Source organism: Streptomyces sp. NPDC001606 (assembly GCF_053596835.1).
On the sequence record NZ_JBSFHC010000010.1, the window covers coordinates 57,192 to 169,254 of the forward strand.

The window sequence follows — 112,063 nt, forward strand, 5'->3', positions numbered from 1 at the left end:
CGTGGTCGCGCTCGTCGCGCATGCCGCCGGCCGGCATCCGCTCGCGCTGCTCGGCCGGTCCTGGGACTCGGTCTGGTACGTCGGGATCGCGGCGCACGGCTACGGCCACGACCTGCCCTCGCACGACCCTGGTCTCCACAGCGACCTGGCCTTCTTCCCGCTGTACCCGGCGCTGGTGCGGGCGCTGACCGCGCTGCTGCCGGTCAGCGGGGGCGGCGCCGGGCTGCTGGTGTCCTGGGCCGCGGCCGCCGTCGCCGCCGCCGGGATCCATCTGGTCGGCACCCTGCTGCACGGGCGGTCGGCCGGGCTGGCGCTGGTCCTGCTGTGGGGGCTGCTGCCGCACTCGGTGGTGCTGTCGATGGCGTACACCGAGCCGGTGCTGACCGCGCTCGCCGCCTGGGCCCTGTACGCGCTGCTGACCGGTCGCTGGGTGTGGGCGGGGGCGCTGGCGGCGCTCGCGGGGCTGGCCCGGCCGAACGGGGTCGCGGTCGCCGCCGCCGTCCTGGCCACGGCCGGCTGGACAGTGTGGCGGCGGCGCGGCCGGGTTTCCCACAGGCTGTGGACGGGCGCGGCGCTCGCCCCGCTGGGCTGGACGGCGTACGTGCTCTGGGTCGGCCGGTGCCGGCACGATCTGCTGGGCGGCTATTTCGACGTGCAGCGGCGCTGGGGGTCGCAGTTCGACTTCGCGCACGGCTCGCTGGTGGTCGTCCGGCGCATGCTGCTGCACGGCAGCCGGTTCACCGCCCCGATGGTCTTGCTGATCGTGGCCGGGAGCGTGCTGCTGTACGCGCTGCTGCTGCTGGAACGCGTACCGCTGCCGCTGCTGGTCTACAGCGGAGTACTGCTGCTGATCGCGCTCGGCGGCTCGGGCTTCTTCGAGTCCAAGCCGCGGTTCCTGCTGCCCGCGTTCCCCTTGCTCCTGCCGCTCGCCGGGGCGCTCGCCCGCACCGCGCGAGCCCGGCCCTGGCACGCGACCGTGGTGATCGCGGCCCTGGCCGGGCTCGGCTATGCCTACGGCGCGTACCTGCTGGTGTACGCACGGGTGCCGCTGTGAGGGAGGGCGCTATTCGCCGGTGCGCTCGTCGCCCTCGTCGTCGCCGGGCTGGTCCGCCTCGTTGACGTCCTGCTCCAGGCCGAGCTGCTCGACCAGCCACTTGTCGAACTCGATCGCGGCCCGCACCCAGCTGACCGTGGAGGAGACGAAGTGGTTGATGTCGACGCCCGTGCCGATCAGCATCTGGGCCTCGCCGATGAGACGGACGGTGCCGTCGTCGTGGGTGTGGGTGTACACCTTCGGCCACAGGGTGCGGCGGTTCCAGTCGTCGATGGACTCGAGCAGCTGGTGCTTCTCATCGATCTTGTGCGGGCGGTCGTAGAAGGTCCGCACCGAGAAGACGGCCTGCTCGGCCTCTCCGCGGAACATGAAGTAGGTGCGGAACTGCTCCCACGGCGCCGCGAGGTCACCCTCCTCGTCAACGACGTACTTCAGCTCCATCTGGTCGAGGAGCTGCTTCACGAGGTCCTGGTCCGGGAGGACGGGGCCGGCCGGTCCCTGGGGCTGCGGCTCGGGCTGGCCCCCGAAGTTCGGAATGGAGGACGGGTCGATGCTCACCGTGTTTTTCCCTTCATGGTGGATTCCGCCATCCTCCCCCATCCGGGGAGGGGGGAGGCAAGCCCCGACGCCCGCCTGTCCGCCATTGGCTGACAGCTGACATGATTTCCGGCTGCCGGGCGGAGGCGAGCCGAGGGGGGCCTGATGGGCGGGACTGCGAGACGGGGCCGGACGCGGTGGTGGCCGGTCGTGGCGGTGCTGGCGCTGCCCGCGCTGGTGGTGGCCTGGGGGGCCGCGATCGTGGTGCGGGCCATGACCTCCGACTACCCACTGGGCGGGGGTCCGGAAAAGGTGTCGTGCGCCGAGGCGCTGGCCTTCGGCGGGGCGCGGCTGCCGCAGCGGGCGTACGAGTCCAGGTGCACGGTGCAGGCCTGGCAGGACACCAGCTACGACGCCGACTTCCGGATGCCCCGGGCGGACGTCTGGGCGTGGCTGCGGCACACCTATCCGCACGCGCCGAAGCCCAGGACGGACCTCTGCGCCGCGGAGGACTCGGGTCCGGTGGACTTCTGCGTGGACATGAACACCGACGCCACCGCGCCGCAGGGCGTCGACGCGAACGCCGTGCAGATCTCCGTGACGTACGAGGGGCCCGCCACCGCACGGGTCCGCTTCTCCGCCTTCACGGTGTGACCGCCGCACCCCGGGTGCTCGGGCACCCGGGGTGCGGCGGCCGGCCGGCGCGCGGGCCGGTTACAGCGTCTTGCCGGTGGCCGGGCCGACCAGCAGGCCGTCGCCGAAGCGGTCGACGCGGACCGTGTCGCCGTCCTTGATCTCGCCGGACAGGATCTCCTTGGCGAGCCGGTCGCCGATCGAGGTCTGCACCAGCCGGCGCAGCGGACGGGCGCCGTACGCCGGGTCCAGTCCCTCCTCGGCGAGCCAGGCCAGCGCCTCGGGGGTGATCTCCAGGCTGAGCCGGCGCTCGGCCAGCCGCCTGCCCAGCCGGTCGATCTGGAGCTGCGCGATCCGCTCCAGCTCGGGCTTGGTCAGCGCGGAGAAGACCACCAGGTCGTCCAGCCGGTTGAGGAACTCCGGCTTGAAGGAGGCCCGGACGGTCTCCAGCACCTGCTCCCGCTTCTCCGTCTCGCTGGTGAGCGGGTCGACCAGGTACTGGCTGCCCAGGTTGGAGGTGAGGACGAGGATCGTGTTGCGGAAGTCGACCGTGCGGCCCTGACCGTCGGTCAGACGGCCGTCGTCCAGCACCTGGAGGAGGATGTCGAAGACCTCGGGGTGCGCCTTCTCCACCTCGTCCAGGAGGACCACCGAGTACGGGCGGCGGCGCACCGCCTCCGTCAGCTGACCGCCCTCCTCGTAGCCCACATAGCCGGGCGGGGCGCCGACCAGCCGGGCCACGCTGTGCTTCTCGCCGTACTCCGACATGTCGATGCGGACCATGGCCCGCTCGTCGTCGAAGAGGAAGTCGGCCAGCGCCTTGGCGAGTTCGGTCTTGCCGACGCCGGTCGGGCCGAGGAAGAGGAAGGAGCCGGTGGGCCGGTCGGGGTCGGCGATACCGGCGCGCGAGCGGCGTACGGCGTCGCTGACCGCCCGCACGGCCTCGCTCTGCCCGATGAGCCGCCGGCCGATCTCCTCCTCCATGCGCAGCAGCTTCTGCGTCTCGCCCTCCATCAGGCGGCCGGCCGGGATGCCGGTCCAGGCGGCGACGACGTCGGCGATGTCGTCGGCGCCGACCTCGTCCTTGACCATGGTGTCCCGGGCGGCCTGCTCCTCGGCGGCGGAGGCGGCCTGGAGTTCCTTCTCCAGGGTGGGGATCTCGCCGTAGAGCAGCTTGGCGGCGGTGTCGAAGTCGCCGTCGCGCTGGGCGCGTTCGGCCTGGCCGCGCAGGTCGTCCAGCTTCTCCTTCAGCTCGCCGACCCGGTTGAGGGACTGCTTCTCCTTCTCCCAGCGGGCGGTGAGCCCGCGCAGCTCCTCCTCCTTGTCCGCGAGGTCGCGGCGCAGCTTCTCCAGCCGCTCCCGGGAGGCCGGGTCGGTCTCCTTGCCGATCGCCAGCTCCTCCATCTTCAGCCGGTCGACGGCGCGCTGGAGTTCGTCGATCTCCACCGGCGAGGAGTCGATCTCCATGCGCAGCCGGGAGGCCGACTCGTCCACCAGGTCGATCGCCTTGTCGGGCAGGAAGCGGGAGGTGATGTACCGGTCGGAGAGGGTAGCGGCGGCCACCAGCGCGCTGTCCGCGATCTGCACCTTGTGGTGCGCCTCGTACCGGCCCTTCAGACCGCGCAGGATCGCGATGGTGTCCTCGACGGTGGGCTCGGCGACCAGCACCTGCTGGAAGCGCCGCTCCAGCGCCGGGTCCTTCTCGATCCGCTCCCGGTACTCGTCCAGGGTGGTCGCGCCGACCATGCGCAGCTCACCGCGGGCGAGCATGGGCTTGAGCATGTTGCCCGCGTCCATGGCCGAGTCGCCGCCGGCGCCGGCCCCGACGACGGTGTGCAGCTCGTCGATGAAGGTGATGATCTGCCCGTCGGAGTCCTTGATCTCGGCGAGCACGGCCTTCAGCCGCTCCTCGAACTCGCCGCGGTACTTGGCACCGGCGACCATCGCCCCGAGGTCGAGCGCGACGAGCCGCTTGTCCTTGAGGGACTCCGGCACATCGCCCTTGACGATCCGCTGGGCGAGGCCCTCCACCACGGCGGTCTTGCCGACGCCCGGCTCGCCGATGAGCACGGGGTTGTTCTTGGTACGGCGGCTCAGCACCTGCACGACCCGCCGGATCTCCTGGTCCCGGCCGATGACCGGGTCGAGGCGGCCCTCGCGGGCGGCGGCGGTGAAGTCGGTGCCGAACTTCTCCAGGGCCTTGTACTGGCCCTCCGGATCGGCGGTGGTCACGCGGCGTCCTCCCCTGGCCTTCCGGAAGGCCTCCAGCAGCTTCTTCGCATCGGCGCCCTGCGCCGTGAGCAGCTCACCCGCCGCACCGCCCTTGGCCGCGAGCCCGATGAGCAGGTGCTCGGTGGACAGGTAGTCGTCACCGAGGTCCTTGGCGCGCGCCCCGGCGTCGGCGAGCACGGCCAGCAGCTCACGGTTGGGCTGCGGCGGCGCAACGGTGGATCCGGTCACACTGGGCAGCGCGGCCAGCAGCTTCTCCGCGCCCGCGCGTACGGCGGCCTGGTCGGCGTCGACGGCGGCGAGCAGGTCGGTGATGTTCTCGTTGTCCTGCCCCTGGAGCAGAGCCAGCAGCAGGTGAGCGGGGGTGAGGTCCGGGTGCCCCTCGGTCACGGCACGACTGCTCGCCGCGTTGATCGCATCCCGGCTCCTGTTGGTCAGCTCGGCGTCCACGGTCGCGTACTCCTCCTCGACAACCCGGCCATTCCTGACTCAGCGCATTCCTGACTTAGCCAGCGTACACAAAGTTGAGTCTATTCCGCTCAAGCCCGGAGGGGCTAGGTTTTCAGCCATGGCCTCACACTCCTACGCCGTGGATCCGGCCGCGCCGGACGAGCCGTATCTCGCCTTCTGGCGGGAACGGCACCTGTGCACCCTGACGACCCTGCGTCCCGACGGCAGCCCGCACGTGGTGCCGGTGGGCGTGACCTACGACCCGGTGGCGGGGCTGGCCCGGGTGATCACCAACAAGTCGAGCGCGAAGGCGGCCCATGTCCGCGCGGCCGGCGCCGAGGGGGCGCGGGTGGCGGTGTGCCAGGTCGACGGACGGCGCTGGGCCACGCTGGAGGGGCGGGCGGCCGTACGCACCGAGCCGGAGCGGATAGCGGAGGCGGAGCGGCGGTACGCCGAGCGGTACGAGCGGACGCCGTCGCCGAACCCGTCACGCGTGGTGATCGAGATCGAGGTGGAACGGGCGCTGGGGCGCGGCTGAGGGGCGGGTGCGGAGCGCGACGCCGGGACCGGCGGGTTACGGCGGTTTCCAGCCGGTGTGAAAACGCCCCCAGGGCACGATATGTCGCCATAAAACTGCAGCGGCGTCACCGTGTTCAGGTCACGGTGACGCCGCTGCGGGGGGAAGCACCTGAGCGATCTTTTACGACGGGGGAATCGCGTCAGGCACTGCGGGGGGTGGCTGAGATGGTCGTCAGGTCGGGGTCCGTCGACTCGCACTGCCGGTGGTCCCGCTGGTCCAGGTTCACAAAGATCATTCCGTACCGGATGGCACAGCGCACCGGCTGCGGAGCACCACGCGGCTTGCGCAGGCACCGGAACGCCCGCACGTCCCCGTCCTCGTCCCGCGTGACGACGACCGGCTCACCGAACACTGTCACCATCAGTGAGTCACCACTGTGGGGGATGGCGGTGACCAGATCGATGAAGTGCCAGCCCGACCGGTAGGCGGTGGCCATTTCACGACGGAAGGAACGGTCGTCGGGTGGAGTTGTCACGTCAGCTCCCGGCTCCGTTTTCCGCCGTGTGCGCGGCTACCGTGGGCCACTCGGTGATCGCCTGAACGTCGCCCTTGACGCCGGCCACGCCGCTCAGCACACCGAGGGCAACCAGGGCGGAAAAGGCGGCGCCGAGCACCGAGCGAAGCAGTCTGTTACGCATAGTCGGCTTCGTCCTCACTTGAAGGTCCCCTTTTCCCCCGTCGGGTACGACGATGGCTTATTCGGGCACGTGATGGCCACACAATCAGTGCATCATGTTCCTGCATGTTCAGGACCCTGGGGGGTGGAGATTTGTCAGCAAATCAGGGGAAATCGGGACATCCCCATGGCGTAGCGGAGTTGTGCGACGCGGGTAGTCGCCTTTACGCCACCGCCCTGCGCGCGGGACGCGTCGCCCGCGCGGACGCCGAGGACGCCCCCTGCCTGATGGAGTTCGCGCTGCTCCACCCCGATCCCGACGATCCGGCCTGGCTGCTGCCGGTGCCGCCGTCCATCGCCCTGGCCCGGCGGCTCAACCCGATCGAGCAGGAGATCACGGACCGCCGCCAGCTGTCCCTGGAACTCGCGCGTCTCTTCGAGCCATTCATGGCGCTGAGCGCGGAGACCAGCACCTCCAGCGACTACCTCACCGTGCTGGAGGGCGGCGAGCGGATCAACGCGGCGCTCAACCTGGCCACCGCGCAGGTGCAGACCGAACTGCTCACCGTCCAGCCCTCCGACCGCCTCTCCGAACACAGCCTGTTGCAGGGGCTGGAGCGGGACCGCCCGCTGCTCGAACGCGGCGTGAAGATCCGCAGCCTGTATCAGCACACCGCCCGCTACAACCCGGAGAAGCTGGCCTACGCGGCCCAGTTGTCCGGCGGCAGGGTCGAGTACCGGACCATCGACGAACTGGTCGAACGGCTCATCATCTGCGACGGCGCGGTCGCCTTCATCCCCGCCCGCGACGACCAGAAGATCGCCCTGGAACTGCGCCACCCCGGCCTGGTCCGCTACCTGGTGAAGGTCTTCGAGTACCTCTGGGCCCGGGCCGTGCCGATGAGCGCGGGCGGCCCGTACGAGACGGACTCCGACGGCATCACCGAGATCCAGCACTCCATCGCCAAGCTCCTCGTCGAGGGCCATGTCGACGAGGCCATCGCCCGCCGCCTCGGCATGAACGTCCGCACCTGCCGCGCCCATATCGCCAAGCTCGCCCAGGCCCTCGGCAGCGGCAGCCGCGCCCAACTCGGCTACCTCATCGCCCAGTCGGGCATCCTGGACCGGGACGGCCCCTGAGGCGACGAGGGCGCAAGGCCGGCTAGCGGATGCTCGGCGTCTGCTGGTCCGGGCTGGTGAGGCGGCTGCCGTCCAGGCCCACCTGGGCGATCCGCACGCCGAGTTGGGTACGGCTGGCCGCGCCCAGGGTCTCCGACAGCCGGGCGATGTGCGCACGGCAGGTGCGGACGCTGATGCCGAGGCGCTCGGCGATCACCGCGTCCTGGTGGCCCTCGGCGAGCAGCGCGGCGATGGACTGCTCGCGGTGCGAGATGCCTTCGATGCCGGTGTCGGGCAGGGGCGCGGTGAGCGGGATCGCGAGCCGCCACAGGCGCTCGAAGACGGTCACCAGATAGCTCACCAGGGCCGGGTGGCGCAGCTCCAGGGCCATCGTGCGGTCGGTGTTGGCGGGGATGAAGGCCACGGTCCGGTCGAAGAGGATCAGCCGGTCGATGACCTCGTCCAGGGTGCGGGCCTCGACCGCGTCACCCATCAGCTCCAGGTAGTTCAGCAGGCCCTGGCCGTGCCGGGCCACATGCGTGTACAGGTCCCGCATGTGCACCCCGCGGCCGCGCAGCGCCAGCGCCCGGTGCAGCCCCTCGGTCAGCTCGGCCTCCCGCCGGATGCCGCCGGGCTGCACGGTGAGCACCTCGGTGGTGCACGCCTCGGTCGCCTCGTCCATCGCGGCCTGGATCCGGGACAGCCCGTCCAGGACCCGGATGGAGCTGCCCTCGGCGGGTGCGGTCAGCGCGTTCAGCTGCCGGCCGAGGCCCGCGTACCAGTCGAAGGCGGCCACCGCCGAACCCACCCGTCGCTGGCTCGCGCTGACCTCGTCGTAGACCCCGCGCAGCAGCCGGGTCATCACCTCCTGCGGGGAGGTGGGCACCAGCCAGTCCATGTCGTCGGGGTCGGGGTGCAACAGGGCCAGTTCCAGCAGGCAGGGCACCGGTTCGGCGTCCGTGCGCGGCACCCGGCCCCGGCGTACGGCCCGCGCGTACACACGGTCCCCGGCCGCGCACAGCCGGTCGGCGCCGTGTGGATGCTCCTCCGTCCCGCGCCCGGCCATCGCCCATCCCACCCCCGGTGTGCTGCCACTTCCGCAGCGCAACTATGCGCGGCGCCGACCCGGTCCGCAACACGGCTCGTCCGGGGCGGACCAGCGAGTCGCACCGGTATGCCCCGATTCGCTCCAGGCTTCGCCCTGGCGGGACTTCCCTCGCGGGACAGCCCTCGCAGGACAGGATGGAGCCGGCGCACCGGCGGGTCGGCGTCGCGGGTGTTACTTCAGGCCGATCGTGGTGCACGCCGCCCGGTACTTGGCGGTGCAGATCTCGTCGACGGTGTAGATGCCGTCCTCGATGACCGTGTTCTTGATGGTGCTCTTGGTCAGCGCGCTCACGGAGACCAGCTTGGCCGGGATGTCCTTGTTCGTCGGGCTGTCGACCTTGTCCTGGGTCAGCGCGTCGAACTGGATGTCCTTGCCCTGCACCTTGGCCACGGCCATCTGCGCGGCGGCCTCGGCCTCGTCCGGGTAGGACTTGTAGACGCTCATGTACTGCTCGCCGGCCACGACCCGCTGCACGGCGTCCAGTTCGGCGTCCTGGCCGGTGATCGGCGGCATGCTGGTGACACCGGCCGCCTTGAGGGCCTTGATGACGCCGCTCGCCATGCCGTCGTTGGCGGCGTAGACACCGGCGATGTTCGCCTTGCCGATCTGGGCGATCGCCTCGGCCATCTTCGCCTCGGCGTTCTCCGGCTTCCAGTCCTTGATGTCGTAGCTGTCCGCGATCGTCACCTTGCCGTTCAGCTCGGACAGCGCGCCCTGCTTGAACTGCTTGGCGTTGGGGTCGGTGGGCGAGCCGTTCACCATGACGATCTTGTCCGTCAGGGAGGCGCCGCCGATCGCCTCCAGCAGGGTGCGGCCCTGCACCTCGCCGACCAGCTCGTTGTCGAAGGAGATGTAGGCGTCGATCGGCCCCTCGGCGAGACGGTCGTACGCGATGACCGGGATGCCCGCGTCCTTGGCCTTCTTCACCTCACCGGCGATGGCGTGCGAGTCGACGGCGTCGAGCAGGATGACGTCGACCTTGTCGTCGATCATCTTCTGCATCTGCTCGGCCTGCTGCGAGGGGGACGCGGCGGCGTTCTCGTAAGCGACCTTGCCCTGCTTGCGGGTGAGTTCGGCCACCTTCTGCTTGATGATGGGGTAGTCGAACTTGTCGTAGCGGGAGTTGGTCTTCTCCGGCAGCAGCAGGCCCACGGTGACGTCGTCGCCCTTCGAGGGGCTCGCGCTCGCGCCGCCCCCGGTCGCGTTCAGCATGCCGCAGCCGGCCAGCGAGAGGGTCATCGTGGACGCGGCCACGGATATGGCGATACGACGCATTCGGGGGCTCACTTCAGGTGCGATCCGGACGTGGGTGCTGCTATACGACCCAGGTGTCTGAAAAGACAACGCGGAGCGCCCACCCGGCGTCAAGAAGAACCACTTAACGAAAGCGCAACATCACCCTCCGCTTCCCCCGTGAAGGCCCTGGCGACCCCCGCAAATTGGCCTTCAAACGCCCTTTACGGACCCTTCACCGGAGCACACCGACCTCGCACACGCGACCGAACATTCCCGGCCAGCCGAGACCTCGTCACCGGCCGGCCGGGGCAGGGGCGCACGGGTTACCGCGCCCCCGGGTCGTACTTGCGCAGGGACGCCTGCACCTCGGCCGCGTACGGCCCCTCCCACCAGGGGATCGTCTCGACCAGCACCGGCTTGGTGCCGGAGGCGAGCACGAGGGCGCGGCCGGGGGGCATGGCGCCGAGGTCGGAGACCTGGAGCACCCGCTCACGGCGGACCGACTCGCTGACCGTGCGGTTGCCGGACCAGCCGTAGGACTCCGACTCCCGGCTGGTCTGGTACTCGCGCAGTTCGAACTCGCCCGCCAGCTCGCTGAGGTCGCCCAGGAAGCGGGTGTCGGAGACACCGCCGCCGTACACCCGGACGTTCGCCGCGGACCACAGCTTCTCCATGCCGCGCTCGCCCCACACCTCGATGCCCTGCGCCCAGGACTGGAGGATCGTCATCAGGATGATGCCGCGCGAGCCGTAGTGCGAGTACAGGTCGGGCAGGGAGCGCCAGCGGCACACGTTGGCGGCCTCGTCCAGCACGCCCACCAGGGGCAGCGGGAGGCGGCCGCCGCGCTGGGTGGTGGCGTACTCCTCCGCGGCCTCGACGACGGCCACGGTCAGCGCGGTCACCAGCGGACCGGCCGAGTCGCGCCCCTCACGGGACAGCGAGTACAGGGTGCCGCCGGTGCGCACGAAGGCGTGCGGGTCGAACTCCGGGGCGCGCGGATCCGCCGGCGGCGTCACCCAGCGGTTGACCTCGGGGTTGATCAGGCAGGACGCCATCTGCTGGGCCACGCCGTAGATACCGCTGCGCTGCTTGTCGGGGGCGGTGATGACGCCGTTCAGCCCGTCGGCGGCCATGGTGTGCCCGGCCGAGCGCAGGATCCGCTCCGGGGTGTCGTCCTTGGGGTTGGACAGCCAGGTGTAGATCTGGGTGATGGGCGCCTTGGCGCAGGCGGCCGCGAGCAGCAGGTTGGCCAGCAGGTCCTGGCCGGCCGGGTCGAAGAAGGCGTCGGTGGAGGCGTTGGCGTCCCGCGACCCGGACGCGAAGTGGTCGGCCATCTTGCGGGCCTTGGCGACATCGGTGACGTACGACAGCGGGTTCCACCACCAGCTCGGCGCCTCCGCCGCGACCTGCTGCGGGTCGAACACCCACACCGGGCCGCGCGCGGCACGCGGGCCGCGGGTGGCGTCCACGACGTCCCGCTTGTTGGAGGTGACGAGCACCGCGCCCGGGCCGTCCAGGATCGCCGGGATCGCCCGCCGCGTGGTCTTACCGGTGCGCGGCCCCCAGATGTCGACGTGCATGTCCTCGTACGAACCGAACAGCGGCTGGCGGCCCTTGACCGAGCGGCCGATGAACACGCCCGGGGTCTTCGCCTGCACGCCGAGCCGCTCGGCGGTGGCCGCCGCGCCCTTCATCGTCAGCTTGCCCAGCTCCTCGCCCTTGGCCAGGTGCTGGGCGGCGCCGTCCACATCGGGCTTGTTCCGCAGCCGCTGCCGGACCCGGTAGACGGCCAGCAGGACGACACCGAGCAGCACGGCCTCACCTGCCGCGACCGCGCTGGCCGCCGAACCGGGCCAGCGGTAGTCGCCCTTGACCATCGCCACCAGGAACGACAGCGGGTTGCCGGGCGGTTCGGGAGCGTGGTCGAAGGAAGCGCCCAGCTTGGCGGCCAGCCAGGCGCCGCCGACGGCCAGCAGCACGATCGCGATGAGCAGGACGATCTCCATCGTCCAGTCGTCCTCGGCGCGGGGTTTCTTCTGCTGTTCTGCGGTCACCCGCGGGATCCTTTCTGGGGTGCGAAGACGAAGAGGTCGCGGCCGGCCAGGACGGCGTGGCCGTCCGTGGTGAACTCCAGCGGGGCGCCGTTCCCGGCGAGGGAGTCCTCGGGAGAGGCGGCGTCCGGGGCCAGGTTCTCGGCCAGGACCTTCCTGGTGGCCAGGTCCAGCGCCGTCAGGCCCTGGTCGCCGGCTGCTGCGTAGAGGACGCGGGCGGTCGGCAGTCCCTCGGGCGTGACGCCCTGTTCGCCGTCCCGCTGCCGCCACAGCTCCCGGCCGCTGCGCACGTCCCAGGCGACCGCGCCGGCGCCGAGCCGGGTGACCGCGGTCCGGCCGTCCGGGGACAGCACGGTCCGGGGCCGGGCCGTGTCGACCTCGTCCATCCGCGGCCCCTCGGCGAGCATCCGGCCGGTGCCGAGGTCGACCACCGTGAGCTGCACATCGTGCGCGGAGCCGGGCGGCAGGTCCCACACGAGCAGCCCCTCGTCCCCGGTGAGGGGCAGCAGGCGGGCGGTGAGACCGGCGGCCTTCGCGCCGGCCAGGGCGGTGGGACGGCGGATGCCGGCCAGGGTCCACAACTGCGCGCCGGTACGGCGGTCGCCGACGGCCAGCCGGCTGCCGCTGCCGTCGACCGCGTCGTAGGTGCTGAAGGCATAGACGCCGAAGCCGGCGCCGACCGGCTGGTCGCCGTCCCCGAGGTTGTGCACCCGGACCGGGGCACCGCCGCCGATCGGCACATAGGTGCTGGTTCCGGTCCCCTGCCGCAGCAGCAGATGGCCCGCCTCGGCGGTGAGGTCCGTGAACTCGGCGCCGTCGAAGGAAGAACGGCCCAGCACCGTCCCGGAGGGGGCGTAGAGGGTGTACGTCGTCCGCAGCGACGCCTTCCCGGCCCCGTCGGCCGGGGTGACGTCCCCGTCGGTCACCAGGAGCGCCGGGGACCCGTCCTTCGCGGAGGTGACCTGGACGAACGCGGAGGGCCTGAGCGGGCGGTCGCTCGTCCAGCCGGCCGGGACCGTGATGTCGATCGTCCGGCGCAGCCGGCCGGTGGCCGCCGCGTAGAGCCGGGCGCGGAAGCGGTGTACGGCCGGCTCCGCGCCGCGCCGGCCGCTCTTCCCGGTCAGATCCTGGGTGACGACGACCGCGTCACCGACCACACAGGTCCGGGGGTCGCCGGTGGCGTGCGCGGCCGGGTCGCCCGCACAGCCGGTGGCGTCCTTGCGGCCCAGACTCCAGACAGGGGCCGCGGTCAGGCCCGGCAGCGCGGGACCCGCATAGTCGGGACCGGTCCGCCGGGCCGCGGAAGCGGACGCCCCCGGGGTCGCGTGGGCCGACTCGCCCGCGCCCTCGGTGCCGCCGCCGCGGCAGCCCGCGAGCAGCCCGACAGCGAGCACCATCGCGGCGCCGACGGCGGCCCTGTGACGCGCCGCCACCTAGGCCCCCTTCTCCTTGCCGCTGCCGTTGGTCTCCACCGGGTCGGTGCCCTGCGGGATCGGCACCCGGTACACGCCGGTGATCTGGGCCTGGTAGTCCCACTTGCTGAACTCGACCGTCTTGCCGGGCCGCGGAGCGTGGATGATCGTGTGGCCCTTGGGGTCCCAGACCAGGCCGACATGACCGGAGCGGCCGCCGCCCTCCGGGTGGAAGAAGATCACGTCACCGGGCTGCGCCTTGTCCAGCGGCACCTCGTACTTGCTGAGGTACGGCTGCTGGTCGTACGTCGTGCTGCCGATGTCGATCTTCCCGCCGCTGGCCATGTAGTACGCCCACTCCGTGAAGCTGGAGCAGTCGAAGCTGGTCGGGTTCTGGCCCTGGAGGCGTGGGGCGCCGTACACGTAGGGCACGCCGATGCCGCGCTGGGCCCAGCCGAGGACCGCCCGGATGACCGGGTTGTCGGCGTCCGGGATGACCCCGGAGGCGCCGGCGCCGTCGGGCGGGACGTTCGCGCCGCCGCCGTTCTTGGCGCAGTCGGCGTACTGGCCGTCGCGGCCCTTGCCGTTGCCGTTGCCGTTGTCGCCCCCGGGCACGGTGCCGTAGTCCGGGTTGGCCGTGATCCGGCCCTTCATCCACTCCACCGGGTCGACCATGCCCGGCCCCTGGTCCTGGCCCGCGATGAACGGGTTGTCGACGCCGGGGACCCGGACCTCCCAGTGCAGATGGGGGCCGGTGACATTGCCGGTGGAGCCGACCGTGCCGATCAGGTCGCCGCGCTTGACGGACTGGCCCATGGACACCTTGATGGTGGTCTGGTGGGCGTAGAGCGTGATGACGCCGCCGTCGTGCTCCAGCTCGGTCATGTTGCCGTACGCGCCGCCCGGGCCCGCGTGCACGACCTTGCCGTCGGCGGGGGCGTAGATCGGGGTGCCGGCGGACGCCACCAGGTCCTGGCCGGTGTGGTAGCCGAGGCTCCACATGTTGCCGCGCTGGTGGTAGGGCGTGCCGAGGGTGTAGGTGCCCTCCTTCATCGGCCACTGCCAGTCCTTGCCGCCGGTGGACGGCTGCTTGGCCTGCGGGAAGGCCGCCGGGAGAACACCGGTGGAAGCCGGGAGAGCATCGGTGGAATAGGCCGCCGGGGCCATGGCCGTCGTCGTCGTGGCACCGCTGTCGGCCAGCGGCGGGGTCGACCAGGAGCGGGGCGAACTGGAGGCGATGCTCAGCGCGTTGTCCGGGTTGGCGTTGTTGCCGACCGGCTCCGGGATGTCCGACTGCTTGCCGAGCGTCGGGAAGGACGGGTTCTTGTCGATGGTGTCCTTCAGATGCGCGTACCAGCGCTGGATCAGCTCCTTGTCGCCGGTGAGCACACCCTTGTAGCGGGCGGCCTGGGTCAGGACGACGCGCGGGTAGATGGTGTTGGAGGCGGTGGAACCCGAGTAGGACAGCAGCGCCTGCCAGGGGTGCGCCTCGGCGTGCAGGGCGTGCAGGTAGTTGGCCGCGCCCCAGGCCGCGTCGTCGACGTTGTACAGGTCCTTCTTGCCGTCGTTGTTGCCGTCCGCGCCGTACTCGCTCCAGGCGGGGTGGCCGAACTGGAGAATGCCCATGTAACCGGCCGAGTTGGCGCCGCCCGGTGCGGCCGAGGGGTCCTGGCCGTACTTGGTCTCCTGGTACATCTGCCCGGCGATGATGGTCCAGTCGAGGCCGTCGTAGCGGGCGGCGGCGCGCATGGCCGCCAGGATCATCCGCGGCGGTACCTCGGCCCGGGCGGTGTCGCTCGGCATGTACATCTTGCCGGCCGGGATGATCGGGTTGGTGGCCGCCGCGTCACCGGTGTTGCCCGCGTTGGCGTTGTCGGCGTAGTCGCCGCACGCGGCGTTCACGGCACCGTTGCCGGCGCCGCCGATCATGCCCATGAGCAACACGGTCACCAGGGCGATGGCGCCGAACGTCAGCAGTCCCCCGCTGCCGCCGAGGATCAGGAACAGCTTGAGACCGTTGTTCTTGTCCTCGTCCTGCTTTTTGCCACCGCCGCCCGACGCGGCCTGCCGGGCCCGTTGGGCGTTCTTGGCCACCTTGGCGGCCTTCCGGGCGGCCGCGAGTACGGCGGGTGCCACCATGCCGGACTCACTCCCCCGACTCGTCGGAGCCGAGGTCACCGAGCCCGAAGACGTTGAACCCGGAGACCAGCCACGCGCCGCTGTCCTCCTTGGCGGACACCAGCCACTCGGCGGACTCGGTGGAGGTCTTGCCGGCCGCGACGCGGGTGGTGGTCACCTTCACCAGGCTGGAGATGGTCCGGCCGCTGCCCCGCACCAGGTCGTCCGCGATCAGGGCGTCCCGCTCCACGACGGCGGTGCCCTTCGAGGAGCACTGCTCGGCCTTGCAGGTCGCCCACACCTTGCCGCTGGGCAGCACCGTCGCCTGCTTGATCTGCGGTTCGTCGGTGGTCAGCCCGATCAGCGGCGCGCTCCAGGACGCCTGGCTGCTGTCGTGGTCGTAGGTGCTCAGCCCGGCCATGTACCGGGCCATGACCTGGTGGGCCTTGGCCAGATCGGTGAGCGAGACGATCGGGGTGGCCGCCCCCGGCCCCGGCCGGCCGGTACCGCCGTCCGTGCCGCCCTGCCCCTGGTTCGCGGGGGCGGAGGCGGAAGCCGCCGTACCGCCGTCGCCGCTCTGCTGGTCGTCGCCGCCGTCGAAGACGGTGAACACCGTGAGGACGGCGGCCAGCAGAACGCCGAGCACCGCCAGGGCGAGCACTGCCGTGCGCCTGTTCTCCGTCGGCAACTCCACCTGTCCGCGCCTCCCTTGTCCTGATCCGACCGGCGTTACGGGGGATGACCGGGACACGGTAGGTGGCGGCGGAGCGGCGGGGCTGCGGGGAATTCCCCACGGGAAAACCCCGGGAAAGCAGGACGGGAAGCCAGGAAACCCGGGAACGGCCTCCGGGCAACTCCCCGATCAGGGCGAGGACCGGATCAGGCCGGGCGCGGGTCCACCGGCAGCGGGTCGAACGGGTACGCCGTATGGCCGCCCTTCGGCGAACAGGCCGCGAACGGGCCGCCGTCGGGATCCATCAGGACCCGCAGATGCGGATCGGCGTGGTGCAGCCACCACGTGGACATGCCGAGCGCCGGGTCCTGGCGCAGATGCTCCCAGGCCAGCCACAGCGCGGACAGCCGCGCGCCCGCCTCCGGGTGCTCCCACCAGCTCGGGCACCAGGTGGTGGAGGAGCCGTTGACCCGGCGGCGGATCATCTGGGCGAGGTAGTCGGAGACAAAGGCGTACACGTCCGGGAAGTAGAACTGCGGCTCTTCCTCGGCCTGTTCGGCGGGTGTGGTCATCGCTCCACTCCTGTGGGCTGCTGTACGGCTGCGGGAGGCGGCAGGGTGAGGGCCGCGGCCGGGTTGATGACACCGTGCTGGGAGGCCGGAGCACGCGGGCCGGGCATCGCGACCGGCCGGATCTTCACCCCGGGAAGGAACTCGTTCCGCATCGCCGGCGTCCGCCGCTCCTGTTGCGGTGCGGGGGCGTTCAACTCCTCGTAGGAGTTCGCCGCACCGAGCCGTCCCAGGGCGGCCGCGTGGGTCTCCTTCAGCCGCTCGGGAACGTCCATCCCGGCCAGCTTCTGCGCGAAGTCCTTGGGCGTGGACGCCCCCGGGTCGATGTCCTCCATCCGCCACTGCGAGCGCAGCGTCTTGTCGCCGATCAGTTCGTCGATCTCCTGCGGCAGGTGCTCGTGCCGGGGCATGTCGATCGGGAACTCGATGTTCTCCTTCCCGACCTTCTCGTGGGCCAGCAGCCGGGGCAGTTCGTCGGCGCCCAGGACCGAGCCCCGCCCGATGTCGGCCGCGAACGCCACCACCGGGCCGGTCGCCGCCTCCGCGTAGCGGCCGGAGACCGTCTTCCACACGTACTGGGAGGTCTCCTCCACCTGCTCGAGGTCCAGCTGGTAGTCCTGCGCGAGGGCGAGTTTCACCTCCTCGTTCGTGAGGTGGTACGAGTCGAGCTGGGCCCCCGCGGGACTGTCCTCCAGCACCTGGAGCCCCCGCGATCTGCCGCAGGCCTGCGCAAGGTAGCGGTGTCCGATCTCCCGGGGCGCACCCTCCGGCTGCGACCGCCAGGACCAGAACGCCCGCATCTCGCCCCGCTCCGGATGCGTGACGGCACCGTTCTCCGCGATGTCCCGGACGAACGACAGCACGTCCGGGAACTGCCGGCCCTCCTCGTACGCAGCGCCCCAGTCCGCGTACATCCGGGCGACCACGGCACGCGCCTCGTCCCGGTTGCGCGGTTGCGTCAGCGCGTGCGCGTCCTCCAGCGCCAGCGCGTCGGCTATCTCGTCCTGGGTCGGCGGCGCGTCCGGGTTCACAGGCCCCTCCGGGAGCTCTCAGGCGGATACACAACCAGACTGATCATCGATCCACCGGGCAGGTCCTGGGTCCAGGTGGGGAATGACACCGACTGGTCCAGCACGAAGACCGCCTGTCCCGGCGTCTCGCCCACAGGGCCCCAGTAGGCCATCCGGAACGGACTGCGGTTCCTCAGCCGGGACTCCCGGCCTGCCCAGAAACGGGGGTCCGGCGGCTCCGGGAAGTCCTCTGCATCCCACTGTCCGCTCCAGGCGGGCGCACCCATGGCCGACACCGCCGCCTCCACATGGAGCGGCCAGGCCTCGGCAGCGGCGTCGAGAACGGCTGCGTTCTCCCCGGGGACGGAGGCCTTCAGGTTCCAGAACCCCGTGAGGTACACACTCGTGAAGGGGCTTCCGTAGGTGGTGGTGTTGCCGAAGGACAGCTCGGAGCCGGTCTCCGTACGCACCCGCAGTTGCCGGTCGGACGTCAGCGGCTCCCAGCCGAACCGCCCGCACCACTCCCGCAGTTCAACCGCGCTCTGCGGCGGTCCCGCCCACACGGAACCCCAGTCCACCCCCCGCAGCATCGACAGTTCGGCGGCGAGGTCCTGGGGCCTACGGCCCGCGGTCTCCGTCAGCATGTGAGTCCTATCGGTCGGACGGGCGCACGATCAGGTCAGGACGATACCGAGCAGCAACAGCACCACCACGATGGCGCCCATCACGATCCGGGCCGTCGGGTCCTCCCGCTCCCACAGGTCGTGAACCACCGCCCAGCCGGTCAGCCGGGCCGCGCGGCCGCTCTGGATGCGGGTGGTCAGCCCCTCGTCGTCCTCGTCCACGGCCTGGCTCGCCGCCGGGGCCAGCTCCGGTTCCGCGTCCAGTCCGACCGGCAGCCCCTGCTGCTCCTGCGCCACCAGGACCAGCGGCTCGAGCAGGTCGGGGATCGTGTTCGGAGTGAGGGGGTAGGCGACGGTGCCATAGGGCGTTTCCAGACACAGCCGGGCCTGCCACGGGTCGCCGGGCTCGTATCCGTCGACCCAGGCGCGGGACGCCGGGAGGGCCTGCGGCGGTACGGCGAGCTGCGGGGCCGCCGGCTGCTGCGGCGCGGCCGGCGCCGGTGCCTGCGGGGGTACGGTCCAGGCGCGCGGGTCGGAGGGCTGGGGGTGCCCGTTCTGGTCGCTCAACTCTCGTCCTTCGCCGGGGCCGTGGGTCCTGAGGTACTGCGCGGGGCACACCGCCCGGGCGTGCCTGTGCGCATTGTGGGCCGAGCGTCCGCCCGGGCGGCCATCCTCCTTCCCGGCGAGTCCCCGGCGCTTTCCCCGCCCGTTTTCCCGGAACACAGCCCGTCGGGAATTCCCGTGCTCCCGACGGGAATCGGCCACGGCCTGCGGCACGGGCTCTTTGTCACACTGCCAGCGCACCTGGCCGGGCCAGGGCCCGTCGTACGGCGCGGTCGCGCCCGCCAGGCAGACGGGGAACCGACTCGCTGGAGTAACCGACTCGATGACAGACCAGAACAGCTCTGCTGGCGCGGTCGGCGCAGGCCAGCCTTCCGGGCAGCCCGGGTCCTTCGGTCCTCCGCACGCCCCGCAGCAGGCCCAGGCCCCGCAAGCGGCATGGCCGGCGCAGGGGCAGCAGGCCCCGCAGGCCCAGCCCCAGCCGATGGCCTCGGACGCGGCCCGGGCGCAGGTCGCCGCCGCCTGGGTGCGCAGCCAGCCGCGGGCCGGCCAGGCCGCCGTACCGGCGCTGCCGCCGCGCGAGACCACCCCGCGGACCGAGTCGAAGAAGGAGAAGCGGGAGCGGGAGCGCGCGGCCCGCAAGGCGGCGTACGAGCAGAAGAAGGCGGCGAAGCAGGAGCGCAAGAACGGCGGTGCGAAGGCACCGGCCGCCCCGGCTCCGGTATCCGCTCAGGCCCCGGCCGTCACCGCTCCGGCTTCGGTTCAGACCCCGGCCGCCCCGGCTCCGGTATCGGCTCAGACCCCGGCCGTCACCGCTCCGGCGCAGGCGCAGCCCCACGCACCCGCAGCACAGTCCGCCGCGTCTCCCGCGCCCGCGCAGACGACCGCCCCGGCCGCCAGCCCTGCCGCGACCCCGGCCTCCCCGGCTGCCCCTTCGGCTTCCGCCGCCCCCTCCGCCGACAAGTCCTCCGCCACCGAGGCGGCCGCCCCCGCGCCCGCCCGCTCCTTCGACGTCCCCAAGCCCGGCGGCCGTATCCCCACCGGCGGTTCCGGCGGACGCCGTACCCATGTCGCCCTGCGCGCCACGCTCCTGGTCACCACCTGTGTGCTGGCCCTCGGCTCGTGCGGTGTCATGGGCCTGATGGTCGGCGTGTCGTCCCGGACCAACAGTGCGGCGCTGGACGAGTCCGACGCCGCCCGCTACCGGCTCACCGACTTCCCGCTCCAGCAGGCCGCGAGCCTCGCCGAGCAGTACGCGCTGCTCTGCCTGACGTACTCCCCGGAGAAGGACTCCGAGCGGCGCGCCAAGCTGGCCCAGTACGCCTCCGCCGGGGTCGACCCCGAGTGCGGCTGGAACGGCACGGGCAGCAGCACGGCCGTCTCCGCCACCTGGGACGGCACCGTGGAGAACCTGCCCGAGTACGGCGACCACGGCCGCTACCTGGGCGTGCAGGTCCGCACGGCCGACGGCAACCTGACCGAGCTGACCGTCCCGGTCTACGTCAAGGACCTCGCGAGCGGTGAGGGCATGCGCGTCGCCGGCGACGTCGGCCAGATGCCGCTGCCCGCCCACGCGGACGTGCCGGAGATCAACCAGAACCACGAGGTCACCGACGAGAAGCTGGCGGACCAGCTGAAGAGCCAGGTGCTGCCCGGTTACTTCACGGCCTGGGGCGCTTCGGACGCCACCGCCATGGCCCGGTTCACCGCACCCGGCGCGACCCTGTCGGCGACGTCCGGGCTGGCCGGCCGGCTGTCGAAGCCGAACGTCACCCAGGTCGTCGCGCTGGTTCCGCCGAAGCTCCAGGGCAACGACCCCTACACCTACCCGACCGGGCAGACCGTCCAGTTGCGGGTGGTCGTCGAGTGGGGCGACCCGAACGGGCAGACGGCGCGCCGCGCCTACCGGATGACCGTGGTGAACACCGCCCAGGGCTGGTTCATCCAGGACATCCGCGGCGGTCTGCTCGACCCGCAGGGCGGCCGTGCCGACGACGGAAGCGACTCCACGGACCCGTCCGCCTCGCCCGGCGCCACCGACTCCTCGGACTCCTCCGACTCCACCGGGAGCACCCCGTCGGCCTCCGGCTCACCGTCGCCGTCCGGCACCACTGTCCAGTCGACCAAGGGCAAGCGGCACTCCGGGCACTGACCCCGTCCGCCCGCCTGCTCCGAACCACTACGCCATACCCGAGAGGAAACACCGTGTACCTTGCAGCCAACAGCAGCCTGGACGACATGTTCGGACGGATCGAGACGATCCTCCGCGACGCCGGCACCATGGTCGCCGTCATCGCCCTGCTCATCCTCGGCATCCGCATGCTCATGTCCATGAAGCGCGGTGACGGTATGCGCGAGGCCTTCCAGGGCTTCGGTCTGATCGCCCTCGCCGCCCTCATCATCGGTGGCGCCACCGGCCTGGCCGGCCTGCTCATCGACCTCGGCGGCCAGATCGGCGGCGGCAAGGGCAACTGAGCCACCCGCAGCCGACGTAACCGAGAGCCGACGTAGGAAGAGGGGAGTGCGCGGTCATGAGTCAGGACGCTCCGGAACCGCTGGTCGCGTACGACCACACCGACCTGGTCAACCGGCCCAAGCGCATCTGGAACTGGGGCAACATCCCGCTGCCCGGCCTGCTGCTGCCCGCCCTGGGCGCAGCCTTCGGCTTCGGGCTGCTCTGGCTCGTCGCCCTGTTCTCGCTGGCGGCGTTCGTGCCCTTCCTCGGCATGTCGTTCCTGACGTCGCCGCTGTACTTCGGGCCGCCGATCGCCATCTACTTCGTCTGGGGCCGGCCCCTGCCCTCGGCACTCACCCTCAGCCAGCAGCTGGTGGTCTGGGCCGACTGGTGGTGGCAGCCCAAGCGGTTGCAGGGCCTGGCCGCGGACCGGGAGCCGGAGGAGCTGCACTGGCAGGTGATCCTCTGGACCCCCGGCTCGCCGCGCTGGCAGGCCCGCTACGACGCCGCCCGCCAGGCCGCCGCCGAGCGCGGCACCCCGTTCTCCGCCCGCTCCTGACCGACCGATCCACGTCTACTACCGCTAGGTGACCCCATGTTCATGCTGATCCTCCTGGGCGGCGCCGTCGCCTTCTTCGTGGTCGCCATGATCATGGCGTCCTCGTCGAGCAAGAAGAAGCAGAACGGCAACGGCGGTTCCGCCGGGAACCGTTCCCGCCCGTCCTCCTCGTCGTCCGGGGCCGCGTCCGCCCGCCGCGAGGACCTCCGGCTGCCGTACCGCTACGCCGACGACATGATCTTCGTGCACGGCGACTCGGTGTGGACCGGCCTGGTGCTGCCCAACGCCATCGACGAGTACCTGAACAGCACCGAACTCCAGGCGATGGCCGAGGGCCCGGCCCGCGGTCTGCTCAACCTGGCCCGCGGCGACCGCAACGTCGAGTGCCACTACCGCAAGGTCTACCAGCCGATCACCGCGCTGACCTGGGCGGAGGAGCTGAACGCGATCGCCTGGGACCCGACCGAGAACTACAAGGCGTACAACCTGCGCAAGGCCGAGTACCAGGAGCGCATCGGCGCCAAGCGGGAGCGGAACATCCTGCTGGTGAAGCTGGGCTCGCTCAAGCGCACCAGCGGCTCCACCGGCGTGCTCGGCAAGGACGACGAGCCGTACGACGAGCCCGGACTGCTCCGGGGTGTGCGCAGCACCGCCGACCGCGCGGCGGCCACCGCGACGGGCGTCGCCGACGAGCACCTGTCCCCGGCGGTCATCGCCGAGTGGACGCAGGTCGCCGTCGAGGTGCACGAGAGCCTGGAGAACCTCAAGGGCACCCCGCTGACCCGCGAGGAACTGGTCTGGCTGATCCGCAAGCCGCTGCACGGCGATCTGCCGGTGCCACCGGAGCCGGTGCTCGGCTCGCGCGCCTGGGGACCGGACCAGTTCGACCTGGTCGTCGACTTCTCCGGCGAGAACCGCAAGACGCACATCGTGCTGCACCAGTACGACGAGGTCACCGGCGAACGCCAGACCAGCTACACCACCACCCTGGTCGCCGCCAACTGGCCCGCGGAGACCCGCTTCCGCCAGTCCACGGCCTGGGCCCGCTACGCCGCGCAGCACGTCGACTTCCCCGTCGAGATCGACATGCGGTTCACGCTCATCCCGTACCCGAAGTTCAAGGACCGCGCCGACAAGATCCGCGGCAACCTCGTGGACGAGATGAACGACATGGCCAACTCCGGCCGTACCCCGGACACCAAGCTGGCCAGCCAGGTCACCCGCGCCCAGGAGCTCGTCGACGACATCGAGGAGCACAAGATGCCGGGCATGGAGGCGCAGATCCGCTTCACCATCTCGGCACCGGACGTGAAGGAGCTGGAGCGGCGCCGGCGCGTGCTGGAGATGCAGTTCAAGCAGGACCTGAAGGTCACGCTGCTGCGCCCGACCCGGATGCAGTGGCGGCTGCTCCAGGCGCAGCTCCCCGGGGACGCGCCCAAGCTGCCGATCGCGCCGTACATCCGGCTCCAGGAGGTCGAGCAGCTCGGCGCCGGGCTGCCCACGGCCGGCACCGAGCTGGGCGACAACCCGGAGACGCGCTCCGGCAAGCGCCTGGGCTGGGTCGGCAACCTGGTCGGCTGGGCGGGCAAGATGCCGGTCCACTACTCGCTGCACGTGGGCCCGGCCCGCAACGACGGCGGTGGCCTCGCCATCGTCGGCGCGTCCGGCGGTGGCAAGTCCTCGCTGGCGCTCCAGAAGTTCTACGAGGAGTCGGAGTCGGGCGTCCGCTGCCTGGTCATCGACCCCAAGACCGACTTCGCCCAGATGTGCTACTACCTGGCCTTCGGCTCCCAGGTGAACGACCCCGCCTTCGCCTCCGACGCCGAGGCGGGCATCCTCGGCACCCCGGACAGCCGCTTCCAGCCCCTCAACCGGGAGTTCTGGGCGGAGACCGAGGTCGTCGACCTGCTCAAGGGCCAGGCGGGCGTCCTCGACCCCTGGGTCATCGCCCGCGACGTCCCCTCCGGCCGGCTGCTGGCCGAGTCGATGCTGCGCGGCTTCCTCGGCGACGAGGACTACCAGCGGGTCCGGCTGCCCGTCATCGAGGCGATGGCGGCCGTGGTCGGCCGCTACAACTCCGCGATCCGCCAGGCCGTCGAGCAGGGCCTGTCCGCCCGCGACGCCGAGCAGCGGGTACCGCGCCCGACCCTGTGGCAGGTGGTCGACGAGGTCGTGGAGTCGTACGACCACGCGGTCTCGACCGGTGACCGCGAGGCCGCCAAGGACCTCAAGCTCGCCCAGATGCTGCTGACCGAGCTGCGCACCCTGCCCTACGCCCGGCTCGCGTTCGCGGCCAAGCCGCAGCCGCTGAGCAGCATGCGCAAGCGCCGCACGGTCATCACCCTGCGCGGTTTCCAGTCCCCCGCGGCCTCCGACCCGCGCAACTGGAACCCGGCCGAGCGCCTCGCCGCCACCGCGCTGATGGCGGTCGTGGAGCTGGGCAGCCAGATGCTGGACGTCGGCTACGAGAAGAACCCGGTCACCGGCGAGGTCGGTCTGCGCCCCAAGGCGCTCTTCGTCGACGAGGCGTACGTCGTCACCGCCACCGAGGCGGGCCGCGACCTGATGCGCCGCGCGCTCAAGCAGGGCCGCTCCTACCTGGCCGTCACCGTGCTCATCACCCAGCAGGCCATCGACCTGGTGCAGATCGAGGACTCCGAGGCGCGCAGCGGTGGCGCCAACCAGATCCACACGGTGTTCGCGTTCAAGCAGAAGTCGGCCCAGGAGGCGTCCCTGGTCGCCCCGCTGCTCGGCCGCCCCGAGGACGACCCGAAGGTGATCGCCGCCCTCCAGGAGCTGCGCACCGGTGTCTGTCTCCAGCGGGACGCCGACAAGCGGGTCGGCACGGTCGCCGTCGACCTGGTCTTCAAGGAGATCCTCGCCGCCACGGACACCAACGGCACCACCCGCCCGGCCCGCCAGGGCATCGACCCGCCGCAGAGCGTGTGGCAGTGGACCTTCCTCCAGGAGGCGGAGGAGGACCCGGCGGCCCGCGCAACGCAGCCCGAGCCCGGCCGCACCGCCCAGCCCGCCTAGCCGGCCCGCACCCCCACCCCCAGGAACAGGACAGACACCATGCGCATGACCCGAGCACTCGCGACCGGCATCGGCATCGTCGCCCTGGCGGCGACGGCGGGGTGCGGCGGCGGTGGCGGCGGCGGCGACAAGAAGGGCGGCGGCTCGGCTTCCGATCTGCCCTCGGCCACGACCGTCGCCGCGGCCGCGAAGTACGTGGGCCAGTACACGACCTGCGGCAACACCCAGTCCGGCACCGCCTACGACAACAACACCGAGAGCAACCAGTCGTGGGGCGCCGGCGGCGAGGCCGAGGACCCGTCCTGGGGCATCAAGGAACGCGCCGTGTGCGAGGACAAGTCCGGCACTCCGATCACGCTTCTCCTCACCCCGGACATGAAGAAGTTCCAGACCGCGCTGAAGAAGCACCACAAGCAGATGCTGGTCGGCGCGGACTTCGCGGTCGTCCTGATGGACGCGGATGCCATCCAGGGCATGCGGAAGTCGAAGCTGAAGTTCCTGAGCTGCGAGCCGAACTTCTCGGTGCCGGGCGGCTACACCAAGGAGCCCGCACTGGTCGACGGCTGTGTGCTGACCAACTACGTCCCCAGCTGATCCGGCACCCGCCCCGCCTCCCCACCCGTCCCCGCGTCCCGAAGGATTACAGATGCCCTCGCGCACCGCGCTGCACCGCGCCATAGGCAAGGCAGGTGTGGTGATCCGTGCCGTCCTCTTCGTGGCGCTGACGCTGACGGCGCTCACCCTCGCCGTACCCGTGTCGGCCTACGCGAGCTTCGCGTGCGACTTCACCGGGGACGACAACTACTCGCAGGACACACCGGGTTCCAACGGCGAGTCCATGTTCGCGGCCACCGCCCAGTGGGAGAAGGGCAAGCAGGCCGGCTCGCTCACCGACCCCAGCGGCACGGTCACCGGCGCGGTGCACATGCCCCTGGACGCCGACCAGTACACGCTGTACGAGCTGGACGCCATGCGCGGCCTGAACTGGTCGCAGACGTTCAAGGGCCGCGGTGACGCCTCCGAGGCCAACGGCGACTTCGGCAGCGGCGCGGACCACTGCTCCGTGATGTCCTACGTCAACAACGGCATCGCGAACTCGATCTTCGACGGCACCAAGATCTTCACCCGCGCGGCCATCTCCATCAAGGAGTCCGCCTCCAACCCCAGCCCGCTCTCCGGTCTCTACGAGGGCCGGGACAGCGTCGTCGCGTCGCTGAAGAAGAACGTCCTCGAGCCCGCCGTACCGGTCATGATCCTGCTGGTCGGCCTGTGGGTGTTCACCAAGTGGCGCAAGGGCGACATGCGCGAGGTGTGGGCAGGCATCTCCTGGTCGGCGCTCACGGTCATCGCGGTCACCGCGTTCCTGACCGGCAACAACTACAGCAATGTCGTCAGCAGCGCGGACGGCTATATCGCCGAGGCCAACTCGGCGCTCACCGAGGCGGTGCTCGCCGGCACCAGCGGCAGGATGCAGTCCCCGTGCGACCTGCCCAACGGCGTCTACAACCGCGGACTGCGTGTCTCCAGCTGCGCCATGTACGACACCCTCGCCTTCCGGCCCTGGGCCCTCGGCCAGTTCGGCGACCCGGGCAAGAACTGCATCTTCAAGAAGGACGGCGGCAAGATCGAGGGTGGCGCCTGCATCGCGAAGGAGCCGAACAAGCTCTGCGACTTCGGACGCGGCGCCCGGTGCGAGGACCTGCGGGTGAAACAGGTCGTGGCCCAGTCGATCACCAACAAGGAGGCGTTCAACAAGACGCAGGACGACAAGATGATGCACGTCTGGACGCCCATCCGCCGGCAGATCGCCGGTGGTTACGACAAGGGCGACGACAAGGGCACAGAGCGCAGCATCTACGACGTCTCCTTCAACGAGTGGGCCGGCAAGAACGCCGGTAACCGGGTGGGTCTCGCGTTCTACTCGATCGTCGCCGCGCTCATCGTCGGCCTGATGGTCATCGTGCTCAGCGCCCTCACCCTGCTCTGGCACGCCGTGACGCTGATCCTGGTGATCCTGCTGCCGCTGGTGGCCACGATCGGCATCCACCCCTCCCAGCAGAAGGTGCTCAAGAGCTGGCTGGAGACCTTCATCCACAGCTTCGTGCTGCGCGCGGGCTTCGGCGTCATCCTCACCGTGCTGCTGGTCCTCTACCAGATGATCCTCCCGGCCAAGGTCGCCCTCGGCACCCAACTGCTGCTGCTCCTGCTGGTCACCATCGCCATCGTGATGATGCTGAAGAAGCTGCTCGCCGGTAACTTCACCCCGCAGATCGCGGGCGGCGAGGACGTTCTCGGCATCCGGGACACCGCGAACACCGTCGCGAGCAAGGCGGGAATCACGGCCCCCGCGGCCGCCGCCGGAGCGGCGCGGGCCGGCGGCCGGGTGGCGGGGTCCACCGCCAGGGGAGTGTCCTGGGCCGTCGACCGGACGGCCTTCAAGGGCAAGGGCCGCGAGAAGCTCCAGAGCTGGGGCGTGCTGGGCCAGTCCAAGCGGGAGCAGCGCAAGGCGGCGTACCAGAAGGCGAAGACGGTCCAGAAGAACTACGAGGACGCAATGGAGCAGCCGTCGGCCACGCCCCCGAACCTGGAGAAGCCGGCCACCCGCCGGCCCAGCGGCCGGATCAGCGGCTCGACGGCCGGGAAGGCGCCCCAGCAGACCGCGGCACCGGAGCAGCGCCAGGCCCCGGCCCAGCAGCCGGCCGCCCCGGCGCCGGCGCCCGCATCGCAGCGCCCGGCCCCGGCCCCGGCTCCCCAGCCGCGACCGCAGCCGCAGCCCCAGCCGCCGGCCCCCCGGCCGCAGCCGGCAGCGCCCCGGCCCCAGCCGCCCGCTCCGCGCCCCCCGGCGCCCGAGCCGCCGGCCGCGCCGCACATGCCGCCGCCCCGCGACCCCCGCGACCCGCGCGGCCGCACCCAGTAGCCCGACCCGCCACCACCACCGAGAAGGAGCAGCCCGATGCCCGCCCTGACCGCCGACCGTTCGCCTGAGCAGCTGGTCGCGGAGTTGGGGCGGCTTGTCGAGGTGGACTGGCCCGCGGTGTGGGCGGGGGTGCCGGAGGAAGTGGACAGGCTCACCCTCTGGTGCGCCGGGCTCGGCTGGCGGCCGCTGTGGTTCCAGGCGGGCCAGTGGGTGCGTACGGCGGGCGGCGGCCGCCTGCGCCTGGCCACCACCGCCCCCGGCCGCCCGGTGACCCGGGCCGAGCACACGGTGTGGGCGGCCCGGGCGCGCCACACCGACGAGAACGACCGGGTCGCCGCCCTGGCCCTCGACCGCTTCACGGCCCACCTCGCCGCCCTGCGCAGCGTGATGGGCGAGCCGGCCCAGGACGCCGGCTGGGCCGACACCGACTTCCCGGAACTGCCCGGCCGCGGCCCCTGGTACAGCCCTGAGTGGCGTCTGGAGCACCGGGACCCGCACCGCGTGGCGGTGTGGCGCTTCCGCACCCCTGGGGCGCCGGTCTTCGAACTGAAGCTGGACCTCGGGCTCGGTTCGCCCACGGTTCCCGCCGCGGCCGATGCGAGGATCGGGCTGACATGCCACAGCCCCCTGGAGCTGAGCGCATCCGGACCGGACCAGCGGCTCTGAGGGACGAGAGAGGAAACGGGAGCAGCAATGCCCACCTTGCAGATCGACGAATCGCCGCAGCGGCTGGCCACCGAACTGTCCGGCCTCGAGCACGTGGACTGGCCCGCGGTCTGGGCCGGCCCGCCCGTCCCCGGCCAGGCCCTGGACGACTGGTGCGCCCTGTTCGGCTGGAAGCCCCTGCCCGAGGACCGGGTCCTCGCCGTACGCACCGCGACCGGCGGCCGGCTGAGCCTCACCCCGGTCGTCGGAGGCGGTTGGGCCCCCGTCCAGTCCCTCGGGTGGACGACCTGGAAGGTGCAGGCGGACAACGCCGACGAGAACGAGCGCGTGCTGGACATCACCGCCGACGTCTGGCCGCGGTACGAGGCGGCGGCCCGGGAGGTGCTCGGTGCACCCGACTTCTCCGGCGCGTGGGACGCACCCGACTTTCCCGAACCCAGCGGTCCGTCCCACTGGCTCGTCTCCCGCGAGCGGCGTCTGCGCACCCGCAATCCCTACCGCCTCGCGCTCTGGCGCAGCGCCGACCCCGAAGGGCCGGTCGTCGTTCTGGAGGCGTTCAGCGGCGGCGTCACCTCGACCGGCGTGGGCCGGCGGGGCGTCCTGATCAACCTGAACTGCTACCCGCAGGAGCTGGAGTGAGCGACGGCACCGAAAGCAAGACACCCACGCAGCGCGCGCTCGACCGGCAACTGGCGGCCAACGCTCCGCTTCCTGAGGAGGAAGTGGATCGCATCCGCGACATGATCCTCGCCGGGGCCGAGGAAGCGGGGGGTATCGAGGAGTACATCCTCGACTACGTCGGCAAGCTCGACGTCCAGCCGCCCGTCCCGGGCATGAAGTCTGCCTTCTGGTCCCATGGCGTTCCGCACCCGGCGCTGCCTCCGGACACGGTGTTGAGCAACCAGTACATAGCCGCCGTGTGGTGCGAGGACCAGCCGGACGGCACCGCGCGCTACCTGGAGGGCACGCCGGGTGGACAGGTCCTGGACAAGCTCTACCTGTGGCGGCCGGAGGTCCAGAAGGCTCTGAGCCTCGACAGCGCTACCGGGAACGCCCTGGCAAGGAAGGCCTGGGCCGCGCTGTCCGAGAACTACGCCAAGAGCGTGGACGGTGAGGCCGTCGCCTTCACCGCGACCATGGCCCCGTGGAGCGTCGCGTACGAGACGGAGATGCCCGAGCTGCGCCAGGGCGCGGGTCCCGAGAACATCCGCTTCATGTACGACCTTCCGGAGGAAGTGCTGAAAGGCCTGCCGCCGGAGACGCAGCAGGTGCTGTCCGACGGCGCGATCCGCTCCCACCTGCATTTCTTCGCGCCCGACCCGGAGAACCCGCCGACCCAGAAGTACTGGGCCGCCGGTCATCTGGACCTGGACTACCTCCGGTCCCTGCCGACGGTCGAGGCCCAGCGCGCCGCGGTACTCGATGTCTGTGCGCGCGTCGCCCAGTTGGACGGCCGAGACTCCGCGGCCGAACAGTACAGCGCGGAGGCGCTGAGCCTGCGCACGGAGCAGGAGGCGACCGCCCCGGGCGTCGAGGAGAAGGAGCCACCCTCGGTGGCCCTCCCCGAACAGACACCGCAGACACAGACGACGCAGCAGACTCCTCAGGTGCAGAAGGCCGAGGCGCCCTCCGTCAAACCACCGGTTGCCGGGTTCCACGGCGTCAACTGGATGCCGGGCGTCGCCGTGGAGGCCCGCCAGGTCGTGGTTCCCAGCGGGCACTCCGGACCCACCGAGCCCGCGCACACACCCCCCGCGCCGGTGAAGTCCGCCGCCACGGGCATCGGAGAGTGACTCGATCATGAGCCATGACCATCCCGTCCGCCGCTTCCTCCGGCAGGACAAGGCCGACACCTGGGCCGTCCGTCTGCTCCCCCGCATCGTCTTCGGCCTGGCCGCCGCGTACACGCTCGTGGCGCTCGCGGCCCAGAGCGGCTCCTCCTTCATCACGGTGTGCACCCTGCTGGTGCTCGGCGCGATCGTCTGGCTGCTGCGCCGCCGGGGGCAGCTGCTGCTGGCCCTCGGTTCGACCGTGCTGACGGCCGCACTGGCGGGCTATCTCTCCGCCGCGGGCGAGAACGCGCGCGGCACCGCAAGTTCCCTGCTCACCGGCCAGACCGTGTTCGGTTACTGGGCACTCTCCGGCATGGCGCTGCTCGGCGCCTGGATGGTCAAGGAGCACCCGGGCCGGCGCGGAGTCACCGTCGTCCTCGCAGACCTGGTCCTCCTCATCGCCTCCGGCATCGGGATGTTCGCACCGCAGACCGGCGTTCCGATCGGCTTCATCGGCCTGCTCTGTGTGCTGGCGCTGCGCGGCGGCACGGCGAAGGCGCTGCTCAGGCGGGTGCGGCGGGCAGGACCGGAGAACCGATCCGACGTCAGGGCGGCCGAGCGACGGGACCGTTGATGCTGTTGTGAACGTTTCGTCGCGTCACTGTCTCAGCTCTGTACGCGGTTTGCACATGCGTTGCAGCCGTTTTGACAGGTGCTTTAGAGTCCCCAACGCTCAAGGATCACCACGGGGGACTTCACACATGCGCCTGGCACGTCGAACGACGCTGCCCGCACTGCCCGCGCCTCGCGTGCGCGAACGGCATCGGGAGGCGTACATACCTGACGCGGCACTGCCCTGCCGCCGCCGTCCGGACGTCTTCCAGCACCCGCTGCTGGAGAACGCCCCGGACTCCGCCGGGGTTCCCGGCACCACGCCCGAACAGCGGCGCCAGCATCTCGTCCTGCTGCGCACCGCCCGTGACCTGTGTGCCTCCTGCCCGCTGTGGGCGGAGTGCCTCCAGGACGCGGTGGCCTACGCCGAGCCCTACGGCTACGCGGCGGCCACCACCCCCGAGGACCGCCGCCGGATGCGCCGCGCCCTCGGCATCGGGGACGCCTCGGGCGACCTGCCGACGCGGGTCGCGGAGGGCGCCGACGACCAGGCCCGACGGCTGGCCCGGCTGCGCTCCCGCACCGCCGAAACGATTCGCCCTCGCCCCTCCGACCAGGGCCTGCCCAGCCTGGAGCAGATCCTGGACGCCTTCGACCTCCTCCAGGACCAGCCACCGCACGGCCCCGAGGAGCCGGAGCATCCTCTACCCACCCTCAGAGCAGCAGACCCCGGGCCGACCGGGTGGCACACGGAAAGCGGGAACGAGCACATGGCAGCGGCCGGGGCCGGGGAGCGGATCCCCTTCTCGTACGAGGATCCCGCCCAGGCCGTACGACAGGCGCTGCTCGGCCCGGTGGTGCGCGCGACCCTGCCCGCGCTGGCCAGCCTGGAGCAGTTCGTCGCGATGCTGGCGTGCCTGCCCGGCAGCGACGTCCGGCCGGAGGCGCTCGGCGAGATCCGCGCCGTGAGCGCCGCCGTCGCCGCCCTCGTCCCGGAGCCCGCCGACGACGACTCCGTGCCCGGACCCCGTCTGCTCGGCGGGTCGGTCTCGGTGGAACTCGCCACCAAGGACCCGGTGGCCGCGCTGCGCCGGGACGTGATCAACCCGCTGCTGCGGGAGCTGGCCGTGAGCCTCGGGAACATCGAGACGGTGGCGACCATGCTGGCCGCGACCGAGGACGGCGCCGACGACGGGCTCGCGACCATCCGCGCGGCCCTGCACCGGCTCCACGCCCACCTTCCGCACCCGGCGCCGGACGGCCCCGTCACCCATGGCACCGGCACGGCGGCCGTCCCGGAGCAGCGCCGCCGTCCCGCCACCGTGCCCAGCATCCGCGCGGCGGTGGAACGCGCGGTGGCGGCCTTCTCCGGCCCGTTCTCCGCCCGCGACATCCAGCGCGCCCTGCCGCCCGGCGTCTACGGCGACCCGTCGAAGACCATCAGCAACGTCCTGTCCGCCCTGGTGAAGTCGGGCCGCCTGGAACGCGTCTCACGCGGCACCTACCAGCGGGCCGAGGACCCCCTGTCCTGACCCGTCCCTCCCGACCGACGGCACTCTGCGAGGATCCGATGACCGAACCGACGCCCCTTCCGCCCACCCCGGGCACCGACGCCCAGGTGCACGTCTTCTCCCCCAACGCCGGCCTGATCGACGGCGTCCCGGTCACCGCCCCGCCCTACGGCGACATCCAGGAGGTCATCCTGTCGATCCTCCAGCAGCGGGCCCAGCAGCTCGGCGCCCCCACCCCGGCGACGATCAACGACAACCGGTACGGGGGCGCCATCCGGCTGCTGGTGCACCCGAACGGGGTGACGGAGCAGCTGGACTGAGTCAGTTCGGGTCGCTCGGAGCGCCTGATTCGCCCCCGGGAACGACGAAGGGGCCGGCGGGATTGCTCCCGTCGGCCCCTCGTCCTGTTCCACTCAAATCAGTCCGTCTGCTGCCGCTTCGGTCGCCACACGACCAGCGCGCTGGTCTGCTGGACCTCCTGGTACGGGACCAGGTCGCGGCGGTAGGAGGCGTGGACGGCGGCCTCGCGCTGGCGCATGGTGGCCGCCGCGCCGTCCAGGGCCGCTTCCAGTTCCGCGACGCGGGACTGGAGGGCGGCGACCTGGTTCTCCAGTTCGATGATCCGCTTGATGCCGGCCAGGTTGATGCCCTCGTCCTGCGACAGCTGCTGCACCTGGCGGAGCAGCTCGATGTCGCGGGCCGAGTAGCGGCGGCCCCGGCCGGCGGTGCGGTCGGGGGAGACCAGGCCCAGGCGGTCGTACTGGCGCAGCGTCTGCGGGTGGAGTCCGGAGAGCTGGGCCGCCACCGAGATGACGTAGACCGGGGTCTCCTCGGTCAGTTCATACGGGTTACGTCGACGGCCGTCCATCTCTCTCAAGCTCCCTTCGCAGCCTCGAACAGCTCCGCCCGCGGGTCCTCGCCCGCGGTCGCCTCGCGATACGCCTCGAGCGCGTCACGAGCCTTCCCCGACAGGTCCTTCGGAACACTCACCTCGACGGTGACCAGGAGGTCGCCGTGGGTGCCGTCCTTGCGGACCGCGCCCTTGCCGCGGGCGCGCATGGTGCGGCCGTTGGGCGTGCCGGGCGGCAGCTTCAGGGTGACGGCCGGGCCGCCCAGGGTGGGCACCCGGATCTCGCCGCCCAGGGCGGCCTCCGCGAACGTCACCGGCACGGTGACCGTCAGGTTGTCGTCCTTGCGGCCGAAGACCGGGTGGCTGCCGACGTGGACGGTCACGTACAGGTCGCCCGCCGGGCCGCCGCGCTCGCCGGGCGCGCCCTTGCCACGCAGGCGGATGCGCTGGCCGTCGGTCACCCCGGCCGGGATGCGGACCTGCATGGTGCGCGAGGACTTCGCGCGGCCGCTGCCCTTGCACTCCATGCAGGGGTGCTCGGCGATCAGGCCGCGGCCCTTGCAGTCGGGGCAGGGGTCGGTCAGCGAGAAGCCGCCGCCGGAGCCCCGGGCGACCTGTCCGGTGCCGACGCAGGTCGGGCACACGCGCGGTGTGCCGTTCTTGTCGCCGGTGCCGGAGCAGGCCTTGCAGGGGGCCTGGGAGGACATCCGCAGCGGCACCGTGGCGCCCTCGATGGCCTCCGTGAAGCTCAGCGTCACCTCGGTGTCGACGTCCTGGCCGCGGCGCGGCTGGGTACGGGTGGCACCGGTGCCGCCGCGGTTGAACAGGCCCCCGAAGACGTCACCGAGTCCGCCGCCGAAGCCGCCGGCCTGGGCGCCGCCCGCGCCTCCGAAGAGGTCGCCCAGGTCGAAGTTGAAGGAGCCGCCGGCGCCCGGCCCGGGGCGGAAGCCGCCGTTGCCGAACAGGGCGCGTGCCTCGTCGTACTCCTTGCGCTTCTTGGGGTCGCCGAGGATGTCGTTCGCCTCGGAGATCTCCTTGAAGCGCTCCTCGGCCTTGGCGTTGCCCTTGTTGGCGTCCGGGTGGAACTCGCGGGCGAGCTTCCGGTACGCCTTCTTGATCTCGGCCTCGGTCGCGTCCTTGGGGACGCCGAGGACCTTGTAGTAGTCCTTCTCGATGAAGTCCTTGGTGCTCATCCCCGGCGTCCCTCCTTTCCGACTGCGCCGGTTGTCAGGTCAGCCCTCGTCCGGGCCACCGCTCTCCTTGTCGTCGGCCTTGTCCGCCTCGGTGGCCTTCTCCTCGGCGCCCTCGGCCTTGACCGTCTGTGCGCCGGGCTGCGGCTCGGCGACGGCCACCCGCGCGGGGCGGATGGTGCGCTCGCCGATCCGATACCCGGGCTGAAGGATCGCCACGCAGGTCGTCTCGGTGACGTCCGGCGCGTACGAGTGCATCAGGGCCTCGTGGATCGTCGGGTCGAAGGGCTCGCCCTCCTTGCCGAACTGCTGGAGGCCCATCTTGGCCGCGACGGTCTCCAGCGACTCGGCCACCGACTTGAAGCCGCCGACCAGCTCGCCGTGCTCCCGGGCGCGGCCGATGTCGTCCAGGACCGGCAGCAGCTCGGTCAGGAGGTTCGCGATGGCGATCTCCCGCACCGCGACCCGGTCCCGGTCGACGCGCCGGCGGTAGTTCTGGTACTCGGCCTGGAGGCGCTGGAGGTCCAGCGTGCGCTCGTTGAGCGCCGTGCGCACCTGGTCCAGCTGGGCCACCAGGCCCGCGTCTGCACTTACGTCCCCGGCCGGGGCCGCCCCCTCCTCGGGGGCGGCCTTCGACTCGGCGTCGTCGGGGGTGGCGCCGGAGGGGACGTCGGACTCCTCCTCGAAGCCCGGGGTCTCCTCCGTCACGCGGCACCGTCCTTGCGCTCGTCGTCCACGATCTCGGCGTCCACCACGTCGTCGTCGGCCTTGGGGGCCTCGGCGCCGGCGGCGGCCTGCGCGGCCTGGGCGTCGGCGTACATGGCCTGGCCGAGCTTCTGCGAGACGGCCGCGACCTTCTCGGTGGCGGTGCGGATCTCGGCGGTGTCCTCGCCCTTGAGCTTCTCCTTCAGCTCGGCGACGGCGGACTCCACCTCGGTCTTGACCTCACCGGGGACCTTGTCCTCGTTGTCCTTGAGGAACTTCTCGGTCTGGTAGACCAGCTGCTCGCCCTGGTTGCGGGCCTCGGCGGCCTCGCGGCGCTTGTGGTCCTCCTCCGCGTAGCGCTCGGCCTCCTCACGCATGCGGTCGACCTCGTCCTTCGGCAGCGAGGAGCCGCCGGTGACGGTCATCTTCTGCTCCTTGCCCGTGCCCAGGTCCTTGGCGGTCACGTGCATGATGCCGTTGGCGTCGATGTCGAAGGAGACCTCGATCTGCGGGACGCCGCGCGGCGCCGGCGGCAGACCGGTCAGCTCGAACATGCCGAGCTTCTTGTTGTACGCCGCGATCTCGCGCTCGCCCTGGTAGACCTGGATCTGCACGGACGGCTGGTTGTCCTCGGCCGTGGTGAAGATCTCGGAGCGCTTGGTCGGGATCGTGGTGTTGCGCTCGATCAGCTTGGTCATGATGCCGCCCTTGGTCTCGATACCGAGGGACAGCGGGGTGACGTCGAGGAGAAGGACGTCCTTCACCTCGCCCTTGAGGACACCGGCCTGGAGCGAGGCGCCGATGGCGACGACCTCGTCCGGGTTCACACCCTTGTTGGCCTCCTTGCCGCCGGTCAGCTCCTTGACGAGCTCGGCGACGGCGGGCATACGGGTGGAGCCACCGACGAGGACGACGTGGTCGATCTCGTTGATGGAGATGCCGGCGTCCTTGATGACGTTGTGGAACGGCGTCTTGCAGCGCTCCAGCAGGTCCGCGGTCAGCTGCTGGAACTGGGCGCGGGTGAGCTTCTCGTCCAGGTGCAGCGGGCCCTCGGCGGACGCGGTGATGTAGGGCAGGTTGATCGAGGTCTCGGTGGAGGAGGACAGCTCGATCTTGGCCTTCTCGGCGGCCTCGCGGAGGCGCTGGAGGGCCATCTTGTCCTTGGACAGGTCCACGCCGTGGCCGGACTGGAACTGCTTGACCAGGTAGTCGACGACACGCTGGTCCCAGTCGTCACCACCGAGGTGGTTGTCACCGTTGGTGGCCTTCACCTCGACGACGCCGTCGCCGATCTCCAGCAGGGACACGTCGAAGGTGCCGCCGCCGAGGTCGAAGACGAGGATCGTCTGGTCGTCCTTGTCGAGGCCGTAGGCGAGCGCGGCCGCGGTCGGCTCGTTGACGATGCGCAGGACGTTCAGACCGGCGATCTCGCCGGCCTCCTTGGTCGCCTGGCGCTCGGAGTCGTTGAAGTAGGCCGGGACGGTGATGACCGCGTCGGTCACCTTCTCGCCCAGGTAGGCCTCGGCGTCCCGCTTCAGCTTCTGAAGGATGAACGCGGAGATCTGCTGCGGGTTGAAGTCCTTCCCGTCCAGCGCGATCTTCCAGTCGGTGCCCATGTGGCGCTTCACGGAACGGATGGTCCGGTCCACGTTGGTGACGGCCTGGCGCTTGGCCACCTCACCGACGAGCACCTCGCCGTTCTTGGCGAAGGCGACGACGGACGGCGTGGTCCTGGCGCCCTCGGCGTTGGTGATGACGGTGGGCTCGCCGCCTTCCAGAACGCTGACGACGGAGTTAGTCGTGCCCAGGTCGATGCCGACCGCACGTGCCATGGTTGATTCCTCCAGCTGACTTGAGTGGAACAGGCTCAAGTGTGCCCGAGGGATGCGCCGGGGTCAACAGACCTGAGTCAGCCGGACTCAACTCTTATCCGTTCCTTACACGCAACTGGCTCCGTACCTGCCCCCTGACCTGCGAAGACGGAACCTGCCGAGGTGCCTGGGCGGGGATACGGACACGGATGCGAGCGAGCACCAGAACGGTGAGCAGCGCCCCGCCGGCCACCCAGAGCGCGGCCTCCTGCCCCGCCCACCCGGTGTGCACGAGCACCCCCACGGTCACCGCCGCGAAGGCGCCGGCCCCCAGCAGCACCACCGCCCCCGGCGGGGTCAGCCCGAGCCGCCGCAGCCGGTGCGCGAGATGGTCCGGGCCGCGCCGCAGCAGCGCGCGCCGGGACAGCCGCCGTACCAGCACCACCAGGACCGCGTCCGCGAGCGCGACCGCGCCGAGGCAGAACACCACCGCCGCGCTCGGCCCGAGGCCGTACCCCGCGCGCGTGAAGACCACGGACGACGACAGCAGGAACCCGGTGAACAGCGAGCCGCACGCGCCGAGCCCGATCCGCGCGGGATGCCAGTTGTGCATCAGGAAGCCGGTGAGCGCGGCCGCGAACACGCTGAGCAGCACCGCGAGCCCGTCCATCACCTCGGCCGCGGCCAGGGCGCCGGCCCCGAAGGCGGTCACCACGCCGACCGTCCCGGCCAGCCCGTCCGCATGATCGAGCCCCTTGAAGGCGAGCGAGGCGAGGACGATCCAGCCGACCGCGAGGATCCCGCCGGGTACCCCGGTCTCGTCGTACGGCACCACCCAGACGGCCGCCACCGCCGTACCGACGGCCAGCACGCGCGCGCGCAGGCGCCAGACGTCGGCCACCAGGCCCAGCGCGGCGAGCGAGGCGGCGGCGACGAGCAGCTGCACGACGCCCTCGCCGAGCGGGGCGACCCGGGTCCACTCGCCCACCCAGGCCACCAGACAGGTGACGGCCACGACGGCGAGCCCGCCGAGCAGGGGCAGGGGCCTCTGCCGGCGCCGGTCCACGATGCCCGCCCGCAGCGCGGGCACCCGGAACAGCGCCGCCAGTACGGCGGCGAGGAGTAGGGCGGCGGTGGCAGCGGCGATCCCGTAGAGCACGGCTCTAAGGTAGGGGCGAATGTAGCAAATCGGTATGAATAACACGATCCGATTGGAGCGCGGCGACCCAGATCACTCCGCGCTCTACTGCATCCCGAAGGAAGATGGGGGTAGTCTCAGACGGACTACCTAAGTTACCGCTTAGTAATGTCCGCCCGACAGCACCGATAGTTCCCCGAAAGTTCAGGCCGCTTCAGGAGCCCCAATGCAACTCGCCGCGATCATCGTGTCGCTGGTCCTGATCGTGGTCGGCGTGGCACTGTTCGGCCGCGCCCTCCTACAGATCTTCAACTTCATGCGGCTCGGCCAGCCGGTCCCGGCCGGGACCAGGACCGACGATCCCGCACAGCGCACCGTCACGGTGGCCAAGGAGTTCCTCGGCCACACCCGGATGAACCGCTGGGGCGTCGTCGGTGTGGCGCACTGGTTCGTGGCGGTGGGCTTCTTCACCCTGCTGCTGACGATCGTCAACGCGATCGGACAGCTGTTCAAGGCGGACTGGATCCTGCCGGTCATCGGCGACTGGGCGCCGTACAACATCTTCGTCGAGTTCATCGGCACGATGACGGTCGTCGGCATCCTCGTCCTGATCGTGATCCGCCAGCTGAGCCACCCGCGCACCCCGGGGCGCAAGTCCCGCTTCGCCGGCTCGAACTTCGGCCAGGCGTACTTCGTCGAGGCCGTCATCCTCATCGTCGGCATCTGCATCTTCATGCTGCACGCCCTGGAGGGCGCCCAGCACCACGTGGACGGCTACGAGGCCTCGTTCTTCATCTCGTACCCGGTCGTCGCGGCGCTGAAGGGCCTGAGCGTCGGCACGCTCCAGAACCTCACCTACTTCTTCGCCGGCCTGAAGATCGCGACCTCCTTCATCTGGATGATCACGGTCGCCCTGAAGACCGACATGGGTGTCGCCTGGCACCGCTTCCTGGCCTTCCCGAACATCTGGTTCAAGCGGAACGCCGACGGTTCCACCTCGCTGGGCGAGCTGCTGCCGATGACCTCGGGCGGCAAGCCGATCAACTTCGAGGACCCGGGCGAGGACGACGTCTTCGGCGTCTCCCAGATCGAGCACTTCTCCTGGAAGGGCCTGCTGGACTTCTCCACCTGCACCGAGTGCGGCCGCTGCCAGTCGCAGTGCCCGGCGTGGAACACCGGCAAGCCGCTCTCCCCGAAGCTGCTGATCATGTCCCTGCGGGACCACGCGCACGCCAAGGCGCCGTACCTGCTGGCCGGCGGCGGCAAGACGGTGGAGGGCGAGGAGAAGGCGTCCGAGGAGGCCCTGAAGGACGTCCCCGCGGCCGCCCTGGCCGAGGCCGAGCGCCCGCTGATCGGCACCGCCGAGGAGAACGGCGTCATCGACCCGGACGTGCTGTGGTCCTGCACCACCTGCGGCGCCTGTGTCGAGCAGTGCCCGGTGGACATCGAGCACGTCGACCACATCGTCGACATGCGCCGCTACCAGGTCATGATCGAGAGTGCCTTCCCCTCCGAGGCGGGCACCATGCTCAAGAACCTGGAGAAGAAGGGCAACCCCTGGGGCCTGGCCAAGAAGCAGCGCCTGGAGTGGACCAAGGAGGTCGACTTCGAGGTCCCGGTGGTCGGCAAGGACATCGAGGACCTGTCCGAGGTCGAGTACCTGTACTGGGTCGGCTGCGCGGGCGCCCTGGAGGACCGCGCCAAGAAGACCACGAAGGCCTTCGCCGAGCTGCTGCACATCGCGGGCGTCAAGTTCGCGATCATGGGTGGCGACGAGAAGTGCACCGGTGACTCCGCCCGCCGCCTGGGCAACGAGCCCCTGTTCCAGGAGCTCGGCATGGAGAACGTGATGGCCCTGAACACGGCGTTCGGCGAGGAGCTGGACGACGAGGGCAAGGTCACCGCGGAGTCCAGGAAGCCGAAGTCGGCGAAGAAGATCGTCGCCACCTGCCCGCACTGCCTCAACACGCTCGGCAACGAGTACCCGCAGCTCGGCGGCGACTACGAGGTCATCCACCACACCCAGCTGCTCCAGCACCTGGTGGACGAGGGCAAGCTGATCCCGGTCACCCCGGTCGAGGGCATCATCACCTACCACGACCCCTGCTACCTGGGCCGCCACAACAAGATCTACACGCCCCCGCGCGAGATCATCGGCAAGGTCCCGGGCCTGCGCAACGAGGAGATGCACCGCCACAAGGAGCGCGGCTTCTGCTGCGGCGCCGGCGGCGCCCGGATGTGGATGGAGGAGCGGATCGGCAAGCGCATCAACAACGAGCGCGTCGACGAGGCCCTCTCCCTCAACCCGGACATCGTCTCCACCGCCTGCCCGTTCTGCCTGGTCATGCTGACCGACTCGGTCAACGGCAAGAAGAACGACGGTACGGCGAAGGAGTCCATCCAGGTCGTGGACGTCGCCCAGCTGCTGCTGGACTCCGTCAGGACGCCGGTCGACCCGGCGGGCGAGGCGGAGCAGGAGAGCGAGCCGGAGCCGGAGCCGGTGAAGTAACCCCGAGCCGGTGAGGTGACCACCGGTCCGACAGATGTACGGCGCCCCCTGACCCGCACAGGCAGGGGGCGCCGTCGCGTCTGCCGCAGCCGGCTACGGCCGCGGGCTACGGCCGCCGATTACGGCTGCTCGCTCACTCGCTCTTCGGCGCGGCCTGCTGGACGACCTCGAAGGACCACAGGGTGGACCCGGAGGCGGCCGGCTTCGGCCGCTCGGCGCCCTCGCCGCCGCCCTGGTGCGCGGTCTTCATCGGCCCCTCCATCCAGGCCTGGAAGGACTCCTCGTCGCGCCAGCGGGTGTAGACGAGGTACTGGTCGGTGCCCTCGACCGGGCGCAGCAGCTCGAACCACTCGAACCCGTCGGAGCTCTCCACCGCGTGGGCCCGCGAGGCGAACCGCTTCTCCAGCACCTCCCGCTGCTCGGCGGGCACGGTCAACACGTTGATCTTCACTACGCTCATGGGCCCATCCTGGCCCAGATCCGGCCCCGGCACAGGCTCGGGGTCCCTCCCGCCACGCCGCCGCATGGCTCCGAGGGCGGATATCGGCCAGGCCGACCTGGACTCGGCGGCGAGGAACCGTACGCAGTGCACAGCCTGACACACCCTCAGCGAGCCGGGCCTGCGGCCCTTAAGGGACCGGCGCCGACCCCTTAGGGGATGTCACAGGTCGGCCGCAAACCCCGCCCCGGACCGCCGGGCCCGGCACGTCGTCCCCCGGGACCAGGTACGTTCGATGACGTGGCTGGATTCAGGATCGGAGGCGGGGGCCGGGACAACCGCACCCCCCAGGGACAACAGGCGCCGCAGGGACCGTCGTACGGACGGCAGGGCCCACCGTACGGGCAGCCCTCGGGGCCGTCGTACGGCTACCCGTCGGCACCCCAGCCGCCGCACCAGCAGCCGTACGGTTACGGCGCCCAGGGCGGCGGTCGCGGTGGACACGGCAGTCACAACGGCGGTTACGGGTACCAGGCCGGCGACGGCCCGGAGTACTTCGGCGACGCCGACCACGGGGGCTACCCGAACGGGGCGGCGGGCGCACCGGGCCCGGACCCCTACGCGGCCGACAACCCGGGCCACACCCAGGCCTTCTCGATCGACGAGGCCGCCGGCTACACGCAGGGCGCGACCTACCAGGCCGGCTCGGCCACCGCGCCCGCGGCCCCGCTGGGCCCGCCGCTGCACTGGAAGGACCTGCTGAAGGGGATCGTCACCGCCCCCGACCCGACCTTCCTGCGGATGCGCGACTACACGATGTGGACCCCGGCCCTCATCGTCACCTTCCTCTACGGCCTGCTCGCCGTCTTCGGCTTCGACAACGCCCGCAAGGACGCGATCAACGCGACGCTTTCCAACGCGGTGCCGATCGTGCTGATCACGGCGGTCGTGATGGTGCTGAGCATGTTCATCCTGGGCGTGGTCACCCACACGCTGGCCCGCCAGCTCGGCGGTGACGGCGCCTGGCAGCCCACGGTGGGCCTCTCCATGCTGATCGCGTCCCTCACGGACGCGCCCCGCCTGATCGTGGCCATGTTCTTCGGCGGCGACGCCGGCTTCGTCCAGGTGCTCGGCTGGGCCACCTGGATCGGCGCGGGCGCCCTGCTGACCATGATGGTCTCCCGCTCCCACGACCTGCCCTGGCCGAAGGCGCTGGGCGCGTCGGCGATCCAGCTGATCGCGCTGCTGTCGATCGTGAAGCTGGGCACCTTCTAGTCCAGGTGGCATGTGTGAGGGCCCCCGGCGACACCACCGGGGGCCCTCACACACGTCCGGAACACTCAGGCGTCGAGAACCTGCCCGGCCCGCTTCACCACGGGCGGCTCGACGCTCCACGGGAAGTTGATCCACTCGTCGGTGCGCTTCCAGACGTACTCGCACTTCACCAGGGAGTGGGACTTCTCATAGATCACCGCGGAGCGCACCTCGGCGACGGTGTCGAGGCAGAAGTCGCGCACCAGCTTCAGCGTCTTGCCGGTGTCGGCGACGTCGTCGGTGATCAGCACCTTCTTGTCGGAGAAGTCGATGACGTTGGGGACCGGAGCCAGCATGACCGGCATCTCCAGGGTCGTCCCCACGCCTGTGTAGAACTCGACGTTCACCAGGTGGATGTTCTTGCAGTCCAGGGCGTAGGCGAGCCCGCCCGCGACGAACACGCCACCCCGGGCGATGCTGAGCACGATGTCCGGCTCGTACCCGTCGTCGGCGATGGTCTGCGCCAGCTCGCGGACGGCGGCGCCGAACCCCTCGTACGTCAGATTCTCGCGCACTTCACTCATGTCGCTGTGGCCCTCACACCTGGGTCCGATGGAAATTGACGTAGGACCGCGAGGCGGTCGGTCCGCGCTGGCCCTGGTACCGGGAGCCGTACCGCTCGCTGCCGTACGGGAACTCGGCCGGCGAGCTGAGCCGGAACATGCACAGCTGCCCGATCTTCATACCGGGCCACAGCTTGATCGGCAGGGTGGCGAGGTTGGACAGCTCCAGGGTGACATGGCCGCTGAAGCCGGGGTCGATGAACCCGGCGGTGGAGTGGGTGACCAGCCCGAGCCGCCCGAGCGAGCTCTTGCCCTCCAGCCGTGATGCGAGATCGTCCGGCAGGCTGATGACCTCGTACGTCGACGCGAGCACGAACTCCCCGGGATGCAGGATGAACGGCTCGTCGCCCTCCGGCTCCACCAGCCGCGTGAGGTCGGGCTGCTCGACCGAGGGGTCGATGTGCGGGTACCGGTGGTTCTCGAACACCCGGAAGTAGCGGTCCAGCCGTACGTCGATGCTCGACGGCTGCACCATGGATTCGTCGTAGGGATCGATCCGTACCCGCCCGGCGTCGATCTCGGCCCGGATGTCCTTGTCTGAGAGAAGCACGTAGCGAGGATACGCAAGGCGCGCGGAGCCGTGACAATCGTGACGACTCCGCGCGCCCGGCACGTGACCTTCCGTGCAGCCGCAGCTGTCTCTCCGGCTACCTCTTCAGCTACCTCTTCACCAGGACGACCGGCACCGCACTGCGGAGCCGGGCGCACCGGGGACACCTCATGAGCCGGCCGGGGCCGAGCCGCTCGGCCTGCTGCATCGGGAACGAAGCGGTGCTGAAGACGTGCCCATCCGCACAGCGGACGACGGTGCGTTCCATCAAGTCCCTTAAGTCCCTTCCCCAAGAGCCTCGTCGGGCGTTCCGACCCGACGACAAAAGCCACATTACGGGATCAAAGAGAGGACTCTCCAGGCGGCACTCCGACCCCACGCGGACCCACCACCAGCCCCCCACCGTACGCCCCAACTCCGGTCCCCCGCAGCCGGATCCCCCCGCTGAAACACACTCAGGCCCCCGGGGGTTGAGCACCGGGGGCCTGCGATGAGGTACAGTGAGCGAGCGTCGGACACCGACCCCTCCGGGGCCCGGTTCCGTACTTACGCGGGTGTAGTTTAATGGTAGAACATCAGCTTCCCAAGCTGAGAGCGCGAGTTCGATTCTCGTCACCCGCTCTGTGATGAAGGCCCAGGTCAGAGACCTGGGCCTTGTTTGTTGTGCGGCGCGATAGGTGGGCTCATGCCACAGGCGTGCCAGTCCCGCACCACAAGGTGCACCACAGAGTGCCCCCCCCGCCAGCGGCGCCGCCGCCTGCCTTGGGCCGGTGGGGTTCGTAAAAGCCGAATCAGGCATGCGAGTGTTGCAACCCCCTCTCAAGTTGTAGTAGTTCTTATACATGAGCGAGCAGGTGCACAACAGACTGGCCGTGGTTCGCGCCGAGCGGAAGGTGTCGCGGCAGAGCCTGGCCGAAGCGGTGGGGGCGCACTACCAGACCATCGGCTACATCGAGCGGGGGCAGTACAACCCGAGCCTCGACCTGGCACTGAAGATCGCGAGGTTCTTCGAGCTGCCGGTGGAGGCACTGTTCTCACTCGAACCGTTCCGGCCGCTCACGGATGAGATCTACGGGAGGAAAACGTCATGACCACGACGCCGCTCACGCGCTACGACCGCAGCATGCTGCGGCTGATGAACGATCGCCGAGGCCGGCCCCTGTACGCCACGGCCGCCCGGCGCCGCTCGGTCGTCGCCGCGCACCTGGTGCTGACCGCAGCCATCGGCGCTCTCATGGCCTACAGCTTGCTCACGGAGAGCAAACCGATCTGGGCCGTCATCGTCATGCTGGTGCTGCTACTGCCGTGGATGGTCGCGACCGGGGCGATCAACGCGGCAACCCGTGGCCTGCTCGAACTGCGCGGACGAGCACTGGACGAACGGCAATTGGCCGAACGCGCTCGGGTGCAGGCCCGCGCCCACCGCATGATGACCCTGCTCCTCGCCGCAACCGCCGTCGGCCTGTTGATCACGGGCGCGACCATCGGTCATGCCCCGACGACGTACGCCGCGCCAGCACTCATCGCTGTCCTCGCGGTGCACTGGCTGATGCCCTTGTGGGTGGCCGGCCTGACGACTCAAGACGAACCGGCCGAGGACGACGCCCCCACGGCCTGACCAGTTCGCTACGCCCGGCCGACACATCGCCACCGCGAAGAAGGCGCCGGCGGCCCGGCCGACCCGAACGCTCAGAGGCCGGCCGGAGCCCGCGGCCACAGCCACGGTTGCTGTACAGCAGGGGAGTACAGCAACCACCGCAACCCCAGCCGCCCGCCAACAGCGTGGCCGAGACCGGTACAGGTGCAGCGAGGCACACGCGCGCCCGGTCGGTCGGCCCACCCGCCGTCGTGGCCGACGTCGTCGGCTGAGGACTCAAACCTCCAAGACTGAGCTTCCGCTCAGGGGTTCTCCGGAGCGAACGGGTCGTGCCATTCGCGTGCCAGATCGTGCGGGGCACCACGGGAAACAGCGGGGAGTGGCCACGGGTGCGATCTGAATCCACCACCGTGCCCTCCGCGTGCCCTAAGTCGAGGCTGCACGGTCACTCCAGGGGTGCCTGGACGCCTCTCCGGCCACCCCCGCCCTGGTCTCCTCAGCTGTCGGTCTTGACCGGTGCGGGTCCGGGTGTCTTGCCGTGCTGGTCCACGACTGCACGCTTCATGACAGCGTCGGTGCCGTACAGCGTGTCGGTCCTGATGCCCTTGGCCTTGTCATGCGTGATGTACGAGCGCGAGCCGAGGTAGGCGAGTGTGGCCTTGTCGAAGATCCACTCGTCGCGTGTCGCGGAGGCGTCCTCGCGCGTGACGCCGATGCCGTGACGGCCGGCGGCGTCGACGGCGTCGGGGATCACGGTCACGCCGGGTATCCGCTCGACCGCCTTGTAGAGGGCGGAGGCATTCGCGGGCGGCATGATCGTCGAGCTGAGCAGGCTGCCGATCGTCCCGAAGACGGCCTGGTCCTTCGACGTACCCTTCTTCGCCGACGTCTGGGCGTAGAGCAGCTTGAGCAGGGCGTCGGGGTCGGTGGGCAGCGAGGCCAGCCACTTGTGCGTGGGGCGATCGATGCCCGCCGGCACGGGAACGGTGGATTCGACGGGGATCTCCTCGCCCGGCATCACGGCGTCCTTCCCGGTCTCTCGGAGCCAGCCCGTCCTGGTGAGGGGGCGGGGGCTCTGCGACGTCCAGGACTCCCGCGTGTGCAGGGCGCCGAGCCGCACAGGGCCGTTGAAGGTGCCCGTGTTCTCGCGGACCAGCGTCTTCACGTAGACGAACTGGTCGTCCTTCACCGGTGTCGCATCGGTTTCCATGGCCGCGGCAGCGATCCGGTCGAGGGTGACGGACGCACTGTTCACCTTGGCGGCCCCGGTGTTGGCTCCGGCCGCCGGAGAGGAGTCGTGACCACCACCGGAGAACGTGATGACGAGCGCCCCGGCCAGCGCCATCGAAGCGATGGGCAACACCAGTGCCGGACGCCGCAGTCGGCGGCTGCGCGGTGCCGGGCACGCCTGCGCGGAGGAAGTGAGGTCGCGGTCGATCTGCTGCATCAGAACTTCCTTGTAATGGAGATGACTGCTCGGCGAGAGGTCCCATTCGGTGGGAGCCGCCAGCAGCTCCTCGGCCTCACTCCGGGGGGAGCCGGCGTGGTGCAGGTCGTCGGCGTTCATGGGGTTTCCTCCTGCAGAAACAGGGCCGCGAACGCGGCCTCACTCTCCATCTCTCCGCGAGGGCTCCGCGGTTCCGCCTTTCCGCGGCCGGGTTGACCGGAGCTGAGTCGGGCCAGTCGCGCCCGGGCTCGCGACAGCCGCGAACGCACGGTGCCGACCGGGATGCCGAGGGCCTCGGCGGCCTGCCGATAGTCCAGCCCGGCCGTTACGCACAGGGCGAACACCTCCCTGTCCTGGCGCCGAAGTCGGCGAAGTGCTTCGTGGACCGCCGCGAGGCGGCGCGCGTCGTCGATCCGGCCTGCCGTCTCGTCCGCGAAGTCCTCGACCGGAGGTGGGGCCGGCTGACGGGCCAGGAAGGAAAGCCGACGGCGCAGACCGCGGTTGGCGTTGTGCGCCTTGTGCGTGGCGATGCCGAGCAGCCAGGGTTTGAGCGAACCGCCCTCGGGCTCCACTGTCTCCCGGGTGCGCCAAGCAGCGAGGAAGGTCTCGGACATGGCTTCCTCGGCCTCTGACCAGTTGCCTGTCAGTCTCAGGGCATGGTTGTAGACCGCCCGCGCGTACTCGTCGTACAGGCCGGCGAACGCCGCACGGTCCCCTGCCCGTATGCGCGCACGCAACGACTCTCCTGGTTCTGTATGCCTCACACTCGTTACTCACTCCGCACGCGCACGAGTTCCTGTGGCCTTCGCCACACCCGACCCGGGGGAGGCTCAGCGCCGATCTCTGCCTACAGCGTGCCCGCAGGAGGGGAATGCTGCGGTCAACCAAGGTGTGATCCGACCGTGCGACCACGCGAGTTCGATTCTCGTCACCCGCTCCACGCCGAACCCGGGGCAATGACCTGGGGGTTCTTTGTTGCCTTGCTTCTGCGGTGTCACAGCGGTGCGATCGCGGGTGGCGTGTCAGTCGCCAGACCCTCGCCGTCCAGGACCAGGGCACCGCTCACGCGGCTGCCCCGGCATGTGAAGCGCCACCGGCCAGCCGGGCACGCTTGGCCGCCACGGCCTCGGGATCGGCCGGTCCGTGCACCTTGGCGAAGTCCGCGATCAGCTCATGCAGGCTGTCCCGTTCGATCTGCCACTGGGCGGCCTTCTCCAGGTAGCAGATCGGTTGCGTGCCGGGCGATGGCCCGGTGTCGTCGTGGAGCACAGCCAGGCCTGGGTGGGGGCAGGCGCTCGGCGTCCTCGACGGCACCCCACTCACGCACACGCTCGAAGTGACGGCTGATGCGCGCCGCACGCTCCTGCCCACCGACGACCCCGGCTACACGAGGGCGTCACCACCGCTGCCGTCAACCCGCCGGACCACTGATCCGGCCCCGGGCCGGCCTGCGTCTCACTGGTCGAAGTGGACGAGATCTCCGACGGTCCACGCGCTGACGTCCTTGATGGCAACGCGGTACATGCCCCCCGTCTCCGGGATTCCGAGGCTGCCCTGGAGGATCCGGGCGAGGTGGAAGTGCAGATGGGTGGGCGCCTCGTGGCCGGGCCGGTTGCCTCGCGGGGCGCGGGCGAAGACGTCCGCGAACGGGCCGAGACGGTCCGAGTCCTTCAGGACCTCCGCCACCCGCTCCCGCCACACGGCTTCCGGAGCCAGCCGGCCGGTGATGACGGCACCGCCGACGATCACGGTGAGCGCCATCTGATTGCTTCGCTCGGACTCCACCGCGGCGGAGATGGCGACGAGCAGCTCATCAGGGTTCGACATGGCAGCAGAGCTTATGCGGTCCACCGGTGTTCACGCCCCGTGAGGGTCGATCACGGCAGGTTTCCTTCTCCTCCAGGAGAGTGAAATCTACTCTCGCCGGGGTAGCTTTTCGGTGTCGTCGTGGGTATGGTTCTTCTCGTAGAGAAGGTCGAACGAGAGCCGAATGGAGGAGCAGACGCCATCAGGATCGCCCGGTCCGGGTAGCACTCGGCCGGGTACCGCAAGACCCCGGATTGGATGGTGGTCCCCGGTCACGCAGCTGCGATCCCCCGCTCCGCCCTGCCGGGCCGGGAGGCGGGCATAGGAGGTCGGCACCGCAGTAGGGCCGACAGATGGTGTTCAATTTCCTTCGGGGCCCTGGTGCCGTACGGCACCAGGGCCCCTCGACGCGTTACACAGCGAGGTGACATGACATCGGACAACCCCCTGAATGATCGCCTGGACGACGACGACTATCCCGCGTACACGATGGGCCGGGCGGCCGAGATGCTCGGGACCACCCCGGCCTTCCTCCGGGCCATCGGGGAGGCTCGTCTGATCACTCCGCTCCGCTCGGCGGGAGGGCACCGCCGGTACTCCCGCTACCAACTCCGGATCGCCGCGCGCGCCCGCGAGCTCGTCGACCAGGGCACCCCGATCGAGGCCGCGTGCCGCATCGTCATCCTCGAGGACCAGCTCGAGGAAGCGCAGCGCATCAACGCCGAGTACCGCCGCGCGGCCGGCCGATCGACGGCCGGTTCCGGATCCGGCTCCGGCTCAAGTTCCAGCTCCACCTCCGCCTCCGCCTGAACACGCGAGCGCGGTTGACCCTCCCCTTACGTCAGGCCTGAGGCTGTAGGCCGACGAAAGGGCTGATGGATGAGCTACTCCGTGGGGCAGGTGTCGGCGTTCGCCGGGGTGACGGTGCGTACGCTGCACCACTACGACAAGGCGGGACTGCTCTCGCCCAGTGAGCGCAGCCACGCCGGCTACCGGCTCTACAGCGACGCCGACCTGGCCCGGCTCCAGCAGATCCTCTTCTACCGCGAACTCGGCTTCTCCCTCGAGGACATCGCCGCGATCCTCCACGATCCGGAGACGAACGCCGTGGACCAGCTGCGGGCCAGGCAGCGGCAGCTGAGTGCGGAGATCGCCAGGCTGCAACGGCTGGCCGAGGTGGCGGAACGAGCCATCGAGGTGCAGCGGACCGGGGTGTCCCTGACTCCGCAGGAACGCTTCGAGGTCTTCGGCGAGATCACCTTCGACCTGAGCTACGCCACCGAGGCCGAGCTGAAGTGGGCGGACTCGGAGGGCCGGCGCGAGTCGATGACGCGCGCGGCCGCCCACACCAAGGAGGACTGGCGGCAGCTCATGGGCGAGGCATCCGCCTGGCGCGCGGAGCTGCTCGCGGCCTTCGACGAGGGGGAGCCCAGCGACGGCGAGCGGGCCATGGACCTCGCCGAGGAGCACCGCCTGCACATCTCGCGCTGGTTCACCCGCTGCCCGCCCGACATGCACCGGCGCATCGCGGACGACTTCGTCGCCGACCCGCGCGCCTTCGCCCTGGTCGTCCCGCCGTCACAGCAGCGCCCGGGGCTGGCCGCCTATACGTGCAGGGCGATCCACGCCAACGCGGCCCGTCACGGGGACGGCCGTACCGCATCCGGGGAGGACCGTTGAGAATCCTGATCGCCGCGGCCGGATCCCGCGGCGACGTCGCGCCCTACACCGGTCTGGGCGCGGAACTGCGCCGCGCCGGACACGACGTCGCCCTGGCCACCACGGACACCTTCGCCCCCCTCGTGCGCGGGGCCGGGCTGGACTTCCGCAGCCTTCCCGCCGACCCTCGGGTGCACGGCGGTGTCACGGGCGGGCGGGGGCTCATGCGGGCCGCGGCCGCGTTCGTCACGGAACTGGGGCAGGGGTTCGCCGACGCGGTGGACGACGGCACGGAACTGCTGCTGCTGTCGCCCACCACCGCCCCGCTCGGCTGGCATCTCACCGAGGCCACGGGCACCCCGAGCCTCGGTGTGTACCTCCAGCCCACCGCACCGACCGGCGATTTCCCGCCCGTCGTCACGGGTCTGCGCTCCCTGGGCCGCCGCGGCAACCGCGCCGCCGGGCGCTTCGCCCTCCGCCTGGCCGACCGCCTCTACGAGGAGGCGGCCGCGAAGCTGCGCCACCGCCTCCAGCTGCCCCCGGCCTCCCCTTCCGAGGTCCGCCGGCGACAGGAACAGGCGAACTGGCCCGTGCTGCACGGCTTCAGCACGGCACTGGTGCCACGCCCCTCCGACTGGCGTCCCGGCCTGGAGGTCGTGGGCACCTGGTGGCCCCACCACGATGCGGCGGAACGGCTGCCCGCGGTGGTGGAGGCCTTCCTGTCCGCCGGGCCCCGGCCCGTCCTCGTCGGCTTCGGGAGCATGGCGCCCGGGGACGGCGCACGGCTCAGCGAGATCGCCGTACAGGCCCTGCGTCGCGCCGGACTGCGCGGCATCCTCCAGGCCGGCAGTGCCGGGCTCGCGGCCGACGCCGACGCCGACGACGACGTCCTGACCATCGGGGACGTGCCGCACGCCCTGCTGTTCCCCCGGCTGGCCGCGGTGGTCCACCACGCCGGGGCCGGCACCTCGGCCGCCGCGTTGCGGGCCGGAGTGCCCGCGGTCACCGTGCCGGTCACCGCCGACCAGCCGTTCTGGGCGGGCCGGCTCGCCGCCCTCGGCGCCGCCACCGACCCGATCCCCTTCCGGTCCCTCACCGCCGAACGGCTCGCGGACGCGCTCGACCGCGTCGTGAAGCAGCAGGCGTACACCCGAGCCGCCGCCGAAGCCGCGCGCCACATGGCGACCGAGGACGGGGCGGGGCGGGTCCTCAAGGCCATTGAGCGGCTGACCAACGGATGACGCCGACGACGCCGATGACGTCGGCGACGCCGATGACGCCCGGGTGCTAGAAGGGGTCCTCGAAGGTCGCCACCACGTGGCCGCGCGCGTCGTACGCCGTCATCGTCGTCGGCCCGTCGTCCTGCCTCGGCGGCGGGCGGCGCCAGGCGTAGGCGATGACGAAGCCCGGGGTTCCCGGCAGGGTCACCACCCGTGCCTCGTCCGCGGCCGGGCTTCCGCCCCGGCGGACGACGATGCGGGTGGGCTTGCCCGGCCCCACGTAGACGGGCATGAGGAACTGGTACGAGCGGTCGTCCGAGACGTCCAGGGACAGCGAGCCCCGGCGCTGGTGCCGGCCGGTGACGGAGTGGCACTCGCGCTCGGAGCCGGGGCCGTGGTCCAGGCAGTACTGGTCCGGGGCCAGGGTCACCCACACCCCGTGTCCGAGGGCGACGCGTGCGCCGGGGGCGACCACCAAGGGGCCGGCGGGGGAAGGCCGGGATGACAGGGACGGTGACGGTGACGCCGGCGGCCTCGGCCGGGCCGGGACCCGGGGTGGCGCCTCGGTGCCGGAGGTCTGGCGGCCCGGCAGCAGCAGCGCGCCCGTGGCGGCCACCACCGCCGCCAGCGGTACGGCGATCACCGCGCGCCTCCTGCGGCGCATGCGGTGCACCCGCTTCCGTACGGCCGCCGCCGACCAGGGCGGCACCTCCGTCGCCCGCCCAGCCTCGCCCAGTACGCGTCGTACGACGTCCTCCATGCCGTCGGCGGGCCCGGTGCCCGGTTGCCCGTTCATCGGGGTCCACCTCCTCGTACGGCCCGCTCCGCGACGTACCCGGCGAGCGCCGGATGCTCGCGCAGTTTGCGCAGTCCCCGGCTGGCCTGGCTCTTCACGTTCCCCGGCGAGCAGCCGAGGATCTCCGCGGCCTGGTGCTCGCTGTAGTCCTCCCAGTACCGCAGCACGACCGCGGCCCGCTGCCGCGGCGGCAGGGTGGCAAGTGCTGCCATCAGCAGGGACCGTTCCTCGACATGGGACTGGCCGCCCTCACGGGAGCGTTCCGGGAGGACGGGGGTGAGCAGTTGGACGACCCGGCGCTTGCGGTGACGGCTCAGGTTGTTGTTGACCAGCGCACGGTGGACGTAGGCGTCGGGCACGTCCAGATGCCGGATCCGGTGCCAGCCCAGATAGACCTTGGCCAGGGTGGCCTGGACCAGGTCCTCCGCCTCGTGATGGTCCCCCGTCAGCAGAAAGGCCGTCCGGAACAGCCCGGACCAGCGTGCCGCCGCGTAGGACTCGAAGTCCGAGCGGCCCCCCTCGACCCGCACCCCACCCCCCAAGGTCCGGCCGGGGAGTCACGCGCTCCCCGGCCGGCGCCGTGTACGACAGAACGTCAGAGCTTGGCAAGGACCGTGCCGGCGGCGTCGTACACGGTGACCTCCGGCCGGCTGTCCGACTTGCCGGCCGGGGCGCCGTCGTTGGCGACCCAGGCGTACCCGGTGGCGTACCCGGGGTCGCCCGCCAGCGTGACCACCCGCGCCCGGTACGTCACGCCGTCCACCGCGACCGTCATGCGGGCCGCCTTGCCGGGGCCTATGTACAGCGGCGAGTACAGGGTGCGGGTGCTGTCGCCGAAGCTCTGGAGGCCGACGGTGCCGGGGGGCTGGTTGCCGTCCACCACGCTCTTGCAGCTGAAGCCGTCGGCGTCGCCGACGCAGCGCTCGGTGTCGGTGAGGGTCATCCAGCCGCCGTGGCCGAGGTCCACGCGCTGCCCGGCGGGCACCACCCTGACCCGGTGGTGCACGGGGATCCGGTGCGCCCCGGTGACCCGGTGGTGCACGGCGCCCGCGGCCCGGAGCGCCGGCTGGGCGTGCGGGGTGGCCACGGCGTCCGCGGTGACGGGGACCAGGGCGATCGCCGCCGTCAGCACGGCGGTCGAAAGGATTCGGCGCGGGAACATCATGCTCCTTCTCGGCAAGGGTCGTTCGGCATCGGGAGAGACCTCCTCCCGACCTACTCACCCCGTGCGCGAGGGAAAGGTTGCATGGACGGCCTAGTTGCCGAGCGCCAGCGAGGTGAAGGCGCGGATCTTGGCGTTCTCGGTGTCCGCGCGCCACACCAGGGCGCCGTTGGCCGGGGGCAGGCCGGTGAGCGGGCGGTGCACGACGCCGGGGTGGGCGTAGGAGCGGAACAGGCCTTCGTGGGTCGTCCAGACCAGCTCGCCGGCGGCCACCCGGTGCAGCGCTTCTTGGTAGGTCCGCCCGCCCGGCCCGCGGCGGAGCGGCCTGCCCAGCGGGGTGAACGGCGGGCAGAAGCCGTGCCGGAGGGCCTCCGGGAGTTCGGCGGGGCCGTCCAGCAGGACCCAGTCCGGGAGGTCCTCGATGTCGACCGTCCGCCGTGCCGCCAGCGGATGGTCCGCGCCGACGGCCAGCAGCCGGCCGTGCGAGACCAGGACGGCGCCCACCCGCATGTCCGGCTCGTCGACCGGCAGCAGCGTGAACAGGACGTCGACCGCACCGGAGCGCAGCGGCCCGTAGGGGTCGGCCCAGGGCACCTCGGCCACCGTGATGTCGCAGGCCGGGTGGAGCCGGCCGAAGGCGATGACCAGCTCGGTCAGCGGCGGGCCGTTGAGGCAGCCGAGGAAGCCGACGCACAGGGAACCGACCACGCCCTGCGCGATGGCGCACGCCTCGTCGAAGCTCTTCCTGAGGCCCGCGTGGGCGGCGCCGAGGCTGCGCCGGGTGTGCTCGCCCAGCGGGGTCAGCGCGACCCGGCGGCTGGTGCGGGTGAACAGCGGTGCCCCGATACGGCGTTCCAGGGAGCGGATCAGCTGGCTGACCCGGGACTGGGACAGCCTCATGCGGTCCGCGGTGCGCCCGAAGTGCAGCTCCTCCGACAGCACCAGAAAGGTCTCGATCTCCGTCAGGTCCACTGCGCCCCCCGCATCGATGAGCCTGGCTCATGGATTGTGCATCACTTCGACCTTGATCGGCCAACTCCCCGCTGGAATCGTCGGGTTGGCGGCCGACGCCGTGGCAGCAGGGATCAGAGCGGACACAGCACAGGGGGTACATGTGATCGTCGTCAGCGGAGCGACGGGCACCGTCGGGGCGCGGGTCGTCACCGGTCTGAAGGACCGGGGCGTGGCGGTACGGCCGCTGGTGCGCGCGGGCTCGGCGGTTCCGGCCGACTGGGGCCCGGAGGTCGTCCCGGCGGTCGCCGACTTCACCGACCCGGCGTCGCTGGACGCGGCCCTGGCCGGTGCCGATGCGGTGTACCTGCTCGTGGCGGTCCACCCGGACATGGCGGAGCACGAGCGGAACGTCGTGGACGCCGCCGTCCGTACCGGCCGCCGTCCGCGCGTCGTGCTGCACGCGGCCGCCGGGATCGGGCAACGGCCGGACGGCGTACGGTTCCTGGCCGCGCACAGCAGCGGACTCGACCACCTGGCCGGCAGCGGACTGCCGTGGACGGTGCTGGCTCCGAACGGGTTCTTCCAGAACTTCCTGGGCATGGCGGAGGCGGTGCGCGGCGGGCGGCTGGCCCTGCCGGGCGGCGCGGGCGCGGTGTCGTACGTCGACACGCGGGATGTCGCGGCCTCGGCCGTGGAGGTGCTGACCGGGGACGGGCACGACGGCGCGGTCTACACGCTGACCGGTCCGGCGGCCCTGTCGCACACGGAGATCGCCGGCCTGCTCGGCGGGGCGGTCGGGCACCCGGTGGGGTACGACGCCGTACCGCCCGAGGAGGCGCTCGCCGGGATGCTCGCCGCGGGCTGGGACCCCTGGCGGGCGGAGGGGCTGGTCGAGCTGTACGGCCTCTACGCGTCCGGGGCGGCCGGCGCCGTCACCGACGACGTGGAGAAGCTGACGGGCCGGCCCGCGCGGTCCTTCGCCGACTTCGCGGCCGAGCACGCCGCCGCCCTGCGCGGAGAGGCACACCACTGAACGGACGGCCACGGCGGCTGGTGGTGGGCATCAGCGGCGCCACCGGCATCGCCTACGGGATCCGGGTCCTGGAGCTGGCTCGCACGGCCGGGGTCGAGACGCACCTGGTGGTGACGCCCGCGGGCCAGCAGACCAGGGCGTACGAGACCGACCTGGACGCGCGCGAGCTGGCCGCGCTGGCGGACGTCAGCCATCGGCCGGCCGACATCGGGGCGGCGATCGCCTCGGGGTCGTTCCGGACCGACGGCATGATCGTCGCGCCCTGTTCGGTGCGGACGCTGTCCACGATCGCGTACGCGGGCGGCGACAACCTGCTCACCCGGGCCGCGGACGTGACCCTGAAGGAACGCCGGCGACTGGTTCTCCTGGTCCGTGAGACCCCGCTGACCCTGGCGCATCTGCGGGCGATGACCGCGGTCACCGAGGCGGGCGGGATCGTGATGCCCCCGGTGCCCGCCTTCTACCTGCGCCCCGGCACGGTCGAGGACATCGTCGACCACACCGCCGGCCGCGCCCTTGACCTGCTCGGCATCGAGGTGCCCGGGCTCCCGCGCTGGGACGGCAGTCCGCCCGGCGCCGACTCGACGAGGAATCCCCGTGACACATCTGCGCAGTCTGCGTGAGTTCATCGCGGAGCTGGCCGCGATCGGCGAGGTCAACGAGATCGACACCGAGGTCGACTGGAACCTGGAGATCGGTGCGGTCATCCGCCGCTCGTACGACCTGAGGGCGCCCGCGCCGCTGTTCACCCACATCACCGGCTACACCGGCACCGGCTTCCGGGTGTTCGGCGCACCCGGGGGCCTGTCCGGCCCCGAGCATCCGCTGGCCCGGATCGCGCTGGCCCTGGGGCTGCCGGCCGAGTCGTCGGGACGGGCGGTCATGGAGGCCGTGGTCGCCGCACGCGGCCGCCCCGGCGTCCCCCCGGTCGAGGTGCCCGCCGCCGGCGCCCCCTGCAAGCAGAACATCCTGCGCGGCGACGACGTCGACCTGTTCGCCTTCCCGACCCCGCTGATCCACGGCAACGACGGCGGGCGGTACATCCAGACGTACGGCATGAACATCGCCCGCACACCCGACGGCTCGTGGACGAACTGGTCGGTCAACCGCATGATGATCGCCGGCCGGGACCGGCTGGCCTGCCTGATCCCCGCACCCCAGCACCTCGGCATCATCCGCGCCCAGTGGGCGGCCCGCGGCGAACCGATGCCGATCGCGCTCGCCCTCGGGGTGGAGCCGGCGCTGCCGTACGCGGGGGCGATGCCGCTGCCCGAGGGCGTGGACGAGAGCCACTTCGTGGGCGCGCTGTTCGGCGAGGGCATCGAGGTGGTGCCCGCCGAGACCGTGGACCTCCAGGTGCCCGCCAGCGCCGAGATCGTCATCGAGGGGCACATCGCCTTCGACGAGACGGTGCAGGAGGGGCCGATGAACGAGTATCCCGGCTACAACAGCGACGAGGCCTCGCCCAAGCCGGTGTTCCACGTCAGCGCGATCACCCACCGGGACGGGGCGATCCTGCCGGTGGTCGCGGCGGGCCCGCCGGTCGAGGAGGACCACACCGGCACCGGGACCATGCACGCCGCGGAGATCCTCTACCAGCTCCGCGCGGCGGGGCTGCCGGCGGCCTCCGCCTGGTTCTCCTACGAGTCCGCGCTGCACTGGCTGGTGGTCTCGGTGGAGCGGGACTGGTACGAGACCCTGGGCATCCATTCCGGGGAACTCGCCCGGAAGGTCGGCGACATCGTCTTCGCGGGCAAGGCGGGCTTCGGTGTGCCCAAGGTGCTGCTGGTCGAGGACGACATCGACATCACCGACGTCAGCGAACTCGTCTGGGCCTTCGCCACCCGCACCCATCCCGAGCGCGGCGAGGTCCACTTCCCGGCCAAGCCCACGGCCGCGCTCTCCGTCTATCTCTCCGAGGCCGAGCAGCACAGCTACCGGGCCGGCAAGGTCGTCCACAACTGCCTGCTCGCCGACCGCTTCCCCAAGGAGCGGCGCCCGGTCAAGGGCAGTTTCACCAACGGCTGGCCGGCCGCCGTACGGCAGCGTGTCCTCGCCAACTGGACCACGGCGTACGGCTATCCGGAGCCGCGGGAGCGGTAGCGGGGGCCCGCTATCCCTCCGCCTTCGCCGGCTGGGGCACCGGGGCCGTGAACTCGCCGGGTTCGAGGTGCGGTCCCGGCTGCCGCTCGGGCTCCCAGGACGTGGTGGTCCGTACATAGCCGTGCACCACCGAGGTCATCGCGAGCAGCAGCAGCGGTCCGGACACCCACGGATGGGCGGCCATCTGCATCGGCAGCCAGCGGTACGACACCAGGAGCACGGCGAAGACCGTCGTACCGTAGGCGACCAGCTGGAGACCCGCGCGGTCCCAGCCGCGGTCGTACGAGCGCACGCCTGCCTCGACGGTGAGCGCGAACACCACGCCGGCGACGAGGTCGGCGCCGTAGTGGTAGCCGAAGCCCAGCGTCGCGGTGAGCGTGGCGACCAGCCAGAACGTGCCCGCGCCCCGCAGCGCCCGGGGGCCCCTGCGGGTGTGGATGAAGATCGCGGTGGCCCATGCCGTGTGCAGGCTGGGCATGCAGTTGCGGGGGGTGATCCCGTCGTACGGCATCGGGTGCGGAGGGGTGAGCGGCGGGGGCGTGTCCGGCCAGAGGTCGGCCACCGCCCAGTGCAGGCCGCCGGTGCCGGAGGCGCCCGGGCCGTAGGCGAAGACCGGGCCGACCATCGGGAAGACCATGTAGACGACCGGCCCGAGCAGCCCGATCAGCAGGAAGGTGCGCACCAGGTGATGGACCGGGAAGCGGCGCTCGGCCGCCACGTTGCGCAGCTGGTACAGCGCGACGACGATCGCGGCCACCGCGAGCTGTCCGTAGACCAGGTGGAGGAGGTGCGAGCCGGCCGAACCGGTTGCCCTGACCACCCGGCCCATCAGCCAGGACGGGTCGCCCAGCGCGTGGTCGGCGGTCGCGACGTACTGGTCGAGCACCGACGGACGGGCCTTGGAGGTGATGAGCAGCCAGGTGTCGCCGATCTTGCGCCCGGCCACCAGCAGCAGGCCCAGCCCGACGCCCTTCAGCAGCAGGGTGCGGTCCCGGCCGGTGCGGCGCGTGACGGCGACGAACGCGCAGCCCGCCATCACCCACACCGCGCCGGTGCCGAAGGGCGCCCCGGCGGGCCCCCCGGCGCCGGCCGCCCACCGCACCAGTGCGAGGACGGCGTCGATGCCGAGGGCGGCACCGGCCGCGATGAACCGCTCCCGCCAGGTGAGCACCACCATCGTCAGCGCGAGACCGCCGTACAGCGGACCCGGCTTCGGGGCGCATATCAGCCCCTTCACCTGGGTGGTGATCGGTCCGGGCTGCCCGTAGCGGCGTGCGACGATCTCCAGTGCGACGAGGAGTGCGAGAGCCGCCGTGGCCGCCACGGACCACAGCACGGCGCGCGGCCGACGCCACGCGGCCGACACACCCCTGTCGCTTATTCGCGCAAACACCCGCATCGCTCTAGACATCGATCATTTGGCCGGTTTGTTCGACTCGGACGGACAGACGAAAACGCGATGACCGTCGTCATCGCGCGATCGGACCATGCTAGCCCTGCGCCGCTGCGCACCCCCCGGGCCAGGTGGTGCCCGGAGCCTGGCAGAGTGAGCCGAGGATTCCTAGTCCCGTCACTACAGAATTTCGGTGCCCGACCGCGCGAGAATGGCTGACGCGTCGTAAAACACATGGGCGCCGCGGGCCGACCTGTGTTAGCGTGATAGCAGTTGCAGTTTTGGTTGCCAGAGAATTTTTTCTTTGCAGAGCTTTCCGGATCTTTCCGGAGGGGTGATCATCGCGGCGACTCGGCCCCGCAAAGTGCGGAGTCCGACACTGCCCCTCTAGGGAGATTCAAATGGCATCCGGCACCGTGAAGTGGTTCAACTCGGAAAAGGGCTTCGGCTTCATCGAGCAGGAGGGTGGCGGCCCGGACGTGTTCGCCCACTACTCGAACATCGCCACCCAGGGCTTCCGTGAGCTTCAGGAAGGCCAGAAGGTCACCTTCGACGTCACGCAGGGCCAGAAGGGCCCGCAGGCGGAGAACATCCTTCCCGCCTGACGCTGACACACAGCGTCGCGAGCCGGCGGCTCGCACCTCACGTGGCTGGGGCCCGCGCTCTTGGGGCGCGGGCCCCAGCCCGTTCTCTTTTCCCCGGCTCATTCTTGCGAATCCTCGTACGGTCATCACCGTCGGAAGGAATTCCGCGATACGCCGCATCGAGGAAGGTTCCTCCATGAACCGCAGGCCCCGTCGCACCGAGGGCAATTCCGGTGGCTTCCGCACCGAAAAAAGGTCCGCGCGGACGGGGAAGAAGGGCCGGACAGCGCCCTCCGCCGCGCCCCGGCAGGAGTTCGCCCTGCCGGTCACCCTCACCGAACCGCTGCCCGCGGTCGAGACGTTCGCCGAGCTGGACATGCCCGACCGGCTGCTGGCCGCCCTCGACGCCGAGGGCGTGACCGTGCCCTTCCCGATCCAGGCGGCCACCCTGCCGAACGCCCTGGCCGGCCGGGACGTCCTGGGCCGCGGCCGCACCGGCTCGGGCAAGACGCTCGCCTTCGGCCTGCCGCTGCTGGCCCGCCTGGCCGGGCAGCGCGCCCAGCCCCGGCAGCCGCTCGCCCTCGTCCTCGTCCCCACCCGGGAACTGGCCCAGCAGGTCACCGACGCCCTCACCCCCTACGCCCGCGCCCTGCGCCTGCGGCTCACCACCGTGGTGGGCGGCCTGTCGATCGGCCGGCAGGCGAGCGCGCTGCGGGCCGGCGCCGAGGTCGTCGTCGCGACGCCCGGCCGCCTCCGGGATCTCGTCGACCGGCAGGACTGCCGGCTGGACGAGGTCGCCGTCACCGTCCTGGACGAGGCGGACCAGATGACCGACATGGGCTTCATGCCGCAGGTGACCGCGCTGCTCGACCTCGTCCCCGCCGGCGGACAGCGGCTGCTGTTCTCGGCCACTCTGGACCGCAACATCGACAAGCTGGTCCGCCGCTACCTGCACGACCCCGTGGTGCACTCGGTCGACCCGTCCGCGGGCGCCGTCACCACGATGGAACACCACCTGCTGCACGTGCTCGACACCGAGAAGAACACCGCGGCGACCGAGATCGCCGCCCGCGACGGGCGCGTGATCATGTTCCTGGACACCAAGCACGCGGTCGACCGGCTCACCAAGCACCTGCTGTCCGTCGGGGTCCGGGCCTCGGCCCTGCACGGCGGCAAGTCGCAGGCGCAGCGCAACCGGACGCTCGCCCAGTTCAAGGACGGCCCCGTCACCGTGCTGGTGGCCACGAACGTCGCCGCCCGCGGAATCCATGTCGACGGCCTCGACCTCGTCGTGAACGTCGACCCCCCGGGCGACCACAAGGACTACCTCCACCGCGGCGGCCGCACCGCACGCGCCGGCGAGTCCGGCACCGTCGTCACCCTGGTGCTGCCGCACCAACGGCGCGCGATGGAACGCCTCATGGCCGACGCCGGTATCGCGGCGCGGCACGTCACGATACGGCCGGGCGAGTCCGAGCTGCACCGCATCACCGGCGCCCGGACCCCCTCCGGTGTGCCCGTCGTGATCGCCGCACCGGCCGACCCGGGTCACGAGCGCGGCAAGCCCGCCGGCCGGCCGCGCCGGAGCCGGACGCAGGGCCGGGCGGAGACCGGCCGGAGCGCCGGCCAGGGCACCGGCCGGGGCACCGGCCGGGGCAGGTCGGGCCGAGCCGCTGCCCGGCCCCGCCGGTCCGCGCCGGGGAACAACGCCTAGGCAAGCGGAAAGCGCCCTTCTTCCCGTCCCCCTGTGGAGGCATCCATGCGCTGTGTCATCGCCCGTTTCCCCTTCGACCTCACCAAGACCGAGGTCGAACGCGCCCTGCACGGCATCACGCCCGAACCCGTCACCGGTCTGTCCGTCACCATCGACGACCAGGTCTTCCCCGTGATGCAGGTCGGCGAGGTGGTCACCCGGCAGAACCGCCGGGACTTCACCTCGGCCGAGATGCGCCGGGCACTGACCCGGCTCGGCTTCACCTGCCACGAGGCACGCCCGGTAGCGCCGGTCACGGACGCCCACGCCGACGGGGACCCGCTCGGCTGGTGAGGCCCTGGGCCGACCCGCCCGCGCCCGCTGAGCAGGACGGCCGGACGCGCACGGCCGGACGCACTCCCTCAGCGGGTACCGGCCGGTTCCTCGGCGGCCGACTCGGCCGCGGCGGCGATGTTGCGGAGCATGCCGCCGAAGACCGCCGCGTGGAAGGGGGCCACGCCCCACCAGTAGGCGTGTCCGGCCAGACCGTGCGGATGGAACAGCGCCCGCTGCCGGTACACCGTGCGCCCCTGCGGGTCACGGCCGACGGTCATCTCCAGCCAGGCCAGGCCCGGCAGCCGCATCTCCGCCCGCAGCCGGAGCAGCCGGCCCGGCTCGATCTCCTCCACCCGCCAGAAGTCCAGGCTGTCGCCGACCCGCAGCCGGTTCGCGTCCCGGCGGCCCCTGCGCAGGCCCACACCGCCCACCAGGCTGTCCAGCCATCCCCGCAGGGACCAGGCCAGCGGTGCGGAGTACCAGCCGTTCTCGCCGCCGATCCCCTCGACCACCTGCCACAGCACCTGCGGTGACGCCGCGACCGTGCGCTCACGGTCGTCCGTGTAGAGGCTTCCGCCCGCCCAGCCCGGGTCGGTGGGCAGCGGGTCGCTGGGGGCGTGCGGGGTCGAGGCGGAGGACCACCGGGTCGCCACGTCGGCGTTCTGCACCCGCCGCAGCGCCAGCCGGATCGCCCGGTCCAGTGCGACCGGTCCCTCCGGGGGGTCCGGCACATAGCGGGCGATGTCCCGCTCGGCGCAGACCACCTCGTGCCGCAGCGACTCGACCAGCGGGCGGGCGAGGGCGCCCGGTACCGGGGTGATCAGACCGACCCAGAGGCTGGACAGCCGCGGGCTGAGCAGCGGCACCGGGAGGATGACGCGCCTCGGCAGGCCGGCGACGGCCGCGTACCGCTGCATCATGTCCTGGTACGTGACGATGTCCGGGCCGCCGATGTCGAAGGTGCGGTTCACCTCGTGGGGCAGCCGGGCGCACCCCACGAGCAGCCGGAGCACGTCGCGTACGGCGATCGGCTGGATGCGGGTGCGCACCCAGCGCGGGGTCACCATCACGGGGAGCCGCTCGGTCAGATACCGCAACATCTCGAACGACGCCGAACCCGACCCGATGATCACGGCTGCCCGCAGTACGGCGGTGGGCACCTCGGAGGCCAGGAGGATGCGGCCCACTTCGGCGCGGGACCGCAGGTGCGGGGAGAGGTCGGCTTCGGGTACCCCGGCGGGGGTCAGCCCGCCGAGGTAGACGATCCGCCCGACTCCGGCCGCGCGCGCCTGCTCGGCGAAGATCCTGGCCGCGCGCCGGTCGGTCTCCTCGAAACCCCGCCCGGTGCCCAGCGCGTGCACCAGGTAGTAGGCGACGTCCGTGCCGTCCATCGCCGCGCGCACGGACGCCTCGTCCGTGACGTCCCCCTGTACGGCTTCCACCCGCCCGGCCCAGGGATGGTCCCGCAGTTTGCCGGGCGAGCGGGCCAGGCAGCGCACAAAGTGCCCGGCGGCGAGCAGTTCCGGCACCAGCCGGCCGCCCAGGTAGCCGGTGGCCCCGGTCACCAGACAGCGCAGCGGCGGCCCGTCGGCGGTCATGCCGGCCGCCTGTGCCGGGGTCGGCTGTGCCGTGAGGACGCCATGGCTCCCATGCTTGGCCCGGGGTACCGGCTCTGCAACTGCGGCGCACGTCCGTTCGTCACCAGTTGAGGGCGTCGTCCATCGACTGCTGCCAGTAGGTGACCTTGAGCGAGTCGTCCACGTAGACACCCTTCGCGGGCAGCGACGGCCGGGCGGCCGCTCCCACGCTTCCGTTGCCGGAGGCGCCGTAGAAGTAGACGGTCAGGGAGTTCACGGTGTGGCCGTGCGAGGCCTGGCCGTCGGTGGCGGAGAGGTTCACGGACGCGTACCCGGACTCGCCGGGCTTGAGCGTGACCACCGCCTGCGGGTGCGACTCCTTGATGACCGGCGGCACGGCCTGGGCCTCGCCGAACCGGACGGCCGGGTAGCCGTAGAGGTAGCAGGTCCGGGTGCCGGTGTTGGTGACCGTGAGCAGCATGTGGTTCACCGGGCGGTTCAGCGGGGCCGCGACCGTCCTGGTGTTGGAACCCTCGCAGATGACCGGCTTGCCGGAGGAGCCGGCCGGCTTCGGTGCGGAGGAGTGCGCGGAGGGCGTGGCGTTGGTGGTGGGGCGGGAATGCGCCGAGGGTGTCGAACCGGCGGTGGGCGTGGCGCCCGAGGAGTGGCTCGGGGCGGCGGAGGAGCCGGCGCTGCCGGAGTGGTGCGCGGTCGTGGAAGCGGTCGGCGCGGCCCCCTCGTCCTTGGTGCCCGATCCGTTGTTGCACGCGGTCAGGGAGAGGGCGGCGAGAACGGTGGTCGCGGCGGCTGCGGCGAGGCGGGTGCGGGTGGTGCGGAATCCGGACATGTTGGCCGTGCCCCTTCGGAGTTCGGGTGGCGGTGGTGATTGGATGACCCGAGCTTGTGCGGTGATCCGTCCCAACTGCCACGCCCAGCGGGCGGTTCGGGACGCCGGAACGCGAAATCGCGCTCTGACCAGGGGCGAAGCAGTGTTCCTGGAATGCTCGAACGGGATGCGGAGGCAAGGGGGATGAGGTGTCGGGGGCGACGGAGGCGTTCGCGCGCCTGCTGCGGGAACTGAAGGACCGCTCGGGGCTCAGCTACGGGACGCTGGCCAAGCGTCTGCACATGAGCGCCTCGACGCTGCACCGCTATTGCAGCGGCGCCGCGGTGCCGGTCGAGTACGCACCGGTGGAACGCCTGGCCAGGCTGTGCCGGGCCACACCGGAGGAGCTGGTGGAGCTGCACCGCCGCTGGATCCTGGCGGACGCGTCCCGCAGCCGCAGAACGGACCAGCCGCCGGCACCGGCCCCGGCACCGGCCCCGCTGGAAACGGGCGAAGTCCCGGACGAGGACGAGGCCACCGAGGACACCGGGCAGGCCGGAATCGAAGACAGTGGCCGGGATGGGGACGAGGGAAGTGCCCCGACCGGCGAGACGGTCGGCGAGGAGACGCCTGCGCGGCGTCCGTTCCGGCTTCGGCAGCGCCGTACCGTACTGATCGCCTCCGTCGCCGTGGCCGCCGCGCTGGGAGCCGTGCTGCTCACCGTGCGGCCGCAGCCCGGCGGCGGGAGCGCTGCGGTGGACCGGCGGGCGGCCGCCCCCACCGAGGAGACCGCCCGGCCGACGGCGACGGCCTCCCCACGCAGGCCCTCCACCCACCCGACCCCCAGCAGCACCCCTGCACCGGTCTCCCCCTCCCCCAGCCGGTCCGGCCCGGCGAAGGACGACCACCGGCGCCCCGCGCCCCCGCCCAACGGCGACAGCACCGGAGGCGCCGTACCGCTCACCGTCGGCACCCGTCCCTACGTGTACGAAAGCCCGTGCAGCCAGCACTTCCTCGTCGACAGCGAACCCGCGCAGGTCGGCCCGCCGGCGGGCGAGGAAAACGCGCCGCGCTGGACCGCCGCGTACGGCGCGGTCGCCTCGGACGAGCAGCGGGTCGCGCTCACCGTCCAGGGCACCGGCGCGGACACCGTCGTCCTGGAGGCGCTGCACGTACGCGTCCTCGCCAAGGGCGCGCCCCTCGCCTGGAACGACTACTCGATGGGCGTCGGCTGCGGCGGTGGCGTCGAGACCGAGTCCTTCGACATCGACCTGGACGACGGCAGTCCCACGGTCACCGTCAAGAACGGCCAGCGGGACTTCCCGTACAAGGTCAGCGAGTCGGACCCGGAGGTCTTCTACGTCACCGCCCACACCAGGGCGCACGACGTCCGCTGGGACCTCTCCCTGGACTGGTCCAGCGGCGCCCGGCACGGGACCGTGCACATCGACAACGCCGGTACGCCGTTCCGTACCAGCGCCGACGTGGGCCGGCCGGGCTACGACTATCCGCTGGGCAGCGGCGAGTGGATCAAGCGGACGGGCTGATCCGCGCGGGCGCGGCCGGAGTATCGCCCTGCCCCTGAAGGACGTACCGCTGCCCCCGGTTCTGCCCCCGTGGGCGTTCCGGCGCGGCGCCCCGCGGGCCAGCCTGGTGTCGGCCTCTGTCCGAACGCCAACTGGGTCCGAACGCCAAGGAGACGTCCATGCGGGCACACGGGAAACGAGCGGATCAGACCGAGACCCCGCAGCCGCCTGCGCGGGCGGCCGACCACAGACAGCAGACCGCGGCCCAGCAGACCGCGCCCCCGCAGACGGCGGCCCAGCAGACCGCGGCCCCGCAGACCCTGTCCGGTCACCGGCCGCCCCTCGCTCCCGCGACGGTCGCGGCGCTGGGGAGCACGGCCGGCAACACCGTGGTGCTGCGGGCCCTCGCCCGGGAGCGGGAGGCGGCGGCCCCGGTCCAGCGGTCGAGCGTCCAGGACGTGCTGCGCAGCCCCGGCAGGCCGCTGGACGACGAGGTCCGCGCCGACATGGAGGGGCGTTTCGACACCGACTTCTCCGACGTCCGCGTGCACACCGGCCCCGCCGCCCAGCGCTCGGCCGCCGAGATCGGGGCCCGCGCCTACACCTCCGGGCACCATGTCGTCATCGGCGAGGGCGGTGCCGACCGGCACACCCTCGCGCACGAGCTGACACATGTGCTCCAGCAGCGCCGGGGGCCGGTGGCGGGCACCGACGACGGCAGCGGGCTGAGGATCTCCGACCCCGCCGACCGGTTCGAACGCGAGGCCGAGGCGCAGGCGCACCGCGTACTGCGCGAACCCCCGCCCGTCCAGCGCGCGGAAGCGGAGTCCGTGCAGGCGGCCGAAGCGGTACGGCAGCCGAGGGCGGTCGCGGCGCAGAGTGTGCAGCGCACCCACTACGAGCCGGGGGACACGGTCACCGCGAACCCCGGCTTCTCGGTCACCCTGCAAGCGACCCTGAACGGGGTCGCCATCGGCACGTTCAGCAGCGAGACGACCCCGTACTCACCCGGTGACCACGCCGAGGACCAGCTGGTGGACGAGATCGAGGCGAGCATCGGCGGCCTCTACGGGAACCCCGCCGTGCAGCAGGCGCTGAACGCGGGCCAGGGGGGAGCGCACACCCTTGACATCAGTCTCACCGCGAGTCCCTGCTCCACCGCCCGGGGCACCTGCACCAAGATCGACGGGGCGGAGGGCTGCTCGGAGCGGCTCATCGCCCTGGCGCAGCACGGCTATCAGGGGCACACGTTCACCATCACCGTGCGCGCCCACCACCTCTACCAGCCACGGCTCGAAGGCGTCGACTCCCGGCAGGCGTCCCAGCAGGCCGTCGGTGACATGACGGCCGCTGGGATCACCGTGCAGATCGGCTGACCGGGCCCGGACCGACTCCCCGTCAGCCGGTGCGGAAGCGCCCGTTCAGCCGGTGAAGAAGCGCTCGTCGAAGGCGATGGCCGCCAGCCGGTCCATGCTCAGCGCGGGCTTCGGACGGGTCACCGGGGCGCTCTCGGCATACGAGTTGACCTCCCGCACCAGCACCCGGCGGCCGTCCGGGCGCAGCGTGTCGACCAGCCACACCGAGGCCGAACCACCCTTCTCGGAGCGGCCCTTGACCTTCTTCACCTTGGTGCCGTCGGCGAGGGTGGTGGCCTCGCAGTCACCGGAGACACCGGCGCAGCCCATGTGGGCGGCGAGGTCGGCGGTCATGTCGTACTGCGCGTCGACCTCCACCATGTTCTTGCCGTGGCCGTCGTCGAAGACCAGCTGGACCAGGCCGGGGCCCGGATTCAGGTCGGAGACGGTGCCGCCGTGCGGCAGGTGCGACCTCAGCACGCTCGTCATACGGCCGCCGGGGACCTGCTTCCGGCCGCTGGAGGGGCTCGTGGAGGGGGTCTTCTCGGGGGCGGGCAGCGCGGCGATCGCCTTGTTCCACGCGGGGCTGCGCACGATGCCGGCCAGCCGGTCGAGGGACAGCAGCGGAGCGGACCCGCCGGACGAGCCCTTCTCGCCGCCACCGCCGTACTCGTTCACCGTCAGCTGCACCCCCTTGGCCGTGGTGAGCACCACGTACCAGCGCTGCTGTCCGGTGTCGCTGTTGGGGTAGGTGAACGACTTGGTGGTGTTCAGCACCGCGCCGCCGGGGAGCTTCCGGGTGGTGCACGTGTCGTACGGCCGCACCTCCACCGGCATGCAGCCGCCCTGGCCCTGCTGGTCCAGGGGGATGCCCGGGGTCAGCCGGGAGAGGGCGATGTCGAGGCCGGAGGAGCCGTCGGCGGTGGAGTAGGTGAGCTTGGCCGTCGGGTCGCCCTCCTCGCTGCCCCGGCCGGAGGCCTCGGAGACGGTGCCGCCGGGCGGCAGCAGGCTCTTCAGCGTGCGGACCATGTCCTCGGCGCTGACGGGCGCCGGTGCCGGGGCGGGCGTCCGGCCGGTGGACGGCGCCGCGGCGCTCGTCCGGCCGGTCGGGCCGTCCCCGCCCCGGCCGCCGAAGGCGTCCGTGACCAGCAGGGTGCCGCCCGCGACGGCCACCGCGCAGACGGTCGCGGCGGCGACCTGGGCGGCGCGGACCACCCGCATCCGGCGGCCCCGCGCGACGGACCGGCGCACCAGGTCGGCGGAGTGCGGCGGGAACTCGCCGGTGGCGCCGCGCAGCGCACGGGCGAGCTGTTCCTCGAGGTCTTCGGTGCGTGCCATGGTGGCTCTCCGTTCGTCTGGGGCGTCGGTCGGAGCGGGGGCGGGCGAGAGATGCCGCCGGGCCGTGCCCGTCATGCGGCGAGGTCCGCCAGCTCGTCGCCGAGCAGGGCACGCAGCCGCTCCAGGGCGCGCATACAGCGGACCCGGACGGTCACCGGGGACAGCTGGAGGACCTGGGCGGTCTCCTCCACCGAGCGGTCCTCCCAGTAGCGCAGCACCAGCACGGCACGGTCCTTGGCCGTCATCCGGGCCAGGCCGTCCAGCAGGGCCAGCCGCAGCTCCGCGTCCCGCGCCGGACCGGCGGTCGTGTCCGGCAGCCGGTCGCTGGGCCGCTCGCCGGAACTGCGGAGGCGGCGCTGCGAGATGAACGTCCGCACCAGCACGGTGTTGGCGTAGGCCACCGGGGACTCCACCCGGTTGATCCGCCGCCAGGAGCGGTACATCTTGGCGAGGGTCTCCTGCACCAGGTCCTCGGCGAGGTGCCAGTCGCCCGTGAGCAGGCAGGCGGTCCGGAACAGCGGCCCGCTGCGCGCGGCAGCGAACTCCAGGTAGTCCGCGGGTGCTTCCCTCACCGTGTGTCCCTTCGTGGTCGGACGTCACCCCGTACACGCCCCGGCCCCGCTGCCGCGTTACACGCGCTCAGAGACGGTCGGTCAGGTCCTCCGCGTAGACCTGGGACAACGGCTGCGGGCCCACGTACTGCTGGCAGTTGCACTCGCCGGCCTCGTAGCGCACCGGCTTCTTGTTCTCGTCCCAGGCGGTGGGGACCTCCACCCGCTCGTGGCAGCGGCCCTGCTTGTCGTGCTTGGCCAGATGGTGCGTGCACCCGCACACCGGCTCCGGCGTCCGCTGGGACGCCTCCACGGCGAGACGTTCCTGCCGGGCCGCGTTCAGCAGCTCCAGCTTGCGCTCGTGCCGGTTGCGCAACGCCGTACGGACGGTGTCGGCCGCCCAGGCGAAGCCCCCCGTCCAGAAGGCGATCATCACCCACCAGAACCAGTCCACGGTTCCACCTTCCCCCTGTGTCCCCCGGATTCCCCCGGATTCCCCGTGCGCCGCAGGTCACGCGGTCGCCCGTCCAGGATAGGAGCAGGACGGGACCGGACGCCGGTGCCGGTGGCTACTCTTCACCCGTGACCATCGAGCTGGCCCTGCTGACCCAAGTCTCCTGCCACGGGCGGGAAATCACCGCGCCCAGGCTGCGCGGCCTGCTCGCGCTGCTCGCCGAGGATCTGCGCGGCGGATGCAGCACCGGACAGCTGGTGGCCGGGCTGTGGCCGGACGAGCAGCCGGAGCGGCCCGGCAAGGCGGTGCAGGTCCTGGTGTCCCGGCTGCGCGCCCAGGTCGGCGCCGACCTGGTCGTCAGCACCCCGGCCGGCTACCGGCTGGCGCTGGACGAGACCCAGGTCGACAGTTCCCTGCTGCCCCGGCACGAGGCGGCCGCCGCCGAACACGCCCGGGCCGGCGACCACGCGGCCGCCCTCGCCGAGGCCGAGGCCGGACTCGCCCTGTGGGACGGCTCGCTGGGCGCCGCCGCCGGGGAGGAGCTGTACGACCCGGTGGCGGCCCTGCGCGCCGCCCGGCTGCCGTCCCTGCACGCCCTCGCCCGCGCCCGGGCGCTCGCGCTCGCCCGGCTCGGCCGGCGCGAGGAGGCCGCGGGCCCCCTCGCCGAACTGGCCCGGGAACACCCGCGGGACGAGGAACTGCTCGCCGAGCTGCTGCGCTGCGAGGCGGCCGGCGCCGGCCGGGCGGCGGCCCTCACCCGGTACAACGACTACCGCCGCGCCCTCCGCGACGAGCTGGGCACCGATCCCGGCCCCGCGCTGCGCGCCGTCTACCAGGAGCTGCTCCGCGCCGACGCGGCGCCGGTCCGGCACGGGGTGCCGCACGAACCGAACCCGCTGCTCGGCCGGGACGCGGACATCGCCGCCGTGACCGGCCTGCTGCGCACCAACCGGGTGGTCACCGTCACCGGCCCCGGCGGGCTCGGCAAGACGAGGCTGGCCCACGCGGTCGGCCGGGCCGCCGAACAGCCCGTCGTGCACTTCGTCCCGCTGGCCGGCGTCACCTCCGACGACGACGTGACCGGCGAGGTCGCCTCGGCCGTGGGCGCCGGGGACGGACGGCAGCCGGGCGGCCCGCCGGACGTCGTACGCGGCATCGCCACCGCGCTCGGCCCCGGCCCCGCGCTGCTGGTGCTGGACAACTGCGAGCAGGTGATCGCCGGAGTCGCCGGCCTGGTCCAGGCGCTGGTGTCCCGCTCCAAGGAACTACGGGTACTGGCCACCAGCCGGTCCCCGCTCGGGCTGTCCTCGGAGGCCGTCCACCCGCTGGCCGAGCTGTCCCTGACCACCTCCGTGGAACTCTTCGAGCAGCGGGCGCGGGCCGCCCGGCCCGGCGTGGAACTCCCCGCCGACCAGGTCGCGGAGATCTGCCGGCACCTGGACGGGCTGCCGCTCGCGGTGGAACTCGCCGCCGCCCGGGTGCGGGTGCTGTCGGTGGCCGACATCTCCCGCCGGCTGCGCGACCGCTTCACCCTGCTGCGCGGCGGCGCCCGCGACGCCCCCGCCCGGCACCGCACCCTGCACGCCGTGGTCGAGTGGAGCTGGAACCTGCTGGAGCCGGACGGCCGCGCGGCGCTGCGCGCCCTGTCGGTGTTCCCCGGCGGCTTCACCGAGGAGGCCGCCGAGTACGTGCTCGACGGCGACGGCGACACCCTGGACCTGCTGGAGCAGCTGGCCGGCCAGTCCCTGATCAAGGTGGACGACCGCCCGTCCGGGACGCGCTTCCGCATGCTGGAGACGCTCCGCGAGTTCGGTACCGCCCGGCGCGCCGAGGCCGGTGAGGAGGAGGCGGTCGCCGGCCGCTTCCTGTCCTGGGCCCGGGACTTCGGCCGCGCCCACCACGATGTGCTCTTCGGCGCCGACCCGCGGCACTCCTGGATGCGGGTACGGGCCGAGCAGGACAACCTGGTGCTGGCCCTGCGGCACGCGCTGGCCCGCGCCGACGGGCCCGCCACCGCCGCGCTCACCGCCGTACTGGCCTCCCTGTGGTCCACCGACTCCAACTACGCGCGGCTCGCCGCCCTGGCCGCCGAGACCGGCGGGCCCCTGTCCCGGTACCGTCCCGACCCCGGGCATCCGCAGGACGTGGAGGCCGCCCGCAGCGCGGCGGCCGTGTGCACGGCCGTGCTGTTCATGGGCCACGGGCCGCGCGCGGTAAGGCAGTTGGCCACCCTGCGCCGGCTGCCGCCCGCCGCGCCGGACACCGTGCTGCGGGCGCTGGCCGCCGTGCTGAGCGCCGTACCGGAGATCCGTGCGCCGCAGTACACCCGGCTGCGGGAGCTGTGCGAGGCCGCCGAGCCGCTGCTGGCGGGGGTCGCGTCGGCCGTGGCCAGCTATGTGTGGGAGTCCGAGCACGAGACGGAACGCGCGCTGGAGTACGCCCGCCGGATGCTGGAGAAGCTGGAGCCGTCCGGCAACCCGTCCATGCTGCTGATGGCCCACGGGCGGGTCAGCGAGTTGTGCCTCCAGTCCGAGCGGGGCGCGGAGGCGTACGGCCATCTGCGGGCCGCGCTGGCGCTGGACGGGTTCGGCGACGGGTCGGACGCGCTGGGCATCCGCTGGGGGCTGGTGCTGGCCTGTCTGCAACGCGGGGAGGTCGACGAGGCCGAGTACTGGCTCGGGCTCATGGCGCTGGACCGGAAGAGCGACTCGGCCGACATCTACACCTTCGACCTGCCGGTCCGCGCCGAGATAGCGCTGGCCCGGGGGCTGACCGAGCTGGGGCTCGGGCTGTGGCGCCAGGTGGTGGAGCGGATACGGGAGAGCAGCCTGCTGTACGCCGACGACCCGTTCGCGGACACCTGGGGGCTTCAGCTCCAGTCGGCCGCGCTGGCGGCGCACGCCCAGCACGGGCGGCTGGAGCCGGTGGCGGCGCTGGCCGGGCAGCTGCGGGACCGGCTGCTGCGGCTGCTCGCGGGCAACCCCGACGACCCCGCCCCGGTGGAACTGCCGGTGTACGGCACGGTCCTGCTGGCCCTCGCCCAGGCCTCGCTCGCCGGGGGTGCCACGACGGCCGTACGGCTCATCGCGCTCACCGAACGCATGCCGGTGGTGCGGGAGTTCCCGGTGCTGTCCTCGGCCCGCGCCCGGCAGGCCGCCGAACAGGCCGACAGGGCGGCGTACGACGAGGCGAGGTCGTCGTACACCGCCCTGGGGCGGGAGGAGCTGCGGGCCGCGGCCCTGCACGAACTCACCGCCGCGGCTCGCGGTTGAACCGGGCCCGGGACCAGAAGTAACCCAGCACGGCGAAGCCGAGGAACCAGGCGACGGACAGCACCGCGTCCCGGGTGCCGATCGGGCTGCCCAGCAGCAGTCCGCGCAGGGTCTCGATGGCGGGCGTGAAGGGCTGGTACTCGGCGAACCAGCGGAACCAGCCCGGCATGGCGTGCACCGGCACGAACGCGCTGGACAGGAACGGCAGCATCACCAGCGGGTAGCCCATGTTGCTGGCGCCCTCCGGGTTGGGGCTGATCAGACCCAGACCGACCGCGATCCAGGTCAGGCCCAGGCTGACCAGCGCCATCAGCCCGGCCGCCGCGAGCCACTGAACCGGTGTGGCGTCGGGCCGGAAGCCGATGGCCAGCCCGATGCCGAGGACGAGCACCAGCGCCGCCATCGTCTGGATGACGCTGCCGACCACATGCCCGGTCAGCACGGAGGTGCGGGAGATCGCCATGGTGCGGAAGCGGGCCATGATGCCCTCGGTCATGTCGGTGCACACGGACACCGCGGTGCCCAGCGAGGTCATGCCGGCGGTCAGGAAGAGGATGCCGGGGACGAGGTAGGCGACGTAGTCGGACCGGTTCGCGTGACCGCCGTTGATGCCGGCGCTCATCACGTTGCCGAAGACGTAGACGAACAGCAGCAGCAGGATGACCGGGGTGAGCAGCAGGTTCAGGGTGAGGGAGGGGTAGCGGCGGGCGTGCAGGAGGTTGCGCCGCAGCATGGTGAGGTTGTCGCGGAGGGTGTGGGTGGGGGCGGGGGTGCTCATCGGGCGGTCGTCTCCTCGGTGCGGGCGGGAACGGTGGTGTTGCCGGTCAGGGCGAAGAACACGTCGTCCAGGTCGGGGGTGTGCACGGACAGCTCGTCTGCCTCGATGGCGGCGGCGTCCAGCCAGTCGAGGATGGCGCGCAGCTCGCGCTGGCTGCCGTCGCTGGGGATCTGGAGGGTGAGCGACTCGTCGTCCCGGCTGGTCTCGCGCAGCGCGGCGGCCGCCCGCTCGTAGGCCACCGGGTCGGAGAAGCGCAGCCGCACATGGCCGCCGGGCACGAGCCGCTTCAGCTCCGCGGGGCTGCCCTGGGCGACGAGCCGGCCGCCGTGCAGCACCGCGATGCGGTCGGCGAGCTGGTCGGCCTCCTCCAGGTACTGGGTGGTGAGCAAGACGGTGGTGCCGGAGGCGACCAGCTCGCGGATGATCTGCCACATGGTGTGCCGGGAGCGCGGGTCGAGTCCGGTGGTCGGCTCGTCCAGGAAGATGATCCGCGGCGCGCCGACCAGGGTCATCGCGATGTCCAGCCGGCGCCGCATGCCGCCGGAGTAGGTGGAGGCGGGCTTCCGCGCGGCCTCGACCAGGTCGAACCGCTCCAGCAGCGCGTCCGTCACCCGCCGTCCCTCGGCCCGGGGCAGATGGTGCAGGTCGGCCATCAGCAGCATGTTCTCCTCGCCGGTGATGAGGCCGTCCACGGCGGAGAACTGCCCGGTGACCCCGATGGCACCGCGGACGGCCTGCGCCTCGCGGACCAGGTCGTACCCGGCGACCCGCGCCTCGCCGCCGTCGGCGGGGACCAGCGTGGAGAGGATGTTGACCGCGGTTGTCTTGCCCGCGCCGTTCGGCCCGAGGAGGGAGAAGATCGTACCGGCGGGCACCTCGATGTCGATGCCGTCGAGGACCGTCTTGTCCCCGTAGGACTTGCGCAGTCCGCTCGCCGCGATCGCGGCTTCGTCGTAGCTCGTCGTCATGGAACAGAGCGTGCGGCCGGGCGGGTTCAGAACGGCTTCAGCCCGGTTTCAGCACGGGCCGCCCCGGTTTCAGCGGCCCTCTCGCGGCGACCGATCCACTACGCTCCCCCCGAACAAACACTCGGGGGGTCATATGTTTGCCATGTCCACCAGACGCTGGTGGATCGCAGCCGGTACGACGGCCGTCCTGGCCGGCGGGGTCGGCACCTACACCTACCTCGACGGCGACTGGCCCTCCAGCACACCCCCGCGGCCCGTCACCGGCCTGCGCGACACGATCCAGCACGTCTCCGCCCAGACCACCGAGGCCACCCGCCCGCACCTGGTCAAGACCTGCACGACCGGCACCCGCCGGGTCAGCCACTCCTCGACCACCGGCACGGGCAGCCACCGCACGACCCGCACCTGGTACACCACCGAGCGCTACCGCGACTGCCGCTCGGTACGGCACGGCACGGAGACCTACACCCGGGTCCTCCACCCCGAACGCTGGTGCGTCCGCCTGGACGCCGTCGACGGCGACCCGGCCGACAACGACGTCTGGTACCGGGTCGGCCGCGGCGACTACTACCTGGCGCTGGCCGCGGACTACCACGCCCGCATGAAAGTGACGCCGCTGGACTCGGCCCCGGGCTGCTGAGTGCCCTCGGTCAGCTGCGGAGACCGCCCTGTCGGCGATCAGAGTTCCGGCTTTTCCTCACGGGTGCGGTGCATCCACTCCAGTGGACCGCGCCGCAGGGCCTCTTCGGCGAGGCGCTTGGCGGAGGCCGTCTTCAGCGCGGCGAGGGAAGTGTCGATCCACGCCTGTGTGTGCTGGTTGCCCTGCGCACGGTATTCGACGGCCTGGAGAAGACATTCCAGCTTGTCCGCGTCCCGGGCACAGACGGCTTCCACCGTCTCCCGCCCCTCGTACTCGGCCACCGCGCTGCCCACCACATCGGCCAGCGGCTCGGGCAGTGCCGCGGTCTGGTCCACGGTGACCTCGACATTGGCTGCTGCCTTGAGATACCGCTTGCCCAGGTGGGGAATGTCGGTGGTGCGAGTCTCCTGGCTGTCATGGAAGAGCGCGAGAAACGCGGCGCGCTGCGGGTCGGCGCCCTCCATCGCCGCGACGGCCGACGCGATCACAGCGGTCCGGTGGGAGTGATCCGCGATGCTCTCCGGGTCGGGCACTCCGGCGATCACCCAACCAGTGCGCTTGTAGCGCTTCAGGAGGCCGATCTCATAGAGGAAGTCCACCACCCGCGCATCGTTCTCTGCCATGAATCTCCTTGTCCCCAACGGAACGTCTTCTCGGGCCTGCGGCGTCGCCCAATGCCCCCGCTATATCGGCTACATCCGCTCGTCATCTTCCACGGCCGCCGACCCGGTGTTCCCCAGGCCGTACCACGCACCGATGGCCTGCTTGTAGCCATCCGGCATGTTCAGACCGGGCACCTCGTGCGCACTGAACATGCCCAGCTGCTTGTGCTCGTGGCTGACGACCGGAGGTCGGTCGGGAGTCAGCACGGTGCAACCGTAGGTCACGATCAGTACCCGCCGACCTGGGATGGGCTGGTAGATCCAGACACCACCGTCGATGAGTGGGCCTGCTTTGACCTCCCAGCCGGTCTCCTCCTGGATCTCACGCTCCAGCGCCGCCTCCGGACTGCTGTCCGGCAGCTGAACGCCGTCGACTGTGCCGATCTCCAGGCGGCCTCCGGGCAGTTCCCACTCATCACGCTCGTTCCGCAACAGCAACACGCGATCAAACGCGTCGAGCGCAACGCCCTTCACGGAGACGGGCCAGAGCGGCGGCGTGTACGTCATGACGTCCTCGTCCTGCGGGGTGCGTGCCGGGTCTTCGGAACGTAGCACCCGCGCCCTCACCCGCCGCGCGATCGCCTGATGCCCCGCCACCCAGAACCGGCAGGAAGACAAGCGCGGATGAGTACGACAGCGGATGTGCGGGCCTACGGGCGCGTCGAGGATGACGGGATGACCACTCCGACCCCCGCCCGTGGCCCGGTAACCGCGCTACTCCTCCTGGCTGCGCTGGTCCTGCTGCCCCTGCTGATCGGCCTGTTCTACGTCAGCCAGGACACGCTCGCCTGCTTCGGTCAGGCCACCGCCTGCCGTGGTCAGCGCGCGGCGGTGATGTCGGTGGTGCACGCCGCCATGGCGCTGGTCGCCGGGCCCTGCGCCGGCGCCGCCCTCCTGGGGCTGACCGGCGCCGCCCTCCGCCGCCGTGCCGCCGTCTGGTCGGCGACCGGTGCCCTGCTGGGCGCGATGGCGATGTGGATCGTCGCCCTGCATGTCCTGGGACAGGCCTTCTCGCAGTGGGAGTTCTGAGGGCCGGACGCGCCCGTCGCTATTCGGATACGTCCGTCATCGCATGCCGTCCAGCCGCGATCAGCCGTGCGACGGCGAGCGGCGCGCACAGCTCGGCGGCCGACCTCATCGGCACCGACCAGTAGGAGGCACCTGCCCCCGGGAGGCACCGCGTGCGGCCCACCTGCGGAACGCCCAGATAAGTCCCGTTCCCCAGCACTTCGACGCCCGCCTTCGCGCGCCACTCCGCAGCCGCCTCCTTCCAGCTGCGGGCCATGCTCGCGGGCACGAGGGCGTAGTAACGGCGGCCCTGTGGGTCACAGATGACCGGTCCGCTCCTCAGGGCGTCATCGAGGACGGCGTCGACCTCTTCGGCATCGTCCGTCAGCGCCATCGCGAAGACCAGCCGGCCCGGAATCCGTACAGCGGAGAACAGAGTGCCCAGCGGCAGCAAGGCCACCCCGTTCTCCTGCCACTCAGCCCTGATCCGCTCGTGACTCGCGGCGGGGCAGGTGGCCATCAGCCACTGCTCGACCGCCAGCCGCCGGTCGGCGGTGGAGTGCACCAGCGTGCCCGGCCCCGGTTCGACCGGGCGCAGTGCGGCGGTATGAGGCTCAGGGGTAGCGTTCACGGTGCCGAGGCTCCTTCACAGCGTTGGCCATGCCCCAGGCCGTCAGCGCGGTCGTGGGGGTCTTGTCGTAAGGGATCGTGGCCTGCCGTCAGGGACGAATCTCCCTATGTGTGGGGACAGTTGGGCTCGCTGCCGATAGGGTCACAAGAAGGCCCAAAAGTCCCTGCCCAGGGGGTTGATGTGAACGCCAGACTTCGTTCGGCGATGGCCGAAGCGGGCCTGTCCCCGCGCCAGCTCGCTTACCGGGTGGGGGTATCCCGGAAGCAGGTGGAACGATGGGTTTCGAACGAGGCGTTAACGCCCCATGCCAGGAACCGCGAAGATGCCGCCCGCGCGCTGGGAGTGGACGAGGAAATGATCTGGCCACAGGTGGTCAAGGACCGCATCAAGACCGGAAACGACCGCGAGATCATCCACAGCTACCCGTACCGCACGGCGGCACCGTCCGCCTTGTGGGCGGAGCTGGCGGAAGCAGCCACACGAGAGATCGTGCTGGGCGGGTACACCAACTACTTCTTCTTCACGTCCGTCCCCGCGTTCGCCGACATCCTGCGCCGCAGAGCAGAGGCAGGTGTCGGCGTGCGGATCCTCCTCGGAGATCCGGAGGGCGAGGTGACCCGGCAGCGCGAGGCCGTCGAGGACACGGCACTGAGTGTGTCCACCCGGATCAGGATCACCCTCGAGCACCTGGAACGGCTCGGCCCGCTCGAAGGCCTGGAGACCCGCTACAGCGCGGCCGAGGACGCCGTGAACCACGTCTCCCTGTCCGTCTTCCGCTTCGACGACGACGCGTTGGTGACGCCCCACCTCGCCCGGCTGGTCGGCCATGACTCGCCCCTCCTGCATCTGCGACGCCAGGGCGACGGCGGTATGTTCGACCGCTTCCGCGACCACGCGGAGGAGCTGTGGAGCCGGGGCACCCCCATACAGCGAACGACCACTGTCCCCAAGGCGTGACCACCGAGGTTCACGGAATCAGGCAGCCCGGCACCACATCGGCACTCACTCCCCGTCCCGGCGGTCACGGTGGATCAGGGCCGCCGTGAGTGCCGTCACGATCAGGAGGGCGCAGCAGACCGGGGTGAGGAAGCCGAGCATCAGGGGGTTTCGGGGCGGGAGCGGGTGATTGCGGATTCCACCGCCGCGATGCGGTCCGCGAGCAGGGTGAGGGCGGCGATCGCCCGGGTCGTCGGGTCCTGGTCCGGGGTGCCGAGGGTGCGGGTGCGGATGTGGGCCGTCTTCAGCTCGGTCCAGCGGGCGGCCTGTTCGGGGGTGAGGGTGCCGCGCAGTTCGGCGAGTTTCAGGAGGTTGGCCTCGGCGCCGGTGGTGAGGGTCTGGGCCTCCGCCGTGTAGTGGTCGTGGACGACGGCCTCGCGTTCGGTGTCGTTCATGACCGGGCGCAGCCGCTGGACGATCTTGTTCATGTCGCGGTAGGAGCCCTGGAGGCGGAAGGGGGGTTCCGTGCGGGCGGCCGTGGCCTGGCCGGCGGAGGCGATGTAGGCCGCGTTGACCGACAGGACCGTGTCACGGACGGCGAGGAGGTGGCGCAGGACGGAGACGGTGCGGTCCAGTTCGGCCGGGGGCAGCGGGGACGAGAGGCGGTCCGCGCGGGCCGTGGGGTCGGCCGCGGCGAGCCGGACCAGCAGTTCCAGGTCGGCCCGGTCGCGGGCGGCGAGCGGGGCCAGGACCGGGTTGGCGGTGAGCGCGTTCTCCACGAAGCTGAGGGCGAAGACGTCCTCCTTGCCGGTGAGGACGTCGCCGAGGTTCCACACGTCGGCCCGGTTGGCGAGCATGTCGGGGATGCGGAAGCGCTCGCCGGACTCGGTGTAGGGGTTGCCCGCCATGCACACCGCGAACCGCTTGCCGCGCAGGTCGTAGGTGCGCGGCGCGCCCTCCCACACGCCGTCCACGCGCCGGGTGGCGTCGCACAGCGGGATGAACTTCTGGAGCAGCTCCGGCGAGGTGTGCTGGATGTCGTCCAGGTAGAGAAGGGTGTTGTTGCCGGCCGCCAGCGCGAAGTTGATCTTCTCGATCTCGCGGCGGGCGGTGGCGTTCGGGGCGTCGGCGGGGTCCAGCGAGGTCACGGTGTGGCCGAGCGCCGGGCCGCTGATCTTGACGAGCATCAGGCCGAGCCGGTCGGCGACGTACTCCATGAGGGTCGTCTTGCCGTAGCCAGGCGGGGAGACGAGGAGGAGCAGGCCGCCGGTGTCGGTGCGCTTGGACTCGCCGGTGGTGCCCAGCTGGCGGGCGAGGCTGTCGCCGATCAGGGGCAGGTACACCTCGTCCACGAGACGGTTGCGGACGAACGCCGACAGCACCCGAGGACGGTGGTCGTCCAGGCGGAGCCGCTCGCGTTCGGCGGCGAGCAGGGCCGTACGGCTGCGCTGGTAGGCGCGGAAGGCGGGGACGTCCGTGGCGGCGAAGCGGGCCGTGCGGGCGAGGAACTCGTCCAGCCGGAGAGTCAGCCGGCCGCCCTGCACGCGCGGGTGGGTGCCGAGGAGGCCCTCGGCCGTCACGGTGAGCGGGGCGTCGCCGTCGTAGCGGGCCAGGCCCGGGCACAGCTCGGCGGCGACCGCCTCGGCCAGCTCGCCGGGACCGGCCTCGGTGCCGGTGGCCGCGGCGAACGCGCCGAGCCAGGCCGCGACCACCTGCCGGCGCGCCGCCAGCTCGGTGAGTCCCTCCAGGTCGTAGCCGCCCTCGGCGTGCCGGAACTTCTCCAGCAGGGTGCGCGCGGCGGCGCCCAGCACGAACCCCTCGGGCCCGCAGGTCAGTTCCTCGAAGAGGTACGCGGCGGCCGGGCCGCCCGCCGCCTCGCCGTCCCACGCCTCGATCGCCGCGGCCAGCTCCTGCTGAAGCTCCCCGATGGCCGGTACGGCGCCGAAGGCGTCCCGCGCCCGGGCCAGCGACACCGCCCGCCGGGTCCAGGCGGTGCGCGCGTCCGCCGTCGTGCCGTGCGCCCAGAACAGCTGGGCGGTGGCCCGGGCGGCGGGCTCGTGGCGCAGGGTGCCGGCCCCGTCGTGGAGCGGCAGCAGGGCGGTGAGGAGGAGCGTCGCGTCGTGGTCGTGGACGCCGCGCTCGTACCCCTCGTCGTAACGCCCCTGCGCCGCCCGGCGGACCAGCGCGGGCAGGTCGGCGGCGGCCAGGGCGGCCGGGCCGTGCTCGGCGAGCAGCCGGGCGGCGAGGTGTTCGGCGCGGTAGACCTCCGGGGACTCGGAGGGCAGCCGGCGGTCCCAGTACCGGCGTGTCTCGGCGAAGGCGGGGTCGGTGACCGGGCGGCGGTAGTCCGTGCCGGTGACCGCGAAGGCGAGGCCGTCGCCGTGCGGGACGAGCGTCAGGTCGAGCGGCTGGGTGTTGACGGCGAAGCGGTGCCCGCCGAGCAGCAGGGCGTGGCCGTCGTCGGCGTACAGGTCGGCGCGGTCGCGCAGCGCGCGGGCGGCCTCCTGGCGGGCGGCCTTGAGCCGGCCGTCCAGCTCCTCGGCGCGCACGCTGTCGCCGAGCCCGCGCAGCTCCTTTGCGGTACGGCGGACCTTGGCGACCAGCGGATCGGAGGCGAAGTAGGCGGTGACCGCGTCGGCGTCGGGCAGGCCGGCGGCGCGCCGGGCGACGGTCTCCAGCACCCGCCCGGCGGAGACGGCGAGCTGCTCGGCGCGGCGGGCGCGGGCGTCGGCGAGGGACTGCTTGCGGGCGGCGAAGGCCTCGTAGATCTCGGTGCGCTTGTCCGCGAGGTCGGCGAGGAAGTCGTCGAACTCGGCGAACCGGCCGTCCAGTTCCTCCAGCCGGGCCAGCAGCGAGGCGAGCTGGTCGTCGCACTCCTCGGGGGTGCCGGACACGGCGAGCGCGGCGGTGACGGCCTGCGCGAGCAGCGCCGTCTCGGCGGCGAACTCGGCGCGTCCCTCCTGGTCCTGGAGGCCGCGGCGGCGGCCCTCCAGGGTGGCGCGGGCCCGGTTGACGCCGCCCAGCACGTCGGCGATCCGCTCCAGCACCGCCGTACGCACGGTGGCGTCGGCGATGTCCAGCCCGGTGACGACCTCGGTGACCGTGCGCAGACCGTCGGCCAGCTCGTCCAGCCGGGCGGCGACGGGTGCCGCCCCGGCCACGGTCTCGATGGCGGCCGCCTCGGCGACCAGCCGCTCGACCTCCTCCCGCTGCCCGGTGAAGGCGTCCTCGCGGGCCAGGAAGGTCACCGCGCGCTTTCCGAACGTGTCGAGGTCGGCCGCCGTCCGGGCGGCCAGCTCGTCCACCTGCGCGGTGTCGACGTAGCGCAGTTCCTTCAGGGTCAGCAGATGGCCGTGCGCGTGCCGGAGTTCGGTCAGTCCGCGCACCCAGGCGGCGGCCTCGCGCGGGGCCTCGCCGCGCAGCCGGCGCACCACGGCGGCGATCCGCTCGGCGCCCTCCGCGAGGGCCTCGGCGGCCTGCCGGGTCAGCTCGCGGACCGTCTCGAACTCGCCCAGCACCTGCTCGCCGGTCTCCCGTACGGCCGTCAACGGGCCGAGCAGGCCGCCGAGTTCGGGGTCGCCCAGCCAGTGGTGGGTGTCGGCGGCGCGGACGCAGGCGGCGACCAGCGCGCGGTAGCCCTCCCCGGTGTGGATGCCGTCGGCCACCAGCCGGGCCACGGACAGGCAGTCGGCGAGCCCGCGCACCAGGTCGGCGTTGCCCACCCGGGCGAGCGCCCCGGTGCCGGTGCGCAGCGCGGCCGCGTGGGTGTCGGAGACGTACGGCGAGGTCCACCACTGGAGCGGATGGGTGTGCGCGGGCTCCTCCCCGGCGGCGCGCAGCACGGCCAGGGCGCCGTCCCCGAAGAGCGCCCAGCCCCGGCACGGCAGCGGGTTCGCGACCTCCTTGCGCAGGGTGTTGTACGACAGCAGCAGGGTGCGGCCCGCGGTGCGGGAGCGGAACGCGTACAGCACGTCCTCGCCGTTCGGCGCCCGCACCTCGCGCTCGAACTCCAGCCCCTCGACGTCGAGTTCGTACGTCTTGTGCGCCCCCGTGGCCAGGCAGTAGCCGCCCGGGAACACGATCCCCTGCTCCTCCGGCAGCCGCCGGCAGGCCTGCCCGATGCCGTCCAGCCGGACCACGGCCCGGGTCAGCGTGTTGAACACCAGGTAGCGGTCGGCGTCCTCCTTGTACGGCCGCACCCGCAGCAGCACCAGCGGGCCGACCCGGGCGTGTGCGACGGCGGCGTCGGCGAGGGCCTGGAGGGGCTCGTGCACGGGCTCGGTGTACAGCACGTCCTGCTGTGCACCGTCTCCGGAGTCGTCCCGCGTGCGGACGGTGAGGTGCCCGCCGACGGTGGACACGCCCAGCCCGGCGGGGACGGCCACATAGGGCTCCCGGCCCAGGACGTGGTCCTCGCGGGTGGTCTCCGTCCAGGTCAGGTCCTGGGCGGGCGGGAAGACGTCGTCGCGGTCGCCGCGGGCGTCCAGGAAGCGGACCCGGCCGTCGTCGCCGACGTTCCAGCGCAGGGCGCGGACGTCCTCGGCCTTGTCGCCGGTGCGGAACACCGCGAGCAGCCGGCCCTCCACCCGGCGCAGCCGCAGCAGCCGGGCCTGCCGGTAGTAGCGGTGCAGGGCGGTGAACTCCCGCACGAACGCCGGGTCGTCGAGCAGGCCCGGTACGGCGTCCTCGGGCAGCCGCTCGCCGTCCCGGCCGTACAGCGCGAGGACGTCCCCGACGGCCGGCTCGGCCTCCCCGCCGCCGGGGTGGCCGCTGCCGAACAGCAGCGCGTCCCCGACGGCCACGATGTCACCCGGAAGACAGGGGCGCGCGGTGCTCAGCCTGCCGGTGGCGGCGAGCTCGAGCCCGGCGGAGCCGAACTCCTCGGCGCGCCGGGCGTTCAGCGCCTCCGCCCTGTGGGCCAGCTCCCTGGCCTGCGCGGCGAGCCGGTCGCGGAGCACCTCGTAGGTACCGGCGTCGACGGATTGCTCCGCAGGGGTTGCCATGGGTTGCTGCTTCCCTTCGTGGGCCGGGTGGGGTCGCCGTGGGGGTTGGGGTGGTGGGCGATGCCCCCGCCCCGGCCGTGGCCCCGGTCCCGCCGCCGACCCCCGTGCGGGGGCGGGACCGGGGGTTCTCAGGAGGCGCGGGCGGGTGCGCTGCCGTTCAGGGCGGTCAGCGGGGTGTCCGAGAGGCCCAGCTCACCGGCCCGGTCGAGCAGCTTCTGGAACTGCCCGGCCGTGGCCCCGCCCCCGTTCATCAGCTTCATCAGCAGCGCCGACACCGTCAGGTTCTGCACATCGGCGGTGCTGACCGAGCCGAGGAGGCCGCTCAGGTCCTCGGTGAAGCTGCGCGACCCGTCCAGCCAGGGACCCGCCAGGGTCTGCGCCGTACGGGAGTTGTCCATGAACCCGTCGACGCCCTTGCCGAGCGCGACCGAGGAGACGAGCCGGTCGAAGAAGACGGACTCCCCGCCGACGATGTCGATGTCGGCGTGCTCCAGGCCGGTGGCGAGCACCGTGGCCTGCGCCTCGGCGACCTGCCGCTGGGTCTCCAGCCCAGCCAGCCGGACCTCCTTCTCCGTCTGGAGCCGCAGCCGGTACTCCTCGTGGCCGCGCGAGGCGTCGTCGAGGGCGGCCATCGCGGCGGCCTTCTCGGTCAGACCGGCGGCCTCGGCCTTCAGCTTCTCGCCGATCGCCGTGGCCTCGGCGAGCGCCTTGGCCTTGGCGCCCTCGGCGTCCGCGAGCCCCTTGGCCCGGGTGCCCTCGGCCTCGGCCTTGAGCCGCGCCTCGGTGGCCTCCGCGGCGGCGCGGGCGCCCTCGGCCTCCGCCAGGGCCTTCGCCCGGGCGCCCTCGGCCTCGGCGAGCGCCTTCGCCTGGACGCCCTCGGCCTCCGCACGCAGCAACGCCTGGGTGGCCTCCGCCTCCGCGCGGCCGGCCTTGACGGTGACCTCGGCCTCCTTGTCGCGGACCTGGACGGCGGCCAGCCCCTCCGCGGCGGCCTCCGCCTGGACGCCCTCGGCGAGCCGCAGCTTGGCCCGGGCGTCGAGGTCGGCGGTCTTCAGCCGGGCCTCGGCGAGGGTGAGCGACTCGGCGGCGTGGTGCCGGGCGGCCTGCTCGGCGGCCTCGGCGGCCTTGATGTCCTTGACCAGCTTCTCCTGCGCCTCCGCCTCGGCGGCGATGACGATGGCCTGCCGGTCCCGCTCGGCCTGCTCGACCGCGCGGAGCTTCTTGATGGACTCCTCCTGCTCGGCGACCGTACGGTCCACCGCGACCCGCTCCCGGATGACCTCGGCGATCTCCCGCTTCTCCGCCTCGACCTCCTTCTCGGCGGAGATCTGGGTCAGCTGGGTCTCCCGCTCACGGGCGATGACCTCCAGCATCCGGTCCTTCTCGATGCGCTCGTTCTCGACGGCGATGACCCGCTCGCGGTTCTTCGCGGCGACGGCGATCTCCCGGGCCTGGTTCTCCCGCTGGACGCCCAGCTGCTCCTCGGTGCGCAGGAAGGCGCTCTGCGCGCGCAGCCGCTCCTCCTCGACCACGCGGGCGGTCTCGGCCTCCTCGCGCGCCCGGGAGGTCTCGATCTCCCGCTTCTGCTTGATCTCGGCGTCCGCCTGCCGGCGCTCCAGCTCCAGGATGGCCTCGCGGGCGTCGACGTTCTGCCGGGTGATCTCCTTCTGCTCGTTGCGCTGGGCCTCGTTGGTGCGCACGTGCTCGATCGCCGTCAGCTCGGTGATCTTGCGGATGCCCTGGGCGTCGAGGACGTTGGCGGGGTCGAGCTGGGTGAGCGGGGTCTGCTCCAGGTAGTCGATCGCGGCGTCCTCGAGGTGGTAGCCGTTGAGGTCGACACCGATCAACTCGATGATGTGGTACCGGAGTTCCTCGCGCTTGGTGTAGAGGTCGGTGAAGTCCATCTGCTTGCCGACGGTCTTCAGCGCCTCGGAGAACTTCGCGTGGAACAGCTCCTGGAGCGTGTCCTGGTGGCTGGCGCGCTCGGTGCCCACGGACTGGGCGACCTTGATGACGTCCTGGACGGTCTTGTTGACCTTCACGAAGAACAGGATGCGGATGTCGGCCCGGATGTTGTCCCGGCAGATGAGCCCGTCCCGGCCGGAGCGGCTGATCTCGATCGTCTTCACCGAGATGTCCATGACCTCGGCCTTGTGCAGGATCGGCAGCACGACCTGGCCGGTGAAGGACACGTCGACCCGGCGGGTCTTCGACACGATCAGCGCCTGGCTCTGGTCCACCTTGCGGTACAGCCGGGAGAAGAGGACCAGCAACAGCAGTACGACGACGAGACAGGCGGCGATGAGCACGCCGAGCGCTTCCATGGCATACGTCCTTGCGTCAGACGATAAATCGGAGCCCCCGTGGTCCCGGTGCCGGGCGGCGCCGTACTGCCGACGCCCGGCACCGGGACCCTCCGTAGCGCTCCCCCGCGCAGCATGCTGCGGGAGAGGCGCACGCCCGCGCATTGCCGGTCTCCGGCAGTCTTCACTACTGTCTGAATGCCGGAAGGGCGCTAAGAAACCGTCACCGGCGCGTCAGGATCACGGAAACGGGGGCCGCTTCCCGGCATCGGTGCGGGGGCGGGGTCATGGGGGCGGCGTGCGCGAGCATCAGGACACACCGGGGCACTATCCGAACTACCTGGACGGGTTCCCGCGCGCCCTCGCCGAGGCCGCGGCCACCGGCCGCCGGCTGACCCGGGAGGAGCTGAAGGAGCGCCGCGCCCTGGGCGAGCAGGCCGCCGAGGCCGGGCACGGGCTGCGCTCGCTGGTCGTCGCCCACCTCGCCGCCGCCCGTGCCGCCTGGCCGGCCGGGCCGGTCTCGACGGAGAGCACGCTGGCCGCGCTGGCCGCCGTGGAACAGGCGGTGGACGCGTTCGCCGAGGGTTACGAACGCGCCCAGCGGCTCGCCGTGCGCCGGGAGGAGACGGCGCGCCGGGAGTTCATCGACGACCTGCTCTACGGCCGCAGCGACCTGGGCCGGGTCGCCTCCCGCGCGGAACGCTTCGGTCTGCGGCTGTCCCGCGCGCACGCGGTCGCGGTGGCCGAGGGCCCGGTCGGCTACGGCGAGGGCGACCCGGTCGCCCGGAAGGTCGAGGCCGCCGTACTCGCCCGGTTCGACTCGCGCAGCATCCTGCTCACCACGAAGAACGGCCGGCTGCTGTGCATCGCGCCCGGCGACGAGGACGAGGTGCTCACCTACTTCGCCAAACAGGCGCACGCCGCCACGGACGGCTGCCGGGTCGCCATCGGCCGCCCGCAGCCCGGCGCCGGCGGGGTCGTGCAGTCGTACGAGGAGTCGCTCGCCGCGCTGGAGATGGCCGGCCGGCTCGGCCTGGACACACCCCTGCTGCGCGCCGCCGACCTGCTGGTCTACCCCGTGCTCGCGCGCGACCGGCAGGCGATGGCCGACCTGGTGCAGCACACGCTGGGCCCGCTGACCTCGGCCCGGGGCGGCGCCGTGCCGCTGCTGGAGACCCTCTCGGCCTACTTCGACTCCGGCTGCGTCGCGGCGGAGGCCGCCCGCCGTCTCTCCCTCAGCGTCCGCGCGTTCACCTACCGCCTGGAGCGCATCCACAAGCTCACCTCGGCCAATCCCGCCGACCCGTCCCACCGCTACATGCTCCAGACCGCGATCATCGGGGCCCGCCTCCTGGACTGGCCGAACCAGCCGCTGTGAGGGCGCCGGGCCACCTCACGGGACGTCAGGCCGCCTCACAGGGCGTTAGGAAAGTACTTGCATTTACGGAAAGTACTGTCCATGCTGAAGGTACGCACGGAGGAGCGGACCGACCAACCGCCCCTCCCCACACCGGAGGTACACGTATGGACACGGGGGAACCGATGGGCACGGGCGAACCGATGGACCCGAAGCAGGCCGAGGAGGCCCTCGCGGCCGCCCGTTCCGCGCGCTGCGCGGCGCGGCAGGCGGGCGACGAGCGGCACCGGCCGCTGGGCTACGCGATCGGGCAGGGACTGGCCTCGGCGGTCGGCTTCAGTGCGCTGGGGCTGGCCGACCGGCAGCCCCAGTGGGCTCCCTGGCTCGCCGGGCTGGCGGTGCTGAGCCTGCTCGTCTTCCTCGCGCTGATCTGGGCGGGCGTGCACCACACCGGAACGGTGCGCTGGTTCGGCGGGGACAGCGGGTGCGACCGGCCGCGCCGGCAGGTGTGGGTGCTGGCGCTGACGCCCGTCGCGATCGGCCTGCTCGGGTACGCGTTCTACGGCGCCGCCGGCTGGCTCGTCGCCTTCGGCGTGAGCGAGGGCGCCGGACGCGTCCTGAACGCGGCCCTGGCGGGACGGGTGGCGAGCACGGCATGACCGATCCCGGCACGACGCCCCCGGCCCTCGACCGCGAGCTGCACCATCCGACCCGGCTGGCCCTCGCCGCCTACCTCTCGGCCTGCGGCGAGGCGGAGTTCGGCGTCCTGCGGGACTACTGCCAGGTGTCCGACTCCACGCTCAGCAAGACGCTCTCCGCGCTGGAGAAGACGGGCTATGTCGGCATCCGCAAGGGCCATCTCGGCAAGCGGCCGCGCACCTGGGCCTCGCTCACCTTCGCCGGCCGCCGGGCGCTCAGCCGCCATCTCGCGGCCCTGGAGGAGATCGCGGCGACGGCGCGCCGGGCCGCGGCCGAACAGGACACCGGCGGCTGAGCGGCCGGCCAGGGCACCGGCCGACCGGCCGCCCGGGCGGCTACTCGTCGTCGACGGTCCGCACCGGGGTGACCTCCCCGGGCTCGCGCAGCTCGGTCTGTTCCGAGCGGACGAGCAGGACGTCGCCGACGAAGAGGTCGTAGATCAGCACCCCGATCACTCCGCCGATCAGCGGCCCGACGATGGGGATCCACCAGTAGTTGCTGAACGCGCCGGAGACGCTCCCCGGGAACGCCAGGCTCTTCCAGCCGGCCAGCCAGGTGAACAGCCGCGGCCCGAAGTCACGGGCGGGGTTGATGGCGTAGCCCGCGTTCGCGCCGTAGGACATGCCGATCGCGGCGACGATGAAGCCGACCAGCAGCGGGCCGAGGTTGGACTGCACGGCCTGGTTGCGCAGGTCGATGATGGCGACGACCAGCATGACCAGGAAGGCCGTGCCGACGATCTGGTCGATCAGCGGGCCCCAGACGCCCCCGTGGAAGTAGGGCGCCGGGAAGGTCGCGAAGATCGAGAACGTGGCCAGGGTGTGCCCGTTCGTCTTGGGCCCCTTCGAGGCGCCGTCGAAGGCGTTGATCGCGTTGTGGTAGACGAGGTAGACCAGCGCCGCCCCGGCGAACGCGCCGACGAGCTGCGAGATCCAGAAGGGCAGCACCTTCGCCCAGGCGAAGCCGCGGCGCACGGCCATGGCCAGCGTCACCGCCGGGTTGAGGTGGGCGCCGCTGACGCCGCCGGCGACGTAGACGCCGAAGGTGACGGCCATCGCCCAGCCCCAGGTGATCAGCAGCCAGTCACCGGCCGCGAGGAAGATCGTGGTGGGGGTGGCGGCGCGGCCCGAGCCGGGCAGCGCGGCCACCGCCATCGCGACCACGCCACAGCCGAAGGAGATGAGCACGAAGGTCCCGAGGAACTCCGCGAGGCACTCGCCCAGCAGCCCGCCCCTGCTGCGCATGCGGGACGGCTTGATGAGCGCGGGAATTTCGACAGCCATGGAGGCCCCCTTGCAGAGGACAATACGGCCAACATCACCATATTGGCGTACAGAGGCCTTCCCCGCAGAACGGGACCGGCCGGGGCCGCCTCAGCTGTCCAGGTCGTCGGCGTAGTGCCGGAACCCGTGCCGGTCCCGGTGCATGCCCCACAGCAGCTCGGCCAGCACCTCCGGGTCCTTGCGCGCGTGCCCCGGCACGATCGCCCCCGGGATCACCAGCTGCGCCACATGGATCGACTCCCGCGCCAGCCGGTCGTGCAGCAGATGGCCGTACGCGCTCTCGGCGGCGAACGCCACCGACGTCCCGGCCCGGTCCGGCTGCGGTACGGCCGCGGTCCCGCCGTTGACCAGCAGAATCGTCCCCCGTCCCAGCCGCCGCATACCCGGCAGCACCCGCTGTACGGCGGCGACGACCCCGTACACCGAGAACTCGATGGGCCCGACCAGATCCCGGGGTCCGGTCTCCAGCACCGGCCGCATGAAGTCCCGGTGCGGTACGGGGCTGTACTGGAGCACCTCCACGGTCCCCAGCTCGCGCGCGGCGGCGTCCAGGGCGGCGCCCAGCTTCTCGGGCCTGCGGACGTCGGCGGTGAAGCCCCGGGCGGTGACGCCCTGCTCGGCCAGATCCCGGACGAGTCCGTCCAGCCGGTCCCGGTCCCGGGCGACGAGCGCGACCCGGAACCCCTCCCGCCCGAAGCGGCGGGCGACGGCGGCCCCGAGCCCCGGCCCGGCGCCCACGATGGCGATACTGCTCACCCACCATCCCTACCGCGCCCGCGCCGGCAGCGCACCCGGGCCGGGCTACCGCCCGGAGCCCCGGTCCCGCAGCGCGCCGACGCCGTCGACACCGGCGAACCGGTGCCGTGCGTGCGCCAGCCGCCGCGCGTCCCGCAGCCCCCGGGCGGCCCGGGCCTCGATCCCCGCGGCCTCCGGCCCGCCGGCCGGCCGCCGCCGCTCGCGCCGCACCAGCACCGCCACGGCCAGCCCCAGAACTCCGGCCACCGCTCCCAGGGCAACGCCCATACGACCCACCGTCCCCGTCCGTATCCGATCGGCTTCAGACCAGACGACGGTACGCCTGCCGCGCCGGGCCGGCCTCGGGCTCAGGCCATCCAGAAGAAGACGGCCGTCATCCGCTTCTCCTCCAGCGTGGTGCCGCAGTAACCGGTCGCGCTGTGCACGAGGTTGGCGTTGTAGAGGAGCAGGCGGTTGTACTTGTGCGGGACGCGGACGTCCTCCTCGAAGTGGTCGCCGGGGACGTACCGGGTGCCGAGGGCCTCGACCAGGTTGTTGTGCGGGGCCTGGACGATGTTGCCGCCCAGCCGGCCGCCGGGCAGCGACTGGCGGTAGAAGGCGGTGCCGCAGTCCTTGGGGGCGGTCGGGTTGAGGTAGAGCACGGCGGCGTACCGGCACAGGGCGCGGGAGTCGGTGTGCGGGCGCGGAGTGCTCTCGCCCTCGCCGACCACCTGGACGCAGTTGTGGTTCAGCGTCCCGCCGCCGGGCGCCTGCTGCACCCACAGCTCCTTGGCACCGGTGGCCTGCTTCACCAGCCGTTCCACGCGGGCCAGTTCGGCGGGCAGCAGGCCGGGCATGGCGCGCAGGCCGGGCCAGGTCTCGGAGGTGTACGGGTAGCCCTCGACCCAGTCGTCCTTGGCCAGGCACCGCTCGCGTACGGCGTCGACGTCGGGCAGGACATCGTCCAGGACCCAGTAGTCACGGCCCTTGGTGGGCTTGCGGTAGGGCAGGACCGGCAGGGCGGCGGGCGTCCTGGGGGCAGGCTGTGGGGGCATGCTGCGAATCTAGGCCGGGGTTTGGTACGGCTTCTCCCGGCGCCGGGTCAACCTTTCCCCAACCGTCTGTCATGTACACCAATACATGATCAAGGGATCTTTACCCGTCCGACACCCGCCGGGCCGAGAAGAACCGCTCCGCCGTGCGTACTCATGGGCGTCCGAACCGCCCCTGCCGCAGGAGACACGGTGCGCTTTTCACGGAACGCGGTCGGCACCCTCGTGGTGAGCGGTGCCATGGTCCTGACCCTCACGGCCCTCGCCTACCCGAGCATGCTCGGCCTGGACAAGGTCACCACCGCCCAGGACCGCGTGATCGCCAGCACCCAGTGGGGTCCGCTCACCGAGCAGGACCGCGACTTCGTGGTGAAGGTGCGGGCGGCCGGCCTGTGGGAGTACCCGGTCGGTCAGCTCGGCCTCCAGAAGGCCACCACCCCCGGCGTCCGCACGGCCAGCAAGCACCTGGTCGACGGGCACGCCGCACTGGACGCCAGCTGCCGCAAGATCGCCCCCATGCTGAACATCACCCTGCCCGACCTGGCCAGCCCCCAACAGCAGGGCTTCGTCAGCCAGTTGAAGGCGGACAGCGGGAAGAAGTTCGACAGCGACTTCGCCAACATCCTGCGGATGACGCACGGCGCGATCTTCAACACCATCGCGAAGATCCGCTCCACCACCAAGAACTCGCTGGTGCGCGCCCTCGCCGACCAGGCCAACGACACCGTGCTCGACCATATGACGGTGATGGAGAAGACGGGCCTGGTCGACTTCGACCAGACCCTCTTCCAGCAGACCACCCCGCCGAAGCTGCCGAACAGCGACCTGACCCCGCCGCCCCCGGCCCCCGGCCAGCCGGAAGTCGTCCTCACCCCGCCCCCGAACCCCACCTCCACCCCCCTGGACCTCAACGGCCTCCTCGGAGGCGGTGGCACGACGCCGAGCCCCTCGGCCGGCTAGACGAGTAGTTCCGATGGTCATGGCGGGGGGATGAGTGCAGCCAGCGCGGTCGGCTGCACCGCGCCGGCGGCAGCCGAGCCGAGCAGCAGGCCGGCCAGTTCATGGGGTCGCGCCTGCTCACCGGTCGGAGCCGCCGCGGTGATCCGGTCCAGTCGGAAGCCTCGACCCGCCTGCCGCGTGCGGCACCAGGCGATGAGGTACCACTTGCCGTCGGCGGTGAGCAGCCCGGCCGGTTCAACGTCGCGCTCGCTCTCCTGCCCCGCCGCGTCGACGTAGGACAGCCGCAGCACTGTGCCGTCGGTGAGAGCCTGCTCCACCGCGGTCCGGACCGACTCCGCGGTCCGCGTCGGCAGCGCGACGATCCGGGCGGCGAGTTCTTCGGCAGCCGTCGAGGCGGGGCCGGTCATCGAGGCCGCGATCTTCTGGGACGCCGTACGGACCGCGCCGGCATAGAGGGCGGAGGCGTCGGCGACGGCGAGCGCGGCGACCAGCGCCGCGGCCTCTTCGGCGGTGAAACGGATCGGCGGGAGAGTCATCGCCTGGTCGATCGACCAGCCGCCGCCCCGCCCGGTTGTGGTGCGCACCGGGACACCCGCCTCCATCAGCGCCTGGAGATCGCGCTGCACCGTGCGCGTGCTCACCTCGAACCGCGCGGCGAGCGCGGCGACCGTCAACGGTCGCGGCGCCGCCGCGCGCAACTCTTCCACCAGTGCGTAGAGCCGAGGAGTACGGTTCATGGGCTGACGCTACCGTCACGCGTCGGCCAGGAAGTCCCGCTCCCGCTGCTGTTCGCGTGCGGTGATGGTCGACGGGAACAGGGTGAAACCGTGCATCGCGCCTGCGACGACGTCGAGTTGCACGGGCGCCCCGGCCGCCTGCCATCGCTGAGCCAGGAAGAGCGAGTCGTCCAGCAGCGGGTCTTGGGTGCCGACGACGATCCGGGCGGGCGGCAGGCCGGTCAGATCGGCGTACAGCGGCGAGACCTGCGGGTCGCGGCGCTCCTCCGGGCTCATTCCCGGCGTGAAGAGCTCGTAACTCCCCCGCAGTGAGTCGGAGTTGCTCAGCAACCGCCGGGAGCCGAACAGCCGCTGGCTCGGTGTCATCGACAGGTCGTAGGGGCCGAAGGCCAGGTGGGCCGCACGGAACGCGCCGGTGATGCCGTGCCGGTCGCGAAGCCGCAGCAGGGTCAGGACGCTCAGGTGGGCGCCGGCCGACTCGCCACCGATCAACAGCCGCCCCGTGCCGAACTCGGTCTCCGCGTGGTCCACCAGCCACCGGGCGGCCGCTTCGCAGTCGTCGGGGCCGGCGGGAAAGGGGTGCTCCGGCGCCAGGCGGTAGTCCACGCTCATCACGGCCAGCCGGGCTTCCACGGCAAGCCGCCACAGCTTCTCGTCCTGCCCGTCCGCCGAGCCGAACGCCCAGCCGCCGCCGTGTATGTGCAGGTACACGCCGTCGACGTGATCCGGCACGAACGCCCGGACCTTCACCCCGCCCCCGACGACGCGGTCCTGGCCCTGCGGCAGTCGCACTGGTGGCGTGTCGCCACCGAGCCGGTTGCGCCGCAGAAGCGCCAGCACGTCTGCATCCACCGCTTGCCCACGAGGTGGACGGCTCGCGGCAGCAGCCTCGAACTGGGCGTTGAATGTCAGGGTCTCGGCGAGGCAGTCCTCATCTGTGATCGTCATGCGCCGACAGTCGCAGCTGTCTGCGACAACACCCTGTCACCCTTTCTCCGTGAACTGCATCACGTCCCTCTCCCGCTGACGAGGGTGTCCGAGATCAGTCTGTGACGACCGAGCTGAACACCCTCTTGGCCGCGCTCTACGGCCGTCGGCCTGGACCGGCCGCACTCCACAAGACCAGCGCACCGATCACAGGCTCGCTGGTTGCGGCTCTGATCAGGCTTGTCCGGGATGGCGCAGTGGATACCGCGTCTGCGCAGGTACCTTTCGATTACCCGGCCTAGCGCGGGAACACGTTGGCGGTGTGACGGCGGCCCGTCCCAAGGGGTGGGAGCGGGCCGCCGGGGTGTGTGCCGGTCAGGCCGCGGCTTTCTGCCGGGCCACTTCCCGGGCCCGCGCCGAGATCTCCCGCACGGCCGGGATGGTCCTGTACGGCCGGATGCTCCTGCGGAGCGTGGCGAAATGTTCGTCCCCGCGGGCGCTGGAGATAGCGGCGTAGTCGTCCAGGAACACGCCCCACTCTTGGCACGCCTCTTCGACGTGCCGCATCTCCATGAGCCGGGAGGCGAGGAGACCGGTGGCGTGTACGCGTCCCTGCCGCTCTCCGGCAGGGCGGGCCTTGTTGGACCGGCGCAGGGCCTTGACCGACGCAGGCCGGTCGCCGAGGGCCCACATGACGTGGGCGACGTGGAATTCGTAGGCGGCGCGGTCGTATCCGCCGATGTGGTCGTTGCGGCCGTCGGCCTGCGAGAGCGCTTCTTCGGTCTCCCGGAGCCGGGTCAGCGCTTGACGGCGGTCGCCGACCATGGCCGCTCCGTGGGCCTGCTGGCCGCGTAGGAACGCCACCAGGCGCGGCCCGGACGCCGGTGCGGCTTCGGCGGCCGAGTCGGCGAGTTCGAGGGCCTTCGGGCCGTAGCCCAGGTTCGACGCCTGCAACGCCATCCCGCGCAGAGTCCGGCAGTACGTCACGTGGTCTTCGGCTTCGCCGGCCAGCTCGAGGGCCTTGACGTAGTAGCGCTGCCCCAGGCCGTGTTCCCGCTCGTACATGGCCATCCAGCCCGTGAGGTACGTCAGGTCCGACGCCGCCGCCCGCATCGCCCGCTTCACCTCGTCCGTGCCGTCAGCGCGCAGATAGGGCCCCACGGTGTTGACCAGGAACGCCGCCGCCATGGGCCGGGCGTGGCCGCCCCCGAGGTCGTCCAGGATGTCCGCGATCCGCTCCGTCATCCGCTCCACGGTCGCCACGTCGGACATGCCGATACAGACGGTCCGACCGGCGGAGACATGCTCGATCCGGCCCGCGACGTCCCGGTACCCGGGGACGACCAGTGCTGCCGAGTACAGGCCCGCGCCGAGCAGAGCACGCCTGGACGGGTCCATGTCCGCCCTTCCGAGATCGACCATCCCCGACACCGCGTCCGGGGAATCGGCCGGATGGTCCTCCCAGCCGAGTTCCGCCGAGGTTACGGGGCGCGCAAGGAGGCGCGAGAGCGCTTCGGCGACGGCCGGTCGGGCCTCCTTCTTCGGCAGATGCCCTTTCAGCCATTGCGAGACGGCCGCTTTGCCGTAGGACAGGCGGAGGCCGAGTTCCGCGCCGACGGTGTTGACCCGGCGGGCGAGCTGGTCGTTCTGAATGTTCCCCTCTCGCATCAACGCCGCAAGGCGGTCGTTCGGTGTGAGTGGTCGACGTCCCATCGAGACCCCCGAGCGTGTGCAACCGGTGCAACTCACCCTCCACTCTGCTCCCTTACCCAGGGAAGCGCAGCGGAGTTGAGTGATTACCGGCCGTCCGGAGATCGTCCGGACGGCCGGTTGACGGCTCACCGGTCCATCCCGCCCCGGAGGGAGGACCGGCGGACACCGAGACGACGAAGAGGCGGTAATGACCACGACTGCTTCCCCCGGACTGCCCGCGCTGCGGCCCCTGACCGGCCCTGTGCCCGGGTACGTGCAGACCCTGCCGCTGGACCCGACGGCGGCAGCGGTGGCGCGGCTGAGCGTCCGCACGGCGCTGGCGTGCTGGGGCCTGGAGAACATGACGGATGACGTCGTACTCGTCGTCTCCGAGCTGGTGACGAACGCCTTTCAGCATGCGCGCCCGGCGTGCCCGCTGCCGGATGATCCGGGCACCTGCCGTCTGACGCTGGAACACCCGGACGCAGGAACCGTGTGGGTGTCGGTCGCGGACTCGTCCGGCCGCCGGGCTGTACGGCGTCCGGCTGACGACGACGCCGAGTCCGGCCGGGGGCTGGCGGTGGTGGACGCCCTGGCGTCCCGCTGGCTGGTCCAGCCGTCCCGGAAGGGCAAGACGGTGTGGGCCGAGCTGAAGGCGACCGGCTCTGCTGTGCTCAGTGGCGTGGGCGGCTGAACCAGGCCACGCCGTCCTTCTGAACCATGAAGACGATCAGCAGAACACCAGCGGCCAGCTCTACGAGGGCTGCCGTGACGACGGCGGTGGGGGCGATGCCGGCGGTGAGGCAGAGCGTGTAGGTGCCGACGACGCAGTGCCAGGCGCCGTAGACGATCGTGCCGATCCGGAGGGCGGTGCCGCCCTTGCCGAATCGTGTGGCGAGCACGAGCGCGAGGGCCGCGTAGACGACACCCTGGAGCATCCCGGACTGCGCAACCGCCATCTGCACTGCCGCGTCCTGCTCCGCCTCCTCGACAGCGGGGGCATGGGACCACCAGGACCCGCTGTAAGGATCGAGAGCGCTCTGCGCCGCCTCGGCCTGAGCGAGCGCAGTCAGGCCCAGAACGATCAGGAAGCCCGCGAGCAGGAACAGGACGATGCGAGCCGCCCTGACCCGCTGCGGCATCTCCACGGAGCCGCCGGCATACGCCGACTGCTGCGCGTACCCGAAGCCCGGCGGCATCTGCGGCCGCGGAGGGTAGCTCGGCGGAGGCGGCATGTACGAGAAGCCGAACCCCGGCTGCCGGCCGGAGAGGTTGCTCTGTTCGGACTCCGGACGCGGTGCCTCGTTCATGAAATGCGTTCTCCTTCGATGTCTGAGGTGGTGAGGGCTCGTGCCGCGGGACAGAAGCCCTCACCGAAGAGCGGCACGTGCTGATCGGCCCTCAGTACGTGCGGGCCTTCTCCCAGCCGCGCGCGTTGTCCAGCGTGGTCGCGAAGTAGTTCCTGGGCGGGACGGTCTGACCGTCGGGCAGGTTCTTGCTGCTGAGGGCGGGGCTGTACTTGCGGAAGATCGCGATCGACTTTGTGAGGCAGTTGTTGAAGCCGATGTCGTAGCCGTTGTTCTTCATGTTGTCGAAGGTGCGCTGCGCGGCCTTGAGGTCACCACTGGCCGTGTTGATGCACCGGTAGGCGTCGTAGTAGCCCGCCCTGTGGTGGCCGTCCCGCTTGATGCTCCTGCGGAGCCCGTCCCAGGTGCCGCCCTTGATCCAGCTGCCGTTGTAGTCCCCGGCCGCAATGTGCAGCTTGCCCTTGTAGCCCTCGGTGGCGCCCCAGATCCAGTGGTTGGTGTTCCGCGGGTCGCGGATCGACCAGGCGACATGACCGTACGTCCGGCCGGCGATTCGGGCGCCCTCCTTGTCCAGGAAGAGGCACACCCGGCCGCCCGTGGCGGCTTCGGCCGTGGCAGGGGTGAGGAGCGGTGCGGCGGTCGCCGAGAGTACGGCCGCGAGGAGGGTGAGGACTGTGCGATGCTTTCGGGTCGTCGATCGGGTCATGGCAGAACTCCGCTCCTGTGTAGGTGGGTTGACGGCGGAACGGCACTGTCGGCGCCCGCCGCAGTTCACTTTCCTGAGTGCCGGAAGCCTGCTCCAGACCCTTCGCCCGGCAGGTGCTTGCAGTGCACGGTGCACACGCTCTGACCTGCTGTTTCACTAGCGCAGTGCAAGCTCTGGGTGGGAGGAGAAGTAGCGGTGAGGGAACCAGGGGAGTCCTTCGAAGGGTTGGCGCACGCCCTCGTCCAGGCCCTGGATGAGTGGCGCGACTGCCTTCAGCAGGTGATGGAGGGGGCTGGGCCCTCCCGTTCGGGGCTGCTCGCCCGGCTGAGGGACGCGGACCCGAAGATCGACAACCCTCTCCTGGGGCATTGGCTGCTCGGCCGCGATCAGCTGCTCGGCGAGAACAGGAGATCCAGCCGTCTGCCGACCGTCCAGGACACCGCCCGGATTGTGGCGGCCTTCCGGGACGATGCAGCGCCCCAACGCGAACGGCTGATGGGGATCGCCCGGCGGATCGAATTCCACAAGACCGAGCTACAGAAGATCAAAGGCCACCAATGGCGAAGTGCGGTAATCAACGCGCTCAAGGCTGCCGAGCCGCCCGCCGACGAACCGGCTCCCCCGCGGACGATCGCGGATCCTCCTGCCCTTGCCGCCTCCCGCTCATGGAAGCGGCCGGCCGGCGTCGCTGCGGCCGTCGGCCTGCTGATCGTTCTGGGAGTCGCTGCGAGGGGATGGTCGGGGTCGACCGAGCAGGGCGGTCAGGCCGAGCCTTCCTCCAGCCCAGCGACATCCGCCGCGGGAACGACTGCCCAGCCCAGTGACGCGCTGGGGGGAGACAGCCGCTGTTCTCCGCCCAAAGCCGGTCCGTCCGGTGTTCATCTGCGTGCCTGCGCGAAGGTCCAGCACGACAAGGTGGTTTTCGCCCTCAAGGTCGACAATCCCACGGCCTCCGCCGCGCACGTCACGGTCAAGGTGGCTGGTTTCTGGGCAGGAGCGGGTCACGACTGCAAGCCCGGGCCCTCCACCAGCCACATCACCGTTGAACCGGGCACCACGTTCACCACCGATCCGGCCCTCTGCGGGACCGCACGCCAGGACGCCCCGCTGGCCTATCAGGGGGAGGCATACATTGCCGCAGGTGACGGGCAGGAGTGGACGGGCCACGCGTGGTCTCCCCGCGCCAACGTCTACGCGGACCGGGGAACCTTGTGGCGGTGCGGTGGCGATGTGCCGTGCTAGGAAGCCTCAGTTACCTCCCCATCTCTCACAACCAGCCTGACGATCGGATGCTCGGAAAGACCCCCTAGCCGAGCCAGGCCGTGGTGTCCGGAGGCAGTTCCCGGCTGCCGCTTCCGGCCATGGCGTCGCTGGTCAGGAGGATTTCGCCCGGGGGGAGCGGTACCGGGTGGTCCGTGAGGTTGGTGACGCAGCGCCAGGTGGCGGTGCGGGCGAAGTCCAGGACCCCGGCCGGGGTGCCCGGCGTCCAGGTCAGTTCCTCGCCCTCCAGCAGTTTGCGGCGCAGCCGGAGGGCGGTGCGGTACAGCTCCAGCGTGCTGCCCTCCGTGCCGGCCTGTGCCTCGACGGCGTACGACGCGAAGGACGGCGGCTGCGGCAGCCAGCCGGCGCCCGGCCCGAAGCCGTACGAGGGTCCGGTCGTCGTCCACGGCAGCGGCACCCGGCAGCCGTCGCGGCCCTTGCGGACATGGCCGGTCTGCTCCCAGATCGGGTCCTGGAGCACCTCGGCGGGCAGCTCGGCGACCTCCGGCAGACCCAGTTCCTCGCCCTGGTAGAGGTAGGCCGCACCGGGCAGCGCCAGCATCAGCAGGGTCGCGGCGCGGGCCCGGCGATATCCGGCCGCCGGGTCGATCGCGGGCGCGGTGCCGCCGGACAGCAGCCAGGCGCCGGGGTCGGTGCCGGGCGGCAGCATGAGCCGGGAGGCGTGCCGGACCACGTCGTGGTTGGAGAGCACCCAGGTGGCGGAGGCGCCGGCCGCGCGGGCGGTGGCCAGCTCCTCGGTGATCACCCGGCGCAGCTCCCCGGCGTCCCACCGGGCCTCCAGGTACTCGAAGTTGAAGGCCTGGCCCAGCTCGTCCGGGCGCGCGTACCGGGCCCGGCGGGCGCCCGGCACCCAGGCCTCGGCGACGGCGCAGCGCGGCGGGTGGTAGGCGTCGAAGACCTTGCGCCAGTCGCGGTAGATCTCGTGCACCTCGTCCCGGTCCCAGTAGGGGTGGGTGCCCGGCTCCACCCGCAACAGGGCCTCCTCGCCGGTCGCGCCGATGCCGCCGATGTCCCGCAGCGGTTCGGAGAGGTCCTTGGCGAGGCCGTGGGCGACGTCGATGCGGAAGCCGTCGACGCCCCGGTCGGCCCAGAACCGCAGGGTGGCGCGGAAGTCGGCGCGGACGTCCTCGTGCTCCCAGTTCAGATCGGGCTGCTCGGCGGCGAAGAGGTGCAGGTACCAGGCGCCGTCGGACACCCGCCGCCACGCGCTGCCGCCGAACACGGACTGCCAGTCGGTCGGCGGCAGTTCCCCGCGCTCGCCCCGGCCGGGCCGGAAGACGTACCGGTCGCGGGCCGGTGAGCCGGGCCCGGCCCGCAGCGCCTCCTGGAACCAGGGATGCAGATGCGAGGTGTGGTTCGGCACGATGTCCACGACGACCTTCAGCCCGAGCCGGTGCGCCTTCGCGACCAGGGCGTCGAAGTCGTCCAGGGTGCCGAGCCGGGGGTCGACGTCCCGGTGGTCGGCGACGTCGTAGCCGCCGTCGGCGAGTTCGGAGGGGTAGAAGGGGCTGAGCCACAGGGCGTCCGCGCCCAGCTCGGCGAGATGCTCCAGGCGCTCGGTGATGCCGCGCAGATCACCGAGGCCGTCACCGTCGGCGTCGGCGAAGCTGCGCGGATAGACCTGGTAGATGACGGCCTGCCGCCACCAGTCGGGGTTCCGGGAGGAGAGGTCCGGCGAGGACTCTGCCATACGGGCCATACGGGCTCCCTTTCGGAAGGACGACAGGAGAGAGCCTGTCCACATTGCCCGGAAAAGCAACCTTCAGTGGCGAGGTGCGCCGCGTTTCACTCCCCGCAGTGCTCCAACAAGCCCCGCACCCGCTGGTCCACCACCCGGTAGCGGACCACCCGCCCCTCCTTCTCCCCCGCCACCACGCCCGCCGCGCGCAGCAGCCGCAGCGCCTGGGAGACCGCCGGGTCGTTCATGCCCGTGGCGACGGCCAGGTCCGAGACGGCGAGCGGCCCGGTGTGGTGCAGGGCCAGCAGCAGGGCGAGCCGGTTGGGATCGGCGAGCAGCGAGAAGCGGTCGGACCAGGCGCGCAGACGGCCCGCGTCGCCGATGGCGGCGATCGCGTCGCACACCCGGTGGCCGTCGATGGTGCGACGGTCGGCGCGGTCGGCAGGCACGAGATGCATGCCCACATCCTCGCAGGCCGGTATGTGATCTTGAATACCTGCCCGGTTGTGCAGCTATGCAGGAGATGGTCCGGCCCCCTACGGTGGGCGGGCCGTGGTGCTCGGGAAGTCGATGAGAGATCGACGCGGCCCTCGCCACTGTGATCGGGGAGTTCCCGTCCCGTCCGGCATCCGCCGGGCCACTGGTCGTACGACCGGGAAGGCAGGGGCGACGAACGCGTGACCCGTAAGCCAGGAGACCGGCCACGGCACTGATGAAGGATCCACGAGGTGCTGGAGCTGACCGTATGAACCTGCCCGGAACCACCCTGCCCGCGTCCGACCAGGCAACCTTCCGCTGGCAGCGCGAGGACACGGTCAGGACGACCGGACTGCTCGCGGTGATCGTCGCCCTGCACGTCGTCGCCTTCGGCATCCTCTTTCTGCTCGTCGCCCCCGGGCACTACAAGGTGGGCCGGGACGTCTTCGGCGTCGGTCTCGGCATCACCGCCTACACCCTCGGCATGCGGCACGCCTTCGACGCCGACCACATCGCCGCGATCGACAACACCACCCGCAAGCTGATGGCCGACGGCAAGCGGCCGGTGTCGGTGGGCTTCTGGTTCGCCCTCGGACACTCCAGCGTGGTGGTGCTGCTCGCGCTGCTCATCGCCGGCGGCACCCAGTTGGCGGGCACGGTGACCAGCGACAAGTCCACCACCCACCAGGTGCTCGGCTTCATGGGCACGACGATCGCCGGCGCCTTCCTCTACCTGATCGCGGCCCTCAACCTGATCGCCCTGCTGGGCATCCTGCGGGTCTTCCGGTCGATGCGCGCGGGCACCTTCGACGAGCGGGAGCTGGAACGGCAGCTGGACTCGCGCGGGTTCATGAACCGCTTCCTCGGCCGGCTGACCAGGTCCGTCTCCCGCCCCGGCCAGATGTACCCGGTGGGCTTCCTGTTCGGCCTCGGCTTCGAGACGGCCACCGAGGTCACGCTGATGGTGATGGCGGGCTCGGGCGCGGCCGCCGGCCTGCCCTGGTACGCGATCCTCTGCCTGCCGCTGCTCTTCACCGCCGGGATGTGCCTGTTCGACACGCTCGACGGCACGTTCATGAACTTCGCCTACCAGTGGGCGTTCTCGCACCCCGTCCGCAAGGTGTTCTACAACCTCACCATCACCGGGCTGTCCATCGCCGTCGCCTTCTTCATCGGCACGATCGAGCTGGTCGGCGTGGTCCACGACAAGCTGGACCTGCGCGACTCCGTCACCGGCTGGATCGCCGGGGTGAACCTGGACAGCGCCGGTTACGTCATCGTCGGCCTGTTCGTGGTGGTGTGGGCGGCGGCGCTGGCGTACTGGAGGTTCGCGCGGGTGGAGGAACGCTGGACGGCGCGCGCCTCCACCCTGTCCGACTAGGGCTCTTTTAAAAGGAGGCTCTAGCGTTCGACCGTCTCCAGGTACAGCTTCACGTACCGGTCCACGTCCACGTCCAACGCCACGTCCACCAGGGCCTGTTCGCGGGCCTCGCCGTGGATCTCGGACTCGCCCGGGCGGGGCCGGCGGTCCACGATGGTCTGGCCGCGGCCCGGCCCGGGGGCCAGGGACACCTCCACCGGGAGGCGGCGGGTGACGATGCCCTGCGGGTCGGCGACCGCGCACACCGCGCCCGCGTCGCCGAGGCCGCCCGCCTCCTCCGCCTCCGGCTCCTCGCCCTGCGTGGTAGGCCGGTGCGCGAGCAGCTCCCCGGCCAGCCGGGTGCCGGGCTCGCTGCTGGCGCGCAGCCGGTGCACGTCCGGGGTGTCCACCACCACCCGCATGAAGACGTCCAGGCCGTACATGGTGATCGGCACCCCGGCGGTGAGCAGGATCGCCGCCGCCTCCGGGTCGTGCCAGACGTTGAACTCGGCGACCGGTGTGGCGTTCCCGGTGGCGACCGCCCCGCCCATGAACACGATCCGCTCGATGTTGCGGGTCACCTCGGGGTGGGTGCGCAGCAGCAGCGCGATGTTGGTGAGCGGCGCGGTGGGGATCAGGGTGACCGGGCGCGGGGAGGCCAGGATCTCCCGGCGCAGCAGGGTGACCGCGTCCACGTCGGCGGCGGTGCGGGACGGCGCGGGCAGGCCGAGGTCGCCCATGCCGTCGGCGCCGTGCACATGCTGGGCCGGCCGGGCGGGCTCCAGCAGCGGGCGCTCGGCACCCCGGCCCACCGGGATGTCCGGGGCGCCCGCCTGCTCCAGCACGGTGAGGGTGTTGCGGACCACGCCGTCGACGTCGGTGTTCCCGGCGACACAGGTCACCGCCCGCAGGTCCAGACCCGGGTGGCGGACGGCGAACAGCAGGGCCAGGGCGTCGTCCACGCCGGTGTCGCAGTCGATGATCACGGGGATGGCCTGACCGGTCACAGCTGACTCCTTCGTCGTACCGACGTTCAAACCCTAGATCAGGTCCACAGCTCCGCGCCGCGCGCACGCACCCGCTCGCCGATCCGCCGCAGCAGCTCCGGCACCGGCAGCTCGCCCGGCCGCCGCCCGTCCCGCAGCCGTACGGCCGCCAGCCCGGCGTCCGCCTCGCGCACGCCGATCACCGCCTGGTACGGCACCAGGCGCGCCGCCCGGATCCGGGCGCCCAGGGTGCCCTGCTCAGGCCCGGCCAGCTCGGCCCGCAGCCCGGCCTCCCGGGCCAGCGCGACCGCCTCCGCGGCCTGCGCCACCTGTTCCTCGGCGACCGGCAGCACCACCAGCTGCACCGGGGCCAGCCAGGCCGGGAAGGCCCCGCCGTGGGCCTCCACGAGATGGGCGACGGCCCGCTCCACGCTGCCGATGACGCTGCGGTGCACCATCACGGGCCGGTGCTTTGCGCCGTCCGCGCCGATGTAGTGCAGGTCGAAGCGGGCGGGCTGGTGGAAGTCGATCTGCACGGTGGACAGGGTGGACTCGCGGCCCGCCGGGTCGGCGATCTGCACGTCGATCTTCGGGCCGTAGAAGGCGGCCTCCCCCTCGGCCTCCTCGTGCTCGACGCCGGCCTCGGCGAGCACCTCCCGCAGCATCCCGGTGGCCCGCCGCCACAGCTCGGGATCGGCGACGTACTTCCCGCCCGCCCCGGGCAGCGACAGCCGGTGGCGTACGGCACGGATGCCGAGGTCGGCGTAGGCGCGGGCGATCAGCCGGAGCGCGTCGCGGGCCTCCTGCACGGCCTGGTCGAGGGTGCAGAAGATGTGCGCGTCGTTCAGCTGGATGGCCCGGACCCGGGTCAGCCCGCCGAGCACTCCGGACAGCTCGGCCCGGTACATGGGCCCCAACTCGGCGATCCGCAGCGGCAGTTCGCGGTAGCTGTGGGAGCGGGAGCGGTAGATCAGGGCGTGGTGCGGGCAGAGGCTGGGCCGCAGCACGACCTCGTCCTCGCCGACCCGCATCGGCGGGTACATGTCGTCGCTGTAGTGGTCCCAGTGCCCGGAGATCTCGTACAGCTCGCGTTTGCCGAGCACCGGCGAGTACACGTGCCGGTAGCCGGCGGCGCGCTCCGCGTCCCGGATGTACTCCTCCAGGGTGTGCCGGACCACCGCGCCGTCGGGCAGCCAGTACGGCAGGCCCGCGCCCATCAGCGGGTCGGTGTCGAACAGGTCCAGGTCACGGCCGAGGCGGCGGTGGTCGTGCATGGCGGGACGCTCCTTCTCGGGGGAGGCGTACGCCCCGTCACAGACCGAAGCCCCGGGGCGTGCGCCCCGGGGCTTGGATGCTGGTCAGGTGTCAGCGCGCCGGGACGGTCTCCGGCGTCGTCGTGCGGTTCGGGCACTGCTGGGCGCGCTGCATGCCGCAGACGCTAACCCGCCCGGCGCGGCGGGGGCCACCCGTTTTTCCGCCGCCCCCCGCTCACCCGTACGGCCCCGAGCGCTGGTGGCCGGGGCGGCCCGGTGATCCCGTGAGATCAGGCACCAGACCTGCGCAGGAGGCACCGATGACCGCAGCGATACCCCGCGGCCCGCACGGCCGCCTCCCCTTCGTCCTGCTCGGCATCGGCCTGCTCGCGCTCGGCGGCTGTGCCGCCCTCACCCTGAAGCAGCCGGAAAGCGCCCCGTACCCCGTGCCCACGATCGCCAAGCCGACCACGCCGCCGAAGAAGTCCGCCCGCCCCGGCGGCTCCTCCCTCACCGACGAGCAGGCGCAGGCCGCCCTCCTCACCCAGACCGACCTCGGCGCCCCCTGGACGGCGACCCGCGGCGCGGCCACCTGGCGGGACGCGCTGCTGAAGGCGACCACGACGGCCGGCGCCTGCCAGAAGTTCCTCGACGCGCTCTACGCGGACGAGCTGCTCGGCGGTCCCGCCCGGGCCGCGGTCGGCCTGGACGACGCCGACACCGACGCCCAGCTGCGCTACGCCATCACCGCGCGCCGCCCGTCGGACGTGGACGCGGCGCTGGCCTGGCTGAGCACGATGCCGGTCCAGTGCGCCCGGTTCACCGCCACCACCCAGACCGGGATCACGGAGGACGTCCAGATCGGCACGGCGGCGCTGCCCGAGGTCGGGGACGCCCGGCAGGGCCTGCGCGTCTCCCTGGCGGCCACGACCCCCGACGGCCAGCAGGCCCTGCTCACGCTGGACGTGGCCGCCGTCCGGGTCGGCCAGGACTCTTTCACCCTCACCAACGGCGGCCTCGGCGACATCGGCAACGACGCCACCCAGGCAGCCGTCCAGATCGGCGCCCTACGCCTGGCGGACGTCCGCAGACAGGGCCACGCGGAGGTGTGAGGGCGCGGGGGACTGCGGGGGGGGGATTACAGCGGGGGTGGTGCCGGGGGCGTCTCACGGTGGCGGCTCGGCCGTGCCGCGAGGCGGGGCTCACAGCGGGGGTGGTGCCGGGGAGGGGCCCAGGGTTGTGGTGCCTGGGGTGGGGTGGGGGGTCAGGCCGGTGCGGTAGGCGTCCAGGGCCGCTTCCGTGCGGCCCGTGCGGCGCAGCAGGTCGCCCAGGAGGCGGCACAGGTCGGCCAGGTCGCCGGCGGCGCCCGCGCGTTCCAGGATGCTGAGGGCGCGGACGTAGTGCTCCTCGGCGGCCTCCGTGTCGCGGGCGTCCTCGGCGATGATGCCGAGGAGGCGGTGCGCGGCGGCGGCGTGCACGGCACCGCGCTCGGAGGAGAAGTCGCCGAGGACGCCCTCCAGGAGGCTCGCGGCCTCGGCGGAGCTGCCCCGGCGGTGCAGGACGTCGGCCAGTTCGACGGCCGCCTGGCTGCGGTAGAGGGCGGCGCGGGTCTCCGACAGCATGGCCAGCGCCTGCCGCAACTCTTCCTCCGCCCGGGCGAGTTCGCCGTGCTGGGCGTAGACGTAGCCGCGCATCCAGTGGCAGTGGGCCAGCTCGGTGCGCAGGCGCAGCCGGCGGTACAGCTCGGCCGCCTTGGCGAGGGAGGCGTCGGCCTCGGCGATCCGGCCCTCGGCGAGCAGGGTGCGGGCCACCGCCCGGTGCATCCGGGCGATCAGCGCCGGATCGCCGGAGCGCGGGGCGAGCGCGAGGGCGTACTCGGCGGCCTTGGCGGCACGGGCGTGCGCGCCCATGTCCATGTACGGGCCGATGACGCTGGCGTAGAGCTGGAGCAGCGCGTCGGGGTCGTGCAGACCGCCGCGGTTCAGCTCGTCGAGGGCGGTCTCCAGGAGATAGACGGCGTAGCGGAGTTCGCCCGCCAGGTAGTGGGCGACCGCCCGGCCGCGCACGGCCGGGACGCGTGCCGGGAGGGAGGACGAGGACGCGGCGAGGCGCTCCTCGGCGCGCTCGAAGTGGTCGCGGGCCCGCTCCAGTTCGCCGGTCTCCAGGGCGCACTCGCCGAGGCCGAGCAGCGCGGTGGCCCGCTCGCCGTCGAGGTCGTACCGCTCCGCCTCCGTGAGCAGCTCCGCGTACCGCGCGGCGGCCTCCTCCGCGCGGCCGTCGGCGAGGATGCGCTGGGCCTCGGTGAGGCGGAGCCTGAGGTCGGTGGCGAGGTGGGCGGGGCGGCCGACGGCCAGCTCCTCGAAGGTCACGCCCAGCCGGTCCGCGATGTGCCGCAGCGCCTCGTCGGAGGCCCGGACCCGGCCCGCCTCCAGGGTGGAGACATAGGCCGGCGTGTACGCCGGTTCGGCCAGCTGCCGCTGGGTCAGTCCGCGTTCGGTACGCAGCCGCTGCACCCGTCGCCCGACCGTCTCCGGGTCGTCCCGCTCCCGCATGCGCGGCCCCCAACTCGCCTTGATTCCCTTGCCGTTCGCTCCGAACGCCCCTAGGTTAAACGGCGGATTAAACGTACTTGACCCACTTGGGCAAGTTGCCCTTGCCCACCTGCCCGCTACGCCGCCACCGTGCTTGCGAGGTCGCCGTGACCGGACGTACAACCGCACCCCCCGACCGGCCCGCAGCACGGTGCGCCCGGGGTGTCGCCGCCGCGGTGGTGGCCGTGGCGGCGCTGCTCACGGCGGCGAACGCGGGCCCGGCGCGGGCGGCGGACCGCCCCACGACGTCCGCCCCCACGACGTCCGCCCCCACGACGTCCGGCCCCACGACGTCCGCCCCCACGACGTCCGGCCTCACGACGTCCGCGCGGACCTTCGCACCGACGCCCGCACGCGTTTTCGTGATCGCCACGCATCCCGCCCCGCACGGTCCTACCCTGCGGCCATGACCTCTGCCGCCGCCCGCACCGCCCTGGACGTCACCTCCGGTCTGCCCGTGCCGGCCCTGGAGGACTTCTACCGCGACCTGCACCGCCACCCCGAGCTGTCCCTCCACGAGCACCGCACCGCCGGAAAGCTGGCCGAGCGGCTGCGGCAGGCCGGGTACGAGACCACCGAGGGGGTCGGCGGGACCGGGGTGGTGGGCCGGCTGCGCCACGGCGACGGGCCGACCGTGCTGCTGCGCGCCGACATGGACGCGCTGCCGGTGCGTGAGCGGACCGGGCTGCCGTACGCCTCCCGGGCCGACGGGGTGATGCACGCCTGCGGGCACGATCTGCATGTCACCTGGCTGGCCGGGGCCGCCGCCGCGCTGGCGGCCGGACGGGACACCTGGCGCGGCACCCTGCTGGTCGTCGGGCAGCCCGCCGAGGAGAGCGGGGAGGGGGCGCGGGCGATGCTCGAGGACGGGCTGTACGAGCGGTTCGGGCGGCCGGACGCGCTGCTCGGGCAGCATGCCGCGCCGGGCCCGGCAGGCCTGTACCCGCACGCCCCTGGCCTGATCATGAGCGCGGCGACGGACGTGGACATCGTGGTGCACGGGCGCGGCGGGCACGGCTCGCGGCCCGAGGCGACCGTGGACCCCGTGGTGACGGCCGCCTATCTGGTGACGCGCTTGCAGACCGTGGTGTCGCGGGAGGTGGCGGCGGGCGAGTCCGCGGTGCTGACCGTCGGCCGGATCGAGGCGGGTTCCCGGCACAACATCATCCCCGACGAGGCGCACATCGCGCTCAACCTGCGCACCCAGTCGGAAGCGGTGCTCCAGCGGATGCTGGCCGCGATCCGGCGTATCGCGCGGGGCGAGTGCCTGGCCGCCGGCTGCCCGCGCGAGCCGGAGATCATGGTCGGTGCGACGTTCCCGGCGACGGTCAACGACGCCGGCACCGACGCCGCCGTGGCCGCCGTGCACGGCGAGGTCTTCGGCGCGGACACGGTGTTCGACCCGGGCCCGGCGATGGGCAGCGAGGACTTCCCGCAGCTCGCGCTGGGGGCGATCCCGTACTCGTACTGGTTCGTCACGACGACCCCCGCCGAGGTGTGGGAGCAGGCGCCCGGGGAGAGCGTGCCGGAGAAGTTGGCGGCCGTACCGAGCAACCACAGCCCGCACTTCGCCCCCGACCTGTCGGTCGTCGCCCCCGGCGTCCGCACCCTGGTCGCCGGCGCCCTCGCGCTGCTGCCGGCCGCCTGAACCGGGCGGTCAGAGCGTCTGGAGCTGGCTGAGCTGCTGCCGGACGTTCTCCAGCGCGCCCTGCCGGCGGCCCGGGACCCGGGCCCTCAGCTCGGCGAGCGCGGCGCCGAGTTCCCGCACCTGCGCCGGGTCCGTGAGCTGCCCCCACTGGTGGTGGGCCCGGTCGACGGCCGCCTCCACGGCCGGCGCGTCCGGCGCCTGCCCGGCGGTCAACCGCGCTCCGGCGATCGCCAGCCACGCCCGGCAGCTGCGCTCCGCGTCCCCCGCCAGCATGGCCAGGTCGGCCCGGACCTCGGCCCAGTGCAGAGCCTCCTCGGAGCCGGCCCCGTGCACCTGGACGGCAGCAGCCGCACACCGCTCGGCCAGGGCCTCCGCCACCTCATGCCGCCCGGCCCGAACCGCCGCACTGATGTCGGCGTGCGGATCGGAGGGGGGAGGGGTTTCCCGGGGTTCCCGGGGTGCGGGGGGTGCGGGGGGTGCGGGGGTCGAAGGCTGTGGGGGAGTGTCGTAAGGGGTGTATGCGGGTTGCCCGGTGGAGAGGGAGAGCGCGTGGCCCGGGGTCGGCTCGGTGCGGGCCCAGGCCTGTTCGTGCAGCTGGGGCAGGGGCGGCCGGTGGCCGCTGCGCAGCAGGGTCGCCACCGCCTTCATGTACGACGCCTCCGCCGCCCTTCGCCGGCCGGACGCCGGGGCGAGACGGCCGTACACCGCCGTGTTCGGGCCGCAGTCGAGGCCGTGCTCGGCGAGGTACCGCCACGCCTCCGCGTCCGCGTGCAGGTCCACCACCAGCGCGGTGTCCGCGGCGGAGCGCAACCGCAGCTCCTCGCGGATCCAGTGCCAGGGCAGCGCGGTGTAGCGGACGGTGGCCGGGGTGGTGCGGGCCAGCGCCAGATGGGGCAGGTGCTGGCGGCGGTCCAGCGTCAGCTGTCCGGTGAGGTACACGGTCAGCGGGCCCGGCGCGGCCGCGGCGGCGCGCAGCCGGGTCAGCACGGCCTGCGGTTCCAGCGGGTCGACGAGTTCCACCACATGGGCGGTGTCGGTGCCGGCCAGCACGTGCGGGGCGACGGCCGCGAGGACCGGCAGCACACCGGCCGCGTCCACCAGGCGCCCCCGGCCGACCGGCGCGGCCGCGAGCAGCAGCACGGTTCCGGGCATCGTCCCTCCCCACCCCTCGGTTCCGCCTCTCCAGCCAGCACCGTAACCGCTGTCGCCGCACCCCGGCAGGCCGGGCGACTATTCCTCCCCCTCTTCATCCCCCTCTTTCTCCCCTTCTTCCTCCTCGGGCTCCGCCACCGTCCGGCACACCGCGAACACCGTCGTGTCGTCCTCCAGCCGGCCCCCACTGTGCCGCAGCACACCGTCGCGGACCTGGCGGACCAGGCGGCCGGGTTCGGTCCGGCGCGGATCCTCGGCGACCGCGCGGGTCAGCTCGCGGACCAGCGCGTAGAAGTCCCCGGCGTCGTCGCGGGCCTCGGTCACCCCGTCGGTGACCAGCAGCAGCGTCTCGTCGGCGGCCAGCGGCACCCGGCGCACCGGCGGCAGCCCGGCGCCCAGTTCGGCGAGGCCGAGCGGCAGCCCTTCCCCGCCGGGCAGTTCCCGCACCGCCCGCGGGCCGACCGCGAGCGGCGGTTCGTGCCCGAAGTTGACGACGTCGACCACGCCGGAGGCGTCCTCGGGGAAGCCGATGAGCACGGCAGTGGCGAACCGGTCCCCGTCGTCCCGGCCGAGCGCGGCGGTGTGGGAGCGGTGCCGGAGCATCCGGATCTCCAGGCGTTCGGCGACGGTCGCGAGGTCCCGCTCGTGATAGCCGGCCTCGCGGAACGTGCCGAGCAGCGCGGCCGCCGTCTCCACCGAGGCCAGCCCCTTGCCCTGGACGTCCCCGACCAGGACCCGGGTGCCGTGCGGGCCGGGCTGGATGTCGTAGAAGTCGCCGCCGACCCGGGCGTCGACGTCGGCGGCCAGATACACCCCCGCGTGGTCGAGGCCCGCCCAGCGCGACGGCAGCGGGCGCAGCACGGTCCGCCGGGTGGTCTCCACGATGTCCCGCATGTGCAGGGCCTGCCGCTCCCGGCCCAGCCGTACGACGGCGGCCAGGGTGGCCAGCAGCCCGCCGAGGGCGACCAGTCCGAAGTCGCCCGGACCGGCCTGGTACTGACCGGGCCAGGCGCTGTCCACGGCGACGTACGTCACCACCGCCAGCACGGCGTACGCGGCCGTCGTCCACACCCCGCAGAGCGCGGCGGCCGTGCTCGGCACCAGCACGATCCAGGAGATCATCCGGAACCGCTCGGGAGTGTTGAAGTCCAGCAGCACGATGGTGACGAGCAGCAGCAGGGGCACCAGCCAGGCGACGCTCCGCCCGCATACCCGGAGCAGCGGGCGGCGCCGCCCGTACTCCACGACCGAACCGTCGTCCCTGCCGGGGCCCCTCCCGGTGTCCGTCACGACGTCGGTCACGGCGGGCAGCCCTCCATGCCCCTCAGCGAAACACGGCCCCGCACGCCCCGCATCACGAGCCGCTTCGGCCGCACGCCCCGCGTCACGCGACGCTTCGGCCGCGCCGCGCCGGGGCACTCGTCACTCTCCTGGCCGAGTTGCCGGGCCCTGCCCCCGGGTGTGCCCTGGAAGGCGGGGGCGAGGAGAGAGAGGAGCACTCTCATGGCTCACGCGGCACCCGCGCCCGGCGGCATGTCCCGTCCCGGCCGGACACCCGAGCTGGAAGGCCGGGCCGCCGAGGCGGTCCAGCGGCCACCCGACGTCTTCGACGCGCGGACGCACCGCATCGGGCGGTTCGCCGTACCGGTCGTCCTCGGTCTGGTGTACGGCTACTGGGTCGCGGCCGACAACCGCCAGGGCGGCCCCGTCACCGGCTGGAACCTGCTGCTGGGATTCGCCAGCGCCCTCGTGTTCGCGGTGCTGCTCTACGCCCTGCTGACGGCGGCGCCACGGATGCCGCGGGAGATCCACGCACTGTCGTGGACGGCGTTCGTCGGCTGCGCGTTCGGCTTCCTGTACAGCCAGGAGGGGCACTCGATCTGGCGGTCGGTGCTGATCTCGCTGCTGGTCGCGGGCGTGACGTTCGGCGTGTTCTTCTACCGCTACTACACCCGCGAGGACGCGTTCGGCCGCCGCATCCGCTGAGCCCGCCTTCGCCCCACGGCATGCGCGTGGGCCCCGGCCTTGCTGACGGCCGGGGCCCACGCGCTCCCCTTTTCGTCCCTCACCAACTCCAGGAAACACCCGTTCGGGTGAGCCCTCCACCGGAAGGCCCGCGGAGCACAGGCACCGCCGGTCCCCCGAATGCAGTCACTCCGCTCGCGCCCGGCCCCCGCGGGCCGTTGCCTGGAAGCGTGTCCGCACACCTGAGGAGCGCCCTGTCGGCCGTACTGATCGCCCTGTCCTGCCTCCTCGTGCCGTTCGGCGCGCTGGCCGCCTGGGCGGCGTACGGGCTGACCGACACGGGCCGGTACGTCACCGCGATGGCCCCGCTCGCCGCCGACCCGGACGTGCGGGAGGCCGTCGCGGACACGGTCGGCGACGGAATCGTGCACGAGGTGGACCAGCAGCTGAACGTCGGCCGGAGCCCCCGCTCCGCCGCCCCCGTCCCCGCCGTCCGCCCGTTCGTGCGGGACGCGGTGCGCTCCTTCACCCACACCGAGGCCTTCCGGCTGGCCTGGGACACCGGCAACCGGGTCACCCACGACGCGATTCTGCGGGCGCTGCGCGACGACCCGGAGGACGACGACCGTCCCGTCACCGTCGACTTCGCGCCCGTCACCGATCAGGTCAAACGTCAGCTCACGCACGACCATGTGCCGCTCGCCGCGCGCATCCCGGTGGAGCACACGGCGGTCGCCGTGCTGCCGGCGGACGGACTGGCGGCGCTCCGGAAGGGGTTCCACGTGCTCGAAGTCGCCGGTTTCTGGCTGCCGGTGGCGGCCGTCGCCTTCGCCGTCGCCGGGATCGCCCTGGCCGTCCACCGCCGCCGGGCCGTCGCCGCGACCGCGCTGGGTACGGCCCTGGGCGGCGCCCTGCTCGGCGTCGCCCTCTCCGTCGGCCGCGGTCTGACCCTCGCCGACCTGCCCGCCGACGTCCCCCACCCGGCGGCGGGCGCCGTCTACGACGCCCTGACCGGCACCCTGCGCACCGTCGCCTGGCTGCTGTTCGCCGTCGGTCTCGCGGTGGCCGTCACGGCCTGGCTGACCCGGTATCTGCCCCCGCTGCCGCTGGTCCGCCCCGCGCGACGGCGGCGAGAGTCCGCAGCGCCCGCGCCAGCACCGGCTCAGGCTCCGACGCGAGCCCGAGCCTGACCGCGTCCGGGGTGTGACTCGGGTCGACGGCGAAGGCCGTGCCCGGGGTCACCGCGATCCCGTGCGCCCACGCGGCGGCCGTGAAGGTGTCGGCCCGCCAGGGCGCGGGCAGCTCCCACCAGGCGAAACAGGCGGCCGGGTCGGACCGTACGGCGAACCCGGCCAGCTCCCGCACCAGCAGCCGGTGCCGCCGCCGCGCGTCCGCCCGCTTGGCGGCCACCAGCCGGTCCACGATGCCCT

104 protein-coding genes, 1 tRNA gene, 1 pseudogene and 1 riboswitch (2 of these 107 only partly in view) are annotated in these 112,063 nt (G+C 72.1%); of the genes and pseudogenes, 46 read left to right on the forward strand and 60 right to left on the reverse strand.

Translation table 11 applies throughout. The features are described 5' to 3' along the window. Positions 1-1,054: the 3' portion of a mannosyltransferase family protein gene (locus ACWCV9_RS19510; protein ID WP_450788153.1), read on the forward strand. It extends 128 nt beyond the left edge of the window; 1,054 of the gene's 1,182 nt are visible here — the last part of the coding sequence; its start codon lies off the left edge, out of view; it ends in the stop codon at positions 1,052-1,054. A 9-nt stretch (positions 1,055-1,063) separates the two neighbouring features. On the opposite strand, the gene ACWCV9_RS19515 is transcribed toward ACWCV9_RS19510, so the two are convergent. Further along, complete coding sequence (locus tag ACWCV9_RS19515; RefSeq protein WP_385841774.1) at positions 1,064-1,612, reverse strand: YbjN domain-containing protein; 549 nt, start codon at positions 1,610-1,612, stop codon at positions 1,064-1,066. 189 nt (positions 1,613-1,801) lie between these two features. On the opposite strand from ACWCV9_RS19515, the gene ACWCV9_RS19520 reads away from it, so the two are divergent. Beyond that, entirely contained in the window at positions 1,802-2,245 is a 444-nt protein-coding gene (locus ACWCV9_RS19520; protein WP_450788155.1) for a hypothetical protein, read from the forward strand. A 60-nt stretch (positions 2,246-2,305) separates the two neighbouring features. Here the strand turns inward: ACWCV9_RS19520 and clpB are convergent, their stop codons facing one another. Beyond that, entirely contained in the window at positions 2,306-4,903 is a 2,598-nt protein-coding gene (gene clpB, locus ACWCV9_RS19525; RefSeq protein WP_450788157.1) for an ATP-dependent chaperone ClpB, read from the reverse strand. Between the two features lie 118 nt (positions 4,904-5,021). Here clpB and ACWCV9_RS19530 point away from each other — a divergent pair, with 118 nt between their 5' ends. Then, positions 5,022-5,441, forward strand: coding sequence for a pyridoxamine 5'-phosphate oxidase family protein (locus ACWCV9_RS19530; RefSeq protein WP_450788159.1), 420 nt, complete (start codon positions 5,022-5,024; stop codon positions 5,439-5,441). Between the two features lie 181 nt (positions 5,442-5,622). On the opposite strand, the gene ACWCV9_RS19535 is transcribed toward ACWCV9_RS19530, so the two are convergent. Together ACWCV9_RS19535 and ACWCV9_RS19540 are read right to left on the reverse strand one after the other, a co-directional pair. Beyond that, positions 5,623-5,919 carry a (2Fe-2S)-binding protein gene (locus ACWCV9_RS19535; protein WP_385841770.1) on the reverse strand — a complete coding sequence of 99 codons (297 nt, stop codon included), beginning with the start codon at positions 5,917-5,919 and terminating at the stop codon, positions 5,623-5,625. 40 nt (positions 5,920-5,959) lie between these two features. Next, on the reverse strand, positions 5,960-6,121 hold the full coding sequence (locus ACWCV9_RS19540) for a hypothetical protein (protein WP_385841769.1): 162 nt from the start codon (positions 6,119-6,121) through the stop codon (positions 5,960-5,962). 104 nt (positions 6,122-6,225) lie between these two features. On the opposite strand from ACWCV9_RS19540, the gene ACWCV9_RS19545 reads away from it, so the two are divergent. Then, positions 6,226-7,239 carry a helix-turn-helix transcriptional regulator gene (locus ACWCV9_RS19545; RefSeq protein ID WP_450788161.1) on the forward strand — a complete coding sequence of 338 codons (1,014 nt, stop codon included), beginning with the start codon at positions 6,226-6,228 and terminating at the stop codon, positions 7,237-7,239. A gap of 22 nt (positions 7,240-7,261) precedes the next feature. Here ACWCV9_RS19545 and ACWCV9_RS19550 read toward each other — a convergent pair whose 3' ends face one another. From ACWCV9_RS19550 to ACWCV9_RS19595, 10 genes are all read right to left on the reverse strand, one after another. After that, positions 7,262-8,284, reverse strand: a complete 1,023-nt coding sequence (locus ACWCV9_RS19550) for a LuxR C-terminal-related transcriptional regulator (protein WP_450788163.1) — start codon at positions 8,282-8,284, stop codon at positions 7,262-7,264. A 213-nt stretch (positions 8,285-8,497) separates the two neighbouring features. Beyond that, the gene (locus ACWCV9_RS19555) at positions 8,498-9,601 is read right to left on the reverse strand and encodes a sugar ABC transporter substrate-binding protein (RefSeq protein WP_450788165.1); all 1,104 of its coding nucleotides are present in this window, start codon (positions 9,599-9,601) and stop codon (positions 8,498-8,500) included. A 284-nt stretch (positions 9,602-9,885) separates the two neighbouring features. Further along, positions 9,886-11,616 (reverse strand): type IV secretory system conjugative DNA transfer family protein, encoded by a 1,731-nt coding sequence (locus tag ACWCV9_RS19560; protein ID WP_450788167.1) that lies wholly within the window; start codon positions 11,614-11,616, stop codon positions 9,886-9,888. Further along, on the reverse strand, positions 11,613-13,046 hold the full coding sequence (locus tag ACWCV9_RS19565) for an outer membrane protein assembly factor BamB family protein (RefSeq protein ID WP_450788169.1): 1,434 nt from the start codon (positions 13,044-13,046) through the stop codon (positions 11,613-11,615). Before ACWCV9_RS19565 ends, ACWCV9_RS19560 begins: the two co-directional genes overlap by 4 nt. Further along, on the reverse strand, positions 13,047-15,164 hold the full coding sequence (locus tag ACWCV9_RS19570) for a peptidoglycan DD-metalloendopeptidase family protein (RefSeq protein WP_450788171.1): 2,118 nt from the start codon (positions 15,162-15,164) through the stop codon (positions 13,047-13,049). A 7-nt stretch (positions 15,165-15,171) separates the two neighbouring features. Then, the gene (locus tag ACWCV9_RS19575) at positions 15,172-15,837 is read right to left on the reverse strand and encodes a hypothetical protein (protein WP_450788172.1); all 666 of its coding nucleotides are present in this window, start codon (positions 15,835-15,837) and stop codon (positions 15,172-15,174) included. A 185-nt stretch (positions 15,838-16,022) separates the two neighbouring features. After that, positions 16,023-16,388, reverse strand: coding sequence for a DUF4913 domain-containing protein (locus ACWCV9_RS19580; protein ID WP_385841762.1), 366 nt, complete (start codon positions 16,386-16,388; stop codon positions 16,023-16,025). Beyond that, a complete protein-coding gene (locus ACWCV9_RS19585; protein WP_450788174.1) occupies positions 16,385-17,416 on the reverse strand; it encodes a hypothetical protein in 1,032 nt (343 codons plus the stop codon). Before ACWCV9_RS19585 ends, ACWCV9_RS19580 begins: the two co-directional genes overlap by 4 nt. Further along, positions 17,413-18,039, reverse strand: a complete 627-nt coding sequence (locus ACWCV9_RS19590; protein WP_450788176.1) for a hypothetical protein — start codon at positions 18,037-18,039, stop codon at positions 17,413-17,415. Before ACWCV9_RS19590 ends, ACWCV9_RS19585 begins: the two co-directional genes overlap by 4 nt. A gap of 30 nt (positions 18,040-18,069) precedes the next feature. After that, positions 18,070-18,585 (reverse strand): hypothetical protein, encoded by a 516-nt coding sequence (locus tag ACWCV9_RS19595; protein ID WP_450788178.1) that lies wholly within the window; start codon positions 18,583-18,585, stop codon positions 18,070-18,072. A 319-nt stretch (positions 18,586-18,904) separates the two neighbouring features. On the opposite strand from ACWCV9_RS19595, the gene ACWCV9_RS19600 reads away from it, so the two are divergent. The 12 genes from ACWCV9_RS19600 (at position 18,905) to ACWCV9_RS19655 (ending at position 32,427) form a co-directional block, all read left to right on the forward strand. Beyond that, on the forward strand, positions 18,905-20,731 hold the full coding sequence (locus ACWCV9_RS19600; RefSeq protein WP_450788180.1) for a conjugal transfer protein: 1,827 nt from the start codon (positions 18,905-18,907) through the stop codon (positions 20,729-20,731). Between the two features lie 53 nt (positions 20,732-20,784). Further along, positions 20,785-21,054 carry a hypothetical protein gene (locus tag ACWCV9_RS19605; protein ID WP_450788182.1) on the forward strand — a complete coding sequence of 90 codons (270 nt, stop codon included), beginning with the start codon at positions 20,785-20,787 and terminating at the stop codon, positions 21,052-21,054. A 56-nt stretch (positions 21,055-21,110) separates the two neighbouring features. Beyond that, complete coding sequence (locus tag ACWCV9_RS19610) at positions 21,111-21,593, forward strand: hypothetical protein (protein ID WP_450788184.1); 483 nt, start codon at positions 21,111-21,113, stop codon at positions 21,591-21,593. A 36-nt stretch (positions 21,594-21,629) separates the two neighbouring features. After that, positions 21,630-24,629 (forward strand): ATP-binding protein, encoded by a 3,000-nt coding sequence (locus ACWCV9_RS19615; protein WP_450788185.1) that lies wholly within the window; start codon positions 21,630-21,632, stop codon positions 24,627-24,629. A 45-nt stretch (positions 24,630-24,674) separates the two neighbouring features. Next, the gene (locus ACWCV9_RS19620; RefSeq protein ID WP_450788187.1) at positions 24,675-25,223 is read left to right on the forward strand and encodes a hypothetical protein; all 549 of its coding nucleotides are present in this window, start codon (positions 24,675-24,677) and stop codon (positions 25,221-25,223) included. A 52-nt stretch (positions 25,224-25,275) separates the two neighbouring features. Next, positions 25,276-27,546 carry a hypothetical protein gene (locus ACWCV9_RS19625; RefSeq protein WP_450788189.1) on the forward strand — a complete coding sequence of 757 codons (2,271 nt, stop codon included), beginning with the start codon at positions 25,276-25,278 and terminating at the stop codon, positions 27,544-27,546. 36 nt (positions 27,547-27,582) lie between these two features. Then, positions 27,583-28,212 carry a hypothetical protein gene (locus ACWCV9_RS19630; protein ID WP_450788191.1) on the forward strand — a complete coding sequence of 210 codons (630 nt, stop codon included), beginning with the start codon at positions 27,583-27,585 and terminating at the stop codon, positions 28,210-28,212. Between the two features lie 27 nt (positions 28,213-28,239). Next, complete coding sequence (locus ACWCV9_RS19635; protein WP_450788192.1) at positions 28,240-28,851, forward strand: hypothetical protein; 612 nt, start codon at positions 28,240-28,242, stop codon at positions 28,849-28,851. Beyond that, positions 28,848-30,005 carry a hypothetical protein gene (locus tag ACWCV9_RS19640; protein ID WP_450788194.1) on the forward strand — a complete coding sequence of 386 codons (1,158 nt, stop codon included), beginning with the start codon at positions 28,848-28,850 and terminating at the stop codon, positions 30,003-30,005. The genes ACWCV9_RS19635 and ACWCV9_RS19640 overlap by 4 nt, the downstream gene beginning before the upstream one ends. A 7-nt stretch (positions 30,006-30,012) precedes the next feature. After that, entirely contained in the window at positions 30,013-30,618 is a 606-nt protein-coding gene (locus ACWCV9_RS19645) for a hypothetical protein (protein ID WP_450788195.1), read from the forward strand. 127 nt (positions 30,619-30,745) lie between these two features. After that, positions 30,746-32,128, forward strand: a complete 1,383-nt coding sequence (locus ACWCV9_RS19650; protein ID WP_450788197.1) for a WhiB family transcriptional regulator — start codon at positions 30,746-30,748, stop codon at positions 32,126-32,128. A 38-nt stretch (positions 32,129-32,166) separates the two neighbouring features. Continuing rightward, positions 32,167-32,427, forward strand: coding sequence for a hypothetical protein (locus tag ACWCV9_RS19655; protein WP_450788199.1), 261 nt, complete (start codon positions 32,167-32,169; stop codon positions 32,425-32,427). A 98-nt stretch (positions 32,428-32,525) separates the two neighbouring features. On the opposite strand, the gene ACWCV9_RS19660 is transcribed toward ACWCV9_RS19655, so the two are convergent. The 5 genes from ACWCV9_RS19660 to ACWCV9_RS19680 all read right to left on the reverse strand — a co-directional run bounded on the left by ACWCV9_RS19660 (position 32,526) and on the right by ACWCV9_RS19680 (position 37,822). Further along, positions 32,526-32,975 (reverse strand): heat shock protein transcriptional repressor HspR, encoded by a 450-nt coding sequence (locus tag ACWCV9_RS19660; protein ID WP_385841746.1) that lies wholly within the window; start codon positions 32,973-32,975, stop codon positions 32,526-32,528. 5 nt (positions 32,976-32,980) lie between these two features. After that, a complete protein-coding gene (dnaJ, locus tag ACWCV9_RS19665) occupies positions 32,981-34,150 on the reverse strand; it encodes a molecular chaperone DnaJ (protein WP_450788201.1) in 1,170 nt (389 codons plus the stop codon). Between the two features lie 39 nt (positions 34,151-34,189). Continuing rightward, positions 34,190-34,855, reverse strand: a complete 666-nt coding sequence (gene grpE / locus ACWCV9_RS19670; protein ID WP_385841744.1) for a nucleotide exchange factor GrpE — start codon at positions 34,853-34,855, stop codon at positions 34,190-34,192. Further along, positions 34,852-36,684 carry a molecular chaperone DnaK gene (dnaK, locus tag ACWCV9_RS19675; RefSeq protein ID WP_385841743.1) on the reverse strand — a complete coding sequence of 611 codons (1,833 nt, stop codon included), beginning with the start codon at positions 36,682-36,684 and terminating at the stop codon, positions 34,852-34,854. Before dnaK ends, grpE begins: the two co-directional genes overlap by 4 nt. Before the next feature lie 94 nt (positions 36,685-36,778). Beyond that, positions 36,779-37,822, reverse strand: a complete 1,044-nt coding sequence (locus ACWCV9_RS19680) for an MraY family glycosyltransferase (RefSeq protein ID WP_450788204.1) — start codon at positions 37,820-37,822, stop codon at positions 36,779-36,781. Positions 37,823-38,027: 205 nt separating this feature from the next. Between ACWCV9_RS19680 and ACWCV9_RS19685 the strand changes: the two genes are divergently transcribed. Then, on the forward strand, positions 38,028-40,310 hold the full coding sequence (locus tag ACWCV9_RS19685; protein ID WP_450788206.1) for a (Fe-S)-binding protein: 2,283 nt from the start codon (positions 38,028-38,030) through the stop codon (positions 40,308-40,310). A 133-nt stretch (positions 40,311-40,443) separates the two neighbouring features. On the opposite strand, the gene ACWCV9_RS19690 is transcribed toward ACWCV9_RS19685, so the two are convergent. After that, entirely contained in the window at positions 40,444-40,770 is a 327-nt protein-coding gene (locus tag ACWCV9_RS19690) for an antibiotic biosynthesis monooxygenase family protein (protein ID WP_450788208.1), read from the reverse strand. A gap of 198 nt (positions 40,771-40,968) precedes the next feature. Here ACWCV9_RS19690 and ACWCV9_RS19695 point away from each other — a divergent pair, with 198 nt between their 5' ends. Continuing rightward, positions 40,969-42,024, forward strand: coding sequence for a YIP1 family protein (locus tag ACWCV9_RS19695; protein ID WP_450788210.1), 1,056 nt, complete (start codon positions 40,969-40,971; stop codon positions 42,022-42,024). A 65-nt stretch (positions 42,025-42,089) separates the two neighbouring features. On the opposite strand, the gene ACWCV9_RS19700 is transcribed toward ACWCV9_RS19695, so the two are convergent. Continuing rightward, the gene (locus ACWCV9_RS19700) at positions 42,090-42,587 is read right to left on the reverse strand and encodes a phosphoribosyltransferase (protein WP_385841738.1); all 498 of its coding nucleotides are present in this window, start codon (positions 42,585-42,587) and stop codon (positions 42,090-42,092) included. Positions 42,588-42,600: 13 nt separating this feature from the next. Continuing rightward, positions 42,601-43,176, reverse strand: a complete 576-nt coding sequence (gene dcd, locus ACWCV9_RS19705; protein ID WP_362111351.1) for a dCTP deaminase — start codon at positions 43,174-43,176, stop codon at positions 42,601-42,603. 550 nt (positions 43,177-43,726) lie between these two features. Between dcd and ACWCV9_RS19710 the strand changes: the two genes are divergently transcribed. The 3 genes from ACWCV9_RS19710 (at position 43,727) to ACWCV9_RS19720 (ending at position 44,794) form a co-directional block, all read left to right on the forward strand. Then, positions 43,727-43,797: transfer RNA gene (locus tag ACWCV9_RS19710), tRNA-Gly, on the forward strand. Positions 43,798-44,018: 221 nt separating this feature from the next. Further along, on the forward strand, positions 44,019-44,267 hold the full coding sequence (locus ACWCV9_RS19715) for a helix-turn-helix transcriptional regulator (RefSeq protein ID WP_067057524.1): 249 nt from the start codon (positions 44,019-44,021) through the stop codon (positions 44,265-44,267). Next, positions 44,264-44,794 (forward strand): hypothetical protein, encoded by a 531-nt coding sequence (locus ACWCV9_RS19720; RefSeq protein ID WP_450788213.1) that lies wholly within the window; start codon positions 44,264-44,266, stop codon positions 44,792-44,794. Before ACWCV9_RS19715 ends, ACWCV9_RS19720 begins: the two co-directional genes overlap by 4 nt. A gap of 475 nt (positions 44,795-45,269) precedes the next feature. Here the strand turns inward: ACWCV9_RS19720 and ACWCV9_RS19725 are convergent, their stop codons facing one another. The 4 genes from ACWCV9_RS19725 to ACWCV9_RS19740 all read right to left on the reverse strand — a co-directional run bounded on the left by ACWCV9_RS19725 (position 45,270) and on the right by ACWCV9_RS19740 (position 48,047). Then, positions 45,270-46,340 carry a CU044_5270 family protein gene (locus tag ACWCV9_RS19725; protein ID WP_450788215.1) on the reverse strand — a complete coding sequence of 357 codons (1,071 nt, stop codon included), beginning with the start codon at positions 46,338-46,340 and terminating at the stop codon, positions 45,270-45,272. Further along, positions 46,337-46,957 (reverse strand): RNA polymerase sigma factor, encoded by a 621-nt coding sequence (locus ACWCV9_RS19730; RefSeq protein WP_450788216.1) that lies wholly within the window; start codon positions 46,955-46,957, stop codon positions 46,337-46,339. The genes ACWCV9_RS19725 and ACWCV9_RS19730 overlap by 4 nt, the downstream gene beginning before the upstream one ends. Before the next feature lie 325 nt (positions 46,958-47,282). Beyond that, positions 47,283-47,489 (reverse strand): hypothetical protein, encoded by a 207-nt coding sequence (locus ACWCV9_RS19735; protein ID WP_450788218.1) that lies wholly within the window; start codon positions 47,487-47,489, stop codon positions 47,283-47,285. A 186-nt stretch (positions 47,490-47,675) separates the two neighbouring features. Beyond that, complete coding sequence (locus tag ACWCV9_RS19740; RefSeq protein WP_450788220.1) at positions 47,676-48,047, reverse strand: hypothetical protein; 372 nt, start codon at positions 48,045-48,047, stop codon at positions 47,676-47,678. 408 nt (positions 48,048-48,455) lie between these two features. Between ACWCV9_RS19740 and ACWCV9_RS19745 the strand changes: the two genes are divergently transcribed. The 3 genes from ACWCV9_RS19745 to ACWCV9_RS19755 all read left to right on the forward strand — a co-directional run bounded on the left by ACWCV9_RS19745 (position 48,456) and on the right by ACWCV9_RS19755 (position 50,926). Beyond that, positions 48,456-48,836: a MerR family transcriptional regulator gene (locus ACWCV9_RS19745; RefSeq protein ID WP_450788221.1), complete on the forward strand. Its 381-nt coding sequence runs from the start codon at positions 48,456-48,458 to the stop codon at positions 48,834-48,836. A gap of 69 nt (positions 48,837-48,905) precedes the next feature. Beyond that, positions 48,906-49,706: a MerR family transcriptional regulator gene (locus ACWCV9_RS19750; RefSeq protein ID WP_450788223.1), complete on the forward strand. Its 801-nt coding sequence runs from the start codon at positions 48,906-48,908 to the stop codon at positions 49,704-49,706. Continuing rightward, a complete protein-coding gene (locus tag ACWCV9_RS19755; RefSeq protein ID WP_450788225.1) occupies positions 49,703-50,926 on the forward strand; it encodes a glycosyltransferase in 1,224 nt (407 codons plus the stop codon). Before ACWCV9_RS19750 ends, ACWCV9_RS19755 begins: the two co-directional genes overlap by 4 nt. 46 nt (positions 50,927-50,972) lie before the next feature. Here ACWCV9_RS19755 and ACWCV9_RS19760 read toward each other — a convergent pair whose 3' ends face one another. From ACWCV9_RS19760 to ACWCV9_RS19775, 4 genes are all read right to left on the reverse strand, one after another. Next, the gene (locus ACWCV9_RS19760) at positions 50,973-51,701 is read right to left on the reverse strand and encodes a hypothetical protein (protein ID WP_450788227.1); all 729 of its coding nucleotides are present in this window, start codon (positions 51,699-51,701) and stop codon (positions 50,973-50,975) included. Next, entirely contained in the window at positions 51,698-52,231 is a 534-nt protein-coding gene (locus ACWCV9_RS19765) for a SigE family RNA polymerase sigma factor (RefSeq protein ID WP_450788229.1), read from the reverse strand. The genes ACWCV9_RS19760 and ACWCV9_RS19765 overlap by 4 nt, the downstream gene beginning before the upstream one ends. Positions 52,232-52,296: 65 nt before the next feature. Beyond that, a complete protein-coding gene (locus ACWCV9_RS19770) occupies positions 52,297-52,863 on the reverse strand; it encodes a hypothetical protein (RefSeq protein ID WP_450788230.1) in 567 nt (188 codons plus the stop codon). Positions 52,864-52,956: 93 nt separating this feature from the next. Further along, positions 52,957-53,835 carry a LysR family transcriptional regulator gene (locus ACWCV9_RS19775; RefSeq protein ID WP_450788232.1) on the reverse strand — a complete coding sequence of 293 codons (879 nt, stop codon included), beginning with the start codon at positions 53,833-53,835 and terminating at the stop codon, positions 52,957-52,959. 142 nt (positions 53,836-53,977) lie between these two features. Here ACWCV9_RS19775 and ACWCV9_RS19780 point away from each other — a divergent pair, with 142 nt between their 5' ends. From ACWCV9_RS19780 to ACWCV9_RS19790, 3 genes are read left to right on the forward strand one after another with little or no spacing between them, the layout of a single operon-like run. After that, positions 53,978-54,850, forward strand: coding sequence for an NAD(P)H-binding protein (locus ACWCV9_RS19780; protein ID WP_450788233.1), 873 nt, complete (start codon positions 53,978-53,980; stop codon positions 54,848-54,850). Between the two features lie 20 nt (positions 54,851-54,870). After that, a complete protein-coding gene (locus ACWCV9_RS19785; protein ID WP_450788235.1) occupies positions 54,871-55,473 on the forward strand; it encodes a UbiX family flavin prenyltransferase in 603 nt (200 codons plus the stop codon). Further along, positions 55,448-56,953 (forward strand): UbiD family decarboxylase, encoded by a 1,506-nt coding sequence (locus ACWCV9_RS19790; protein ID WP_450788237.1) that lies wholly within the window; start codon positions 55,448-55,450, stop codon positions 56,951-56,953. Before ACWCV9_RS19785 ends, ACWCV9_RS19790 begins: the two co-directional genes overlap by 26 nt. Before the next feature lie 10 nt (positions 56,954-56,963). Here ACWCV9_RS19790 and ACWCV9_RS19795 read toward each other — a convergent pair whose 3' ends face one another. Next, positions 56,964-58,364: a DUF5933 domain-containing protein gene (locus tag ACWCV9_RS19795; protein ID WP_450788239.1), complete on the reverse strand. Its 1,401-nt coding sequence runs from the start codon at positions 58,362-58,364 to the stop codon at positions 56,964-56,966. A 383-nt stretch (positions 58,365-58,747) separates the two neighbouring features. Between ACWCV9_RS19795 and ACWCV9_RS19800 the strand changes: the two genes are divergently transcribed. The 3 genes from ACWCV9_RS19800 (at position 58,748) to ACWCV9_RS19810 (ending at position 60,977) form a co-directional block, all read left to right on the forward strand. After that, positions 58,748-58,951 carry a cold-shock protein gene (locus tag ACWCV9_RS19800; protein ID WP_385841720.1) on the forward strand — a complete coding sequence of 68 codons (204 nt, stop codon included), beginning with the start codon at positions 58,748-58,750 and terminating at the stop codon, positions 58,949-58,951. Between the two features lie 175 nt (positions 58,952-59,126). Next, complete coding sequence (locus ACWCV9_RS19805) at positions 59,127-60,644, forward strand: DEAD/DEAH box helicase (protein WP_450788241.1); 1,518 nt, start codon at positions 59,127-59,129, stop codon at positions 60,642-60,644. 45 nt (positions 60,645-60,689) lie between these two features. Then, positions 60,690-60,977 carry an SCO5918 family protein gene (locus ACWCV9_RS19810; RefSeq protein ID WP_450788243.1) on the forward strand — a complete coding sequence of 96 codons (288 nt, stop codon included), beginning with the start codon at positions 60,690-60,692 and terminating at the stop codon, positions 60,975-60,977. A gap of 68 nt (positions 60,978-61,045) precedes the next feature. Here the strand turns inward: ACWCV9_RS19810 and ACWCV9_RS19815 are convergent, their stop codons facing one another. Beyond that, positions 61,046-62,557 carry an SDR family oxidoreductase gene (locus ACWCV9_RS19815; RefSeq protein WP_450788245.1) on the reverse strand — a complete coding sequence of 504 codons (1,512 nt, stop codon included), beginning with the start codon at positions 62,555-62,557 and terminating at the stop codon, positions 61,046-61,048. Positions 62,558-62,657: 100 nt separating this feature from the next. After that, the gene (locus ACWCV9_RS19820; RefSeq protein WP_450788247.1) at positions 62,658-63,383 is read right to left on the reverse strand and encodes a DUF4232 domain-containing protein; all 726 of its coding nucleotides are present in this window, start codon (positions 63,381-63,383) and stop codon (positions 62,658-62,660) included. Between the two features lie 188 nt (positions 63,384-63,571). On the opposite strand from ACWCV9_RS19820, the gene ACWCV9_RS19825 reads away from it, so the two are divergent. Together ACWCV9_RS19825 and ACWCV9_RS19830 are read left to right on the forward strand one after the other, a co-directional pair. Then, positions 63,572-64,909: a helix-turn-helix domain-containing protein gene (locus ACWCV9_RS19825; RefSeq protein WP_450788249.1), complete on the forward strand. Its 1,338-nt coding sequence runs from the start codon at positions 63,572-63,574 to the stop codon at positions 64,907-64,909. A gap of 158 nt (positions 64,910-65,067) precedes the next feature. Next, a complete protein-coding gene (locus tag ACWCV9_RS19830) occupies positions 65,068-66,264 on the forward strand; it encodes an eCIS core domain-containing protein (protein ID WP_450788251.1) in 1,197 nt (398 codons plus the stop codon). Positions 66,265-66,309: 45 nt separating this feature from the next. Here ACWCV9_RS19830 and ACWCV9_RS19835 read toward each other — a convergent pair whose 3' ends face one another. From ACWCV9_RS19835 to ACWCV9_RS19845, 3 genes are all read right to left on the reverse strand, one after another. Next, positions 66,310-67,581, reverse strand: coding sequence for a hypothetical protein (locus ACWCV9_RS19835; protein WP_450788253.1), 1,272 nt, complete (start codon positions 67,579-67,581; stop codon positions 66,310-66,312). Positions 67,582-67,652: 71 nt separating this feature from the next. Next, positions 67,653-68,153, reverse strand: a complete 501-nt coding sequence (locus ACWCV9_RS19840; RefSeq protein ID WP_385841708.1) for a SigE family RNA polymerase sigma factor — start codon at positions 68,151-68,153, stop codon at positions 67,653-67,655. A 67-nt stretch (positions 68,154-68,220) separates the two neighbouring features. After that, on the reverse strand, positions 68,221-68,586 hold the full coding sequence (locus ACWCV9_RS19845) for a hypothetical protein (RefSeq protein ID WP_450788255.1): 366 nt from the start codon (positions 68,584-68,586) through the stop codon (positions 68,221-68,223). Positions 68,587-68,714: 128 nt separating this feature from the next. On the opposite strand from ACWCV9_RS19845, the gene ACWCV9_RS19850 reads away from it, so the two are divergent. Next, a complete protein-coding gene (locus ACWCV9_RS19850; RefSeq protein ID WP_450788256.1) occupies positions 68,715-71,858 on the forward strand; it encodes an ATP-binding protein in 3,144 nt (1,047 codons plus the stop codon). On the opposite strand, the gene ACWCV9_RS19855 is transcribed toward ACWCV9_RS19850, so the two are convergent. Then, positions 71,836-72,636, reverse strand: a complete 801-nt coding sequence (locus tag ACWCV9_RS19855; RefSeq protein ID WP_450788257.1) for an ABC transporter permease — start codon at positions 72,634-72,636, stop codon at positions 71,836-71,838. The two genes, ACWCV9_RS19850 and ACWCV9_RS19855, sit on opposite strands and share 23 nt — an antisense overlap. Continuing rightward, a complete protein-coding gene (locus ACWCV9_RS19860) occupies positions 72,633-73,604 on the reverse strand; it encodes an ATP-binding cassette domain-containing protein (RefSeq protein ID WP_450788259.1) in 972 nt (323 codons plus the stop codon). Before ACWCV9_RS19860 ends, ACWCV9_RS19855 begins: the two co-directional genes overlap by 4 nt. Positions 73,605-73,746: 142 nt before the next feature. Between ACWCV9_RS19860 and ACWCV9_RS19865 the strand changes: the two genes are divergently transcribed. Continuing rightward, positions 73,747-74,244, forward strand: a complete 498-nt coding sequence (locus tag ACWCV9_RS19865) for a hypothetical protein (RefSeq protein ID WP_450788261.1) — start codon at positions 73,747-73,749, stop codon at positions 74,242-74,244. Between the two features lie 38 nt (positions 74,245-74,282). Here the strand turns inward: ACWCV9_RS19865 and ACWCV9_RS19870 are convergent, their stop codons facing one another. Both ACWCV9_RS19870 and ACWCV9_RS19875 read right to left on the reverse strand, forming a co-directional pair. Continuing rightward, positions 74,283-74,867 carry an HD domain-containing protein gene (locus tag ACWCV9_RS19870; RefSeq protein WP_385841691.1) on the reverse strand — a complete coding sequence of 195 codons (585 nt, stop codon included), beginning with the start codon at positions 74,865-74,867 and terminating at the stop codon, positions 74,283-74,285. 69 nt (positions 74,868-74,936) lie between these two features. Then, positions 74,937-75,413, reverse strand: coding sequence for an NUDIX hydrolase (locus ACWCV9_RS19875; RefSeq protein ID WP_385841690.1), 477 nt, complete (start codon positions 75,411-75,413; stop codon positions 74,937-74,939). Positions 75,414-75,581: 168 nt separating this feature from the next. Between ACWCV9_RS19875 and ACWCV9_RS19880 the strand changes: the two genes are divergently transcribed. Next, positions 75,582-75,935 carry a hypothetical protein gene (locus tag ACWCV9_RS19880; RefSeq protein WP_450788262.1) on the forward strand — a complete coding sequence of 118 codons (354 nt, stop codon included), beginning with the start codon at positions 75,582-75,584 and terminating at the stop codon, positions 75,933-75,935. A gap of 19 nt (positions 75,936-75,954) precedes the next feature. On the opposite strand, the gene ACWCV9_RS19885 is transcribed toward ACWCV9_RS19880, so the two are convergent. Next, positions 75,955-76,545, reverse strand: a complete 591-nt coding sequence (locus ACWCV9_RS19885; protein WP_450788264.1) for a hypothetical protein — start codon at positions 76,543-76,545, stop codon at positions 75,955-75,957. Between ACWCV9_RS19885 and ACWCV9_RS19890 the strand changes: the two genes are divergently transcribed. Beyond that, the gene (locus ACWCV9_RS19890) at positions 76,522-77,502 is read left to right on the forward strand and encodes a helix-turn-helix domain-containing protein (protein ID WP_450788266.1); all 981 of its coding nucleotides are present in this window, start codon (positions 76,522-76,524) and stop codon (positions 77,500-77,502) included. The genes ACWCV9_RS19885 and ACWCV9_RS19890 overlap by 24 nt on opposite strands. A gap of 140 nt (positions 77,503-77,642) precedes the next feature. Here ACWCV9_RS19890 and ACWCV9_RS19895 read toward each other — a convergent pair whose 3' ends face one another. After that, positions 77,643-82,484 (reverse strand): DNA repair ATPase, encoded by a 4,842-nt coding sequence (locus ACWCV9_RS19895; RefSeq protein ID WP_450788268.1) that lies wholly within the window; start codon positions 82,482-82,484, stop codon positions 77,643-77,645. Positions 82,485-82,612: 128 nt separating this feature from the next. Further along, on the reverse strand, positions 82,613-84,808 hold the full coding sequence (locus tag ACWCV9_RS19900; RefSeq protein ID WP_450788270.1) for a flotillin family protein: 2,196 nt from the start codon (positions 84,806-84,808) through the stop codon (positions 82,613-82,615). Between the two features lie 277 nt (positions 84,809-85,085). On the opposite strand from ACWCV9_RS19900, the gene ACWCV9_RS19905 reads away from it, so the two are divergent. From ACWCV9_RS19905 to ACWCV9_RS19915, 3 genes are all read left to right on the forward strand, one after another. Continuing rightward, positions 85,086-86,165, forward strand: a complete 1,080-nt coding sequence (locus tag ACWCV9_RS19905) for a PucR family transcriptional regulator (protein WP_450788272.1) — start codon at positions 85,086-85,088, stop codon at positions 86,163-86,165. A gap of 146 nt (positions 86,166-86,311) precedes the next feature. Next, positions 86,312-86,803: a hypothetical protein gene (locus ACWCV9_RS19910; RefSeq protein WP_450788274.1), complete on the forward strand. Its 492-nt coding sequence runs from the start codon at positions 86,312-86,314 to the stop codon at positions 86,801-86,803. Beyond that, positions 86,800-87,138, forward strand: coding sequence for a winged helix-turn-helix domain-containing protein (locus ACWCV9_RS19915; protein WP_450788276.1), 339 nt, complete (start codon positions 86,800-86,802; stop codon positions 87,136-87,138). Before ACWCV9_RS19910 ends, ACWCV9_RS19915 begins: the two co-directional genes overlap by 4 nt. Before the next feature lie 40 nt (positions 87,139-87,178). On the opposite strand, the gene ACWCV9_RS19920 is transcribed toward ACWCV9_RS19915, so the two are convergent. The 4 genes from ACWCV9_RS19920 to ACWCV9_RS19935 all read right to left on the reverse strand — a co-directional run bounded on the left by ACWCV9_RS19920 (position 87,179) and on the right by ACWCV9_RS19935 (position 89,916). Beyond that, positions 87,179-88,126, reverse strand: coding sequence for an MIP/aquaporin family protein (locus ACWCV9_RS19920; RefSeq protein WP_450788278.1), 948 nt, complete (start codon positions 88,124-88,126; stop codon positions 87,179-87,181). Between the two features lie 90 nt (positions 88,127-88,216). Continuing rightward, positions 88,217-88,882 carry an SDR family NAD(P)-dependent oxidoreductase gene (locus ACWCV9_RS19925; protein ID WP_450788280.1) on the reverse strand — a complete coding sequence of 222 codons (666 nt, stop codon included), beginning with the start codon at positions 88,880-88,882 and terminating at the stop codon, positions 88,217-88,219. Positions 88,883-88,927: 45 nt separating this feature from the next. Further along, on the reverse strand, positions 88,928-89,149 hold the full coding sequence (locus ACWCV9_RS19930) for a hypothetical protein (RefSeq protein WP_385841679.1): 222 nt from the start codon (positions 89,147-89,149) through the stop codon (positions 88,928-88,930). Positions 89,150-89,229: 80 nt separating this feature from the next. Beyond that, entirely contained in the window at positions 89,230-89,916 is a 687-nt protein-coding gene (locus ACWCV9_RS19935) for a DUF6445 family protein (RefSeq protein ID WP_385841678.1), read from the reverse strand. A 225-nt stretch (positions 89,917-90,141) separates the two neighbouring features. Here ACWCV9_RS19935 and ACWCV9_RS19940 point away from each other — a divergent pair, with 225 nt between their 5' ends. Continuing rightward, entirely contained in the window at positions 90,142-90,873 is a 732-nt protein-coding gene (locus ACWCV9_RS19940; RefSeq protein ID WP_450788438.1) for a DUF4142 domain-containing protein, read from the forward strand. Positions 90,874-90,890: 17 nt separating this feature from the next. Here ACWCV9_RS19940 and ACWCV9_RS19945 read toward each other — a convergent pair whose 3' ends face one another. From ACWCV9_RS19945 to ACWCV9_RS19955, 3 genes are all read right to left on the reverse strand, one after another. Further along, positions 90,891-91,610, reverse strand: a complete 720-nt coding sequence (locus ACWCV9_RS19945) for a helix-turn-helix transcriptional regulator (protein ID WP_450788282.1) — start codon at positions 91,608-91,610, stop codon at positions 90,891-90,893. 15 nt (positions 91,611-91,625) lie between these two features. Further along, on the reverse strand, positions 91,626-92,558 hold the full coding sequence (locus tag ACWCV9_RS19950) for an alpha/beta hydrolase (RefSeq protein ID WP_450788284.1): 933 nt from the start codon (positions 92,556-92,558) through the stop codon (positions 91,626-91,628). Between the two features lie 354 nt (positions 92,559-92,912). Then, positions 92,913-94,205 (reverse strand): hypothetical protein, encoded by a 1,293-nt coding sequence (locus ACWCV9_RS19955; protein ID WP_450788286.1) that lies wholly within the window; start codon positions 94,203-94,205, stop codon positions 92,913-92,915. Positions 94,206-94,437: 232 nt separating this feature from the next. On the opposite strand from ACWCV9_RS19955, the gene ACWCV9_RS19960 reads away from it, so the two are divergent. Further along, positions 94,438-94,923 carry an ATP-binding protein gene (locus tag ACWCV9_RS19960; RefSeq protein WP_450788288.1) on the forward strand — a complete coding sequence of 162 codons (486 nt, stop codon included), beginning with the start codon at positions 94,438-94,440 and terminating at the stop codon, positions 94,921-94,923. Here ACWCV9_RS19960 and ACWCV9_RS19965 read toward each other — a convergent pair. Together ACWCV9_RS19965 and ACWCV9_RS19970 are read right to left on the reverse strand one after the other, a co-directional pair. Further along, a complete protein-coding gene (locus tag ACWCV9_RS19965; protein ID WP_450788290.1) occupies positions 94,904-95,539 on the reverse strand; it encodes a hypothetical protein in 636 nt (211 codons plus the stop codon). The two genes, ACWCV9_RS19960 and ACWCV9_RS19965, sit on opposite strands and share 20 nt — an antisense overlap. 91 nt (positions 95,540-95,630) lie before the next feature. After that, positions 95,631-96,242, reverse strand: a complete 612-nt coding sequence (locus ACWCV9_RS19970; protein WP_450788292.1) for a Tat pathway signal protein — start codon at positions 96,240-96,242, stop codon at positions 95,631-95,633. Between the two features lie 195 nt (positions 96,243-96,437). On the opposite strand from ACWCV9_RS19970, the gene ACWCV9_RS19975 reads away from it, so the two are divergent. Continuing rightward, positions 96,438-97,484: a hypothetical protein gene (locus tag ACWCV9_RS19975; RefSeq protein ID WP_450788294.1), complete on the forward strand. Its 1,047-nt coding sequence runs from the start codon at positions 96,438-96,440 to the stop codon at positions 97,482-97,484. 64 nt (positions 97,485-97,548) lie between these two features. On the opposite strand, the gene ACWCV9_RS19980 is transcribed toward ACWCV9_RS19975, so the two are convergent. Both ACWCV9_RS19980 and ACWCV9_RS19985 read right to left on the reverse strand, forming a co-directional pair. Further along, the gene (locus ACWCV9_RS19980) at positions 97,549-99,213 is read right to left on the reverse strand and encodes a glycoside hydrolase family 13 protein (protein ID WP_450788439.1); all 1,665 of its coding nucleotides are present in this window, start codon (positions 99,211-99,213) and stop codon (positions 97,549-97,551) included. Between the two features lie 95 nt (positions 99,214-99,308). Continuing rightward, on the reverse strand, positions 99,309-99,659 hold the full coding sequence (locus tag ACWCV9_RS19985) for an ArsR/SmtB family transcription factor (RefSeq protein ID WP_450788296.1): 351 nt from the start codon (positions 99,657-99,659) through the stop codon (positions 99,309-99,311). Between the two features lie 78 nt (positions 99,660-99,737). Beyond that, positions 99,738-99,921: riboswitch (cobalamin riboswitch) on the forward strand. Between the two features lie 25 nt (positions 99,922-99,946). Between ACWCV9_RS19985 and ACWCV9_RS19990 the strand changes: the two genes are divergently transcribed. Beyond that, a complete protein-coding gene (locus tag ACWCV9_RS19990) occupies positions 99,947-101,059 on the forward strand; it encodes a HoxN/HupN/NixA family nickel/cobalt transporter (protein ID WP_450788297.1) in 1,113 nt (370 codons plus the stop codon). 20 nt (positions 101,060-101,079) lie between these two features. On the opposite strand, the gene ACWCV9_RS19995 is transcribed toward ACWCV9_RS19990, so the two are convergent. Further along, positions 101,080-102,045 (reverse strand): nucleoside hydrolase, encoded by a 966-nt coding sequence (locus tag ACWCV9_RS19995; RefSeq protein ID WP_450788298.1) that lies wholly within the window; start codon positions 102,043-102,045, stop codon positions 101,080-101,082. Between the two features lie 38 nt (positions 102,046-102,083). Next, positions 102,084-103,358 (reverse strand): annotated as a pseudogene (thrS, locus tag ACWCV9_RS20000) (threonine--tRNA ligase); the annotation flags it as partial. Between the two features lie 239 nt (positions 103,359-103,597). Between thrS and ACWCV9_RS20005 the strand changes: the two are divergent. Continuing rightward, positions 103,598-104,389: a hypothetical protein gene (locus tag ACWCV9_RS20005; protein WP_450788300.1), complete on the forward strand. Its 792-nt coding sequence runs from the start codon at positions 103,598-103,600 to the stop codon at positions 104,387-104,389. Positions 104,390-104,479: 90 nt separating this feature from the next. Here ACWCV9_RS20005 and ACWCV9_RS20010 read toward each other — a convergent pair whose 3' ends face one another. After that, positions 104,480-105,829, reverse strand: coding sequence for a tetratricopeptide repeat protein (locus ACWCV9_RS20010; RefSeq protein WP_450788301.1), 1,350 nt, complete (start codon positions 105,827-105,829; stop codon positions 104,480-104,482). A gap of 445 nt (positions 105,830-106,274) precedes the next feature. Here ACWCV9_RS20010 and ACWCV9_RS20015 point away from each other — a divergent pair, with 445 nt between their 5' ends. Continuing rightward, on the forward strand, positions 106,275-107,516 hold the full coding sequence (locus tag ACWCV9_RS20015) for an amidohydrolase (protein WP_450788303.1): 1,242 nt from the start codon (positions 106,275-106,277) through the stop codon (positions 107,514-107,516). A gap of 9 nt (positions 107,517-107,525) precedes the next feature. On the opposite strand, the gene ACWCV9_RS20020 is transcribed toward ACWCV9_RS20015, so the two are convergent. Then, entirely contained in the window at positions 107,526-108,668 is a 1,143-nt protein-coding gene (locus tag ACWCV9_RS20020; protein WP_450788305.1) for a hypothetical protein, read from the reverse strand. 78 nt (positions 108,669-108,746) lie between these two features. Next, positions 108,747-109,958 carry a PP2C family protein-serine/threonine phosphatase gene (locus tag ACWCV9_RS20025; protein ID WP_450788440.1) on the reverse strand — a complete coding sequence of 404 codons (1,212 nt, stop codon included), beginning with the start codon at positions 109,956-109,958 and terminating at the stop codon, positions 108,747-108,749. Positions 109,959-110,171: 213 nt separating this feature from the next. Here ACWCV9_RS20025 and ACWCV9_RS20030 point away from each other — a divergent pair, with 213 nt between their 5' ends. Next, positions 110,172-110,654 (forward strand): hypothetical protein, encoded by a 483-nt coding sequence (locus ACWCV9_RS20030; RefSeq protein ID WP_450788307.1) that lies wholly within the window; start codon positions 110,172-110,174, stop codon positions 110,652-110,654. A gap of 1,047 nt (positions 110,655-111,701) precedes the next feature. Here ACWCV9_RS20030 and ACWCV9_RS20035 read toward each other — a convergent pair. Further along, positions 111,702-112,063, reverse strand: the end of a protein-coding gene (locus ACWCV9_RS20035; protein WP_450788442.1) for an aminotransferase-like domain-containing protein. 1,078 nt of this gene lie beyond the right edge of the window; 362 of the gene's 1,440 nt are visible here — the last part of the coding sequence; its start codon lies beyond the right edge, outside the window; it ends in the stop codon at positions 111,702-111,704.

Coding starts and splice junctions, on each gene's coding strand:
- ACWCV9_RS19720 (WP_450788213.1), top strand. CDS start 44,264: ATGACCACGACGCCGCTCACGCGCTACGACCGCAGCATGCTGCGGCTG.
- ACWCV9_RS19540 (WP_385841769.1), bottom strand. CDS start 6,121: ATGCGTAACAGACTGCTTCGCTCGGTGCTCGGCGCCGCCTTTTCCGCC.
- ACWCV9_RS19965 (WP_450788290.1), bottom strand. CDS start 95,539: ATGAACGAGGCACCGCGTCCGGAGTCCGAACAGAGCAACCTCTCCGGC.
- ACWCV9_RS19700 (WP_385841738.1), bottom strand. CDS start 42,587: ATGAGTGAAGTGCGCGAGAATCTGACGTACGAGGGGTTCGGCGCCGCC.
- ACWCV9_RS20010 (WP_450788301.1), bottom strand. CDS start 105,829: ATGCGGGAGCGGGACGACCCGGAGACGGTCGGGCGACGGGTGCAGCGG.
- ACWCV9_RS19635 (WP_450788192.1), top strand. CDS start 28,240: ATGCCCACCTTGCAGATCGACGAATCGCCGCAGCGGCTGGCCACCGAA.
- ACWCV9_RS19625 (WP_450788189.1), top strand. CDS start 25,276: ATGCCCTCGCGCACCGCGCTGCACCGCGCCATAGGCAAGGCAGGTGTG.
- ACWCV9_RS20005 (WP_450788300.1), top strand. CDS start 103,598: ATGACCGCAGCGATACCCCGCGGCCCGCACGGCCGCCTCCCCTTCGTC.
- ACWCV9_RS19745 (WP_450788221.1), top strand. CDS start 48,456: ATGACATCGGACAACCCCCTGAATGATCGCCTGGACGACGACGACTAT.
- ACWCV9_RS19970 (WP_450788292.1), bottom strand. CDS start 96,242: ATGACCCGATCGACGACCCGAAAGCATCGCACAGTCCTCACCCTCCTC.
- ACWCV9_RS19600 (WP_450788180.1), top strand. CDS start 18,905: ATGACAGACCAGAACAGCTCTGCTGGCGCGGTCGGCGCAGGCCAGCCT.
- ACWCV9_RS19615 (WP_450788185.1), top strand. CDS start 21,630: ATGTTCATGCTGATCCTCCTGGGCGGCGCCGTCGCCTTCTTCGTGGTC.
- ACWCV9_RS19800 (WP_385841720.1), top strand. CDS start 58,748: ATGGCATCCGGCACCGTGAAGTGGTTCAACTCGGAAAAGGGCTTCGGC.
- ACWCV9_RS19550 (WP_450788163.1), bottom strand. CDS start 8,284: ATGGCCGGGCGCGGGACGGAGGAGCATCCACACGGCGCCGACCGGCTG.
- ACWCV9_RS19750 (WP_450788223.1), top strand. CDS start 48,906: ATGAGCTACTCCGTGGGGCAGGTGTCGGCGTTCGCCGGGGTGACGGTG.
- ACWCV9_RS19960 (WP_450788288.1), top strand. CDS start 94,438: ATGACCACGACTGCTTCCCCCGGACTGCCCGCGCTGCGGCCCCTGACC.
- dnaJ (WP_450788201.1), bottom strand. CDS start 34,150: ATGAGCACCAAGGACTTCATCGAGAAGGACTACTACAAGGTCCTCGGC.
- ACWCV9_RS19725 (WP_450788215.1), bottom strand. CDS start 46,340: ATGAACGCCGACGACCTGCACCACGCCGGCTCCCCCCGGAGTGAGGCC.
- ACWCV9_RS19900 (WP_450788270.1), bottom strand. CDS start 84,808: ATGGAAGCGCTCGGCGTGCTCATCGCCGCCTGTCTCGTCGTCGTACTG.
- ACWCV9_RS19950 (WP_450788284.1), bottom strand. CDS start 92,558: ATGACGATCACAGATGAGGACTGCCTCGCCGAGACCCTGACATTCAAC.
- ACWCV9_RS19820 (WP_450788247.1), bottom strand. CDS start 63,383: ATGTCCGGATTCCGCACCACCCGCACCCGCCTCGCCGCAGCCGCCGCG.
- ACWCV9_RS19760 (WP_450788227.1), bottom strand. CDS start 51,701: ATGAACGGGCAACCGGGCACCGGGCCCGCCGACGGCATGGAGGACGTC.
- ACWCV9_RS19810 (WP_450788243.1), top strand. CDS start 60,690: ATGCGCTGTGTCATCGCCCGTTTCCCCTTCGACCTCACCAAGACCGAG.
- ACWCV9_RS19915 (WP_450788276.1), top strand. CDS start 86,800: ATGACCGATCCCGGCACGACGCCCCCGGCCCTCGACCGCGAGCTGCAC.
- ACWCV9_RS19930 (WP_385841679.1), bottom strand. CDS start 89,149: ATGGGCGTTGCCCTGGGAGCGGTGGCCGGAGTTCTGGGGCTGGCCGTG.
- ACWCV9_RS20020 (WP_450788305.1), bottom strand. CDS start 108,668: ATGCCCGGAACCGTGCTGCTGCTCGCGGCCGCGCCGGTCGGCCGGGGG.
- ACWCV9_RS19645 (WP_450788195.1), top strand. CDS start 30,013: ATGAGCCATGACCATCCCGTCCGCCGCTTCCTCCGGCAGGACAAGGCC.
- ACWCV9_RS19555 (WP_450788165.1), bottom strand. CDS start 9,601: ATGCGTCGTATCGCCATATCCGTGGCCGCGTCCACGATGACCCTCTCG.
- ACWCV9_RS19610 (WP_450788184.1), top strand. CDS start 21,111: ATGAGTCAGGACGCTCCGGAACCGCTGGTCGCGTACGACCACACCGAC.
- ACWCV9_RS19805 (WP_450788241.1), top strand. CDS start 59,127: ATGAACCGCAGGCCCCGTCGCACCGAGGGCAATTCCGGTGGCTTCCGC.
- ACWCV9_RS19890 (WP_450788266.1), top strand. CDS start 76,522: ATGAGGCTCAGGGGTAGCGTTCACGGTGCCGAGGCTCCTTCACAGCGT.
- ACWCV9_RS19580 (WP_385841762.1), bottom strand. CDS start 16,388: ATGACCACACCCGCCGAACAGGCCGAGGAAGAGCCGCAGTTCTACTTC.
- ACWCV9_RS19715 (WP_067057524.1), top strand. CDS start 44,019: ATGAGCGAGCAGGTGCACAACAGACTGGCCGTGGTTCGCGCCGAGCGG.
- ACWCV9_RS19815 (WP_450788245.1), bottom strand. CDS start 62,557: ATGACCGCCGACGGGCCGCCGCTGCGCTGTCTGGTGACCGGGGCCACC.
- ACWCV9_RS19910 (WP_450788274.1), top strand. CDS start 86,312: ATGGACACGGGGGAACCGATGGGCACGGGCGAACCGATGGACCCGAAG.
- ACWCV9_RS19985 (WP_450788296.1), bottom strand. CDS start 99,659: ATGCATCTCGTGCCTGCCGACCGCGCCGACCGTCGCACCATCGACGGC.
- ACWCV9_RS19870 (WP_385841691.1), bottom strand. CDS start 74,867: ATGGCAGAGAACGATGCGCGGGTGGTGGACTTCCTCTATGAGATCGGC.
- ACWCV9_RS19920 (WP_450788278.1), bottom strand. CDS start 88,126: ATGGCTGTCGAAATTCCCGCGCTCATCAAGCCGTCCCGCATGCGCAGC.
- ACWCV9_RS19770 (WP_450788230.1), bottom strand. CDS start 52,863: ATGTTCCCGCGCCGAATCCTTTCGACCGCCGTGCTGACGGCGGCGATC.
- ACWCV9_RS19545 (WP_450788161.1), top strand. CDS start 6,226: ATGTTCAGGACCCTGGGGGGTGGAGATTTGTCAGCAAATCAGGGGAAA.
- ACWCV9_RS20030 (WP_450788307.1), top strand. CDS start 110,172: ATGGCTCACGCGGCACCCGCGCCCGGCGGCATGTCCCGTCCCGGCCGG.
- ACWCV9_RS19830 (WP_450788251.1), top strand. CDS start 65,068: ATGCGGGCACACGGGAAACGAGCGGATCAGACCGAGACCCCGCAGCCG.
- ACWCV9_RS19860 (WP_450788259.1), bottom strand. CDS start 73,604: ATGACGACGAGCTACGACGAAGCCGCGATCGCGGCGAGCGGACTGCGC.
- ACWCV9_RS19795 (WP_450788239.1), bottom strand. CDS start 58,364: ATGTCTAGAGCGATGCGGGTGTTTGCGCGAATAAGCGACAGGGGTGTG.
- ACWCV9_RS20015 (WP_450788303.1), top strand. CDS start 106,275: ATGACCTCTGCCGCCGCCCGCACCGCCCTGGACGTCACCTCCGGTCTG.
- ACWCV9_RS19990 (WP_450788297.1), top strand. CDS start 99,947: ATGAACCTGCCCGGAACCACCCTGCCCGCGTCCGACCAGGCAACCTTC.
- ACWCV9_RS19875 (WP_385841690.1), bottom strand. CDS start 75,413: ATGACGTACACGCCGCCGCTCTGGCCCGTCTCCGTGAAGGGCGTTGCG.
- ACWCV9_RS19695 (WP_450788210.1), top strand. CDS start 40,969: ATGTCACAGGTCGGCCGCAAACCCCGCCCCGGACCGCCGGGCCCGGCA.
- ACWCV9_RS19865 (WP_450788261.1), top strand. CDS start 73,747: ATGTCCACCAGACGCTGGTGGATCGCAGCCGGTACGACGGCCGTCCTG.
- ACWCV9_RS19835 (WP_450788253.1), bottom strand. CDS start 67,581: ATGGCACGCACCGAAGACCTCGAGGAACAGCTCGCCCGTGCGCTGCGC.
- ACWCV9_RS19655 (WP_450788199.1), top strand. CDS start 32,167: ATGACCGAACCGACGCCCCTTCCGCCCACCCCGGGCACCGACGCCCAG.
- ACWCV9_RS19620 (WP_450788187.1), top strand. CDS start 24,675: ATGACCCGAGCACTCGCGACCGGCATCGGCATCGTCGCCCTGGCGGCG.
- ACWCV9_RS19855 (WP_450788257.1), bottom strand. CDS start 72,636: ATGAGCACCCCCGCCCCCACCCACACCCTCCGCGACAACCTCACCATG.
- ACWCV9_RS19650 (WP_450788197.1), top strand. CDS start 30,746: ATGCGCCTGGCACGTCGAACGACGCTGCCCGCACTGCCCGCGCCTCGC.
- ACWCV9_RS19630 (WP_450788191.1), top strand. CDS start 27,583: ATGCCCGCCCTGACCGCCGACCGTTCGCCTGAGCAGCTGGTCGCGGAG.
- ACWCV9_RS19535 (WP_385841770.1), bottom strand. CDS start 5,919: ATGGCCACCGCCTACCGGTCGGGCTGGCACTTCATCGATCTGGTCACC.
- ACWCV9_RS19740 (WP_450788220.1), bottom strand. CDS start 48,047: ATGTCGAACCCTGATGAGCTGCTCGTCGCCATCTCCGCCGCGGTGGAG.
- ACWCV9_RS19945 (WP_450788282.1), bottom strand. CDS start 91,610: ATGAACCGTACTCCTCGGCTCTACGCACTGGTGGAAGAGTTGCGCGCG.
- ACWCV9_RS19530 (WP_450788159.1), top strand. CDS start 5,022: ATGGCCTCACACTCCTACGCCGTGGATCCGGCCGCGCCGGACGAGCCG.
- ACWCV9_RS19980 (WP_450788439.1), bottom strand. CDS start 99,213: ATGGCAGAGTCCTCGCCGGACCTCTCCTCCCGGAACCCCGACTGGTGG.
- ACWCV9_RS19590 (WP_450788176.1), bottom strand. CDS start 18,039: ATGCTGACGGAGACCGCGGGCCGTAGGCCCCAGGACCTCGCCGCCGAA.
- ACWCV9_RS19660 (WP_385841746.1), bottom strand. CDS start 32,975: ATGGACGGCCGTCGACGTAACCCGTATGAACTGACCGAGGAGACCCCG.
- ACWCV9_RS19570 (WP_450788171.1), bottom strand. CDS start 15,164: ATGGTGGCACCCGCCGTACTCGCGGCCGCCCGGAAGGCCGCCAAGGTG.
- ACWCV9_RS19935 (WP_385841678.1), bottom strand. CDS start 89,916: ATGCCCCCACAGCCTGCCCCCAGGACGCCCGCCGCCCTGCCGGTCCTG.
- ACWCV9_RS19685 (WP_450788206.1), top strand. CDS start 38,028: ATGCAACTCGCCGCGATCATCGTGTCGCTGGTCCTGATCGTGGTCGGC.
- ACWCV9_RS19690 (WP_450788208.1), bottom strand. CDS start 40,770: ATGAGCGTAGTGAAGATCAACGTGTTGACCGTGCCCGCCGAGCAGCGG.
- ACWCV9_RS19955 (WP_450788286.1), bottom strand. CDS start 94,205: ATGCGAGAGGGGAACATTCAGAACGACCAGCTCGCCCGCCGGGTCAAC.
- ACWCV9_RS19895 (WP_450788268.1), bottom strand. CDS start 82,484: ATGGCAACCCCTGCGGAGCAATCCGTCGACGCCGGTACCTACGAGGTG.
- dnaK (WP_385841743.1), bottom strand. CDS start 36,684: ATGGCACGTGCGGTCGGCATCGACCTGGGCACGACTAACTCCGTCGTC.
- ACWCV9_RS19880 (WP_450788262.1), top strand. CDS start 75,582: ATGACCACTCCGACCCCCGCCCGTGGCCCGGTAACCGCGCTACTCCTC.